Origin of the sequence: Bradyrhizobium elkanii WSM2783, from assembly GCF_000472865.1 — a bacterium.
GTDB classification, from domain to species: domain Bacteria; phylum Pseudomonadota; class Alphaproteobacteria; order Rhizobiales; family Xanthobacteraceae; genus Bradyrhizobium; species Bradyrhizobium elkanii_A.
Genome location: NZ_AXAP01000031.1, coordinates 1 through 99205, shown reverse-complemented (window position 1 = coordinate 99205; position 99205 = coordinate 1). Strand labels below are relative to the sequence as shown.

General features: G+C 63.4%; 84 protein-coding genes, 3 tRNA genes and 3 pseudogenes. 40 read left to right on the top strand and 50 right to left on the bottom strand.

What is annotated here, in order from left to right:
- Positions 1-222, bottom strand: a pseudogene (locus YY7_RS0125320) (IS110 family transposase); the annotation flags it as partial.
- Positions 223-460: 238 nt separating this feature from the next.
- Between YY7_RS0125320 and YY7_RS0125315 the strand changes: the two are divergent.
- The 12 genes from YY7_RS0125315 (at position 461) to YY7_RS63375 (ending at position 9736) form a co-directional block, all read left to right on the top strand.
- A complete protein-coding gene (locus YY7_RS0125315; RefSeq protein WP_028165683.1) occupies positions 461-1213 on the top strand; it encodes a hypothetical protein in 753 nt (250 codons plus the stop codon).
- A 1530-nt stretch (positions 1214-2743) separates the two neighbouring features.
- Positions 2744-3097, top strand: coding sequence for a hypothetical protein (locus YY7_RS52670; protein ID WP_051396892.1), 354 nt, complete (start codon positions 2744-2746; stop codon positions 3095-3097).
- A complete protein-coding gene (locus tag YY7_RS0125285; protein ID WP_028165682.1) occupies positions 3094-3510 on the top strand; it encodes a phage holin family protein in 417 nt (138 codons plus the stop codon). The genes YY7_RS52670 and YY7_RS0125285 overlap by 4 nt, the downstream gene beginning before the upstream one ends.
- Positions 3488-4522, top strand: coding sequence for a DUF3618 domain-containing protein (locus tag YY7_RS0125280; protein ID WP_028165681.1), 1035 nt, complete (start codon positions 3488-3490; stop codon positions 4520-4522). The genes YY7_RS0125285 and YY7_RS0125280 overlap by 23 nt, the downstream gene beginning before the upstream one ends.
- Complete coding sequence (locus tag YY7_RS52665; RefSeq protein ID WP_080663829.1) at positions 4509-5600, top strand: YihY/virulence factor BrkB family protein; 1092 nt, start codon at positions 4509-4511, stop codon at positions 5598-5600. Before YY7_RS0125280 ends, YY7_RS52665 begins: the two co-directional genes overlap by 14 nt.
- A 228-nt stretch (positions 5601-5828) precedes the next feature.
- Positions 5829-6074, top strand: a complete 246-nt coding sequence (locus YY7_RS0125270) for a hypothetical protein (RefSeq protein ID WP_028165680.1) — start codon at positions 5829-5831, stop codon at positions 6072-6074.
- A gap of 61 nt (positions 6075-6135) precedes the next feature.
- Positions 6136-6300 carry a hypothetical protein gene (locus YY7_RS60635; protein ID WP_155255310.1) on the top strand — a complete coding sequence of 55 codons (165 nt, stop codon included), beginning with the start codon at positions 6136-6138 and terminating at the stop codon, positions 6298-6300.
- Positions 6301-6544: 244 nt separating this feature from the next.
- Complete coding sequence (locus YY7_RS63395; RefSeq protein ID WP_051396891.1) at positions 6545-7501, top strand: hypothetical protein; 957 nt, start codon at positions 6545-6547, stop codon at positions 7499-7501.
- A gap of 82 nt (positions 7502-7583) precedes the next feature.
- A complete protein-coding gene (locus YY7_RS63390; protein WP_245287385.1) occupies positions 7584-7682 on the top strand; it encodes a hypothetical protein in 99 nt (32 codons plus the stop codon).
- A gap of 729 nt (positions 7683-8411) precedes the next feature.
- Positions 8412-8591 carry a hypothetical protein gene (locus YY7_RS63385; protein ID WP_245287384.1) on the top strand — a complete coding sequence of 60 codons (180 nt, stop codon included), beginning with the start codon at positions 8412-8414 and terminating at the stop codon, positions 8589-8591.
- A gap of 99 nt (positions 8592-8690) precedes the next feature.
- Positions 8691-9272, top strand: a complete 582-nt coding sequence (locus YY7_RS63380) for a reverse transcriptase domain-containing protein (protein ID WP_245287383.1) — start codon at positions 8691-8693, stop codon at positions 9270-9272.
- A complete protein-coding gene (locus YY7_RS63375) occupies positions 9272-9736 on the top strand; it encodes a group II intron maturase-specific domain-containing protein (protein WP_245287382.1) in 465 nt (154 codons plus the stop codon). The genes YY7_RS63380 and YY7_RS63375 overlap by 1 nt, the downstream gene beginning before the upstream one ends.
- 208 nt (positions 9737-9944) lie before the next feature.
- Here the strand turns inward: YY7_RS63375 and YY7_RS52650 are convergent, their stop codons facing one another.
- The 3 genes from YY7_RS52650 to YY7_RS64785 form a co-directional block, all read right to left on the bottom strand.
- A complete protein-coding gene (locus tag YY7_RS52650) occupies positions 9945-11177 on the bottom strand; it encodes a tyrosine-type recombinase/integrase (RefSeq protein WP_051396889.1) in 1233 nt (410 codons plus the stop codon).
- Between the two features lie 162 nt (positions 11178-11339).
- Positions 11340-11429 (bottom strand) — tRNA-Ser (locus tag YY7_RS0125245).
- A 275-nt stretch (positions 11430-11704) separates the two neighbouring features.
- The gene (locus YY7_RS64785; protein WP_028165679.1) at positions 11705-12442 is read right to left on the bottom strand and encodes a hypothetical protein; all 738 of its coding nucleotides are present in this window, start codon (positions 12440-12442) and stop codon (positions 11705-11707) included.
- Positions 12443-13366: 924 nt separating this feature from the next.
- Between YY7_RS64785 and YY7_RS0125220 the strand changes: the two genes are divergently transcribed.
- The 7 genes from YY7_RS0125220 to YY7_RS0125190 all read left to right on the top strand — a co-directional run bounded on the left by YY7_RS0125220 (position 13367) and on the right by YY7_RS0125190 (position 21123).
- Positions 13367-14260, top strand: coding sequence for a septal ring lytic transglycosylase RlpA family protein (locus tag YY7_RS0125220; RefSeq protein ID WP_035690798.1), 894 nt, complete (start codon positions 13367-13369; stop codon positions 14258-14260).
- A gap of 240 nt (positions 14261-14500) precedes the next feature.
- Positions 14501-15760: a D-alanyl-D-alanine carboxypeptidase family protein gene (locus tag YY7_RS0125215; protein ID WP_035690796.1), complete on the top strand. Its 1260-nt coding sequence runs from the start codon at positions 14501-14503 to the stop codon at positions 15758-15760.
- 1 nt (position 15761) lies between these two features.
- Positions 15762-16448 (top strand): dTMP kinase, encoded by a 687-nt coding sequence (gene tmk / locus YY7_RS0125210; RefSeq protein WP_028165675.1) that lies wholly within the window; start codon positions 15762-15764, stop codon positions 16446-16448.
- On the top strand, positions 16445-17485 hold the full coding sequence (locus YY7_RS0125205; RefSeq protein ID WP_028165674.1) for a DNA polymerase III subunit delta': 1041 nt from the start codon (positions 16445-16447) through the stop codon (positions 17483-17485). The genes tmk and YY7_RS0125205 overlap by 4 nt, the downstream gene beginning before the upstream one ends.
- A gap of 58 nt (positions 17486-17543) precedes the next feature.
- A complete protein-coding gene (gene metG, locus YY7_RS0125200) occupies positions 17544-19514 on the top strand; it encodes a methionine--tRNA ligase (RefSeq protein WP_245287381.1) in 1971 nt (656 codons plus the stop codon).
- Positions 19515-19528: 14 nt separating this feature from the next.
- On the top strand, positions 19529-20320 hold the full coding sequence (locus YY7_RS0125195) for a TatD family hydrolase (RefSeq protein WP_028165672.1): 792 nt from the start codon (positions 19529-19531) through the stop codon (positions 20318-20320).
- Complete coding sequence (locus tag YY7_RS0125190; RefSeq protein WP_028165671.1) at positions 20317-21123, top strand: MBL fold metallo-hydrolase; 807 nt, start codon at positions 20317-20319, stop codon at positions 21121-21123. Before YY7_RS0125195 ends, YY7_RS0125190 begins: the two co-directional genes overlap by 4 nt.
- 114 nt (positions 21124-21237) lie before the next feature.
- Here the strand turns inward: YY7_RS0125190 and YY7_RS0125185 are convergent, their stop codons facing one another.
- The 3 genes from YY7_RS0125185 to YY7_RS0125175 are packed head-to-tail and all read right to left on the bottom strand — an operon-like array spanning position 21238 to position 25877.
- Entirely contained in the window at positions 21238-22887 is a 1650-nt protein-coding gene (locus YY7_RS0125185; protein WP_028165670.1) for an acyl-CoA synthetase, read from the bottom strand.
- 27 nt (positions 22888-22914) lie between these two features.
- The gene (locus YY7_RS0125180) at positions 22915-24813 is read right to left on the bottom strand and encodes a TRAP transporter large permease (protein WP_028165669.1); all 1899 of its coding nucleotides are present in this window, start codon (positions 24811-24813) and stop codon (positions 22915-22917) included.
- 44 nt (positions 24814-24857) lie between these two features.
- Complete coding sequence (locus YY7_RS0125175; protein WP_028165668.1) at positions 24858-25877, bottom strand: TRAP transporter substrate-binding protein; 1020 nt, start codon at positions 25875-25877, stop codon at positions 24858-24860.
- Positions 25878-26378: 501 nt separating this feature from the next.
- Here YY7_RS0125175 and YY7_RS0125170 point away from each other — a divergent pair.
- Positions 26379-27281, top strand: a complete 903-nt coding sequence (locus tag YY7_RS0125170) for a polyphosphate kinase 2 family protein (protein WP_028165667.1) — start codon at positions 26379-26381, stop codon at positions 27279-27281.
- 72 nt (positions 27282-27353) lie between these two features.
- On the opposite strand, the gene YY7_RS0125165 is transcribed toward YY7_RS0125170, so the two are convergent.
- Both YY7_RS0125165 and YY7_RS0125155 read right to left on the bottom strand, forming a co-directional pair.
- On the bottom strand, positions 27354-30092 hold the full coding sequence (locus tag YY7_RS0125165) for a cation-translocating P-type ATPase (RefSeq protein ID WP_210164707.1): 2739 nt from the start codon (positions 30090-30092) through the stop codon (positions 27354-27356).
- Between the two features lie 509 nt (positions 30093-30601).
- Positions 30602-31072, bottom strand: coding sequence for a hypothetical protein (locus YY7_RS0125155; RefSeq protein WP_155255309.1), 471 nt, complete (start codon positions 31070-31072; stop codon positions 30602-30604).
- A 401-nt stretch (positions 31073-31473) separates the two neighbouring features.
- Here YY7_RS0125155 and YY7_RS0125150 point away from each other — a divergent pair, with 401 nt between their 5' ends.
- Positions 31474-32499 (top strand): pyridoxal phosphate-dependent aminotransferase, encoded by a 1026-nt coding sequence (locus YY7_RS0125150; protein ID WP_035690812.1) that lies wholly within the window; start codon positions 31474-31476, stop codon positions 32497-32499.
- Between the two features lie 9 nt (positions 32500-32508).
- Here the strand turns inward: YY7_RS0125150 and YY7_RS0125145 are convergent, their stop codons facing one another.
- From YY7_RS0125145 to YY7_RS0125120, 6 genes are read right to left on the bottom strand one after another with little or no spacing between them, the layout of a single operon-like run.
- Complete coding sequence (locus YY7_RS0125145) at positions 32509-33957, bottom strand: NAD-dependent succinate-semialdehyde dehydrogenase (protein WP_035690794.1); 1449 nt, start codon at positions 33955-33957, stop codon at positions 32509-32511.
- A 39-nt stretch (positions 33958-33996) separates the two neighbouring features.
- Entirely contained in the window at positions 33997-35208 is a 1212-nt protein-coding gene (locus YY7_RS0125140; RefSeq protein ID WP_028165662.1) for an ABC transporter substrate-binding protein, read from the bottom strand.
- A 35-nt stretch (positions 35209-35243) separates the two neighbouring features.
- Positions 35244-36104: an alpha/beta fold hydrolase gene (locus tag YY7_RS0125135; protein WP_028165661.1), complete on the bottom strand. Its 861-nt coding sequence runs from the start codon at positions 36102-36104 to the stop codon at positions 35244-35246.
- Complete coding sequence (locus YY7_RS0125130; protein ID WP_028165660.1) at positions 36101-36466, bottom strand: hypothetical protein; 366 nt, start codon at positions 36464-36466, stop codon at positions 36101-36103. The genes YY7_RS0125135 and YY7_RS0125130 overlap by 4 nt, the downstream gene beginning before the upstream one ends.
- Entirely contained in the window at positions 36459-38549 is a 2091-nt protein-coding gene (locus YY7_RS0125125) for an acetate--CoA ligase family protein (RefSeq protein ID WP_028165659.1), read from the bottom strand. Before YY7_RS0125125 ends, YY7_RS0125130 begins: the two co-directional genes overlap by 8 nt.
- Positions 38550-38553: 4 nt before the next feature.
- Positions 38554-39732 (bottom strand): acyl-CoA dehydrogenase family protein, encoded by a 1179-nt coding sequence (locus YY7_RS0125120; protein ID WP_245287380.1) that lies wholly within the window; start codon positions 39730-39732, stop codon positions 38554-38556.
- Between the two features lie 90 nt (positions 39733-39822).
- Between YY7_RS0125120 and YY7_RS0125115 the strand changes: the two genes are divergently transcribed.
- Positions 39823-40707, top strand: coding sequence for a LysR substrate-binding domain-containing protein (locus YY7_RS0125115; RefSeq protein ID WP_035690792.1), 885 nt, complete (start codon positions 39823-39825; stop codon positions 40705-40707).
- Positions 40708-40719: 12 nt separating this feature from the next.
- Here the strand turns inward: YY7_RS0125115 and YY7_RS0125110 are convergent, their stop codons facing one another.
- Positions 40720-41559, bottom strand: coding sequence for a universal stress protein (locus YY7_RS0125110; RefSeq protein ID WP_028165656.1), 840 nt, complete (start codon positions 41557-41559; stop codon positions 40720-40722).
- A 427-nt stretch (positions 41560-41986) separates the two neighbouring features.
- On the opposite strand from YY7_RS0125110, the gene YY7_RS0125100 reads away from it, so the two are divergent.
- From YY7_RS0125100 to YY7_RS0125085, 4 genes are all read left to right on the top strand, one after another.
- Entirely contained in the window at positions 41987-43078 is a 1092-nt protein-coding gene (locus tag YY7_RS0125100) for an HlyD family secretion protein (protein WP_051396887.1), read from the top strand.
- Positions 43048-45810 carry a ribosome-associated ATPase/putative transporter RbbA gene (rbbA, locus tag YY7_RS0125095; protein WP_433994524.1) on the top strand — a complete coding sequence of 921 codons (2763 nt, stop codon included), beginning with the start codon at positions 43048-43050 and terminating at the stop codon, positions 45808-45810. Before YY7_RS0125100 ends, rbbA begins: the two co-directional genes overlap by 31 nt.
- A gap of 4 nt (positions 45811-45814) precedes the next feature.
- Positions 45815-46942 carry an ABC transporter permease gene (locus YY7_RS0125090; protein ID WP_028165653.1) on the top strand — a complete coding sequence of 376 codons (1128 nt, stop codon included), beginning with the start codon at positions 45815-45817 and terminating at the stop codon, positions 46940-46942.
- 97 nt (positions 46943-47039) lie between these two features.
- Positions 47040-47381, top strand: a complete 342-nt coding sequence (locus YY7_RS0125085) for a hypothetical protein (protein WP_051396886.1) — start codon at positions 47040-47042, stop codon at positions 47379-47381.
- A 9-nt stretch (positions 47382-47390) separates the two neighbouring features.
- On the opposite strand, the gene YY7_RS0125080 is transcribed toward YY7_RS0125085, so the two are convergent.
- Positions 47391-48197 (bottom strand): enoyl-CoA hydratase/isomerase family protein, encoded by an 807-nt coding sequence (locus YY7_RS0125080; RefSeq protein WP_028165651.1) that lies wholly within the window; start codon positions 48195-48197, stop codon positions 47391-47393.
- Between the two features lie 81 nt (positions 48198-48278).
- Between YY7_RS0125080 and nthA the strand changes: the two genes are divergently transcribed.
- Genes nthA through YY7_RS0125065 form a run of 3 tightly spaced genes read left to right on the top strand, consistent with a single transcriptional unit; the run spans position 48279 to position 49944 of the window.
- Entirely contained in the window at positions 48279-48908 is a 630-nt protein-coding gene (gene nthA, locus YY7_RS0125075) for a nitrile hydratase subunit alpha (RefSeq protein ID WP_028165650.1), read from the top strand.
- Positions 48905-49564 (top strand): nitrile hydratase subunit beta, encoded by a 660-nt coding sequence (gene nthB / locus YY7_RS0125070; protein ID WP_028165649.1) that lies wholly within the window; start codon positions 48905-48907, stop codon positions 49562-49564. Before nthA ends, nthB begins: the two co-directional genes overlap by 4 nt.
- Entirely contained in the window at positions 49564-49944 is a 381-nt protein-coding gene (locus YY7_RS0125065; RefSeq protein ID WP_028165648.1) for a nitrile hydratase accessory protein, read from the top strand. The genes nthB and YY7_RS0125065 overlap by 1 nt, the downstream gene beginning before the upstream one ends.
- Here the strand turns inward: YY7_RS0125065 and queC are convergent.
- Positions 49941-50657 carry a 7-cyano-7-deazaguanine synthase QueC gene (queC, locus tag YY7_RS0125060; RefSeq protein WP_028165647.1) on the bottom strand — a complete coding sequence of 239 codons (717 nt, stop codon included), beginning with the start codon at positions 50655-50657 and terminating at the stop codon, positions 49941-49943. The genes YY7_RS0125065 and queC overlap by 4 nt on opposite strands.
- 127 nt (positions 50658-50784) lie before the next feature.
- Here queC and mazG point away from each other — a divergent pair, with 127 nt between their 5' ends.
- Positions 50785-51615, top strand: coding sequence for a nucleoside triphosphate pyrophosphohydrolase (gene mazG / locus YY7_RS0125055; RefSeq protein WP_028165646.1), 831 nt, complete (start codon positions 50785-50787; stop codon positions 51613-51615).
- Positions 51616-51693: 78 nt separating this feature from the next.
- On the opposite strand, the gene hflX is transcribed toward mazG, so the two are convergent.
- The 7 genes from hflX to dusB form a co-directional block, all read right to left on the bottom strand.
- On the bottom strand, positions 51694-53076 hold the full coding sequence (hflX, locus tag YY7_RS0125050) for a GTPase HflX (protein ID WP_028165645.1): 1383 nt from the start codon (positions 53074-53076) through the stop codon (positions 51694-51696).
- 11 nt (positions 53077-53087) lie between these two features.
- Positions 53088-53336: an RNA chaperone Hfq gene (gene hfq, locus YY7_RS0125045; RefSeq protein ID WP_027578348.1), complete on the bottom strand. Its 249-nt coding sequence runs from the start codon at positions 53334-53336 to the stop codon at positions 53088-53090.
- Between the two features lie 261 nt (positions 53337-53597).
- Positions 53598-54968, bottom strand: a complete 1371-nt coding sequence (locus YY7_RS0125040; protein WP_028165644.1) for a sigma-54-dependent transcriptional regulator — start codon at positions 54966-54968, stop codon at positions 53598-53600.
- Between the two features lie 16 nt (positions 54969-54984).
- The gene (locus YY7_RS0125035) at positions 54985-57357 is read right to left on the bottom strand and encodes a sensor histidine kinase (RefSeq protein WP_028165643.1); all 2373 of its coding nucleotides are present in this window, start codon (positions 57355-57357) and stop codon (positions 54985-54987) included.
- Positions 57358-57546: 189 nt separating this feature from the next.
- On the bottom strand, positions 57547-58989 hold the full coding sequence (ntrC, locus tag YY7_RS0125030) for a nitrogen regulation protein NR(I) (RefSeq protein ID WP_028165642.1): 1443 nt from the start codon (positions 58987-58989) through the stop codon (positions 57547-57549).
- A 9-nt stretch (positions 58990-58998) separates the two neighbouring features.
- Positions 58999-60174 (bottom strand): two-component system sensor histidine kinase NtrB, encoded by a 1176-nt coding sequence (locus tag YY7_RS0125025; RefSeq protein ID WP_028165641.1) that lies wholly within the window; start codon positions 60172-60174, stop codon positions 58999-59001.
- The gene (gene dusB / locus YY7_RS0125020) at positions 60171-61172 is read right to left on the bottom strand and encodes a tRNA dihydrouridine synthase DusB (protein WP_028165640.1); all 1002 of its coding nucleotides are present in this window, start codon (positions 61170-61172) and stop codon (positions 60171-60173) included. The genes YY7_RS0125025 and dusB overlap by 4 nt, the downstream gene beginning before the upstream one ends.
- Positions 61173-61460: 288 nt before the next feature.
- On the opposite strand from dusB, the gene YY7_RS0125015 reads away from it, so the two are divergent.
- Both YY7_RS0125015 and YY7_RS0125010 read left to right on the top strand, forming a co-directional pair.
- A complete protein-coding gene (locus tag YY7_RS0125015; protein ID WP_028165639.1) occupies positions 61461-62657 on the top strand; it encodes a bifunctional 2-C-methyl-D-erythritol 4-phosphate cytidylyltransferase/2-C-methyl-D-erythritol 2,4-cyclodiphosphate synthase in 1197 nt (398 codons plus the stop codon).
- 2 nt (positions 62658-62659) lie between these two features.
- Complete coding sequence (locus tag YY7_RS0125010) at positions 62660-63265, top strand: CinA family protein (RefSeq protein WP_028165638.1); 606 nt, start codon at positions 62660-62662, stop codon at positions 63263-63265.
- 99 nt (positions 63266-63364) lie between these two features.
- Here YY7_RS0125010 and YY7_RS0125005 read toward each other — a convergent pair whose 3' ends face one another.
- From YY7_RS0125005 to lipA, 3 genes are all read right to left on the bottom strand, one after another.
- The gene (locus YY7_RS0125005; protein WP_028165637.1) at positions 63365-63832 is read right to left on the bottom strand and encodes a type II toxin-antitoxin system RatA family toxin; all 468 of its coding nucleotides are present in this window, start codon (positions 63830-63832) and stop codon (positions 63365-63367) included.
- A complete protein-coding gene (locus tag YY7_RS0125000) occupies positions 63832-64284 on the bottom strand; it encodes a DNA topology modulation protein (protein WP_245287379.1) in 453 nt (150 codons plus the stop codon). Before YY7_RS0125000 ends, YY7_RS0125005 begins: the two co-directional genes overlap by 1 nt.
- Positions 64285-64386: 102 nt before the next feature.
- On the bottom strand, positions 64387-65346 hold the full coding sequence (lipA, locus tag YY7_RS0124995) for a lipoyl synthase (RefSeq protein WP_028165635.1): 960 nt from the start codon (positions 65344-65346) through the stop codon (positions 64387-64389).
- Positions 65347-65477: 131 nt separating this feature from the next.
- Between lipA and YY7_RS0124990 the strand changes: the two genes are divergently transcribed.
- Both YY7_RS0124990 and YY7_RS0124985 read left to right on the top strand, forming a co-directional pair.
- Positions 65478-66089: a DNA-3-methyladenine glycosylase gene (locus tag YY7_RS0124990; protein WP_051396885.1), complete on the top strand. Its 612-nt coding sequence runs from the start codon at positions 65478-65480 to the stop codon at positions 66087-66089.
- Positions 66090-66334: 245 nt separating this feature from the next.
- On the top strand, positions 66335-68587 hold the full coding sequence (locus tag YY7_RS0124985) for a glycoside hydrolase family 113 (RefSeq protein ID WP_028165633.1): 2253 nt from the start codon (positions 66335-66337) through the stop codon (positions 68585-68587).
- 62 nt (positions 68588-68649) lie between these two features.
- On the opposite strand, the gene YY7_RS0124980 is transcribed toward YY7_RS0124985, so the two are convergent.
- The 10 genes from YY7_RS0124980 to YY7_RS0124935 all read right to left on the bottom strand — a co-directional run bounded on the left by YY7_RS0124980 (position 68650) and on the right by YY7_RS0124935 (position 77199).
- Complete coding sequence (locus YY7_RS0124980) at positions 68650-71523, bottom strand: valine--tRNA ligase (RefSeq protein WP_028165632.1); 2874 nt, start codon at positions 71521-71523, stop codon at positions 68650-68652.
- A 134-nt stretch (positions 71524-71657) separates the two neighbouring features.
- Positions 71658-72422, bottom strand: a complete 765-nt coding sequence (locus tag YY7_RS0124975) for a PopZ family protein (RefSeq protein WP_028165631.1) — start codon at positions 72420-72422, stop codon at positions 71658-71660.
- A 397-nt stretch (positions 72423-72819) separates the two neighbouring features.
- Complete coding sequence (locus tag YY7_RS0124970) at positions 72820-74199, bottom strand: TolC family outer membrane protein (RefSeq protein ID WP_028165630.1); 1380 nt, start codon at positions 74197-74199, stop codon at positions 72820-72822.
- Positions 74200-74529: 330 nt separating this feature from the next.
- On the bottom strand, positions 74530-75195 hold the full coding sequence (locus YY7_RS0124965) for a protein-L-isoaspartate O-methyltransferase family protein (RefSeq protein WP_028165629.1): 666 nt from the start codon (positions 75193-75195) through the stop codon (positions 74530-74532).
- Between the two features lie 134 nt (positions 75196-75329).
- Positions 75330-75509 carry a hypothetical protein gene (locus tag YY7_RS52640; RefSeq protein WP_035690788.1) on the bottom strand — a complete coding sequence of 60 codons (180 nt, stop codon included), beginning with the start codon at positions 75507-75509 and terminating at the stop codon, positions 75330-75332.
- A gap of 228 nt (positions 75510-75737) precedes the next feature.
- Positions 75738-75812, bottom strand: a tRNA-Asn gene (locus YY7_RS0124955).
- 136 nt (positions 75813-75948) lie between these two features.
- Positions 75949-76386: a YybH family protein gene (locus YY7_RS52635; RefSeq protein WP_051396884.1), complete on the bottom strand. Its 438-nt coding sequence runs from the start codon at positions 76384-76386 to the stop codon at positions 75949-75951.
- Between the two features lie 12 nt (positions 76387-76398).
- Positions 76399-76512: a hypothetical protein gene (locus tag YY7_RS64460; RefSeq protein ID WP_283807020.1), complete on the bottom strand. Its 114-nt coding sequence runs from the start codon at positions 76510-76512 to the stop codon at positions 76399-76401.
- A 1-nt stretch (position 76513) separates the two neighbouring features.
- Positions 76514-76867: an SRPBCC family protein gene (locus YY7_RS52630; RefSeq protein WP_051396883.1), complete on the bottom strand. Its 354-nt coding sequence runs from the start codon at positions 76865-76867 to the stop codon at positions 76514-76516.
- Complete coding sequence (locus YY7_RS0124935) at positions 76867-77199, bottom strand: ArsR/SmtB family transcription factor (RefSeq protein ID WP_028165628.1); 333 nt, start codon at positions 77197-77199, stop codon at positions 76867-76869. The genes YY7_RS52630 and YY7_RS0124935 overlap by 1 nt, the downstream gene beginning before the upstream one ends.
- A gap of 155 nt (positions 77200-77354) precedes the next feature.
- Between YY7_RS0124935 and YY7_RS52625 the strand changes: the two genes are divergently transcribed.
- The 3 genes from YY7_RS52625 to YY7_RS0124920 all read left to right on the top strand — a co-directional run bounded on the left by YY7_RS52625 (position 77355) and on the right by YY7_RS0124920 (position 79353).
- On the top strand, positions 77355-78176 hold the full coding sequence (locus tag YY7_RS52625; RefSeq protein WP_051396882.1) for a phytanoyl-CoA dioxygenase family protein: 822 nt from the start codon (positions 77355-77357) through the stop codon (positions 78174-78176).
- Positions 78177-78269: 93 nt separating this feature from the next.
- Positions 78270-78482 (top strand): hypothetical protein, encoded by a 213-nt coding sequence (locus YY7_RS0124925; protein ID WP_028165627.1) that lies wholly within the window; start codon positions 78270-78272, stop codon positions 78480-78482.
- Positions 78472-79353: an NAD(P)/FAD-dependent oxidoreductase gene (locus YY7_RS0124920; protein ID WP_028165626.1), complete on the top strand. Its 882-nt coding sequence runs from the start codon at positions 78472-78474 to the stop codon at positions 79351-79353. The genes YY7_RS0124925 and YY7_RS0124920 overlap by 11 nt, the downstream gene beginning before the upstream one ends.
- Before the next feature lie 204 nt (positions 79354-79557).
- Here the strand turns inward: YY7_RS0124920 and YY7_RS0124915 are convergent, their stop codons facing one another.
- From YY7_RS0124915 to YY7_RS0124895, 6 genes and pseudogenes are all read right to left on the bottom strand, one after another.
- On the bottom strand, positions 79558-79941 hold the full coding sequence (locus YY7_RS0124915) for a RidA family protein (protein WP_028165625.1): 384 nt from the start codon (positions 79939-79941) through the stop codon (positions 79558-79560).
- Positions 79942-79957: 16 nt separating this feature from the next.
- A pseudogene (locus YY7_RS65135) lies at positions 79958-81214 on the bottom strand (acetamidase/formamidase family protein); the annotation flags it as partial.
- Positions 81215-81288: 74 nt separating this feature from the next.
- Positions 81289-82309 (bottom strand): annotated as a pseudogene (locus YY7_RS65130) (helix-turn-helix domain-containing protein); the annotation flags it as partial.
- 131 nt (positions 82310-82440) lie between these two features.
- Complete coding sequence (locus YY7_RS0124905) at positions 82441-83682, bottom strand: acetamidase/formamidase family protein (RefSeq protein ID WP_028165623.1); 1242 nt, start codon at positions 83680-83682, stop codon at positions 82441-82443.
- Between the two features lie 52 nt (positions 83683-83734).
- Positions 83735-85363 (bottom strand): amino acid ABC transporter permease/ATP-binding protein, encoded by a 1629-nt coding sequence (locus tag YY7_RS0124900; RefSeq protein ID WP_028165622.1) that lies wholly within the window; start codon positions 85361-85363, stop codon positions 83735-83737.
- On the bottom strand, positions 85363-86265 hold the full coding sequence (locus YY7_RS0124895) for an ABC transporter substrate-binding protein (RefSeq protein ID WP_028165621.1): 903 nt from the start codon (positions 86263-86265) through the stop codon (positions 85363-85365). The genes YY7_RS0124900 and YY7_RS0124895 overlap by 1 nt, the downstream gene beginning before the upstream one ends.
- 556 nt (positions 86266-86821) lie before the next feature.
- Here YY7_RS0124895 and YY7_RS0124890 point away from each other — a divergent pair.
- Complete coding sequence (locus YY7_RS0124890; RefSeq protein ID WP_028165620.1) at positions 86822-87004, top strand: hypothetical protein; 183 nt, start codon at positions 86822-86824, stop codon at positions 87002-87004.
- 109 nt (positions 87005-87113) lie between these two features.
- Positions 87114-87187, top strand: a tRNA-Cys gene (locus YY7_RS0124885).
- Positions 87188-87231: 44 nt separating this feature from the next.
- Here the strand turns inward: YY7_RS0124885 and YY7_RS0124880 are convergent.
- From YY7_RS0124880 to YY7_RS0124860, 5 genes are all read right to left on the bottom strand, one after another.
- Entirely contained in the window at positions 87232-87951 is a 720-nt protein-coding gene (locus tag YY7_RS0124880) for a tRNA-uridine aminocarboxypropyltransferase (protein WP_028165619.1), read from the bottom strand.
- Between the two features lie 34 nt (positions 87952-87985).
- Positions 87986-91090: an efflux RND transporter permease subunit gene (locus YY7_RS0124875; RefSeq protein ID WP_035690784.1), complete on the bottom strand. Its 3105-nt coding sequence runs from the start codon at positions 91088-91090 to the stop codon at positions 87986-87988.
- Positions 91090-94218, bottom strand: a complete 3129-nt coding sequence (locus YY7_RS0124870) for an efflux RND transporter permease subunit (protein ID WP_028165617.1) — start codon at positions 94216-94218, stop codon at positions 91090-91092. The genes YY7_RS0124875 and YY7_RS0124870 overlap by 1 nt, the downstream gene beginning before the upstream one ends.
- Before the next feature lie 105 nt (positions 94219-94323).
- On the bottom strand, positions 94324-95742 hold the full coding sequence (locus tag YY7_RS0124865) for an efflux RND transporter periplasmic adaptor subunit (protein ID WP_028165616.1): 1419 nt from the start codon (positions 95740-95742) through the stop codon (positions 94324-94326).
- Positions 95732-97144 (bottom strand): efflux transporter outer membrane subunit, encoded by a 1413-nt coding sequence (locus YY7_RS0124860; protein ID WP_080663831.1) that lies wholly within the window; start codon positions 97142-97144, stop codon positions 95732-95734. Before YY7_RS0124860 ends, YY7_RS0124865 begins: the two co-directional genes overlap by 11 nt.
- A gap of 562 nt (positions 97145-97706) precedes the next feature.
- Here YY7_RS0124860 and YY7_RS0124855 point away from each other — a divergent pair.
- Complete coding sequence (locus YY7_RS0124855) at positions 97707-98741, top strand: cysteine synthase A (protein ID WP_028165614.1); 1035 nt, start codon at positions 97707-97709, stop codon at positions 98739-98741.
- Between the two features lie 213 nt (positions 98742-98954).
- Here the strand turns inward: YY7_RS0124855 and YY7_RS52620 are convergent.
- On the bottom strand, positions 98955-99205 hold a 251-nt coding region (locus tag YY7_RS52620), incomplete at its 5' end, for a transposase (RefSeq protein WP_035690782.1).

Below are 99205 nucleotides of genomic sequence, written 5' to 3'. Positions count from 1 at the left end.
GCCAAGCATTTGGAGCTTGCGGCTGAGATGATGCGCGCCGACGCAAGCCTCCATCCCGATCAAGCACGGCGGCAGGTTGGCGAGCCGCGTTTCCACCTGGCCGCGTGACCACTTCTGTCGCAGCACGATGGCACCGCGGTGATCATGACCCACGAGGTGGAACGAGTTCTTGCCGATATCGATGCCGATCACGGCGATCGCTGCGTTGAGCTTCTGAGACATGGTGTGCTCCTTGTCTTGAGCGCCCCTTGCCAGCTTCTCGCACTGGCAGGGCCGGAGCACGGCCGGACCATTCCATTAGCCGACCATCGGATATCCCGTCGACGGTCTTGAAGCAAAACCGATTAGACTTGAACCTTCGGCGCGCCTGCCTCGACCTACGTCTGGGATAAATAGACCGTGCCCGATAACGAAGAGGCGTCCTTCGGGATGCAATGCCGTCGTATCGTTTGGGGATGGCATGGAGACGATAACGATCCCGCGTCGCTTTCGTGGTCCGCCCAATTCGGGCAACGGCGGCTATGTCTGTGGGATGCTTGCGCGCCAAATTGCCGGTGCTGCGGAAGTAACACTGCGCGCTCCACCGCCCCTGGAGACGGAGCTGGATCTCGTCGAGGTCGGGACGGGGATATGGGAGTTACGCCAGGGCACGGCAACAATAGCAGTCGGCCGGGCCGTCACGCTTGACCTGAGCCGGCTTGAGAGGGCGACCTACGCCGAGGCGGTGGAGGCTGAGAAGCGCACTCCCGTCAAGCCGCACGAACATCTACTGCCGATGTGCTTCGTTTGCGGGCCTGACCGGGCGCCAGGCGACGGGCTACGGCTTTTCGCCGGACCACTGGTCAGACAACACGGCAGTGGGGCCTTTGCTGTACTTTGGACGCCCGACGCCTCTCTCGCCACTGCTGATGGCCTGGTTGCACCTGAGTTCGCATGGTCCGCGCTGGATTGTCCGACCGGCTACGTATCCCAGTACGACCCCGAAACTGGGAACTTCAACGTTTTGCCGATCTTGCTCGGGCGCCTTTCCGTGCGCATCGACGGGCCACCGCGTCCGGGCGAGCGATGCGTGGTGACGTCCTGGAAAACCGGCAGCGAAGGTCGGAGTCTCATCGCCGAGGCGGCGCTGTTTGGTGAAGAGGAGAACCTGCTCGCAGTCGGCCGTGCCGTCTGGATTATCGTCGATCGCCAGGTTCAGCTCGGAAAGACGTAGAGAGCTGCGGCCGCCGGAAGGCCGGACCACGGAAGGCGATGTGTCCGCCCCAAGATGATCCTTCGCGTTATGGCCCGTAGCGGCCCGGACGACGGCTCCAGCATCGCCCGCTCCGACGTCTACGCGATCGGCAATTTGCACTATGAGTTCCTCAACGGCACCAGGATCGATGTCGTTGGACGCTGAAGCGGCGACCGAAGTGTGGACCTCGCGATTGATGACGCCATACCGCGCGCTCGCGATGGCGGTGCGCAACGAGGAGCGAGCCTTCGCCTTCTGCTCATATCTCGCGGCCTACTCAGAGACCCGGAAATCAAAAAGGAATTCGAGGCGATGGTCAAGGAGGAGCTCGGCCACGTCGCTACGCTGCGGAAGGAACGGCGTCGCGCCTATCACCGCGAGCATGACCGGAAGAAGGCCGACGGAGCGCCGGCGCAGGTCGAAGCGGGAAGGCTCGAACGACCGCGCAGCTTGCCGATCTCGAGCGGCGCCTCACCGGACCGGCCGCCGCCCGCACTCGCGAGCTTCTCGAAGAGACGATCGGATGGCCGACGAGGCCGTCGGTTTCGCAAGCTCCCGGGTGCCCTCGAACGGAAGGTTTCGCTGGAGATCGAAGAGATCCTCGTCGACGGGTACCTCGATGGGCGGAGCGCTCCGATGACGCGACCCGCGTCGAGACCCTGCAGCGGCTCGCGGAGAAGGCGATTTCCAGACGGGCATGGTTGCGTTCCCTTGCCTCGGGCTAACATCCGCAGCCGCAACTGAAGTGGCGTTTTAGAGACGTCGGTTGAGGTGACGCCGTCGATGGTTCCATCCCGAGGACTCACAAGCAGCAGGTTCTTGTCGTCGAGCATCACCTATTCGTAGCTCCGCACCGGTTGGCCACGTCTCCAGGCTCGCAGGCACCTCGGCCGACTTTAGCCCGTCGGGCAGCTTCGCGCCATCGCGGGCCGGAACCTTGGCGCAGCTGCTTCTCCGCGACGCCGCCGATGCTCCACGCGATCACCTGCCTCTGCGTCGCGATCAGACCGATCGGATCCCTCCGCTCGTTCGATCTGCTCATCCCAGTAATCGTCATGGAGCGCGCCCGGAGTGCCTAGGAATCCGGGCTCCGGTTCATCGGCATCCAGGCAGCGAACAACTTGGCACGGATCGACCGGCGCAAGGTCCGGGCGCGGTTCGAACAGTGGTTCACGTCAAACCGGATGGCGCGGGTGCCCACCGCCAACGGCTTCTCGTCGACAGGCACGCCTCGGTCGCGTTTCCGGTCAGCTCGCGCCAGGGTCTCCGCTCGTCCCCTGAGTTTGTAGTCGGGATTCTCTGGTAGGGCTGAAGCACGGGGCGCCGACCCAAGCAGCGACATCGCGCTTTGCGGGCAGCGCCTTTCCAGCGTGAGCTATGTACGATTCCTACGCTGTTCTCCTTTCTATCCAGGAACATCGATCGCGCCATCATGTTGGATTCCGGGGCGTTGTAACGGGACAATGCGACCGCCGGCGAGGGCCGCGGCGCACGAGGGAATTTTTGACCATGCAAGACACGATCACACAGACGGAACAAAAAACAGAACAGGCAGCAGAGCGGCAAAAGCAGGCCGGCGTGAACCAGCTCGATCAAGTGGCCCACGCCGTACATGGTGCCGCCGATGAACTTCAGCAACAAATGCCCAAGGCCGCCGAATTCGTGCATGCGGCCGCTTCCCGCCTCGAAGAGGGGGCGGGCGCGCTGCGCAACAGAAGTCTGCAAGACCTCATGGGCACCTTCAACGATCTCGGTCGCAAGGAGCCATTGGCGGTCTTCGGAGGCGCGGTGCTGGCCGGATTTGCGGTTTCGCGATTTCTCAAGAGCTCCGCAGAGAACAAGCGCGGAGGAAACACGTCATGACACAGCTACGCTCGGTCCCCGAGATCATCAGCGATCTGTTCTCCCAGCTCACGGTGCTGCTCCGCAAGGAGGCGCAGCTTGCGCGCGCTGAGGTCTCCGAGAACATGGCCAGCATCGGCAGAGGTCTCGGATTGATCGTCGGCGGCGCGGTGCTGCTGATACCCGCCCTCGTCATCCTGCTCCAGGCCGGCGTTGCAGCGCTTGCCGAGCGCTACGGCATGGCTTCCCACTGGTCGGCCCTGCTGGTCGGCGGGATCGCGCTGATAGTCGGAATTATCCTCCTTCTGGTCGGCGTCAGCCGCCTCAAGGTCGAAAACATCATGCCCAGCAAAACCGTCCACCAGCTCCAACGGGACGCCTCGGTGGCGAAGGAACAAGTGAGTCAGGATCATGAGCCACGCCGAGCAGCTTGAACGAGAGGCCGAACAGACACGTGCGCAGATTGCGAGCACGCTAGGCGAATTGCGCGCCTGCATGACGCCCGGGCACGTCCTTGATCAACTGGCAGATAGGGTAAGCGACGGCGCCGGCCTGGCATTCGCCCGCAATCTGAGAGACCAGGCCGTCCGCAATCCGATGCCGCTCGCCCTGATGGGAGCAAGCCTGGCTTGGCTGATGCTGGGCGGCGGCAGGTTGACAGACGGGGTCATGCGCCGCGGGGGCGAGCGTCTTCGCGACGCCGCCATCGATACCGCCGAGAGCGTGCGTGATGCAGCCGATCGGGCCGGCAAGTCTGCGGCGGATAAAGGCACCGAATGGAGCGATAAGGCCTCCAGGGTCGGAAGCGACACCACCGAAAGCGTGAGGTCGACCGCCGAGGACGCCAAGCGGGCGGCTTCACAGACCGGAGACCGGCTGCGTGACATGGCGGGTTCGATGTCCGCTTCTGCTCAGCAGACCGCTTCCGAGGCAGCCGAGGCAGTGCGGGACAGGGCCCGGTCCGCGAAGGATTCCGTACAGCAAAGCGCCGCGGCCGGCTACGACGCGGTCGCGGACACAGCTCGGCGGACGGCATCTTCGATGACGGAATCAACCAAAGCCGCAGGACAACGAACGCTGCAGACGGGCAGCACCTTCCTCGATTTCTGCCGCGAACAGCCGATGCTCCTGACTGGGCTTGGGATCGCCGTCGGCGCGCTGGTCGGCGCCTTACTGCCGGCGACCGAAGCCGAAAATCGCCTCATGGGAGAGACGAGCGACAGCATCAAGGACCGCGCGCAGGATTTGGCATCGGAGCAGATCGAGGGCGCCGAGAAGATCGGCAAGCGCGCGCTCGACGCGGCGGCAGTCAACGAGGCGTCCCAACAGGCGGAAGGCGCAGCTCAGAAAGCAGAGGGCGGCGAGGCCACACCGGTGCGTCGCTCAGAGACGTCCGAGCGTGAGACGCGAGGGCAGCCCTGGTCGCCCCAAAATGCGCCGCTCTGAGCGCAGGAGCAGCCACGGCAACCGGCCTTTGTGGGCCGCCGCCGTCACGCTGACACTGCTCGCCCTTGGCTTTCGGCCGCGACGACTCTCGGCGACACTGGCCGAAAACAAGAGCGGACATCCGCGAACCGACGAAGGCCGCGGACGTCTAGCGAGTACGCCTTCAGAGATCCCGGCGCGGGGCTGGAAGGACATTCTGCTCCGGGTGTATCAGAACATCTCGGAGCACCGCGTCGTCGCTCTGGCGGCCGGAATCACCTTTTACACCCTGCTGGCGATCTTCCCGGCGATTGCCGCTCTCGTCGCCGTCTACGGATTGTTCGCGGATCCCGGCGCGCTGACGGTGCAGCTGGGGCAATTGTCGGGTCTGCTGCCGGGAGGCGCCATCGACATCATCCGTGATCAGTTGACGCGGGTCGCTTCCCAGCGCGGCAGCACGCTCGGCCTTACGTTCATCGTCGGCCTGGCGGTTTCGCTGTGGAGCGCCAACGCAGCCATCAAATCGATCTTCGACACCCTCAACATCGTGTACTCCGAACGCGAGAAGCGCAGCTTCGTCAAGCTCAATGCCATTTCGCTCGCCTTCACGGCCGCAGGCATCGCGTTCGTGCTGATCGCGATCGGCGCGATGCTCGCGCTCCCGCCGGCGTTCAAGTATCTGGGCCTGTTGGATCGGACCGAATTGCTTCTGCGCGTCTGCAGGTGGCCCGCTTTGTTCATCGTGGTCACGCTGGGACTGGCGTTTGTCTATCGATACGGGGCCTCCCGCGAGAAGCCGAAGTGGCGCTGGATCACCTGGGGAAGCGCATTCGCGGCCCTCGGTTGGCTCGTCGCTTCGATTCTCTTCTCTTGGTACGCGGAGAATTTCGGGAGCTTCAACAAGACTTATGGATCGCTCGGCGCCGTGATCGGCTTCATGATGTGGATCTGGCTATCGGCCATCGTGATCCTGGTCGGTGCCGAACTCGACGCCGAGATGGAGCATCAGACAGCGCGAGACACAACGAGGGGCCGGCCCAGGCCTCTTGGAACTCGGCAAGCGACGATGGCTGACACCATCGGGCCTGCCCGAGATTGATCCCGCAATTACCGGAGCGGGCGCGATGATTGAAATGGATACCCTGCTGGTGAAATGCCCCAACTGCGGCGCATGGCCGATGGCCGCGGGCCTGCCGACAGCGCCCTATGCGCAACACGACGTGCGGCTGAGATGCGCCAGATGCGGACATGGTGAAGAAGGACGGCTGTGCCGGTCCGGAACGGTGGAGCGGCTCCCGCAGCAGCCGCGCGCAGAGCCCGCGTACCGATGAAGATCCGCGCGCACGCGGAGAGCCATATCGTGGAGCTAGAGGACGGCTCGCGGTGGCAAATCTTTCCCGGCGATCTCGATCTCACGCTGGACTGGAAGCCCGAGACGGACCTGACAGTCGTCGAAACAGGGGAAGAGGTCGCCTCTCATGCGCTGCTCGGCGGCGGCGTGAAGGTGCGCGCGATGCCCGTCGGCGAGAGCTGGCCCGCGAGGGAGGTCAAGGACGCGCTGAAGGGCGGTTGAGCGGCGTTGTGGCTGCGCGCGGCTCTCGTCGTAACCGGCCAAAGGAGCGGTTTGAGTTGCCATGGAAGACGAGAAAACCCGACTGCTGACGGAGGCCCAAAGATGCCGCCGCCTAGCGGGCTCGATCAACGATCCGGACGGCGCCGCCGCGCGACTCAACGCGTTGGCGGAGGAATACGAACGACGTGCCAACGACTCGCAAGCCGCCAAGGACGGGAAGGGATGAGCTCCCTCAGGCCTCGCCCGATCCGGGTAGCGCCGTCCGGGACGATGCGCAGCGGCCGCATCGGATGCTCGGTGGAGCGGGCCAACGGTGAAGACTTGCTGCCCTTGGCGTCGTATCGCCGGCCAGCGCCAGCAATCGGCGTCTAGTAAACGGGTCGCCTCTTCCGGCGAGTTCGCGTACGCGATGGGCCAGCGCCCGATAGAATTCTTGCTCCAGCTCCATGACGCGGTACGGCTAGCCGAACGTGCACGGCACAACCTACAGCCAGGTCGTGGTGCACACTGGGTCCAGCATCGGCCGCGAACTGCCTAAGGCCGACGCCGTATACGTCTGCGCGGCGGCCACCACTCCGAGCTGGGCTTGGATCGATGCCCTGCTTCCCAGCGGCCGACTGATGTTTCCCTTGGCACCGGAGTTCGGACTGGGCGGTATGCTGCGCGTGACGCGGCCTCAGGCTGGTGACCGGTGGCCCGCAACGTTCGTATCCCGCGCGAGATTCATCGGCTGCACGGGACTTCAAGGCGATCCGGAAGAAAATGAGCGCCTCATCAGGTCCTTCGCCGAAGGGTGGGATCGCGTGCGATCGTTACGGTTCGATGATCGAATGGATGAGACTTGCTGGTTTGCCGGAACCGGGCAGAATATCGATTACGTCGCGATTGAGGCTCCTATCGGCGACTTCAACGAAGCGGTGGACAAGTTTCGGCGCGAAGGCGGCTTAGGCCTCAACATCGCCGAGCCGTTCAAGCTGGATGCGTTCGCGTATTGCACCGATCTTAAGGAGCGCGCCCGGCTCGGTGGTGCGGTAAACGCGATGAAGTTCGAGGTGGATCGGGTGACTGGAGAAAACTTCGACGGCGTCGGTCTTACCAACGATATCACACGCAATCTCGGCCGCTCGATGAAGGGGCGCCGGGTGGCGCTGCTCGGCGCGGGTGGCGCAGCACGCGGCGTTGTGCTGCCGTTCCTCGAGCAGGGGCCGGCGGAGCTGGTCATAGTAAACCGCACCGCAACTAAGGCGGAAGAGCTTGGGTGTCAGTTTAGGCAATATGGGCCGATTACTGCGATCGGCTATTCGGACCTCGGCGACAAAAACACGTGGCCGGTTCGATCTAGTCGTGAACGCAACCTCTGCCAGCCTGCACGGCGAGCTTCCGCCGATAAGCCCAGAGGTCTTTGGCGACGATTGCCTTGCCTATGAGTTGCTATATGGAAAGGGTCTTACGCCATTCCTCCGGGTGGCGCGGAACGCCGGCGTGAAGCGGCTTGCAGACGGAGTCGGTATGCTGGTCGAGCAGGCGGCGGAGGCGTTTGTGTGGTGGCGTGGCTTCCGTCCTGACACCGGGACCACAATCAAAAAACTTACCGTGCCGCTCGAATAGTCCAATCACAGAAACTTCGGACCCGATGCAAAAATCGTCAGCCGATGTTGGCCGGCTGCGCCTCCCGCGCTCCGCATGACGCTTCTATCCGAGCGGCGAGGCAAAGCCCCCTTGGGTGAGCCGACGCGACGGATTGCAGAACCTGCGAGTCACGGACGCTATCGTCCAAGCGGCGAAAATCGGACTGACGGGCATAGGTTAATCAATTGTCGGCTCGTCATTGACGTCCCTTATTGGCCGTGCGCCCCGAAGGCGCGAACCATCAGTAGAGGAGGATTCTACCCGGAAAGTTGTCGATTGGTCCGGTAGCTAGCGAGCAGCTTGGTCGGGTAACCGGCTGGGTTGGAGCCTCGCGAAAAAGGTCGCCGTAGGGCGGCTGAGCGATCCGGCGGGCCGTAACGTGAGTAAAGCCTGAGCAGGCCTCGAAAGTGACAATGCGGATGCCGACCCTCCGGCCAATTGGGAAAGGCTGCATAAGCGGGGAAGCAATCGACATGTGCACCCGCCTAATCCGCCGGGGTAGTAGGCACGGCACGTCGGAAGGGTGGTTCGAGTAATCGGGGGAGACCCGTTGATGGCGAGGGTAGCGGCCTCAACGTCGCAACAGGCGGCGGTCACAGCGGGAGTCGGACAGGGTCGTAGGAGCGCTGATGCCGTGTAATGACGGCGGAGCAAAGGACCCTGACTTCTGGTGCGCTTTTGACGATGGTGAGGTGAAGGTGATTGGCGATGAGCCTGGCAACGCCTGAAAAGATCCGGATCCTTCAGAGAAAGCTCTATTGCAAGGCTAAGGTGGAGCCCGCCTTTCGCTTCTACGTGCTTTACGACAAGATCTGCCGAGAAGACATCTTGCGCCATGCCTATGTGCTGGCTCGCGGCAACGCGGGGCGCCGGGGGTGGACGGAGTGACCTTCGCGGCGATTGAAACGTCGGGCCTAGGTGTGGCTGGCGGGTTTGCGCGAGGAATTGATCTCGAAGACGTACCGGCCCAGTCCGGTGCGGCGGGTGATGATCCCGAAGCCGAATGGTGAAGGCGAGCGTCCGCTCGGCATTCCGACAATCCGCGACCGGGTGGTTCAAACCGCCGCCAAGCTGGTGTTGGAGCCGATCTTTGAGGCTGACTTCGAGGACAATGCCTACGGCTATTGTCCCGCGCGCGGGGCGGTGGACGCAGTCAAGGAAGTCCACCGGCTCATCTGTCGGGGTTACACCGACGTGGTCGACGCTGATTTGTCCCGCTACTTCGATACGATTCTGCATTCCGACCTTATGAAGTCGGTGGCGCGTCGGATCGTCGATCGGCACGTGCTGCGGCTGATCAAGCTGTGGCTCAAAGCGCCGATCGAAGAACGGGATGAAGGCAATGGGACCCGGCGCATCAGTGGAGGCAAGAGCAACACTCGCGGCACGCCGCAAGGTGGCGTTGCGAGCCCACTGCTTGCCAACATCTATATGAATCGGTTCCTGAAGCATTGGCGGCTGACGGGGTGTGGGAAGCGTTCCGTGCGGACGTTGTCGCGTACGCCGACGACTTCGTCATCCTCAGCTGCGGATACGCGACTGAGGCTCTGGCGTGGACGAAGGCGGTGATGACCAAACTCGGGCTCACGCTCAACGAGGCTAAAACCTCTGTGAGGAATGCTCGACAAGAACGCTTCGACTTCCTGGGCTACTCGTTTGGACCGCATCGCTTCAAGGCAAACGGTAAGCGGTATCTGAGCGCGAGCCCGTCCAAGAAGAGTATCCAACGGCTCAAGACGGAGGTCCGGCGACTGCTGGTGCCCAGCAACGTCGATCCGTGGGATGAAGTGCGCGACACACTGAACAGGTCACTGCTCGGTTGGTCAAACTACTTCAGCTTCGGAACGCGGAGTTCGGCCTACCGGGCTGTCGACCACTATGTCTATGAGCGCGTACGAGACTTCCTTGCCAGACGGCACAAGGTGGCAGGGCGTGGCACACGGCGGTTCTCTCTTGAAGTTGTCCACGGAGAATGCGGCCTGCTGCGCCTCGAACGCCTGCCCCGGATTGCCACGTCGAATGCCTCGCGATGAAACTGGTCGGAGAGCTGGATGCCGGAAATCGGCACGTCCAGTTCGATGAGCGGGGACGGGAAACGGAGTGTTGGCCATCGGCCCCAAGCCACCGCGCCCGTCCTCGACTCTACCTTCGCGTCATTTCGCTGCCGTGCGGTAACCGCGTCGCTTTAGGAACAGAGCGGACATCGCTTCTGTACGTCACGCGACCGGTTCTATGAGTACACTAACCGCGCGCCAGCTGGATAACCTTCGATGGCGCGCGAATGAAGTTAGCCCAGTCGCTCATGAGCGCCCGCCGTTTCTCGAGCTTAGCGCCGCGCTGGTACGCGGCGGTCGTCTCGCTTTTGTATTTGTGCGCCAGAGCCGCTTCGCGCACGCCGTCCGGGTAGTCTGTGCATTCCTCGGCCCAGGTCGCGAACGTCGCGCGGAAGCCGTGCACGGTGACGTGCCCGTAGCCCATGCGATCGAGGACCGCGAGCATCGCGTTCTCGGAAAACTCCTGGCCATCCGGATTGGTGAAGATCAGCTCGCTCTGCTGGCCTTTGCTGAGCTCGTCGAGCACATCGAGCGCCGGCTGAGAGAGCGGGACGCAGTGGTCCTGGTCCATCTTCATCCGCTCGCCGGGGATCCTCCAGACCGGACCGGTTGGAAAGGTCCGATCGATCTCAGACCATTTGGCGCCGACGATTTCGTTCGTGCGGCACACGGTGAAGATCAGAAAGCGCAGCGCCACCGCGGCGCGCGCCTCGGCCGTGCGGAGCTCGCTCATAAACTGCGCCGCATCGGCATAGGGCAGGGCCGGATGGTGACGAATGACGCGCTTGGGCCGCTTCGGAAGCTTTTCGCGGAGCTGCTTGGTCAGCTCGGCTGGATTGCGGAAATCGGGATCGTCGATGTTCGCGTTCTTGGCGATGATCGTCTCGATTCGGCCGCGCACCCGGTTGGCGGTCTCGCGCTTGGTCACCCAGATGGGCTCGAGCAATTCGTGGATGTGGCTCGGCTTGATCTCCGCGATCGTCAGCTTCCCGATAGTGGGGTAGGCGTAGCGCTTAAGCGAGGAGGGCCATTGGTCGCGGTGCTTCTCGCTCCAGGTCGACCATTGCGCGCGGATATAGACCTCGGCGCACTCCTCGAATGTCGGCGCCGCGTTCTGCGCTTCTGCCGCCTTCGCCTCTTGGCGGGCCTCACGGCGTTCCTGCACGATGTCTACACCAGCGGTGTTGCGATCCCCCTTCACGCGCAGGCGAGCTGCGTCGCGTGCGAGGCGAGCGTTTTTGAGGGATATGTCCTTGAAGGAACCCAGGCCGTGCCACCGCTCCTTGCCGTCCTTCCAATAACGATAGGACCAGCTCTTCGCCGCGGGGCCGGTGACGATCAGGTAGAGTCCGTCGCCGTCGGCATACTTGCCGGGCTTCGTTTCGCGTTCGACGTCGAGCGGCTTCAGCTTTCCAGCCATGTGTTCCTCCGATCAAAACCATCCTCCGAACCTACGGTCCCAAGCTACGGTTTGCGCTTTGATTGTGAGGAACGACGGCGAACTAAGGAATACAGCCTGCCGACGAAAGCGCTGATTTTACTGGGGATTCCGAACAGTGGAGAACAACGGAGAACACTGTACTGGCGGAAGGGGTGGGATTCGAACCCACGGTACCCTTGCGGGCACGCCGGTTTTCAAGACCGGTGCCTTAAACCACTCGGCCACCCTTCCAAGCCAATGTTTTCAAGTGCTTAGCGGGACGTTTCAATGGAACAAACCGCAAAATCGGCACCCGATTGGCAGCCTGGCGATTCAGCGCCGTGTTGATCGCCGCTGCCACCTGCCGTCGTCCTTTCTGAACAAATGGGCGTAGATGCGCAAGGTGATATCAGGCTTGGCGTGCCCGAGACGCTTGGAAATTGTGACCGCATCCACGCCGGCACGGAGCAACTGGCAGGTCGCTCCATGCCTTGGAGTAGCGCTTGGTGCCGCTTTCGGTTCGTCGATCAGACGCCCGCTGGCCCTTGCGAGACATCGATCACATGGCGCTCGCTGCCAACGGTGATGACGATGGTGTAGGTCTTCGCTCCGCCGCCCTGGTCGGTCGGCGGTGCCAAGTGTAGCTGGCCGCCGTACCATTCACCCGACATCAGAGTATTGTCCTTGATGACCGCTTGTTCCAGCGCAGCCATATTGCGCTGGCCGGTTTCGATCGTGGCTTCGATCATCGCCTCATTCTGTGCCGCAGCGTTTTCCCGGGCGATCGCTGCAGCGGTCGGACTGTAGAAAGTGCCGGTGCGACCGGAGGGCGTCCTGTAGTGACCATGGCCAGCCTGTGAGGCGCTATACGCATTACCGGCGGCCGCAAGACCGGTGAAGATAGCGGCCGCTACTTGGCGGTTCTTCTCCTCCTGGACCAGCATCTCGTAGGTGACGACCTGCATGCCGAAATCCTGTCCGCCAACATGCTGGACGGCCTCGACCTGGGCCACGCGGAAGTCGACGGGCTGACGTCCGAGATTGTTGATGCCGACCACAAACACAGGTCGCCCGTTGGCCTGAAGCTGCCGCGCCGCTGGACGGACCAGCACCAGCGAATTCTTCTGCCGCGACACCAGCGCGGGCTGGCCGTCGCGCATCAAGGCCTGCTGTTGCGGGTTCGACGTCTTGAATGAAACGGTTTCGCCGGCCGAGACACAACCCGCCAGCGTGGCGCACAACGCCACGATCGACAATTTACGCATTGGAATTCCCCCAAACCTGCCATACCCAAAGCCCAACCGGCGCGCGAGATCAAGAGAGCGGTGGTTTTTATGGCGTGGAGTAATGCGCGTAAGCCTCGCTAAGGAGCTTGCACAGTTCGTCTCAGGCTGGGAGGCGAAGATCAAGGACGGTCTGGCGACCGCCGCGCAGGGAAGGCGAGATCAAAAAAACTGTGCGAAAACTGCAAAGGCCGCGCACGTCGAAACGAGAGCGCAGCACGATCGGCCCGGAATGCCCCGGGGAGGCGTGGCCTTAGCCTAGCTCAGCGCGAAGGCCAGCAGGCTCGAGCACAGCAGCACGAAGCTTGCTGCTGTGAGCGTCAGGAATCCGTCGGAGACCAAGTCGTGTTTGCGCATGATGCACCTGCTACACTCCGATGCTCGTCCGAATCTATTAAAGCTTTACGAACTTACCTTTCGGGAAAGAGGTGATGCGTCTTTCCATTTCGCGTTGGGCTTTACGCCCGGGTGCGAAAACCCTCATAGGCATGGGCCAGAAAAATCCCCGCGCTCACCAGGCCCATCACCGCCGTAACCGTCTCGATCATTTCAGAACTTCCTTTGCGCCCCCTGCGCACGAGGGAGAGAACGACCGCGGCCTTGCACAGTCAAAAGAATCCTGCGGGCAAGGCTCCGATCGGCCGTGAAGTGATGATTTGCTGCAACAGATGTGTGAAAGCGGGACAGCTTTGCCCGTAGAATGCCGGGGAGGGCGCAACTGAGAATTTACCATGGTACGGCTCTCCCCATTTCCGCCGTGTTCCGGTTGCGATATCCTCACGTTCTGATGCGGAAGGTGGGCCGCATCGTGGGGATCAGTGACGCGAAGAGGCCTCGCAAGTGGGCGCGCGTCCGGTAGCGTGGTAGTTGGGGTCGATGGGGAAGCGGCAATATCCGATTCGAGCGATGGCGCGGGGAGTGGCTGCGGTCGCGACTTGCCTGGTGCTCGCCAACTGCGCCTCCTCGAACAAGTTCGCGAGCCGCGTCGATCCGAAATACGGTGTTTCCGCAAGCCCGCGCGTGGTCGCCTTCGGCGAACCAGTGCCGAAGGGTGGCGGCACCTATCGGGTCGGCAAGCCCTACATGGTGGCCGGGCGCATGTATGTGCCGGAGGAGGACGCCAACTACCGCGCGGAGGGGATGGCCTCCTGGTATGGCGATGATTTCCACGGTCGGCTGACCGCCAATGGCGAAGTGTTCGACATGGCCTCGCTGACCGCCGCTCATCCGACGCTGCCCATGCCCTCCTATGCGCGGGTGACGAATTTGCGGAACGGCAAGTCGCTGATCGTGCGCGTCAACGACCGCGGCCCCTATCACGGCAACCGCCTCATCGACGTCTCCAACAAAGCCGCCGAACTGCTTGAATTCAAAGGCCATGGCGTGGCCCGCGTCCGCGTTGAATATGTCGGACGGGCGCCGCTGGAGGGCTCCGACGACCGCCAGTTGATGGCGACGCTGCGCAGCGGCGTGCCGGCGCCGTCGCCGTCCACGGTCCGGATCGCCTCGGCCCGGCCGTTCGTGCCTGACATGTCGTCCTCGGCTGGCCACATCCGCGGCGAGGTTCCGCTGCCGGAGGGGCGGCCCTATTCGCTGGGCAATACGTCGGCCGATTACGCCTCGACCAATGCGACCTCGGAAATGTCCGCCTCCAGCCGTGGGCGCGGGCGGGGCACCGCGAATCTGCGGCAGGTGTCATATGACGCCAATGGCAGCTCTGCGAGCGATGCCGGCTCGGCCTATGTCCCGATTGATCCGCGCGGTCCGGCGGAAGTGCTGAGCGGTCGCGGGCTGTACTAAAATCAACAGCTTCACGCGCTTATCCTAAGAAACCTGATCAGCGCCGGCTGCAGCTTCGAGCCGTTCAGGCGTACGCGTTTCCGCCGTCTTTGCCGGATTTGCTTCAAGGAACCGACGCGGCTTACGCGATAGGATCATTTTCACTGCGGGAGTGCGCGCCGGCTCCGGCCTTGCGGCCAAAACCTCAGTTGTTTGCGGTACTTCCAACTGGTAGAAGGCCCCCGTTTCAGGACATCGCCGATGATCGCTGCTTCTCGATCCGCTTTCCCGGCGCGCCGGCCCTGGTGTTCACCTTGGCGCGCGCTGACGGCGGCTGCGGTCGCGCTTGCGATCGGCTTCGGCACCGCGGTCTATGCCGCCAACAACAGCGTGCAGGGCGCCAAGAAGGAGGAGGGCGGGTTTGACGGCGATGCGCCGACCGCGATCCTGATCGAGGCGTCCTCGGGCAGCGTGCTGTTCGAGAAGAACGCCGACGAGCTCCGCGCGCCCTCCAGCATGATGAAGCTGATGACGGCGGAAGTCGTCTTCAACGCCCTCAAGAACGGCGACATCAAGCTGACCGACGAATACAAGATAAGCGAATACGCTTGGCGACGGGGCGGGGCGCCCTCCGGCAGCTCGACGATGTTCGCCGCCATCCACAGCAAGGTCTCGGTCGACGACCTCCTGCACGGGGCGATCATCCAGAGCGGCAATGACTCCTGCATCGCGCTCGCCGAGGGCATCGCCGGCACCGAGCGCGAGTTTGCGGCCGACTTCATGACCAAGCGCGCCCGGGAGCTGGGGCTGACCAAATCGACCTTCGCCAATTCCAACGGCCTGCCTGACCCCGGCAACAAGATGACCGTCCGCGAGCTGGCGAAGCTCGCGCGCCATATCATCCTGACCTATCCCGACATGTACAAGCTGTTCGGCGAGAAGGAATTCACCTGGAACAAGATCCGTCAGCTCAACCGCAATCCGCTCTTGAACTCGCTGAGCGGCGCCGATGGCCTGAAGACCGGCTACACCAAGGAAGGCGGCTACGGCATGGTCGGCTCGGCCGTGCAGAACGACACGCGGCTGATCGTGGTGGTCAACGGGCTGGAGGACGCCGATGACCGCGCAAGCGAAGCCAAGAAGATGCTGGAATGGGGCTTCCGCAGCTTCGAGACCCGCACGCTGATCGCCGCCAACCAGACCATCGGCTACGCCCGGGTGTTCGGCGGGGAAAGCCGCTCGGTGAAGCTGACGAGCCCCGAACCGATCAAGGTGATGGTGTCGAAGAACGGCAATGAGAAGCTGCTCGCGCGCGTGGTCTATAACGGCCCGGTGCGGGCGCCGATCCAGGCCGGGCAACAGATCGGCGTCGTCAGGGTCTGGCGGAGCGGCAATCTCGCCGTGGAAACGCCGGTCTATGCGGCGGACGCGATCGGCACGGGATCGACCGTGCGCCGGGCGCTCGACGGCGCCCAGGAGCTGGTCATCGGCATGTTCCGCGCCGGCGTCGAGAAGCTCTGATATGGCAAAGGCGAGGGCCAAACGACCATCCTTGCGCGGGCGTTTCATCACGTTCGAAGGCGGCGAGGGGTCCGGAAAATCCACCCAGATCAAGCGGCTCGCCGAGCGGCTGAACGGGACCAAGCTGCGCACCATCGTCACCCGCGAGCCCGGCGGCTCGCCGGGCGCCGAGATCATCCGCCATCTGCTGCTGTCGGGCATGGGCAAGCTGCTCGGGCCCGACGCCGAGACGCTGCTGTTCGCGGCCGCGCGCGATGATCACGTCCGCACCGTGATCCGGCCAGCGCTGAATCAGGGCATCTGGGTGCTCTGCGACCGCTTTTTCGATTCGACGCGCGTCTATCAGGGCCGGCTCGGACAGGTGCCGCCCGGCCTCGTCAGCGCCATGCAGCGCGTCACCATCGGCGACCTCAAGCCGGATCTCACCTTCATCCTCGACGTGCCCGTGGAAGTCGGCCTGAAGCGGGCGGCGGCACGGCGCGGCAGCGCGGCGCCCGACCGCTTCGAGTCCGAGGACGTTCAGTTCCATCAGGATTTGCGCGAGGCGTACCGGCAGCTCGCGGTCGAAGACCCGCAGCGCTGCCTGCTGATCGATGCCGATGCCGACGCCGATGCGGTCGCCGAGCGCATCTGGCATGTGTTGCGCGAGCGCCTCCTCACAGCAATTCTGGCGGCGAGCCACGCATGAGCGCGCGCAAGGTCGAGCAGGAGATCGCGGTCCGGCATCCGCGCGAGATGCCCGATTTCTTCGGGCATCGCGAGGCGGAGACCGCGCTGCTCGCGGCCTATCGCTCGGGCCGCATTCCGCACGCCTGGCTGATCGGCGGCACGGCCGGCATCGGGAAGGCGACGCTGGCCTATCGCATGGCGCGCTTCGTGCTGGCGCACCGCGATCCGCTCGCGCCTTCCGTGCAGCAGGCGGAGACGCTGGCGGTCGATCCGCAGGATCCGGTGGCACGGCAGGTCGCGGCGGGTGCTCATGGCGGGCTGTTGGTGCTGGAGCGCGGGCTCAACGACCGCGGCGTGCTGCGGACGGTGATCACGGTCGACGAGACCCGCGAAACCATCTCGTTCTTCGGCTCGACGGCTGCGGTCGAGGGCTGGCGCGTTTGCATCGTTGATACCGTCGACGAGCTCAATCCGAATGCGGCCAATGCGCTCCTGAAGATTCTCGAGGAGCCGCCGCAGCAATCGCTGTTCCTTTTGGTCAGCCACGCGCCGTCGCGGGTGCTGCCGACGATCCTGTCCCGCTGCCGTAAATTGCTGCTCAGGCCGCTCGATACCGATGACGTGATCCACGCCGCTTCCGCGGCCGCCGAAATGGCACCCGACGATCCGGCGCTGATCGAGGCCGCCGCAGCGGCGGAGGGGAGCGTGGCGCGGGCGCTGAACCTTCTCGGCGGCGACGCGCTGAAGCTGCAGCAGAAGACCGCGGCGCTGCTTGCGACATTGCCGCAGGTCGATCCACGCGAACTGCATGCGCTCGCGGATTCGCTGGGCCTCAGCGATCGCGTGGCGCTCGCGGCCTTCATCGAGGGCGTCGAACGCTGGATCAGCGACAGACTGCGCACGGGCGATCCCAACGCCAATTTGCCGCGCCTTGCACGGCTGGCGGAGGTATGGGAAAAGATCGTCCTCGCCGCGCGCGACACCGAAGCATACAATCTGGAACGCAAACCGCTGGTGTTCTCGGTGTTTTCGATGCTCGCGGAAGCCGTGCGGTAATCCGCCGTTTCACCAATCCCGATCATTTTCGCTTGAACTGCACCTTGAGGAATTCGTTGTGGCTCGGAAAGCTTCGAAGAAGAAAAAGACGAAGAAGGCAGCACGTCGCGCCGCCGAGGCCGCGGTAAAAACGCGCGCGAAAAAGAAGACGGCGACTACGAAGAAGGCGAAAAAGACCGCCAAGACGGCCGTGAAGAAAGCTGCCAAGAAGAAAACCGCCGTCAAGAAAGCCGCGGGCAAGAAGGCAACTGCCAAGAAGGCAACGACCAAGAAGACGCCTGCCAAGACCAAGAAGCCCGCGAAAAAATCGGCAAAGAAAGCCACGAAGAAGACCGCGACAGAAAAGCCGGTTCCTGCTCCGGAGCAGGCCAGCACCCCCGCGCCCGCGCCGGTGGCGAAGAAGGCGCCGAAGCCAAAGCCAAAGCCAAAGCCAAAGCCAAAGCAACCCGATCCCGCCGCTAACCCCGCGCCTGCGACCGATCGCGGCAACCTGTTCTACATCACGACCGCGATCGCCTATCCCAATGGCCAGCCGCATATCGGCCACGCCTATGAGGCGATCGCGACCGATGCGCTGGCGCGCTTCCAGCGGCTCGACGGCAAGGACGTGTTCTTCCTGACCGGCACCGACGAGCACGGCCAGAAGATGATCCAGACCGCGCAAGGCGAGGGACTGACGCCGCACGAACTCGCGACCCGCAACGCCGCCCGCTTCAAGGAAATGGACGAGCGGCTGAACGTCTCGTTCGACCGTTTCATCCGCACCTCCGAACCGGCGCACCACCGCTCGGTGCAGGCGATCTGGGACCGCATGCTGGCGAATGGCGACATCTATCTCGACAGCTATTCCGGCTGGTACTCGGTGCGCGACGAGGCCTATTACGCCGAGGACGAGACCGTCGTCGGCGAGGACAATGTCCGCCGCGGACCGCAGGGCACGCCGGTCGAGTGGGTCGAGGAGAAGAGCTACTTCTTCAAGCTCTCCGCGTACCAGGACAGACTGCTTCATCTCTACGAGAGCCAGCCCGATTTCATCGGACCGGACTCACGCCGCAACGAAGTCATAAGCTTCGTCAGGAGCGGGCTGAGGGATCTCTCGATCTCGCGCACGACGTTCGACTGGGGCGTCAAGGTGCCCAATGACCCCGAGCATGTGATGTATGTCTGGGTCGATGCGCTCACCAACTACATCACCGGCGTCGGCTATCCCGACGAGAACGATGCAAACTGGCGCTATTGGCCGGCGGATGTGCACATCATCGGCAAGGACATCATCCGCTTCCACGCGGTGTATTGGCCCGCTTTCCTGATGTCGGCCGGCATCCCCGTGCAGAAGCGCGTCTATGCCCATGGCTTCCTGTTCAGCAGGGGCGAGAAGATGTCGAAGTCGGTCGGCAATGTCGTCGATCCCTTCAACCTCGCGGACCAATATGGCGTCGATCAGATGCGCTATTTCTTCCTGCGCGAGGTGCCATTCGGGCAGGACGGCAATTACAGCCACGAGGCCATCGTCGCGCGCATCAATGCCGACCTTGCTAACGATCTCGGCAATTTGGCGCAGCGCTCGCTGTCGATGATCGCCAAGCAGCTCGACGGCGTGCTGCCGGAGCCCGGCGAGTTCTCGGACAATGACAAGGCGATTCTGGCGCAGGCAGATAACATGCTGGAGGCGTCGCGAAATGCGATGGCGACCCAGCAGATCCACCAATGGCTGAACACGGTGTGGGCCGTGGTGGCCGAAGCCAACCGCTACTTCGCGGGCGAAGCGCCATGGGCGCTGGCCAAGACCGATCCTATCAGGCAGAAGACGGTGCTGTATGTGACCGCGGAGGTCGTGCGCCAGATCGCGATCCTGACGCAGCCGGTGATGCCGGAAGCCTCGGCCAAGCTGCTCGACAGTCTGGGCATTCCCAGGGACGATCATAAATCGCGCCAATTCGCAGCCTTTGGCGAGCGGCTCAAGCCGGGCGTCCAATTGCCGCCGCCGGTCGGCGTGTTCCCTCGCTACGTCGAACCAAAGACCGATTGAGCGGTTGGAAGGACATGCTGGTCGACAGCCATTGCCACCTGGATTTTCCTGACTTTGCCGAGGATCTCGACGCCATCGTCGCGCGGGCCGAGGGAGCGGGCGTGGGGCGCATGGTCACGATCTCGACCCGGGTGCGGCGGCTCGATGGGCTGCTTATGATCGCCGAGCGTTTTCCGAACGTCTATTGCTCGGTCGGCACGCATCCGCATGAGGCCGACGAGGAAGACGGCATTGCGCCGGCCGAACTGATCGAGCTGACCAGGCATCCGAAGGTCGTGGCGCTCGGCGAGGCCGGGCTCGACTACTTCTACCAGCACGGTTCGCGCGAGGCGCAGGAGCGCGGCTTCCGCGCGCATATTTCCGCTGCACGCGCCACCGGCCTGCCGCTCGTGATCCACACCCGCGAGGCGGACGAGGATTGCGGCCGCATTCTGGAAGACGAGGTGGCGAAGGGACCGTTCAAGGCGGTGCTGCATTGCTACACCGGCGGGCGTGAACTCGCGATGAAAGCGATTTCGCTTGGCCTGTCGATCTCGTTCACGGGCATCCTGACCTTCAAGAAATCGGAGGCGTTGCGGGCGCTCGCGGCCGAGCTGCCTGATGATCGCATCATGGTCGAGACCGACTCGCCGTATCTCGCGCCCGGCAAATTCCGCGGCAAGCGCAACGAGCCTTCCTACGTGGTCGAGGTCGCCAAGGTCCTTGCCGAGACGCGCGGCGTTTCGCTCGAGGAAATCTCGCGACAGACCACCGAAAACTTCTTCCGGCTGTTCTCCAAAGTGCCGGCTCCGAAAGAGGGGGCATGACGCTCACGTTGACGATTTTGGGCTGCGGCTCCTCCGCCGGCGTGCCGCGCCCGGCGCTCGGTTGGGGCGCCTGCGATCCGAACAATCCGAAGAACCGCCGCCGCCGCTGCTCGCTGCTGGTCGAGCGCAACGGCGCGCACGGCACCACGCGGATCGTGGTCGACACCTCGCCCGACCTGCGTGAGCAACTGATCGACGCCAACGTCGATCACATCGACGCGGTCTTCCTCACGCATGAGCACGCCGACCAGACCCATGGCATCGACGACCTGCGCTCGGTCGTGATGCATCAGCGCCGACGCATTCCGGTCTACTTCAACCAGTCGACCGCCAAGGACATCATGGCGCGGTTCTCCTATTGCTTCATCTCGCCCGAGGGCAGCGACTATCCGCCAATCCTGACGCGTCACGGTATCGAGGCGGGCGAGAGCCATACGACCGAGGGGAAGGGCGGTCCGGTCAAGCTTTCCGCCTTCCTGGTCCAGCACGGCAGGATTCCCGCGCTCGGCTTTCGCGTCGGCAATGCCGCCTACACGCCCGATCTGCATGACATTCCCAAGGAAAGCTGGCCGGCACTGGAGAACCTCGATCTCTGGATCGTCGACGGATTGCGCTATGTGACGCATTCCAGCCATTTCAGCGTGGCCGACGCGCTGTCATGGATCGACCGCTTCAAGCCGAAGCGTGCCGTCATCACCAACATGCACGCCGACCTCGACTACGAGGTGCTCCGCCAAAGCCTGCCCGCGGGCGTGGTGCCGGCCTATGACGGCATGCGGCTGGTGTTGGACAAAGCGGGATGAGCTGAGGTCATTCCGGGATGGTCCGAAGGACCAGACCTCAGGTGCGCAATTGCGCGTCGGGGAATCTCGAGATTCCGGGTTCGATGCTACGCATCGCCCCGGAATGACCGCCAGTTACGCCGTGATCGCCTTTGCCGATCCGACCTGGTTGCGCAGCATGAATTTCTGGATCTTGCCGGTCGAGGTCTTCGGAATCGGGCCGAACACGACCGCCTTCGGCGTCTTGAAGCCGGACATCTGCTCGCGGCAGAAGGCGATGATCTCTGCCTCCGTCGCCTGCGCACCTTCCTTGAGCTCGACGAAGGCGCAGGGCACTTCGCCCCATTTCGGGTCGGGCTTGGCGACCACTGCCGCAAACAGCACCGCGGGGTGCTTGTAGAGAATGTCCTCGACCTCGACCGAGGAGACGTTCTCGCCGCCGGAGATGATGATGTCCTTGGAGCGGTCTTTGATGATGACGTAGCCGTGCTGATCGAGCACGCCGAGATCGCCGGTGTGGAACCAGCCGCCGGCGAAGGCTTCCTGCGTCGCCTTCTCGTTCTTCAGATAGCCCTTCATCACGATGTTGCCGCGGAACATGACTTCGCCGATGGTCTCGCCGTCGTGCGGCACGGGCTGCATCGTGGCCGGATCGAGCACGGTGACGGCCTCCTCGAGCGGGTAGGGCACGCCCTGTCGCCGTTTCATCTGAGCGCGCTGCGGGGCGGGCAATTCGTCCCAGCCGGGCTGCTCGGCGCAGACGGAGGCGGGGCCATAGACCTCGGTCAGGCCATAGACATGGGTGAGCTTGATGCCGATCCGCTCGGCGCCTTCCAGCACGGCGACCGGCGGGGCGGCGCCTGCGATCAATCCAATCACGGGCTTTGCGCGCCCACCCTTCGGCGCGTCCGGCGCATTGATCAGCACGTTGTAGACGATCGGCGCGCCGCACATGTGGCTGACGCCGTGTTTGGCGATCAGTTCGAAGATCCTGGTGGGCTCGACCTTGCGCAGGCAGACATTGACGCCTGCGGCGGCTGCTATGGTCCAGGGAAAGCACCAGCCGTTGCAGTGGAACATGGGCAGCGTCCAGAGATAGACGGGATGCTGGCCGAGATTGCCGGCCAGAATGTTGCTGACGGCGTTGAGATAGGCGCCGCGGTGATGCGTCACCACGCCCTTGGGATTGCCCGTGGTCCCCGACGTATAGCTGAGCGCGATCGCTTCCCATTCGTCGTCAGGCCGACGCTCGACAAAGGCGGGATCGCCCAGCACGAGCGCCGCTTCATATTCGATCTCGCCGATGCGCTGGCCGCCATCGAACGATGCATCATCGACGTCGATCACGAAGGGTTTTGGCCCTTTCATCTGCTTGAGCGCATCGGCGATGACGCCGGCGAATTCGGGATCGACCAGGATGATCCTGGCGCCGCCATGATCGAGCTGGAATGCGATCGACGGCGCGTCGAGCCGGATGTTCAACGTGTTCAAGACCGCGCCGGTCATCGGCACCGCGAAATGCAGTTCGTTCATCGCAGGGATGTTCGGCAGCATCGCCGCAACGGTATCGCCGACCCCGATGCCGCGGCTGGCGAGATAGGACGCGAAGCGCCGGCAGCGATCGTAAGTCTCGGCCCAGGTGAAGCTACGGCCTTCATAGACGGTGCTGACATGGTCGGGATAGATGGCGGCCGAACGCGCCAGGAAGCTGAGCGGCGTCAGCGGCACGTAGTTGGCCGGCGTCTTGTCCAATCCGATATTGTACTGGTTCTGGGCTGCGCTCATGGGTCGATCCCATTAAAGATTAAAGTCTCACAAGAACCCGATGGAAATCCACGGGAAGACCGCGACGATGATCAGTCCAACCATCAGCGCCAGAAGATAGCCCCAGATCGGTCTGATGCCTTCCGCCGGATCGACGCGCCCGATGGCGCAGGCCGCATAATAGCCGACGCCGAAGGGCGGTGCGAACAATCCGATGCCCATCGCCAGGATGATGATCATGGCATAGTGCACCTCGTGGACGCCGACGGCGCGCGCAATCGGGAACAACAATGGCCCGAACAGCACGATCGCCGGTATCCCCTCGAGCACGCTGCCGAGGATCACGAATGCCAGGATCGACACCGCGATGAAGCTTGCCGAGCCGCCGGGGAGGCCGGTCATGGCCGCGGCGAGCGCCCGGGAGAAGCCGGACTGGGTGAGCCCCCAGGCCATCCCGGTTGCCGTGCCGATGATCAGGAGGATCGCACCCGACAGGCAAGCCGTCTCGACCAGCATTGGCACGAGTCGCCGCCAGTCGAAATTGCGGTAGATCAAAAGGCCATAGATGAAGAAGCCGACGATAAAGGCGTAGACGATGCCGATCGTAGAGACTTCCGTTGCGGTGGCGATGCCCTCGATGACGGCGTAGCGGATCACGAAAGGCAGGGCCAGCGCCGGCAGGGCGATGATGAGTGTCCGCCCAATCTCGGCGCCGCTCGCCCTCTTCACGTGCCGCAAGTCCTCCTTGCGGTAGCGCCACCAGACCAGCACCGACAGCGTGATCGCCAGCACCACGCCAGGCAGCAGGCCGCCGGTGAACAGTGCGGCGATCGAAACGCCGGTGACCGAGCCGATGGTGATCAGCACGAGGCTCGGCGGGATGGTTTCGGTCTGTGCGCCGGTCGCGGAGAGCAGGGCGACGAGATCGCCGGGACGGGCGCCGCGCGCCTTCATCTCCGGAAACAGCACCGGCGCGACGGCGGCCATGTCGGCGGCCTTGGAGCCGGAAATGCCGGAGACCAGATACATCGCGCCGACCAGCACGTAATGCAGTCCGCCACGGACATGACCGAGCAGGCTCGCCAGGAAGGCGACCATCGCCCGCGCCATGCCGGTCATCTCGATCAGAAGCCCCAGGAAGACGAACAGCGGCACCGACAACAGGATCAGGTGGCTCATGCCCTCGTCCATGCGGCCAACCAGCACCATCAGCGGCGTGCCAGTGGTCAGCGCCAGATAGCCGTAGGTCGCAAGCCCGAACGCGAACGCGATCGGCACGCCGGCGAAGACCGAAAAGCCGGTGACGCCGACAAAGAAGATGATGAGATTGAGGTTGCCGAGCGGTCGCAAGACGCCCTTGAGCAGCCAGAATACGGCAATCACCGCCGCTACCGATGCGATTGCGGCCAGCACCGTCCGCACATTGGCCGCGCGGGCGAGCCGCAGCAGCGCGAACAGCGCCATCAGGCCGATCCCGGTCGGCAGCGCCGCCGCCCGCCAGCTATTGAGGATCTGCAGCGCCGGCGTCGTGATGTAGCTTTCCTCGTAAGCGTATTCGTAGGCCGGCCAGGCGATCAGAAGCAGGAACGCCAGCGCCGCGGCGGTGGCGACGAGATCGAGATAGGACCGCAGCGCCGGACGCGCATTGGCGACGACGGCGGTCATCCGCATGTGCTCGGCGCGGCGGAACGCGACCGCAGCGCCCAGCATCGCCAGCCACAGGAACAGGATCGAGGCCAGTTCGTCCGACCAGATCAGCGGGCTGTGCAGCGCATAGCGAGCAACCACGCCGGCGAACAGGATCACGATCTCGGCTACGACCAATAGCGCCGCCGGGATCTCGACCAGCCGTCCGAGGGTGTGTTCGAGCGATTCCGTGAACGAACGGCGGCGAGGGGAGTGGTCCGCCTCGCCGGCCATGATCTCGCTCAGTTCGGCATGAGCCATCACGGCCCCCTGCACTAGAGATTATTGAGTTGGCGCGCTGGAGCTTACGACAGTTTGCCGACGGATTTCTCCAAAAGCTCCCAGGCCTGGTCGCCATACTTGCCCTTCCATTCGGCATAGAAGCCCGCGGCGCGCAGCTTGTCGCGGAACGGCGTGATGCCCGGCTGGTTGAAGATGAGACCCTTGCCGGCCAGTTCCTGCTGCAGATTGGCGTTCAGCTTGGCGACGTCGGCACGCTCGTTGACGGCCGCCGCATTGATGTTCTTGGCGACGATGGTCCTGACGTCCTCGGGGAGCTTCTCCCAGGCGCGGCGGTTGGCGAGGAACCAGAAGCCGTCCCACATGTGGTTGGTCAGCGAGCAGTACTTCTGCACCTCGTACAGCTTGGCGGTCGAGATGATCGCCAGCGGGTTCTCCTGACCCTCGACGATCTTGGTCTGCAGCGCCGAATAGACCTCGCTGAAATTGATCGAGGCGGGGGCGGCGTCGAACGCCTTGAACATCGAGGTCCACAAGGGCGAGATCGGCACGCGAATCTTGAAGCCTTTATAATCCTCCGGACCGTTGATCGGCTTGGTCGACGACGTGGTCTGGCGGAACCCGTTGTCCCAGATCTTTTCCATCACCTCGAGCCCGGCCTTCTTGATCTCGCCGCGGACATAGGCGCCCAGCCCGCCATCCATGGCCTTCCAGACCGTGTCATAGTCCGGGAACGCGAACCCGATGCCGTTGATGGATGCCGCCGGCACCAGCGTCGACAGAATCAGGCCGGACAGCGTGAAAAACTCGACGCCGCCGGAACGGATCTGGCTCAGCACGTCGGTATCGGAACCGAGCTGGTTGTTGGGGAAGACTTGCAGGTCGAAGCGGCCATTGGTCTCGGTCTTGATCGCCGCCGCCATCTCGCGGGCGCGGACGTTCATGGGATGGCTGTCCGGCAGATTGTTGGCGTATTTGTAGGTGAACTCGGCGGCTTGCGCGCGGGCCACCAATGGCGCGCCAAGGCCGCCCAAAACGGCCGAGGCAGCCGATGCCTTCAGTAGCGCGCGTCGTGAAAAGCTCATCTTGGTTTGCTCCCTTTATGAGGCTTGTTGTTGTCCGTGCCGCGGGTCGGCAAGCAATCTCGCTGGCGCTTATTGCAGCGTCTGGAGCCGGCGGCAATATAGGCTTTCACACAGGGCGGCGGACGGCTGGATGCTCACATGCGGACTGGCCAATGCGGTCGCTCCGGATTGCCTGACGGGAAGCTGGCGCTGAGGCGCCAGATTGGCGTTTCTATCAGGAAGTTCGCCTAAATCTTTGATCTGATTGTATATAAATATATTCCATAATATACCTTATGCGAATTCGATATAGACCATAGCCTCGAACTCTTGTTGTAGCGCTCTCCCGATTTTCTGCGGTCCGTTCACGCGAGTCCTGCACGCCCTCCCTGCTATTGCTCCCGCGCTGGCGATCGGCCCGGGAATTCCAGATCGTGCCGAGCTGCCCGATCACTGAGGCCGAGCATTGCGGCGTCTAGCCGACCGAGCGAGATTGTCTCTTCACAAATGGGAGGTCTCGCTATGCCGAGGAAAGAGATTCTCGACCAAATCCAGAAGTACACCCACCCGTTCCGCGTCGCTAACGGCAAGGGCTTTCAATTGAAGGATTTCGCCCCCGGCGATACGCGCGGCCTGAAGATGGACAAGGGTGAAGCCGCCAACCTCCTTCAACGCGGCACTCAGTGGCTCGCGGAAGAACAGGACATGCTGTATGCGCAGGATCGCTGGTCGCTGCTGCTCGTCTTCCAGGCCATGGATGCCGCTGGCAAGGACAGCACGATCAAACACGTCATGTCGGGGGTCAATCCGCAAGGCTGTCAGGTCTACTCGTTCAAGCAGCCTTCACAGGAAGAGCTCGACCACGACTTCATGTGGCGCTACGTCAAGCGTCTGCCTGAGCGCGGGCGGATCGGCATCTTCAATCGCTCCTATTACGAGGAAGTCCTCATTGTGCGCGTGCACGAGGATATCCTGGAGCGGCAGAAATTGCCTCCGCGGTTCATGAGCAAGCGGATCTGGGACGAACGGCTCGCCGACATCACGCATTTCGAGGACTATCTGACGCGGCAGGGCGTGGTCATTCTCAAGTTTTTCCTGAACGTTTCGCGCGAGGAGCAGAAAAAGCGCTTCATGAAGCGCCTCGACGAGCCGGAGAAGAATTGGAAGTTCTCCCCTTCGGACATCCACGAGCGCAAGTTCTGGAACGACTACATGCGCTCGTTTGAAGATGCAATCCGGGTCACGGCTTCGGAGCACGCGCCGTGGTATGTGGTACCAGCCGACAACAGGTGGTTCACCCGGCTTGTCGTCGCCGCGGCGATCGTGGAGGCGGTCGAGCAGCTTGACCTTGCATACCCGACGCTGAGCGCGGGCCAGAAGAAGGAGCTGGCGGCCGCGCGTGCGGAGCTTGCGCGCGAAGCCTGACGCCTTTGTCCAAGGCTCTGAGATCCAAGGCTCTGAGATCCAAGGCTCTGGGATCCAAGGCTCTGCGATCAGTCATGGGCCAGCTTCGGCAGCGACGACAACCTTCCGCAGCGAGCCCGACGAGCGAATGATCAGCTTCTCAGCCTCCACGACGAGGAAGAACACCAGACCGCCTGCCAGCAGCCAGGGCCAGACCCATAACGGGATAGATTCGTTGCCGAACGTCGCCTGGAACGGCGGCGTGTAAGTGAAGATCAGTTGCAGGATCACCACGGCAACGATCCCGAGCGGCAAGTACGGGTTGCCCATATGCGCCCTGACGTCGAGCGACGAGTCGAGCAGATAGCGGCTGTTCAAGAGATAGAAGACCTGGCCGATCGTGATGGCATTGACGGCGACCGTCCGCGCCAGTCCGTCCGAAGCGCCCTCGGCCTTCATCCAGAAGAATGCCAGCAAGGTGTAGGCAAGGAGCGCCAAGCCGACAAAGACGATCCGCCAAATCCCGAATCCTGTGACGATCGGGCGATCCACCGCGCGCGGCGGCCGCTGCATCACATCGATCTCGTGCGGCTCGAAGGAGATGACCAGGCCAAGCGCGACCGAAGTCACCATATTGACCCAGAGGACTTGCGGGGCGGTGATCGGCATGGTGAAGCCAAGGAAGATGGCCGACGCAATCACCATTGCCTGCGCGACGTTGGTCGGCAACAGAAAAAGCATGGCCTTCTCGATGTTGTTGTAGACCGTGCGCCCCTCCTTCACGGCTGCCGAGATCGAGGCGAAGTTGTCGTCGGCCAGAATCATCCCGGCGGCCTCCTTCGTCACCTCGGTGCCTTTGATACCCATGGCAACGCCGATGTCGGCTTTCTTGAGCGAAGGCGCGTCGTTTACGCCATCGCCTGTCATCGCCACGATTTGGTTATTGGCCTGAATAGCCTTCACAAGGCGCAGCTTGTGTTCAGGGCTGGCACGCGCGAAGACATCAACGGTGCGAACGCGTTCCTGCAACGTCGCGGTGTCCATACCCTCGATTTCGGTGCCCGTGATCGCCGTCTTCCCGTCGCCGAGACCGAGCATCTTGGCGATGGCCGCGGCGGTGATCTTGTGATCGCCCGTGATCATGGTGACCCGGATGCCACCGCCGTGGCACTCCCTCACAGCCTCGATGGCCTCTTTGCGCGGCGGATCCAGCAAGCCGATCAGGCCGAGCAAGACGAGCGTCCGTGGCAAGTCGGCCGCGGTGAGACCGCCGGCCTTCAGATTCGGATTCTCGAGCCACGCCAGCGCCAGCACACGTTCGCCTTGAGCCGCAAGCCCGTCTGATTGTTTCAAGAAGTGCTCGCGGTCGAGGGGCCTCGGCTGGCCGTCGGCGGTCTGCTGGCGATCGCAGTGATCGAGGATCACTTCCGGGGCGCCCTTGACCAGGAGCACCTGCTCGCCGCTCGCAGCCTCATGGAGCGTCGCCATGAACTTGTGCTCGGATTCGAAGGGAATGGCATCGATCCGCGGAGCTGCTGCCTGCTCTGCCTGCCGATCCATACCGAGCTTGGCCGCGAACGGATAGAGCGCCCCTTCCGTCGGATCGCCCTCCACTTTCCAGCGGCCTTCCTCCAGAAACAGCTCCGCATCGTTGCAGAGCAACGAGACCCGCCCCATGAGCGCGAGTACCGGCTCCCTGCCCGCGGCCTCTCCGTCCTTTCTGATCTCCCCCTTCGGCGAATAACCGTCGCCTGTAATTTGATATGCTGACTCAGCCGTAACGGCGGACACCACCATCATTTCCATAAGCGTCAGCGTGCCCGTCTTGTCCGAGCAGATCCGCGACACCGATCCAAGCGTTTCGACCGCGGGCAATCGCCGGATGATGGCGTTGCGCTGCGCCATGCGCTGCACGCCGATGGCCAGGGTAATCGTGATGAGCGCGGGTAGTCCCTCCGGAATAAGCGATACCGCGATGCCGACAACAGCCTGGAACAACTCCACAAAGTCCATACCCTTCACCCACTTCCCGTAGGCGAATATCAGGACGCTGATCACCCCGATCGCAGCGGTGATGGCGTAGCCGAATTTCTTGACCTGGCGCAGCAACGGAGTCTCGAGCGCACTGACATTGGCGAGCAGCTGGTTGATGCGGCCGAGCTCGGTCTCGCTGCCGGTCGAGACGACCACTCCGGTCGCGCGACCGGACGTGACCATGGTGCCGGAAAACGCCATGCTCTCGCGATCCCCGACCGTTGCGTTCGCAGGTACTGCATCGACCCTCTTTTCCGCCGGTACCGATTCGCCAGTGAGGGCGGCCTCTTCGGTCCGCAGGTTCTTTGTCTCGATGAGCCGCAGGTCTGCAGGAATCTTGTCACCCGACTCCAGGAGCACGACGTCGCCCCGAACAAGTTGTTCCGCAGCAATCATGCGGCTCTCGCCACCGCGCACCGTCCGCGCCTCCGCGGACAGCATGTTGCGGATGGAGTCCAGTGCCTTCTCGGCCCTGCCCTCCTGAATGAACCCGAGCAGCGCGTTGAGAATGACCACGGCAAAAATGATTGCCGCATCAACCCAAAGGTTCAGCATCAACTTGGTGAATCCCGCGGCAAGCAGCACGTAGACCAGGATGTTGTTGAACTGCGCGAGAAACCGGGCAAACGGTCCCTCCTTCCTGCCTTCCGGCAGACGGTTTGGCCCGTATTTCCGAAGGCGGACCGCGGCCTCAGCCGGATCGAGACCTTTCTCCCGGCTGGTGCCGAGTCGCTCCACGACCTCTTGTTGAGATATCGCGTGCCAGGCAACAATCTCGCTGACCGGGTTCGCATTCACTGCTGTGCTCATGGGTCTGCAAGGAAGAAAAGCTTGCGATCTGGAATTCCAGAAACCGATCGTCCAAGGCTGGCAGTCGGCACCAAATCCGGTACGATCGCATTCAAGTACGCGTCGGTGAGCGCGAGCATCATCGCACCGTCCCTCGCCAAATACAACTCAAGGAGCAATTGCCGCCCAGGCCGACGACCAGGGTCGATGCAGCCGACAGCACGCGAGCGGATACCGAGCGATATCGGGTGCAACGCGTCGACGAACTTCTCGTTCGTAAAGATCCGAACACCCCACGATGTAACGAACGCTCACCAAGGCAACGTATCTAGCCGTGTGGTGAGCTTTCTACCTCTCGCTTGCATCGCAGCTCGCCGAGATTCTTGGTCGATTGACACGCCTTGACACGTCAGCAACGCTGACCTAGCGCCAACGCGCTCGGTTCGCGTCGCCCTCGCCTTCCTCTCGTTGTGCTGCACGAGAGCGAGACAGTATTTCCGCAAGGCGCGCCGCTCGACCTATCTGCCGGTTCCATCATTTAGCTGGATGGTGATCACATCCGTCGGTCGCCAGTACGTATCAAAGCCATCTCTGTAGTCTTGGCGAACCGTGCCTATGTTGAGTTTGCACTGGCCCGTCTGCCGAAAGATCGGCCGCACAAGTCCATCTTCCACCCAGGCGCACACGTGCTTGCCAAGGCGGATTGCACCTAACGAACGATCGTAGAAAAGGCCAGCAACTCTAATCTTGTAGCTGTTGTATGGTTTGCATTCGGACGCTGCCCAATCTCCATTAACGTATTTATCGCATAAGGTCGCTGATACCCACGCGCGATTTAGATCAGGGTTGGAACGGAATTCCAGGAAGGCTGCGCCGTTTGGCGTGCGCCAGACACCAGGAACTTTCGCGACAAAAACGGATTTGGAATGCGCCGTCACAGGTACGGCCAGCAGGAAAATCGTCGACAGTAACACAATCACTGTCTTCATTCTTGCCTCCTTTTGCATGTGCTCAACGTCGAAATGTTCGCAGCAGTTTGCACCGGAGAAAAATAAATTCACCGTTTGTATTCGCCGATGTGTGTCGATTTTCGTTCGATCCGAAAATCCTTTCGTTGTCGGTCCCGACAATGAGAGTGTCGCGCGGAGAGAAGTCCGAACCGTATCCGAGATCAAGACTGTAGACAACGTAAGTTCACCGCGCGTAACAATCGCGCGACGGTGCAGTCTGACGTGTTCTCGATCGTCCCGTTGTTCGCTTATAGTTGGTGGTGACCGGCGCAACTTTGCGACCGCTATCGACCGTAAGGAGCAGCACCCTGACGGAGCTTTCTCGACGCGATTGGCTGCTGATCAGTGCGGCCGCAACCAGCAGTCTTTTGTATCCAGCCATGGCCAATGCATCGAAACAAGATCGAATTCGCCTCTCCTTGAATGAAAATCCGTTCGGTCCCTCGCCCCGGGCGGTGGAGGCGATCAAGGCCCACCTGACCGGTCTCAGCCGCTATACCGGCGACGAACTCACCGAGCTGACGCAGACGATTGCCGCGCACGAGAATGTTGCTGCCGAGCAGGTCGTACTCGGCGAGATTCTCGACGTGCTCGGCCTGTATCTGTCGGCCCGCGGCGGTACGGGCGGCGAGTTCATCTATTCCGAGCCCGGCTATACTGCGCTGGTCGATGCCGTCTCGCCCGCCGGCGGCATCGTAGTCGGCGTTCCCCTCAACGACCGACTCGAGAACGACCTCCCCGCCATCGCCGGCAAGGTCAATGGACGGACACGCGCAGTCTATCTCGTCAATCCGCACAATCCGAGCGGCACGGTGAGCGAGGCGGCGCAGTTCATCGAATTCGTGCACGATCTCTCCAAGCGCACGCTCGTCATCGTCGATGAGGCCTATCTCGAATTCACGCCGGATTTCGAGAAACGAACCGTCGCCGGCCTCGTTCGCAACGGCGATCAGGTCGCCGTCTTCAGGACATTCGCGAAAATCTACGGGCTCGCCAGCCTTGCCATCGGCTACACGCTGGCGCCCGCCGAGTTGGCCAAGTCGGTGAAGCAGCTCGGCATCGGCGCATTTTTCGGCCTCAATCGGCTCAGCCTGGTCGCTGCAAACGCCAGTCTGAAAGATACAGATTATGTGCCGTCAGTTCGCGCAAAGGTCACGGTCGAGCGCGATGCCTGGTACGAGCTGTTCCGGCAACGAAAGGTTCGCTTCACGGAATCGCAGGGCAATTTCGTGTTCTTCAACTCCGGCCGGCCGCAACAAGCCATTGCGTCCGCGCTCGCAGCACAAGGCATCGACATCGGTCGTAGTTATCCGCCGCTCGATACCTGGGTGCGCATTTCGATCGGCCTGCCGGAGGAAAACGCGATCGCCCGGCGAGCTGTCGCGGACCTGTTGCGCCCGACCTGAGCTGCGCCGTTAGGACGGATGCCTATGCTCACTCACATATTTGATGTTCTGAAAGGCCTGCAGTCCTTCGGCCCCGCCTTCCGAGCCGACGCCGCTGTCCTTGTAGCCCCCGAACGGCGTCTCCGGCAGCGATGCCTGCCAATGGTTCACGATGACGTTGCCCGCCTCGATGCCATCGATCATGGCGCCGGCATTGCGCATGTCGTTGGTCATCACATAAGACGCAAGTCCGAACGGGAGCCGATTGCAGAGACGGATGGCGTCTTCCGCCGAGTCGAACGCGGTTGTCGCGGCGATCGGGCCGAACGGCTCCACGTTCGAAACCAGGCAGTCCTCATCGACATTCGCGATCAAGGTCGGGCTGTAGAAGCATCCCTCGCCTCGGATCCGGTTGCCGCCGACCGGAACGGCGATCTGCCGCGAGCGGGCATCATCGAGGAAACGGTCCATCGCCTCCAACCGGCGCGCATTGGCCAGCGGGCCCATTCTCGTCGCCGGATCGAGGCCGTTTCCGACCTTGATGGCTCTTGCGAGCTCGGCGAAACGCGCGACAAAGCGATCGTGGATCGCGCGATGCACGTAGAACCGCGTCGGTGACGTGCACACTTGCCCCGCATTCCGGTATTTCGCCGTTACCGCGGAGAGTGCCACGGCCTCGGGATCGACATCTTCGAAAATCACCACGGGTGCGTGACCGCCGAGTTCCAGGGTCATTCGCTTCATGCCCTGCACCGCCAGCGATGCGAGCTGTTTCCCGACCGAGGTCGAGCCCGTGAAGGTGATGCCGCGAATGATCGGAGAGCCGATCAGCTTCGCCGATATCTCCGCGGGATTGCCGAACACGACGTTCAGCACCCCATCCGGCAGACCGCTCTCCTGCAGCAGTGCGGCAATGGCAAGTGCGGTCGCCGGCGTTTCTTCCGACGCCTTGATGATCACGGAGCAACCAGCGGCGAGCGCGCCGCTGATCTTCCGCGACGGCGTAATTGCCGGCGCATTCCAGGATGCGAAAGCGGCGATGGGACCGATCGGTTCGCGCAAAGCGAACTGCATGGCCCCTCGCGTTCGCGGCGGAATGACCCGCCCGTAGGCGCGTCGCCCCTCCTCTGCATTCCAGCTGAAGATTCCCGCGGCCTGCTCGACTTCGGCCTTTGCTTCGGCGATCGGTTTGCCGAGTTCCAGCGTGATCAGCGTCGCGATCTGGTCCCGCCGCTCGAGCATCAGGGCCGACGCGTGCTGCAGCACCCGCGCCCGCTCGACCGGAGACGTGCGCCGCCACCGCTCGAAACCTGCGGCCGCGGCAACCAAGGCTTCGTCCAGATCGGCCTCGGTCGCATGCGGGAGCTCGGCGAGGACACCTCCCGTCGCCGGATTGTAGACCGGCTCGCCCTTTCGCGCGTCAAGGCCGATCCATCGGCCGCCGACGAACAGCCTCAGTTCAGGATAGTCCACTGCCATACGGACGCTCTCGTGCTTGCGTGTTCACCGGGAGTGACCTCATTTCTCGGTGAGCAGCGGGCAGTTACCGTCCTTCAAGGAACGAAACGCCTTGTCGCCCGAAACGGTGGCGAGGACCTTGTAGTAGTCCCACGGATACTTCGAATCCGACGGTTGCTTCACCTGCAGAAGGTACATGTCGCGCAGCACACGGCCATCCTCGCGGATGGTGCCGTTCACCGTGTAGAAATCGTTGATGGGCGTCTTGCGCATCTGTTGTGCGACGACCGTTCCTTCATCGCTCTTGGTTGCCTCCACTGCCTTGAGGTAATGCGTCACGGCACCGTAGACGGCGGCCTGAAGGCTGCCGGGCGCCTTGCCATTGAAGCGCTCCATGAAGCGCTTGCTCCATGCGCGGGTCCTGTCGTTGAGGTCCCAATAGAAGCTGTCGGCAAACATCAGGCCCTTGGCGCTGTTGAGACCGAGGGCGTGAATGTCGGGAAGGTTCACGAGCAAGGCCGCGATATTCTGGCCGCCATCGGTCAGACCGAACTCATTGGCCTGCTTGAGCGAGTTCATCATGTCTGCTCCCGCATTTGCGAGGCCGACCACCTGGGCCTTCGATGCTTGCGCCTGCAGCAGGTACGAGGAGAAGTCGGACGTATTGAGCGGGGCTCGGGCCGACCCGAGCACCTGGCCCCCGTTCGCGGTGACCACCTTGGCCGCCTCCGCTTCCAAGGCATGCCCGAAACTGTAATCTGCGGTCAGGAAGTACCAGCTCTTCAGCCCCCTATGCACCAGCGGTGCGGTCGCGACATTGGCAAGCGCGTAGTTGTCATACGCCCAATGGATGCCGACCGGTGAGCAGGCCTTGCCCGTGAGGTCGGGCGTCCCGGGGCCGGTCGCCAGCAGGACCTTGTTCTTGTCGCGCGAGAGCTGCTGAACAGCGAGCGCGACCGCCGAGGACACGACCTCGGTAATGGTGTCGACTCCCTCGGTGTCGTACCAGCGCCGTGCAATGCCAAGGCCGATGTCCGCCTTGTTCTGATGATCGGCAGACAGGACCTCGATCGGAACGCCGGCGACCTTGCCGCCGAAATCCTCAACCGCCATTTTCGCGGCAAGCACCGCACCTGCGCCGACATTGTCGGCGTACGGACCCGACATGTCCGTGAGCACGCCGATTTTCACGACGCCGCCCGAAATCTCGGCCGCAGCCGGCGTGGCCGCCAGAGCAGCCGACACAGCCAGCACGATGGAACGAAGATTCATTTGCCCTTGTCCTCCCCTTTAATTGAAAATTGCAATTACCCTTTGCCGGCTGTCCGGCTGATCTCCTCGAGCACCGGCAGCAGGTAACCAATGAACGCCTGAGGGTCCTCGCTCATCGGAAAATGGCCGAGGCCTTTCATGATGGTGGCTTGGGCACCCTTCACGCTTGCAGCAACAGCCATCGTTTCCTCGGGCGTGCAGGAATAGTCGTACTCGCCGGAAAGCAGGAACAGCGGACAACGCGCTGTATCGATCTGCGCGACGCGCTGGCGGATATCGCCATCAATCTTGTAGAAATGCAGGTCGCCCTTGAAGACACCGGGACCACCCTGCATGTAGTGCCACAGCGTTTCCCAACGCTCCTTGACCGGCGCCTTCGGTCCGACCAGGCCTGAGACGATCGCCGCGCACACTTCGCCGCCATGCACATCGGGCCGGTGCAGGAAGTTGAGATCATAGTAGGGGTCGACGTGAGCGCCCGCCTGCAGACCGATAATCGCGCGGAAGCGATCGGGGTGCTCCAGCGCCAGATGCAGCGCGATGCGTCCGCCGATCGAGCATCCCATCACGATGGGCTTGTCCAGCTCGAGCGCCTGCATGATCTCGAGGATCATCGTGGTGTATTGCTGCGAAGTGAGCTGATATTCCTCGTCGTGCCAGCCCGCGGGCGGTGACGACTTCCCGTGCCAGGGCATATCGAAAGCGATCACCCGATGACGGGCGATGATGTCCCGGTGATTCATCAGCGCCCGATATTGCCGGCCATCCGAACCGGCCGTGTGCAGGCACAATAGCGGCACGCCCTGCCCGGCCTCCTCGACATAAAGGCGGTGCGGCCGGCCCAGCAGTTCAAGATTCATGTAGCGGCCGACGATCGGTTCAAAGCTCGCGCTCATGCTGCAACTCCCGCCCGCAGCTTGGCGAGGCTTTCCTTGAAGTAACGAAGGTTCGCCATGAAGATTTGGAGGTTTCCCTCGGCCTTCAGGACGCGGCGCTTGATCAGCGCCATCAGGTCATGCGAACCGGGCTGCGGGTCGGCCTGCCAGAACCTCGCCCACTCCTCCTGCGGCGCGCGCAGCACGAACGACCAGGAGGGCATCACGAAGGGGCCCCGCGCCACGGACGAGACTCGTCCCTCCACAATGTTTATCAGCCACTGCGTCGAGCCGACCTCGAGCAGGAAGTTGGTCGAGAGGAAACGGCCGCGGCGAACCAGGCCGGCGTCGGCGTTTACACGCTCTTTCAATTGCTCAATCATCACGATCTCCCTGTTGTGCGAGCTGCACCAGCGCGTCGATCGCGAGGACACCCTCTCCTTTTGGACGGACGATGAGGGGATTGATTTCTGCGTCGATCACGCCGCGCTCGCTATATTCGGCAAGTTTCGAGAATGCGACAATAGCGCGGGCCAGTGCCTCCAGATCACCGACCGGCCGGTTGCGAAAGCCCTGGAAGATGCGGGAGATGCTCAGCTCCTCGATCATCTCGCGCGCGCCAGCGAGGTCGACCGGCGCAAGGCGAATGCTGCGATCGCGATAGATCTCCGTGTAAATGCCGCCGGCTGCGAGCAGCACGATCGGCCCAGCGTCCGGGTCACGCCGATACCCGAGCAAGACCTCGCCGAGACCCGAGGTCATGGGCTGGACGAGGACATGGCGCAGCGCAATCCCTGGGCAGTTCGCGGCCACAGAGGCGGCGATGCGCAGGATCGCGGCCTTGAGCTCCTCCGCGTTGGTCACGTTGAGCGCGACGCCGCCGACATTCGTCTTGTGTGCGATCCCTGCGGAGAGCGCCTTGACCGCGACGGGATAGGAGAACGGCAGATCCAGCTTCGATCCGTCAGCCGGAAGCGACGCGCTCGGCGCATGGTCTATTCCGAGGCCTGCGAGCAGCACATAGGCTTCGAGTTCGTCGAGCTGTCGCGTGCCGGACGAGAGTGGAGCGGCCGGCGGCGCCGGGCGCGGCCTGCGCCTCTTGTAGGCTGCCGCGATCGCGTCGGCGCATGCTTCCGGAGTCCTGAAGTTCGGCACATCGGCTTGCCCAAGCAGACGTAATGCGTCCGGCGCATCCGGCACCAGGAATGCGGCAAGCGGCTTTCCGGATGCCGCGCTGTCGATCACGGGCCTTACCGCGAGCTCGGGCTGAAACCGCGCCGAAGATCCCGTCACCGCGACCACCATGTCGAATTCAGGTGCCGCCAGCATCGCCTCGAGCGAGGTCTTCATGACGTCATAACGCGTCCCGGCAAGCGTCAGATCGACGATCCGCTCATGCTGCACTGCGACGCCGGCAGCGCCAATGGCGGCGAAGGTCTCTTTCGAAGGTGTGACGACCTCAATTCCCCTGCCCGCCAGACCGTCCACCACCATCGCCGCGCCGCCACCGGTGGTGGTGAGGATGCCGACCCGAGGGCTTCGGCCCGAGGTCGCGCCGAGGGTAACGCGTTCAAGCAACGGCAACACTTCGAGCAGGGTCTCGAAGTTCTCGACCCGGGCGATGCCGCAATCGGCCAGGAAAGCGTCGGCGACGTCGTCTTCGCCGGCGAGCGCGCCAGTATGCGACAGCGCCAATTCCGCCGCCACCGGTGAACGCCCGAGCTTGTAGGCTGCGATCGGCTTGCCGCGCGCCGCCGCGCCGAGCGCGAATTCCCTGAGATCGTCGGCGTGCCGCAGGCTCTCGAGAAACAGCATGTAGCTGGTGATCTTGGGATCATCGAGCGTCGCCGCGCATATCTCGCCGAGACTGAGGTCGATTTCATTGCCAACCGACACCAGACCCGCAAAGCCTACGCCGCGTGCCTTGCCGCGCGATATCAATCCGCCAAGCATGCTGCCGCTGTGGGAGGCCACGAAGGTGCCGCCAACCGGAAGATCCGGCTCCGCAAACGCGGCGTTGGCCGTGAGGATCGTGCGGTGGTGCAGGTTGATGGCGCCAAGGCTCGACGGCCCCAGGATGCGCAGCCGCGAATCCCTGCACAGCGATTTGAGGCGCGCGACCCGCGCAGGTCCCGCATTGCGATCTTCGGAGAACCCTGTCGCCAGGATCGTCGCCACGGGCACACCCAGACGCGCGCATTCCTCGACCGCCTCCAGGGCCTGCTCCGTCGGCGTCAGGATGAAGGCGTGGTCCGGGACGGCGGGCAGCTCGGACAATGACGGCCATGCCTGCTCGCCCGCGATCTGCGCGCGGCGAGGATTGATAGGATAGATTGTGCCTTCGTATCCAGCCTGCCTCAGATAACGCAGCGGCCGCGACGACGTCTTGGTGCTGTCGTCGGAGGCGCCGACGAGTGCGATGCTTCTGGGCGCGAGCAGCGGTTGAACGAAGCCGGTGTCCGCCATCGCCCTACTCGGCCGCGCGAACCTGGACGCCGCGCTGATCGAAACGCCGCTCGAAGACGTCCTCGGCAATCCGGTTCTTGAGGATCTCGATCGAGCCGCCGGCGATCATCCAGCCGCGCGTGCGCCGCATGCAGTACTCCGCCAACCCTTCCGTGCTGTAGCCGAGACCGCCCATGATCTGCACCGCTTCGTTGGCGGCATCGAAACCCGCCTGATTGCAGGCCAGCTTCGCCATGGCGGTGTGGTACGCCGACGGCAAGCCTTCCTTGACGCTGGCAGCGCGGTAGAGCAGCAATTGCGCGGAATCGAGCTTGGTGGCCATGTCCGCAAACTTCCACTGCAGGCCCTGGAATTCGCACAACAGCCGTCCGAACTGGCGGCGCACCAGCGCGTGTTCCCGCGCCAGATTGAAGGCATAGCGGCCAAGCGCGAGCGAGCGCGACGAATTGCCGAGCCGTTCAACGTTGAAGCCCGATATCTGCTTCTTGAAGCCGCCGGGGCCGAGCAGAACGTTGCTCTTGTGAACCCGGCAGTTCTCGAAATACAGCGGGCTCCACTCTTCTCCGCTCATGAACGAGGACGCCTTGCCGACCGTGAAACCCGGCGTTCCACGCTCCACCAGCACTGAGCCGATGCCTCCGACGCCTGGCCCGAAGCGCAGGTAGACCAGGAACAGGTTGGCATCCGGGCTGTGGGTTCCGAACACCTTGCTACCGTCGATCACATAGTGATCGCCATCGGCTTTTGCGGCGGTCTTCATCTCGGTCGCGGCGGAACCTGCGTCCGGCTCGCTCATGCCGAGGCTGATAACGGCCCGGCCTCCCAGCAGGTCGGGCAGATAGCGGGCCTTCTGCTCGGCGCTGGCATATTCCACGAAGGTGCGGATCGGCCCGAAATTGCCGGCCTGTACCACATCGGCGCTGCGGGGACAGACCGAGGCAATCTGTTCGATCGCGATCACGGAATCCGAGAGCGTTCCGCCCTGACCGCCGTCTGCCGGGTCAAAGGCGATGCCGAGCAGCCCCTGATCCGCCAGCAGCCGCGCTACATCGAACGGAAACCGCGGGTCATGCGCGCGGGCAAGCGCGCCCTCGGCAAGATTGTCCTCGGCGAAACGGCGCACCGAGTCCGCGAACATCTGCTGCTCTTCTGAGAGATTGAAATCCATCTGCACCGGGGCCATGAAGAACGATAGACGCCTGTTTTCCAGCCAAAGCATTGCCCGGCAACTGAACATAGATTATAACGTCATGATATTTTGTTATGGCCACAAATGCTCCCGCCGCTCAATCCGCTGCACGTGTTTGAAGTAACGGCCCGCCTGCAAAGCTTCACCCGGGCGGCGGAAGATTTGCGCGTGTCGCAACCTGCCGTGAGCCGCCAGATCCAGACGCTGGAGAATTTTTTCGGCTTTCGGCTGTTTGAGCGCGACAAGCTCGGCATCAGGCTGACGCCGGAGGGCGAGGAGCTGCAGCGTCAGATTTCGCCGGCGTTTCGCGTTATCGAAACAGTCACGCAGCGGCTGGTCGCGAGCGGAAAATCGGAGCCGTTGCGACTGCGGGTCTACACGACCTTCGCGGCAAAATGGCTGATTGAGCGTTTGCCTTCATTCTACGCCGCCTATCCCGGCATTAGGCTCAGCATCAGCAATGCGGTAGCGCCCGTTGATTTCGAGAAGGAGAAGGTCGACCTCGCAATCCAGTTCGGCGGCGGCAAATGGCCGGGCGTTGAAAGCGAGCTGCTGTTCCGCGACCTTCTGCAACCGGTTTGCAGCCCCACCTTGCGGCGCAAGGCGAACCTGCATTCGATCGACGACCTGAAGCGGGTGCCGATGCTACATTCGCATTATCGGCGGACAGACTGGGCGGACTGGCTGATGGCCTGCAATCGTCTCGATCTCTTGAATGACGCAGGGATCTCGTTTCCGAGTTCGGTGCTGACCTATCAGGCCGCGACCGAAGGGGTCGGCGTGGCGATAGGACAGCTCCACCTCCTGCGCAACGAATTGCGCGACGGCTCGCTCGTGACGCTCTTCGAACAACCGCTCGAACGCCCGTTGGCGCACTATGCGGTCTGGCCGAAAAACCGCCCCCTGCCGAAAAAGGCGCGCAGCTTTCTCGCCTGGCTGAGAAGCCGCATGAGCGATTTTCAGCGGTAGCCCCGAGGTCTCTCAATGCGCGATCAACAATGGGACGGTCGCGTCCCGCAACAGGGCGCGGGTCACGCCGCCGAAGATCATCTGGCTCGCTCGCGCGTGGCTGTAAGCACCAACCACGATCAGGTCGCGGGTGTGGCGCCCGGCAAAACCAAGGATGGCATCGGCGACCGAAGCGCCATTGGAGTGGATCCGCTCGACGGTCACCTTTACGCCATGGCGAGACAAATACAGTCCGACATCGGCGCCGGGCTCTTCGCCATGCCGGGCATTCTTGTGCGAATCCACCAGGAGGACAGTCACCGACTGCGCGGCTGCAAGCAGCGGAAGAGCATCCTTGATGGCACGGCGTGCCTCACGGCTGGCGTTCCAGGCGACCACGATGTGCTCCGCCGCGGTCCCACTCCAATGCTCGGGCAACAGGAGGACGGGTACACCGGTGGCAAGCAGCAGGGATTCCGCCGACCACTCCTGCGGCAGGCCGCCTGACCGCGGACTGCCGACGATCACGAGATCGGAATGCAGCGCGTTCAGCGCCGCCCCCTCATTGGCTTCACCGGAACGGATGCAACGAAACTCGCAACTGATGTCTTCGCGGGTCGAAACAGTTGCAAAGCTTTGGCTCGCGGCTTTCGTCGCGGCCAGTTCGCTCGCCGTATGGCGTTCAATGAGATCGCGAACCGCGGCCTGCCCTCGGACGAAGGACTCGGACGGATTGCCGTCCCAGCCGAATGGCACCACGAAGATCCCGACCAGATGGGCGCGGTGACGGAATGCGAGTTTGACGGCATAGTCGGCACGCGCCTCGCCGGCAGGCGACGGATCGAAGAAGACGGCTATGGTTCTCAGCGGCACGGAAAACTCCCCAGCGAATTGTTGAAAACACGTAGCGCGCAGCAAGACGACAGCGATTGACGTGGATCAATCGCACCGGGTTGAACGCCGGGAGCAGCCGATCACCAATTCTAACTGACGTCACCCGCAACCGTCCCCGCTTCAATCTTGCGAGGGAGGCGTTCTCTCGTCACGCTCATGGAGGAGGTCCAGCGCTTCTCGAACTTCGTCGTCTTCCAGACAATCGAGGATCCTGCATGGGGCATTGGCGGCGGTGCGGGTTGAGCGAAATCAACTTTGTCGCGCGCATTGATGTGCCGGTCGCTCGGAACCTACTTGGAACACGGCTCACGGGACCGGCGTTCGCCAGAATTTGCGTTACGTCAATAGCCCGCGGATGCGGCGGTGCAAGATTGCAGACAAGCTCTGCAACCAAAGGCCCTGACCGATGCAAGATCAAATCGAAGAGATCAAAGGAGGCGCGCAAGCCGGCGATGCGTCTCATTCGCCCGCGCCTGCGCCCGCCTCGCATCTGCCTGTGCCGGTCCGCCCAAGCGGCAAACGGCGCGGTTTGCGGATCACGGTGGCGCTCCTCCTCGCTGCGCTCGGCGCCGGTGGCGGCGGCTATTACATCTGGAAGCAAATGCATCCGCCGCTGCCTGTCGGCATCAGCGTCGGCAACGGCCGTATCGAAGCCGATGAAATCGACATCAGCACCAAATATGCCGGACGCGTGCACGAGCTGCTCGCCGATATCGGCGACATGGTTGCGCCCGGACAGGTCGTGGCGCGGATGGATACCCGCGATCTCGAGCAATCGCTTTCTAAGTCGGTTGCGCAGGGCCGGCAGGCACAGCGCGCCATCGAGGAAGCCGAAGCCGTGCTGACCCAGCAGCAGGCGCAGAAGACCCTCGCCGAGCAGGAGAACCAGCGGACTGAATCGCTGTTCAAGAATGGCTGGGCCACCAAGGAATTGCTGGACCAGCGCAAGCAACAGCTCGACGCCGCCAATGGCGCGCTCGCTGCGGCACAAGCCAGGGTGCTCGAATCCCAACATGCGCTGGAGGCCGCCCAGCACGATGCCGGTCTCTACAGGGTGCAGATCGCCGACAACACGCTGGTGGCGCCGAAGGCGGGCCGGATCCAGTACCGCCTTACCAATATCGGCGAAGTCCTCGCGGCCGGCGGCAAGGTCTTCACGATGCTGGATCTGACCTATGTCTACATGGACCTCTATTTGCCGACGACGGAAGCCGGCAAGGTGAAGGTCGGCGCTGACGCACGCATCGTTCTCGACGCCTACCCCGATCATCCGATCCCCGCGAAGGTCTCGTTCGTCGCGAGCCAGGCGCAGTTCACGCCGAAGACGGTCGAGACCAAGACCGAGCGCGACAAGCTGATGTTCCGCATTCGGGTCCGCATCGACCCGGAACGCCTGCTTGCGCATGCGGACGCGGTCAGAAGTGGCCTTCCCGGTGTCGCCTATGTCCGCTGGGATTCCGCAGTTGCATGGCCGACGACGCTGCAGGCTGCGCCATGAATGGCAGCGACGATCAGGTCGCCGTCGTTCGCGCCCTCTCCCATCGCTACGGTTCGGTGACGGCGCTCGACTGCATATCGGCCGACATTCCCGCCGGACGCCTGGTTGGCTTGATCGGACCCGACGGCGTCGGCAAATCCTCCCTGCTCGCGATCCTCGCCGGCGCGCGGAAGATCCAGGAGGGTGCGGTCGCCGTGCTCGGCACCGACATCTCCAAGGCCGCCGAGCGCGCCCTGATCTGTCCGCGCATCGCCTACATGCCGCAAGGGCTGGGCAAGAATCTCTATCCCGACCTGAGCGTTAAGGAGAATGTCGAGTTCTTCGCGCGGCTGTTCGAGCAGTCGCGCAAGGAGCGCGAGTGGCGCATCAATGAGCTCCTGGAAAGCACCGGGCTTGCGCCGTTCGCCGACCGGCCGGCCAGCAAGCTGTCGGGCGGCATGCGGCAGAAGCTCGGGCTGTGCTGCTCGCTGATCCATGATCCCGATCTCCTGATCCTGGACGAGCCCACGACCGGCGTCGACCCGCTGTCGCGCCGCCAGTTCTGGGATCTCATCGACCGTATCAGGGATCGCACGGCGAAAATGAGCGTGCTCGTCGCCACCGCCTATATGGAAGAGGCCGAGCGTTTCGACTGGCTGATGGCGATGAATGAGGGAAAGATTCTCGCGACCGGCTCGCCGTCCGACCTCAAACAGCAAACCGGCACCGACTCGATCGAAGACGCGTTCGTTGCCCTGCTCCCGCATCGACAGCGTGCCGGCAACGAAAAGCCGATCGGTCCGCCGCTCGACGGTCACGCCGAGCCCGTCATTGTCGCCAAGGACCTGACCTGCCGGTTCGGCGACTTCACCGCCGTCGACCGTGTGAATTTCACGATCCGCCGCGGCGAGATCTTTGGCTTTGTCGGCTCGAACGGATCGGGCAAGACGACCACGATGAAGATGCTCACCGGGCTGCTGCCGCCGTCCGAGGGCGAGGCGCTGATCTTCGGCGAAGTGCTGCGCGCCGGCGACCTCGAAGCACGCCGCCGTGTCGGCTACATGTCGCAATCCTTCTCCCTCTACGGGGAACTCACGGTTCGCCAGAACCTTGTCCTGCACGCGCGGCTGTTTCACCTGTCTCTGGCGTTTGCGGAGGCACGCATCGCGGAGCTGATCGAGAAATGCGACCTCGCCGACTATCTCGATGACCTCGCCTCTTCGCTCCCGCTCGGAATCAGGCAGCGGTTGTCGCTTGCGGTCGCCGTCGTCCACAAGCCGGACCTCTTGATCCTGGACGAGCCGACCTCCGGCGTCGACCCGTTGGCGCGCGACCAGTTCTGGCAGCTTCTGATCGACCTGTCGCGCAATCAAGGGATGACCATTTTCGTCTCGACGCATTTCATGAACGAGGCGGCGCGCTGTGATCGGCTGTCGCTGATGCACGAAGGACGCGTGCTTGCCTCCGACACGCCGGCCGGATTGATCAAGGCGAGAAACGCCAAGAGCCTGGAGGATGCGTTCATCAGCTTCCTCGAACGGGAAACGCCGGGCACGGCATCCACCGTGACTCTCGACCAGCCGCAAGCCGAACCGGACAAGACCGCCGGCCGCGAAAGCAGACGCTCCTTTTTCAGCTTTCGGCGGCTGTTCGCCTATACCATCCGCGAGGGCCTCGAGCTGATGCGCGATCGTATCCGGCTGATGTTCGCCCTGTTCGGCACTGCGCTCCTGATGATCGTGTTCGGCTTTGGCATTTCGGCCGACGTCAACAATCTCAGCTTTGCCGTGCTCGATCGCGACCAAACGCCCGAAAGCCGTGCCTATCTGTCGGAGCTGAGAGGATCGCCCTATTTCCTCGAAAAGCCTCCGCTGACCGACTATGCCGATCTCGATCGTCGCCTGAAGAACGGCGACATCTCGGCCAGCATCGAGATTCCTCCAAACTTCGGCCTCGACATCAAGCGCGGGCGGCCCGCCTACGTATCCGCGTGGATCGACGGCGCCATGCCGTTCCGCGCCGCAACCATTCGGGGTTACCTGCAGGGGATGCACCAGCTCTATCTGAGCGATCCCGTGCTGAACACGACGCAGGCGGCAAGGCCCCTGCCCGCCAATATCGAGGTCCGGTTCAAGTACAACCAGGATTTTGACAGCATCTACGCCATGGTGCCTTCGACCCTCGCGATGATGCTCGCGCTGTTCCCGGCCATCCTGATGGCGCTTGCGGTCGTTCGCGAGAAAGAGCTCGGCTCGATCACCAACCTTTACGTTACGCCGGTGACGCGGCTGGAATTCCTCGTCGGCAAACAGCTTCCTTACGTCGCCGTCGCGCTGATCAATTTCATTATCATGTTCGCGATGGCGGTCTTCATATTCAACGTGCCGCTGAAGGGCAGCTTTGTGGCGCTGCTGGCCGGCACGGTCATCTACGTCTTCACGACGACCGGCTACGGCATGCTGATCTCGACCTTCTGCACGACCCAGATCGCCGCGCTGTTCGGCACCGCGATCCTCACCATCCTGCCAGCCCAGCAGTTCTCGGGCATGATGACGCCCGTCTCTTCGCTTTCCGGTTCGGCGCAGCTTATCGGCCTTTGCTTTCCGATGAGCTATTACCGCCCGATCAGCGTCGGCGCCTTCACCAAGGGCCTGGGCCTTGCCGATCTCGGTTCGAGCATCCTCATGCTGCTCGTCTTCGTCCCCGTGCTGACGGCGCTGAGCATGATGCTGCTCCCCAAGCAGGAGCGCTGAGACGATGCGCTCCCTCTCCAACATCGTCTGGCTCGGCACCAAGGAGCTGCGCAGCTTTTTCAGCGACTGGGTGCTGCTCGGGTTCGTGATCTACTCATTCTCGCTTGCCGTCATCAGTCAGGCGCAAAGCAATTCACAGGAAGTGTTTCATGCCTCGATCGGGCTGCTCGACGAAGACCATTCGGAATTGTCCCGCCGGATCACGCATGCGTTCCTGATGCCCTATTTCAAGGAGCCGGTGGCGATCGCGCAAGCCGATATCGAACATCTGATGGATACCGGCAAATACACTTTCGTCATCGATATTCCCCCAAACTTCCAACGCGACGTCTTGGCGGGCCGCCAGCCCGGACTGCAGATCAATGTCGACGCCACCGCGATGATCCAGGCCGGCCTGGGATCGGGCTACGCGCAACAGATCATCAATACCGAGATTGCTCAGTTCGTGTCGCAGGTGGAACGCGTGCCGGACTCGCCGGTCAACCTGGCGGCCAGGATCGCGTTCAATCCCAACGTGATGACGGCTTGGTTCTCCAGCGTCATGGGCATCATCTCGAGCGTCACCATGCTCGCGATCATCCTCGCCGGTGCAGCGTTGGTACGCGAGCGTGAGCATGGCACGATGGACCATCTCCTGGTGATGCCGCTGAGCCCGTTCGAGATCGCGATGTCGAAAATCTGGGCCAACGGGTTCGTCATTGCGGTCGCGGTCGGCCTATCGCTCTATCTGGTGGTCCGCTTGCTGCTGCAGATCCCGATTGCCGGCTCGATCCCGCTCTTCATGTTTGGAGCGATCCTCTATCTGTTCTTCGCGACCGCGATCGGGCTGTTCCTGGGCACTGTTGCGCGGTCGATGCCGCAGCTCGGCCTGCTCTACATGCTGGTCGCCGTTCCCATGAACGTCCTGTCCGGCGGCGCCACGCCGCTGGAGAGCATGCCGCCCTGGCTTGCGACAGTGATGCAGGCGTCGCCCTCGACCCACTTCGTGTCCTTCGCGCAGGCGATCCTCTATCGCGGCGCCGGGCTCGATGTGGTGTGGCCGCAATTCCTTGCCGTCGCCGGCATCGCCTCGCTGTTCCTGGTGCTGTCGCTGCTGCGTTTCCGGTCCACGCTCAGCTCGGCCTCGAACTAGTCATGACGATCACGTTCACGTGCTCGGCCGCCGGCTTGATCTTCGTCAACATCGAACGAGCTTGTCTAATGATGATTGATGTGACCGGAGGTCGAACATGCGCAAATTCATCATTTTTGCCGCGGTCGGCGCGGCCGCTTCAATTGCAGCATCACACGATGTGCGCGCGGCGGACGCGGTGCCGAAATTTGACATCGCCAAAATCTGCAAAGCAGAGACGGCTGAGACGGTAGGGATCGGAGAGACCCTGGCGTCCTGCACGAAGGCCGAAGAGCAGGCCCGGGCGCAAGTGGCTGGGCAGTGGAGCAAGTTCACGGCGAAGGACAAGGCGGCATGCATCAGCGAGTCCAGCATCGACGGCACGCCGAGCTATGTCGAGCTCCAGACCTGCCTCGAAATGGCCGCTGACGCGCATGCTACGACGGCAGCGCGAAAGTAGCCCGAAGCGCTATCGCCCCCTGAACCGCGGTTTCCGCCGTTCCAGGAATGCCGCCACGCCCTCTTTGTGATCCTCGGTCACGCTTGCCAGCGCGAACTGATCGACATCCATATGGCTAGCCAGATCATCGAGCGCGTGCGCGATGCGGTTGACCGTGAGCTTTGTCATGGCGACCGAGATCGGCGGCTGCGCCGCGATCTTTGTCGCAAGCGTCATGGCGGCCTCAAACGCCTTGCCGGGCTCGGCCACCTGCTCCACCAATCCCCATTCATAGGCCTCCGCGGCGGAGATGCGGTCGTCGGCGAGGATCACGGCCTGCTTGGTCCGTGCCGGTCCCATCAGATGCAGCATGCGCGGCACGCTCTGCCAGCTCATGTTCATGCCGAGCCCGATCTCGGGCACGCGCATATGGGAATCGCGCGCCATGACGCGGAAGTCGAGCGCAACCGCCAGCGCCACGCCACCGCCGATGCAAAAGCCCTCGATTGCGCCGATCGTGACCTGTTCCATGTCCTGCCAGGCCCGCGTCAGCCGCGGCCCAAGCTTCAGGTGGTGGCGCAGCGTGCCGATATCCATGGTGCGGCGCGAACGGCCTTCGGCGTCCTTGAGATCGAAGCCGGCGCTGAAGGATTTTGCGCCGCCGGTGAGCACGACGACGGACGTCGCGGCATCATCCTCGAAGCTGCGGGCCGCATCGGTGAGCTGGCGCAGCGCCTCCGGCGACAGCGCGTTGATGCCGTCCCCGCGGTCGAAGCGCACGACCGCGATGCGGCCCTCCGGGCCAAGGCCTTTTTCGATTTTTATGTATTCTGCCACGATTGCCTCCCTGTCATGACCGAAATGCTAGCAGACTCTATGCCTCGACATCCCCGGGATTCTTCGCCTATCTTCGCCACCATGAGCGATCACGACCATCATCATCACGACCACGACCATTCGGAACTGTCCGAGACCGAGCTGCGCGTGCGCGCGCTCGAAACCATCTTGACCGAGAAGGGCTATGTCGAGCCGGCCGCGCTCGACGCCATCATTCAGGCCTATGAGACCCGGATCGGCCCGCACAACGGTGCGCGGGTCGTCGCCAAGGCCTGGACAGATCCGTCGTTCAAGCAGGCGCTGCTGGAGGACGGCAGCAAGGCCGTCGGCACGCTCGGCCATGTCAGCCGCGTCGGCGACCATCTTGTCGTGGTCGAGAACACGCCGCAGCGCCACAACATGGTCGTGTGCACTTTGTGCTCCTGCTACCCCTGGGAAATGCTCGGCCTGCCGCCGGTCTGGTACAAGGCCGCGCCTTATCGCTCGCGCGCCGTGAAGGATCCGCGCGGCGTGCTCGCCGATTTCGGCGTGACGCTGCCGAAGGTGACCGAAATCCGGGTGTGGGACTCGACCGCCGAGACGCGCTTCCTGGTGCTGCCGATGCGGCCCGAAGGCACCGAGGGCTGGAGCGAGGCGCAGCTTGCGGACCTCGTGACACGCGATTCCATGATCGGCACCGGGTTCCCGAGGCGGCCGGGAGCGCCGTCATGAACGGCGTGCACGACATGGGCGGCATGGACGGGTTCGGCAAGGTCGAGCCCGAGCCGAACGAGCCGATGTTCCATGCCGCATGGGAAGCGCGGGTGATGGCGATGGTGCGCGCGATGGGCGCGGCCGGCGCCTTCAACATCGACACCTCGCGCTATTATCGCGAAGCCTTGCCGCCGCACATCTATCTCGCGAGCTGCTATTACACGAAGTGGCTGCTCGGGCTCGAGGACCTCTTGCTGGACAAGGGGTTCATCGCAAAAGACGAAGTCGCAACGGGCCACGCGGTGCAGCCGCCAAAGGCGCTCAAGCATGGCAAATTCGAGCTCGATGACGTCGAGCGCGTGATGGTGCGCGGCAAGTTCGGCCGCACGGCGCCGGCGCCCGCAAAGTTCAAGGCAGGCGACAGGGTGCGCGCGAAGAACATCCACCCCCTCACGCACACGCGGCTGCCCCGCTATGTGCGCGGCCATGTCGGCGTGGTCGAGCGCGACCATGGCTGTCACGTGTTTCCGGACTCCGCCGCAATGGAAGCCGGCGAGAACCCGCAGTGGCTCTACACCGTGGTGTTCGACGGGACCGAATTGTGGGGCCCGGAGTCCGATCCGACCGTCAAGATTTCGGTCGACGCCTTCGAGCCATATCTGGAGCGTGTGTGATGGACAGCGCCGCAGCCGCGCGCGCCACCGCCGCCGTGCCGAGCATCCCGCGCGACGATGACGGCCCGGTGTTCCGCGAGCCCTGGGAAGCGCAGGCCTTTGCAATGGCGCTAACGCTGCACGAGCGCGGGTTGTTCACCTGGAACGAATGGGCCGCAGCCCTCGCCGACCAGATCAAGCGCGCACAGGCGGAAGGCGATCCCGACACCGGCGAGACTTATTATCGCCACTGGCTCGCGACGCTGGAACATCTCGTCGCCGAAAAAGGCGTCGCCACCGCCGAGACCCTGCACCGCTACCGCGACGCCTGGGACCATGCCGCCGACCGCACCCCGCACGGCAAGCCGATCGAACTGCGGCCGGAGGATTTTGCGGGCTAGCGTTGGGCGGCCGCATACTCCCGCCATCCCCTCTCCCGCAGCGTACACGCCGGGCATTCGCCGCAGCCGTAGCCCCAGTCGTGCGGCGCGCCGCGGTCGCCGAGATAGCAGGTATGGGAGTGCTCGCGGATCAGGTCGACCAGGCCGGTGCCGCCGAGTTCATGAGCGAGCTTCCAGGTTTCGGCCTTGCTCAGCCACATCAGCGGCGTGTGCAGTTCGAAATCCTTGGCCATGCCGAGGCTGAGCGCCGACTGCAGTGCCTTGATGGTCTCGTTGCGGCAATCGGGATAACCGGAATAGTCAGTCTCGCACATGCCGCCGACGATGTGGCGGATGCCGCGCCGGTAGGCCAGCGCGGCCGCGAAGGTGAGGAATACGAGGTTGCGTCCGGGCACGAAAGTATTGGGCAAGCCGTCCGCGCCCATCGCGATCGCGACGTCACGTGTTAGCGCGGTGTCGGAAATTTCGGCGAGCGTCGGGATTTCCAGCGTGTGACTCTCGCCCAGCTTTGAAGCCCAGTCCGGCCGCAGTGCCGTGATGCCGGAAACCAGCCCCTCCCGGCATTCGAGCTCAATCGCGTGGCGCTGCCCATAGGCAAAGCCAAGCATTTCGACGCGCGCAAAATGCTTGAGCGCCCAGGCAAGGCAGGTGGTGGAATCCTGGCCGCCGGAGAACAGCACCAGCGCGGTTTCGGACGATAAATCTTCACTCATGGTGCGCGCTTTAGCACCGCCAGCAATTGCGGCCAACCGGTGGAAATCGGCATATTTCAGCGTGTTCCGCTGGGATCGGCCGGTCGCTTACGGCATAAAGCGGGACAAGCAGAATTCTGGTGGCCGCATGACCCCTTCCCGCGACATTTCACGCCTCATCGAGATCATGGCCGCCTTGCGCACGCCGGTGACCGGCTGCCCCTGGGACCTCGAGCAGAACTTTGCGACCATCGCCCCTTACACGATCGAGGAAGCCCATGAGGTGGTGGATGCCATCACCCGCGGCGATCTCGACGATCTCAGGGAAGAACTCGGCGATCTGCTGCTGCAGGTCGTGTTCCACGCCCGCATGGCGGAGGAGCAGAACGCCTTTGCGTTCGGCGACGTTGTGGAGGCGATCACCAGGAAGATGATCCGGCGGCATCCGCATGTGTTCGCCGACAAGGACGGCAATCTCGCCCCCTCCCACGTCAAGGAAGTCTGGGATCGCATCAAGGCCGAGGAGAAGGCCGAGCGTGCGGCGCGCCGGCCGCCGCAAGAGGCCGGGCACAAATCGTTGCTTGCCGGCGTCAAGGCCGGCCAGCCTGCCCTCACGCGCGCGATGGAGCTGCAGCGCAAGGCGTCGACCGTCGGCTTCGACTGGAACGATCCGCGCGCGGTGTTGAAGAAAATCCGCGAGGAGGCTGACGAGATCGAGGCCGCACTCGACGGGGCCGATGCCGATGAACTGGCGGAAGAAACCGGCGACCTCCTATTCGCGGTGGTCAATCTCGCGCGGCACGTCGGCGCCGATCCGGAAACCGCACTCCGCGGCACCAACGCCAAATTCGAGCGCCGCTTTGCCTATATCGAGCGCGCGTTAGAGGCGAAGGGGCGTTCGCCGCAAGACGCATCTCTCGAAGAGATGGATGCGCTGTGGAACGAAGCGAAAGGTGCCCGTAACCCGGATGGAGCGTAAGCGAAATCCGGGGTTCTTGGGTTTGGCTCGACCGGTCCCGGATTGCGCTGCGCTCCATCCGGGCTACGGGGCTTCCGCTCACATCACATGCGGCACGGCATCGAAGCGTGACACGACGATATCGCGCTTCGTCTCGTCGACGCGCACGGTCATATCAAAGCGGCCGTCATGCAGCTTCTTGTCGAGCACTTCGGAATTGCGGTGCAGCCAGCTAATGCCGGCGCCGTCGGAGGCATCGATCGACAGGTCCAGCGTCATGCGCTTTGCCGCCAGCCGATCCTCGATCGCGGCGAGCAGTTCGTTGACGCCCTCCCCGCTCCAGGCGGAGACCAGGAAGGCCGGCCGCTCCGGCGGACGGCGGGCGGCGATGTTGCGCAAATTCGCGCGCTCCTCGGGATCGAAGCAGTCGATCTTGTTCCAGACTTCGATGATGCGCTGGCCGCCGTCGGCATCGGGATCGATCCCGAGCTGGCGCAGCACCGCCTCGACGTCGCGCTCCTGGGCCTCGGCATCCTCATGCGAGATGTCGCGGACGTGGAGGATGAGATCGGCTTCCAGCACCTCTTCCAGCGTGGCGCGGAATGCCGCGACGAGCTGTGTCGGCAGGTTGGAGATGAAGCCGACGGTATCAGACAGCATCGCCTTGCCACCATGCGGCAGATGCAGCGCACGGAGCGTCGGATCGAGCGTCGCGAACAGCATATCGGCGGCCTGGACATCGGCACGGGTCAGCCGGTTGAACAGCGTCGACTTGCCCGCATTGGTGTAGCCAACCAGCGCCACCACGCGGTACGGCACACGCTGGCGGCCGGCGCGGTGCAATCGCCGCGTCGCCTGAACCTTCTTCAGCTCGCTTTCGAGCTTGGTGATGCGCTCGCTGATCAGCCGCCGGTCGGCCTCGATCTGGGTTTCGCCGGGGCCGCCCATGAAGCCGAAGCCGCCGCGCTGACGCTCCAGATGGGTCCATGACCGCACCAGCCGGCTGCGCTGGTAATTGAGATGCGCGAGCTCGACCTGCAGCGCGCCTTCCCTGGTCTTGGCGCGGCGGCCGAAGATCTCCAGGATCAGACCGGTGCGGTCGAGCACCTTGGTGTTCCAGGCCTTCTCGAGGTTGCGCTGCTGGATCGGCGACAGCGCGCAATCCATCACCACGAGCTCGATGTTGTGGCTGGCGACGAGGCCGGTGATCTCCTCGACCTTGCCCTTGCCGAGATAGGTCGCCGGCCTGATCTGGCTGACGGGGGCGATCACGCTGTCGATCACCGCAAGGTCGATGGCGCGCGCAAGCCCGGCCGCCTCCTCGATCCGCCCTTCGAAATCGCGGACAAAGGCCTCCGCTTGCGCCTCGGCCTCGCCGCGGCGCATGCGCATGTACGGGCCGACGACAATCACCCGGCCCGTCTCAATTCCCTCCGCCGACCGTGGCCGGTCGGCGGCCCCTTCACGATTACGGGGCTCCAATCAGTTCACTCTCAACCCTGTGTATCTTCACCACCTTCAAACAACTGGATCGGTGCGCCCGGCATGATGGTCGAGATCGCGTGCTTGTAGACAAGCTGCGAATGACCGTCGCGCCGGAGTAAAAGGCAGAAATTGTCAAACCAGGTGACAATACCCTGCAGTTTAACGCCATTCACCAGAAAGATCGTCAGTGGCGTCTTGGTCTTACGAACATGATTTAGGAAGGTGTCTTGTAGATTTTGAGCGCGGTCTGCCGCCATTTTTGTTGTCCCGCCGTCTTGTGGTTCTTCTTATTGGAATGTTGGAACCGGTTGGAGCCCTCTGATGGAGCCTTTCCCCGGTCGCCGGCCTGTCCTGAGTTCCCCCTCTGACAGGCTCGGCGGTAGGATTAGAGGGCAGGCCCGCCCATTAGGCAAGCCGGTTGACGCGCCACCCATGAACAAGAATCGGCAATTGCCGCAAAAGCATGGGGAAAAAAGCGATCATTCCCAGTCAATTGCATGGATCTGCGACCGGTTGGCTCAGCCGACCCCCAAGGCCTTGAGCTTGCGATGGAGCGCGGAGCGCTCCATCCCGACGAACTCCGCCGTGCGCGAGATATTGCCGGAAAACCGGCTGATCTGGGCGATCAGATAGTCGCGCTCGAATACCTCTCGCGCCTCGCGCAGCGGTAATCCCATGATGTGCTCGCCATTGCTGCTGGTCGGCATCGCCGGCACCATCGAGCCGACGTCCTGCGGCAGCATGTCCGCGGTGATGATCGCCTCGGGGCCGCCGCCGGCCAGAATCATCACCCGCTCGACATTGTTGCGGAGCTGGCGGACGTTGCCGGGCCAGACATGGGACTGCAGCACCGCCATCGCGTCCTGGCCGATCTGCCGTTTCGGCAGGCCGGTCGCCGCCGAGATCTGGTCCATGAAATAGTCGATCAGTTCGGGAATATCCTCGCGACGCTCCGACAGCGGCGGCACCCGGATCGGCACCACCGACAGGCGATGGTAGAGATCCTCGCGGAAGTGGCCGGCCGCGATCTCCTCCTCCAGGTTGCGCGCCGTGGAGGAGATGATGCGGACGTCGACATGGACCTTTGCGGTGCCACCGGAGCGCTGGAACGTCTGGTCGACCAGCACGCGCAAGATCTTGTTCTGGGTTTCGCGCGGCATATCAGCGATCTCGTCAATGAACAGCGTGCCGCCATGCGCCTCTTCCAGGGCGCCCGGCTTGCGCGGCTGCTCACCATTGGAAGCCTCGACGCCGAACAACTCGACCTCCATCCGCTCGGGCGTGATCGCAGCCGCGTTGATGACGACGAACGGGCCGTCGGCGCGGCTCGATGCCTGGTGCAGCGTTCGCGCCACCAGCTCCTTGCCGGAGCCTGCCGGCCCCACGATCAGGATGCGGCTGTTGGCCTTGGCGGCGCGCTCGATGGTCTGGCGTAACTGGTTCATGCAGGCGGAGCGGCCGGTCAAAATGCTTGCAGTTGGAGCCTGTTGCTTGAGTTCTTTCACTTCGCGCTTGAGGCGCGAATTCTCCAGCGCCCGGTTGGCGACCAGGATCAGCCGGTCCGACTTGAACGGCTTTTCGATGAAGTCATAGGCGCCGCGCTTGATCGCAGCGACCGCGGTCTCGATGTTGCCGTGGCCGGAGATCATCACCACCGGCAGGTCGGCATTGTCCTTCTTGATCTGCTCCAGGAGCTGCAGCCCGTCGAGCTTGGAGCCCTGCAGCCAGATGTCGAGGAAGACCAGATGCGGGCGACGGTTGGCGATCTCCGCCAGCGCCGAATCGCTGTCGCGCGCGGTGCGCGAGGAAAAGCCTTCGTCTTCGAGGATGCCGGCAACGAGGTCGCGAATGTCTGCTTCATCGTCGACAATCAGAATGTCACTTGCCATGGGTTACACCTGCCTGTCAGTCGCCTGTCGCTGCTTGGATTTTCGCTTGGATATTGGTCGTGGATGCCGGGTCGCTGGTCGCGGACGCCGGCGGATTTTTTTCTTCGTCCCGCGCGCTTGACTGCTGCGACTCGGAGCCGGCCGCCGGAGGCGGCTCCTTGGTCCCCGCGTTCGGCGGCTGGCCGGAGACGGCGAATCGAAGCCGCATCCAGGCACCGCGCTGGCCGGGACGGAAGTCGGAAGCATCCTTGAGCTCGATGCGGCCACCATGGTCTTCGAGCACGCGGCCGACGATCGCAAGCCCGAGCCCGGTGCCCTTCTGGCGCGTCGTGACATAGGGCTCGAGCAGACGCGCGCGCGCGACCTTCGGCAGACCGATGCCGTTGTCAATGACGTCTATGATGATCTCCTCGCCCTCGCGCTGCGCGATGACGTCGATCCGCCCCTTGCCCAGCTCTTCCGGCGGCACCTGCTCGATCGCTTCGGTCGCGTTCTTGATGATGTTGGTCAGCGCCTGCGAGATCAGCCGGCGATCGAACTGCGCCCGCATCGGGTCCTGCTTGATGTCGGCCACGATATCGAGCTCGGGGTGCGCGACCTTCATCAGGAACACCGCCTGCCGCACGGTGTCGGCGACATCCTCGCCTTCCATCACCGGTTTCGGCATGCGGGCGAAGCGCGAGAATTCGTCGACCATGCGCCTGATGTCGTCGACCTGGCGCACGATGGTGTCGGTGCATTGTTCGAAGATGGACTTGTCCTTCTCCTCGGTGATGGTCTTGCCGAATTTGCGGCGGATGCGTTCGGCCGAGAGCTGGATCGGGGTCAGCGGATTTTTGATCTCATGCGCGATACGGCGGGCGACATCGCCCCAGGCTGAGGTGCGCTGGGCCGAGACCAGTTCGGTGATGTCGTCGAGCGTGATGATGTAATTGTCCCAGGAGTGGCTGGTCTTTTCGGCGGAGATGCGGACCGACAAATTGCGCTCGTGGCCGTCGCGCGTGATGGTGATCTGGCCCTGGACCAGCCGCTGGGTGCCCTCCCGTGCCGTCTTCATCATCTCGTCAAGCTCGGGAAGCACGTCCGAGAGCGGATGACCCAAGGTCTCCGATTCGGCGTGGCCGATCAGCTTCTCCGCCGAGCGATTGAGGGTGCCGACGCTGCCGGACGGATCGACGCCGATGATGCCGGCGCTGGCCGATGACAGCACGGCCTCGATGAAGCGCCGGCGGCTGTCGATCAGTTCGCTGGCATTGACGAGTTCATCGCGCTGGGTCCGCAACTCCTGCGTCATCTTGTTGAAGGTTTGCCCGAGCTGGGCGAGATCGCCTTCCGATCTATGGACCGGAACCTGGATGTTGAGGTCGCCGGTTGACACCTGATTGGCGGCGCTCATCAGACTGCGGATTGGCGACACGAGCCAATTGGCGAAATTGAGCCCGATCAGTACCGACGCGACCAGAATGGTCAGCGCAATCACCGCAAACACCAGCGCGAAGGTCACCTGGATGCCGAGCCTCTGCGCTTCGATCGCGGCATATTCGGCAGCGCTGGCCTGGGTCTGCTTGAGCTGGGCAACGATGGTCGGATCAAGCAGACGCGCCACGTACAGGAACGTGTCGTCATAAGCCCGCAGCCGGACCACGGACGCGACATAGCTTTCGGGGAAAACCGAGATTTCCGGCTCGGTCTCGTTGATGTTCTTGAGAATTTCGAGCGGTGGCAGTGCGTAGTTCAGACGACTACCGGTATCCGCGCTGTCGAGGACGTTGCCGCCCTTGTCCAACAGCAGCGCAACCGGCAGATTACGCGCCGCCGCGCCCGCCGTCAGGAGCTGCATGAACGTCATGCGATCCTGGTCATACAGTGGCCTTGCATGGGCGAGGTCGTTTGCCATCCCCAGGACGTCGCCGCGGATGAGCTGCGCATGCTCCTGCATGTAGGCGCCGGCGATCGTCACCGAATTCTGGATCGCTACCCGCGTCGGTCCCGAAAACAGCCGGTCGAGGCCGCGATCGAGCATGACATTGGCGACGATCGCGACCACCACCGCAGGCAACACCGCAATGATGGAAAACAGGCTGACGATCTGGACGTGAAGCCTCGCCGCCGCACGGCCGCGGCGCCGGGCCTGAATTACCTGCCAGATTTCGCGGATGATGATCCCGAGGAGCAGCAGGATCGTGCCTGCGTTGATCAGCAGGAATGAATAGACGACGTGCTTGGTCGGCTCGATCGGGGTCAGCCCCGTCAGCACCACGAAGGTCAGGAACGCCGACAAAAGCGCAACCGCGATCGCAAAGGGCGCCAGCCACTTCGCAAGCGGCAGTCCCATTTTCTCGGTACGCGATGGATCGAACGGCTGGGCCGTGGTCTCTGGGCTGGTCATTCCGGCAAGGATGAACTGAAGGCCTCAACGTCCACTGATCGAGCGGACTGATGCAATCATATCACAATGTTGCCGAATTGCGACATTTCCGCGGCGCCTGCCCAGGAATGAACAGGGTTCCACAGCCCTTGTCGGGAAGTTTCGTCATTCCGGGTTCGCGTCGCCGTGTCCCGGAATGACGGATCGGGGCTAGCCCCCGCTCCGGTAGACCTGAATATCGAGGTCTCTGATCTTCTTGCGCAGCGTGTTGCGGTTGAGGCCGAGCAAGTCGGCGGCGCGGATCTGGTTGCCGCGGGTGGCCGCGAGCGCGGCCGTCAGCAGCGGCACCTCGATCTCCTTGAGAATGCGGTGGTAGAGCCCCGGCGGCGGCACGCCATTCGGGAAGCCGGAGAAGTGCGAGGACAAATAGGCCTCGACCGCGCCGCCGAGATTGTCCACCCCGTGCGGCGTGTTGCCGCCGGAGTTGACGGCCGGCGGGGCCAGTTCGCCATCGATGACGGACGCGGTGATCACATCCTGCGGATAAAGCGCCGCCAGCCGACGTGCGAGGTTTTCCAGCTCGCGGACGTTGCCGGGCCAGCGGTGCTGCTTCAGTCGCTCCAGCGCCTGGGCGTCGAGCTTCTTCGGCGGCAGACCGTCCTTCTCAGCGAGCGCAAAGAAGTGCCTGATCAGGTCGGGCAGATCCTCGATCCGCTCGCGCAGCGGCGGCAGCCGCAGCGGCACCACATTCAGGCGGAAGAACAGGTCTTCGCGGAACAGGCCCTGCTGGATCAGTATCCGCAAATCCTTGTTGCTGGCGGCGACGATGCGCACGTCGGTCTTGATCGGGGTGCGTCCGCCGACGGTGGTGTATTCCCCCTGCTGCAGCACGCGCAGCAGCCGGGTCTGCGCCTCCATCGGCATGTCGCCGATCTCATCGAGGAACAGGGTGCCGCCCTCCGCCTGCTCGAAGCGGCCCGAGGCGCGGGTATTGGCGCCGGTGAACGCGCCGCGCTCATGGCCGAACAATTCCGACTCGATCAGGTCGCGCGGGATCGCGGCCATGTTGACGGCGACGAAGGGGCCGTTCCGCCGCTTGCCGTAGTCGTGCAGCGCACGAGCGACCAGTTCCTTGCCGGTGCCGGACTCGCCCGAGATCATCACGGTGAGGTCGGTCTGCATCAGCCGCGCCAGCACGCGGTAGATTTCCTGCATCGCCGGCGAGCGGCCGACCAACGGGATCGAGTCGAATTCGGAGTCGTCGGCGGCGCTCGTCACCCTCTCCTTCGGCTCGGCGAGTGCTCGGCCGACGATGGTGATCAGCTCCTTCAGGTCGAACGGCTTCGGCAGATATTCGTAGGCGCCGCGCTCGGAAGCCCTGATCGCCGTCATGAAGGTGTTTTGCGCGCTCATGACGATGACGGGCAGGTTCGGCCGCATCTTCTTGATCCGCGGCAACAGGTCGAACGCGTTCTCGTCGGGCATCACCACGTCGGTGATGACGAGATCGCCCTCGCCCTGGCTGACCCAGCGCCACAGCGTCGCCGCGTTGCCGGTCAACCGCACCTCGTACCCGGCGCGTGACAGAGCCTGGTTGAGAACCGTGCGGATGGCGGTGTCGTCATCAGCAACGAGAATGCTACCTGCGGGCATTGTCTTTCCTCATCTTGCGTCCTGTGAGGCATGCGATGGCGTACCCGGAACGTCCTCGCGGCTGCTTTGGTCGATTTGTTTGGCGGGGTTGTACATCGGCATCAGCACGCGGAAGGTGGTCTTCCGCGGCTGGGATTCGCATTCGATGATGCCGCCGTGATCGCCGACGATTTTGGCGACGAGCGCAAGCCCGAGGCCACTGCCGGTCTGTTTTGTGGTGACGAAGGGATCGAACAGATTGGGCAACAGGTCTTCCGGCACGCCGGAGCCGTTGTCCTTGACGCAGAATTCCAGCGGCAGCGACACCCGCGATTTCTTGCCGGGCACCGAAAGCCGGACGCCTGGACGGAACGCGGTGGTGAGCTGAATTTCCGCATCTGTGCCGAGATCGGCCACCGCCTCGGCGGCGTTCTTCACCAGGTTGAGGAACACCTGGATGAGCTGATCCTGGTTGGCGAGAACCGGCGGCAGCGACGGGTCGTAGTCCTCGATGAAACGGACGTTGCGCGCGAAGCCGGACTGCGCCAGCCGTTTGACGTGGTCGAGCACCGAATGGATGTTGACCGGGCCGCGGGCGACCGGCCGATCGTCGCCGAACACTTCCATGCGGTCGACCAGGGTGACGATGCGGTCGGCCTCGTCGCAGATCAGCCGGGTCAGCATGCGGTCATCCGAGGAGGCCTGCTGCTCCAGGAGTTGCGCCGCGCCGCGGATGCCCGACAGCGGGTTCTTGATCTCATGCGCCAGCATCGCCGCCAGCGCGATCACGGAGCGCGCGGCGCTGCGATGGGTGAGCTGCCGGTCCATCTTGTCGGCGATGGTGCGCTCCTGCAGCATCACGACGATATGCCCCGGCCGTTCCGTGACCGGCGCCACATGCAGATCGACCTGGCGGTCGCCGCCGATCCGCGGCGTGCCGAGGTCGACCTTGTATTCGTTGACCGGCGAGCCCGAGGTACGCACCTGGTCGATCAGCGCCAGCAGCGGGCTGCCGAACGGCACCAGTTCCTTCAGCGACTGCCGCTGCAGGAATTGCGTGGAGATCTCGAAAAATGATTCGGCGGCGATATTGGCGTCGACGATACGGCCATCCGGCGCCACCAGCAGCACCGGGTTCGGCAGCGCGTTGAGGATGGCCTCGCCGTCGGAGGGCATGCGCCGGCGATTCTCTGCGGCTGATGTCATGCAGCAGCACTCCATGCAAAATCGTCATAAGCATCCTGAAGCGATTGATGCACACGCGAGGGCTCGTCCGAGGTCAGGATGCTTTGCCGCCAGCCCTTCAGCGCCGCGGCCGGAGCGCGGCTGCAGTGGGCGGCGATCTCCAGCGCCCAACCGAGATGTTTTCGCGCATGCTTGAGCCCGACACGGACCCCGTAATGGCTCAGGACAGCATCATAGAGCTCGCGCATATGGCTGAGCTGCTCGGCGAGCGGCGGCGCCTGCTCGGCGATGCCGGTCTCGAGCCGGCGCGCGATCTGCCCGGGTAGCCAGGGCTGCCCCTGCGCGCCGCGTCCGATCATGACCGCGTCCGCGCCGGACTCATCGAGCGCGGTCACCACCCTCTCGAAGGAGGTGATGTCGCCATTGACGACGAGCGGGATCGAGACGGCGTCCCTGACTTCGCGCACAGCGGTCCAATCCGCCTCGCCCTTGTAGAACTGGCAGCGGGTGCGGCCGTGCACCGTCACCATCTGCGCGCCGGCGGCCTGCGCGCGGCGCGCCAGTTCCGGAGCGTTGCGCGAGCGATCATCCCAGCCCAGCCGCATCTTCAGTGTCACCGGCACCTTGACCGCGGCGATCGTCGCCTCGATCAGGCTTGTCGCGTGATCGAGGTCGCGCATCAAAGCGGAGCCGGACTGGCCGCCGGTCACGTGGCGCGCCGGACAGCCCATATTGATATCGATGATGTCGGCGCCGGCGGCTTCCGCGATCCTCGCGCCCTCGGCCATCCAGCGGGTCTCGCACCCGGCGAGTTGGACCACATGCGGCCCGATCCCGGCCGCCTCGCAGCGCAAAAGCGAGATTGGTCTGCCCTGCGCAAGATCGTCGCTTGCGGTCATCTCCGAGACGACAAGCCCCGCGCCGAGACTCGCTGCGAGACGCCGAAACGGGGCATCGGTCACGCCGGACATGGGGGCGAGAAGCACCAGGTTGGCGACAGTAATGTCACCTATTTTCAAAGGGTTACGACGCGTTCTTGCGAGGCTGGTCACAGGCTTCTCGTGTTACTGGCGGCAGCCTCATCGCGCCGCTGTCCTCTATTTTGAGCACAATTCTTGTGCAGTCAAGCATTATGCCTATGGTTTAGACATTTCTATCATTTGCGCAAGTGCACCGCAACAAGAACCGCTTTTCCCACAGGGTATGGGAATAGCTCTGTCATTGCGCATCCAGCGTGGTAAGGGCTGTGCGCTGGCGGAAAGCTTGGCGCCCCTCTCCTCAACCCATCTCGTATACAGTTTCGACCAATGCCCAGACCTGAGCGTACCGCCGCCATCCTTGTCGCAGCCGGCCGCGGGCTTCGCGCCGGCGCAGGCGGGCCGAAGCAGTACCGGGTGATCGGCGGCCAGACGGTGATCTTCCGGGCGATCGAGCCGTTCAGCCGCCATCCCGATATTTTCGCCGTGCAGCCCGTCGTCAATCCCGATGATGCCGCCCTCTTCAACGAAGCGGTGGTCGGCCTTCGCCATCGGCCGCCGACAAACGGTGGCGCAACCAGACAGGCGTCGGTACGTGCGGGACTGGAGGCACTTGCAAGCGAGAAGCCCGACATCGTGCTGATCCACGATGCCGCGCGGCCTTTCGTGACGCAGGCGCTGATCTCGCGCGCGATCGACGCGGCTGGCCGTACCGGTGCCGCCATTCCCGTGGTCCCGGTCACCGACACCATCAAGCTGACCGGTGCGAGTGGCGATGTCGAAGCGACGCCCGATCGTGCGCGGCTGCGAATCGCGCAGACGCCACAGGTCTTTCGTTTCGACGTGATCTTGGATGCGCATCGCCGCGCCGCGCACGAGGGCTTGAGCGATTTCACCGACGATGCCGCGATTGCCGAATGGGCGGGATTGACGGTGGCGACCTTTGAGGGCGATCCTGCGAACATGAAACTCACCACACCTGAAGACTTCGTCCGCGAGGAAGCCCGCCTCGCCAGCCAGCTCGGCGACATCAGGACCGGCACCGGCTATGACGTGCATGCCTTCGGTGAAGGTGATCACGTGATGATCTGCGGCGTGCGCGTGCCGCACACCAAGGGGTTTCTCGCCCATTCCGATGGCGATGTCGGCCTGCATGCGCTGGTCGATGCCATCCTCGGCGCGCTCGCGGACGGCGACATCGGCTCGCATTTTCCGCCTGTAGATCCGCAGTGGAAGGGCGCCTCGTCCGACCGGTTCCTGAAATATGCCGTTGATCGCGTCGCCGCGCGCGGCGGCCGCATCGCCAATCTCGAGGTGACGCTGATCTGCGAGCGGCCGAAGATCGGCCCCTTGCGCGACACCATGCGGGCGAAGATCGCCGAGATCTCGGGCGTGAGCATCTCGCGCATCGCGGTGAAGGCGACCACCAGCGAGAGACTGGGCTTTACCGGCCGTGAGGAAGGCATCGCAGCCACCGCGAGCGCCACCATTCGCCTTCCTTGGAACGACAAAGGTTGGAGCGAGTAACCATGAGCGGCAGCGACGCGCGCGCCCTCTCCCGCTCGCTGCTCGATCTGTGCCGGATGCGGAAATTGACCATCGCGACGGCGGAGTCCTGCACCGGCGGGCTGGTCGCGGGCGCGCTCACCGATATCCCCGGCTCCTCCGACGTCATCGATCGCGGCTTCGTCACCTATTCCAACGAGGCCAAGCGGGCGATGCTCGGCGTCAACGCGCTGACGCTTTCGACTTTCGGCGCAGTCAGCAAGGAGACCGCAACCGCCATGGCGGTCGGTGCCCTGGAGCGCGCCGGCGTTGATCTTGCGGTCTCCATCACCGGCATCGCCGGCCCCGGCGGCGCCACCCCGGGCAAGCCGGTGGGCCTTGTGCATTTCGCGGTCGCCGCCCGCGATGGCCGGATCATGCATCGCGAGCACCGCTTCGGCGCGATCGGACGCAGCGCGGTGCGGCAACGCTCCGTGGTGGAAGCTCTGCGCATGCTGATGGAACTGGCGCGCGGCCCCCAGGCCGCAACCAAGCCGCGCCGCGAAGCTGCCAGCAGCCGCCTGCGTCCCCGTGTCGCGCGCTCCCCGCGCCGCAGCGCCGTCAAGCGCCGAAGACCGCCGCGGGCCTAACAGCTTCCTCTCCGTCATTGCGAGGAGCGAAGCAACGAAGCAATCCATGCCTCCGCAAGCGGCGCGATGGATTGCTTCGCTCGCAATGACGGTGAGAGCTTACGATGCGGTAGCCGGCTTGCCGTAGATCACGTTGGCGCGCTTTTCGAATGCGCCGGCGAAGCGTTGGAACGCTGCGTCGAACATCGATCCCATCAGCATTCCCAGCATCCGGCTTTTGAACTCGTATGAGATGAAAAAGCCGACATCGCATTCGGTGTCTGATTTCGGCTCGAAGGTCCAGCGGTTCTCGAGATTGCTGAAGGGGCCGCGCAGATATTCAACCATGATCTTCAGGTTCGGCCGGTCCAGCGTGACGCGGCTGGTGAAGCTCTCGCGCACCAGCTTGAACGACACCGTCATATCGGCAACGAGGACCTCGGTGCCGTCCTCCTTCGGCGTGCGCTGCCGGATCTTCAGCGCATGGCACAGCGGCACGAATTCCGGATAGCGCTCGACATCGGCGACCAGATCAAACATCTGCGATGCGGAGTGACGGACCCGCCGCTTGCTGGAAAACCTCGGCATCAGTGGATACTCGCCGCGTGAGTCATCAGCGAGATCTCCTTCAAATACAGGCCCGCCTGTGTCCGATCCGTGAAACAGACAAGTGATTGGTCCGGTCGCAGGCCCTCGAAATATCTGAGGAGCTTCGGCCGCTGTTTCTGCCGGTACGTCCAGACGTATCGAAAGAATTCAAGATCGATTCGTTCCGGGCAACCTTCGGCCATTTCGGCGCGAACTTGGCCATAGCTTCCGGCTACCCGTCTCGCGATGCCGAGCATGCAGCTTCGGCGCGGAAGATCAAACCAGATGACGGTATCGCAAACCTGGCGGCGCAGCTCGCCGGCCCCATGTGAAATGTAGTTTCCGTCCATGATCCATCGCGGTCGAAGCGCCACCTCAGTCACGCGTTCGTGGAACTCCGCGTTATCGGACGCGACCCAGCCTGGCTTCCAGTAGATCGCGTCGAGCGACACGAACGGAATGCCCGTAGTCGCCGAAAGCCGTTGCGCAAAAGTCGATTTGCCGGATCCCGAAGACCCCATCACAAGAATGCGTCGCATCGGTGCGATCCGGCGTTAGCGTGACCGCGCCACGCGCGCCGCTTGCAGTTTGGCGAAATCGTCGCCCGCGTGATGGGACGAGCGCGTCAGCGGGCTCGCCGATACCATCAGGAAACCCTTGGTATAGGCGACCTTCTCGTAGCCTGCGAACTCGTCCGGCGTGACGTAGCTCATCACAGCGTGATGCTTCCGGGTCGGCTGCAGATATTGCCCGATGGTGAGGAAATCGACATCCGCCGAGCGCAGGTCGTCCATCACCTGCAACACTTCGTGCCGCTGCTCGCCCAGGCCCACCATGATGCCGGACTTGGTGAAGATCGTCGGGTCGATCTCCTTCACCCGCTGCAGCAGGCGGATCGAGTGGAAATAGCGCGCGCCGGGCCGCACCGACAGATAGCGCGAGGGCACGGTTTCGAGATTGTGGTTGAACACGTCGGGCTTCGCCGCCACCACGACTTCAAGCGCGCCGTCCTTGCGCAGGAAATCGGGGGTGAGGAGCTCGATCGTGGTGTTCGGGCAGCGCGCGCGGATGGCGCGGACGGTCTGGGCAAAATGCTCGGCGCCGCCGTCGGCTAGATCGTCGCGGTCGACCGAGGTGATGACGACATGGGAGAGCCCAAGCTTGAAGGTCGCCTCCGCCACATGCTCCGGCTCCCCGGCGTCAAGCGCGCCGGGCATGCCGGTCTTGACGTTGCAGAACGCGCAGGCCCGGGTACAGGTGTCCCCCATGATCATGAAGGTGGCGTGCTTCTTGTCCCAGCACTCGCCGATATTTGGGCAGCCGGCCTCCTCGCAGACCGTGACGAGGCCATTCTCCTTCACGATGTTGCGGGTATCGGCATAGCCGCGTGTATTCGGCGCGCGCACCCGTATCCAGTCCGGCTTCGGCGGCGACTGCGCGTCGGGCCGGTTCACCTTTTCGGGGTGGCGCGGGCGCAACGGATTGGCTGAGATGGTGTCGATCAGGGTGACCATGGGAAATCTACGGATCTTTGGAACTGTTAGCTAATCCGTATTGCCCGAACCCGCAACCCGGCTCGCGCATGCTAGCAGAACGTGCAACATATGGGCAGCAATCCCCGCGTTTCCCTCTGATTCCCACCAAAATGGTTCAAAATCCCAGACTGCCGGGCGAAGCACCGATCCGCCTCGGCAAGACGCTCAAACGCTCATTCTTTGGCCGCAGCGTGCATGAGGTCGCGCCCGACCTGATCGGTGCGACCCTGCTCTTCAATGGCGTCGGCGGCCTCATCGTGGAGGTGGAGGCCTATCACCACACCGATCCGGCGGCCCATTCCTATCGTGGGCCGACGGCGCGCAACCAGGTGATGTTCGGCCCGCCCGGATTTGCCTATGTCTATCGCTCTTACGGCATCCACTGGTGCGTGAACTTGGTCTGCGAAGAAGCAGGCTCGGCGAGCGCCGTGCTGATCCGCGCGCTGGAGCCCACGCATGGGATCGCGACGATGCGGCGGCGGCGCCATCTCAAGGAAGTGCACGCGCTATGTTCCGGTCCGGGAAAGCTGACCGAAGCACTCGGCATAACGATTGAGCACAACGCCCTGCCGCTCGATCAGGCACCGTTCTCGCTGCACGCGCGCGTCGGCACTGTCGAAGTTGTCGCAGGCGTGCGAATCGGAATCACCAAGGCAATCGATCTTCCTTGGCGTTACGGCATGAAGGGCTCGAAATTCCTGAGCAAGCGGTTTCCAGTTTAAGTTGAACTTGAAGCGCCATTGTAACGAGATGCGCATCAACAATCGCAACATCGACGCAATCTTGTCACGACGCGCCCACGTTGCGTGTGCAGACTGAGCACGCGTGCGTCGCTGCACGCGTGTGAGTTGCTTATGAATTGTGCTCTGCTGAAAAGACGGAACACAACGCAGGTGAACAAGTCCTGCGCAGAATGCTGGCCACCGAAACAGCGAAATAGAAAACATAGAAGCTAAGGAGCTGGCCGATGGCGGGCGTTTTTACTGTCGAAGGATTCGGATTCCCATCCAACTACAATGGTGCATTCGTCACGAGCGCGGCGCACGATGCCATGCAGGCAATCGCGGACACCAATGCAAATTCGATCGAGCTTGCGCCTCGGCTCTTCACGAACACGAGGCATTCGGACGACGTGTTCGCCGATCCCGGCAAGACCGAGAGCGACGCCAACATCCTTAAGGCCATCGCGGATGCGCAGGCGCTCGGCCTTTCGGTTTCGCTCAAACCCATGGTCTCGGCCCTCGATGGCTCGCTTGCACATGTGCTGACACCAGACGATCCCGCCGCCTTTTTCGCGTCCTACAAGACCGAAATCGTTCACATGGCGGAACTCGCCCAGCAAGCCGGCGTCAGCATGTTGGTGATCGGCAATGAGCTCGCCAAGCTCTCCGGTCCCGAATATCGCGACCAATGGGTGGACATCATCAATGCCGTGCGCGCCGTGTATCACGGCGAAATCACCTACGCCGCCGCCACCGACGAAGCCATCAATGTCAGCTTCTGGGACAAGGTCGATGTCATCGGCGTCAACGCCTATCCGCCGCTGACGACCGACCGGGATCCGACGGTCCAGGAAATGGTCAACGCGTGGAACACCATGTCCTCCGATGACTATTGGGCGAAAGTGATGGATCACAAATCGCCGGTCGATTTCTTCCACTCGCTTGCCCTTCAGTACGGCAAGCAGGTGGTCTTCACCGAGACCGGCTATCGCAGCGTGGACGGCACCAATATCAGCCCGGGCGGCTGGGCCGGAAGCTCGACGCCGGATGTCCAGGAGCAATATGACGCGTTCAACGCCTTCTTTCAGGTCTGGGGATCGGAAGGCGGGAGCTGGTTCAGGGGCGCATCGATCTGGAACTGGGATGCGAACAATAAATATTCGGAACTCGGCTACTCGCCGCAGGGCAAGCCGGCGCAGGGGCTCATCACGGAATGGTATGGCGGCGAGCGTCAGCCGCCCGGCCAGACGCTGACCGGCTCTCCGGCGGCCGATCTGATGGACACCGGCGGCGGCAATGACGTTCTGTCGGGTGGCGCCGGCAACGATACGATCAAAGCCGGCGCCGGCAACGATACCATCAGGGGCGGCCCCGACACGATTCCGAAACTGACGGAAACCACCGTCACGGTGACGGGCTACAGCTCCGTCGTCGACGGCATCGGCGCCCAGATGCAGCTTCTGGTCAATGGCCAGCAGGTCGGCAACACGGTCGAGTTCCACAATGCGACCAATCCAGCCGGCTTCCAGACCTTCACTTTCACGTTCGCCAATCCCGCGGCAATCTCAAGTCTCGATCTCGCCTTCATCAATGACATCGCGGGCGGCAGTGGCGACCGCAACCTCTACATCAAGGACATCACGGTCAACGGCGAGCATCTGTCGGCCGCCGACGCGGTCAATCCGAGCTCGCCGGGAACCTGGAATCTCTATCAGAACAAGGCGATCCACTATGACATGAGCGGCCGCCAGGACTTGTTCTTCGGCGCGTCGACCGACAATGACGTCATCGACGGTGGTCCGGGCAAGGACGTGATCTACGGCGGCGCCGGTGCCGACGTGATCCATGGCGGCGCCGGTGACGACACGATCGATGGCGGACCCGGCATTGCGACCGCGACCGATCAACTCTACGGCGACGATGGCAACGACATCATCAAGGCCGGTAATGCCGATACCGGCGCCCTGCTCGACGGCGGCGCCGGCAACGATCAGCTCTATGGCGGATGGGCCACCAATGTCATCAAGGGCGGCGACGGTAATGATTACCTGTCCAGCGGCGGCGGCAACGACACCCTTTACGGCGGCGCCGGCAATGACTCAATGAAGGGCGGTCCGGCGGCGACCCAGATGTTCGGCGATGACGGCAACGACACGCTGATGGGCGGAACCGGCAACGAGCTCCTGTACGGCGGCAGCGGCGACGACCGGCTCAATGGCGGCGGCGGTAACGATACGTTGTCAGGCGGCGCGGGCAACGACACTTTCATGTTCGCCCCCGGCTTCGGCAAGGATGTCATTCTCGACTTCCAGAACACCGATGGCGCGCAGGATCTGATTCAGATCAACCGCACGGTCTTTGCCGATTTCAACGCCGTGCAGTCGCACATGGCACAAAACGGAACGAGCGTCGTGATCACCTTCGACGACAACAACTCGGTCGAGATCAGGAACACGACGCTCGATCAGCTCCACGCGAGCGACTTCACGTTCGTCTAAGCGAGTTTTCGCCACGGATTGCAGGGTGGGCAAAGCGCAGCGTGCCCTCCCTACAACTTCTCTCAAGACGCCTTCTTCAGCCGCTCGAGCGCCTCGAGGATCTTTGCCTTGCGCTCCAGCGCCGCCTCGCGCTTTTCCTTTTCCTCTTCGACGATCTCTTCCGGCGCGTTGGCGACGAACTTCTCGTTGGAAAGCTTGGCGTCGACGCGCTTGATGTCGGCGTCGGCCTTGGCGATTTCCTTCTCGAGCCGCGCGCGCTCGGCGCCAAGATCGATCACGCCCTTCAGCGGCAGCGCCGCGACCTCGCCGCGCACCAATAGCTGCACGGCGCCTTCCGGGGCAGCATCGGCAAAGGAGATGTCGGCCAGCCGCGCCAGCCGCTTGGCGACATCGTTCCAGCGCTGCCCCCGCGCCTTTGTCTCAGCGGAAGCGTCCACAAGCACCAACGGGGTCAACGTGGACGGTGGGATGTTCATCTCCGCGCGCACCGAACGGATCGCACTGACGAGATCGACCACCCAGCCGATCTCGGCCTCGGCTTCAGGGTCGCTGAATTCCTCGGGGTCATCTTCCAACGCGCCGATCACGGGCGGGATGAGCGCGTCGGTCGGCCCTGCCAGCGAAAGCGTGGCGATCTGCTCAGGCGTTAGCGCGCGCGCCTTGCGCGGCCATGGCGCCAGCGCCAGAACACCGTCGCGCTTCGCTGTGACGGCCCAGAGCTCCTCGGTGATGAACGGCATGAACGGGTGCAGCAGCTTCAGGATCTCGTCGCGCACCCATGCGATCATGGCGCGGGTCTCGGTCTTCGCGGGTCCGTCCTCGCCCATCAACAGCGGTTTGGTCAGCTCGACATACCAGTCGCAGAACACGTTCCAGACGAAGCGGTAGACCGCGCCTGCCGCGTCGTTGAAGCGGTACGCCTCGATCGCTTCGGTCACTTCGCGAGCCGCAAGCGTGGTCTCATGCATGATCCAGCGATTCAGCGTCTCCTTCACGCTGGTTGGATCAAATCCGGCCGTCAGGGCGGCGCCATTCATCTCGGCAAAACGGCAGGCGTTCCAGAGCTTGGTGGCGAAGCTGCGATAGCCGTCGACGCGCTGGGTCGACAGCTTGATGTCACGCCCCTGCGCCGCCATCGCCGCCAGCGTGAAGCGCAGCGCGTCGGCGCCGTATTCGTCGACCAGATGCAGGGGATCGATGACGTTGCCTTTCGACTTCGACATCTTGGCGCCCTTCTCGTCGCGGACGAGGGCGTGCATATAGATGGTCGAGAACGGCACCTCCTTCGTGAAGTGAAGGCCCATCATCATCATCCGCGCCACCCAGAAGAAGATGATGTCGAAACCGGTGACCAGCGTGTTGGTCGGATAGTAGCGCTGCAGCTCCGGCGTCTCGTCCGGCCAGCCAAGCGTCGAGAACGGCCACAGCGCGGACGAGAACCAGGTGTCGAGCACGTCTTCATCGCGGGTGATGAAGCCCTCGCGCTTGGCGGGGTCCACCGCCATGTCGTGGCCCTGCTCCGGCGTGATGACTTCCTGCTCGACGTAGTAGCCGAGCGCGTTGCCCACGGCCTCTTCCTCGGTCTCGGCGACGAACACCTTGCCGTCGGGCCCGTACCACGCCGGGATCTGATGGCCCCACCAGAGCTGGCGCGAGATGCACCAGGGCTGGATGTTCTCCATCCATTCGAAATAGGTCTTTTCCCAGTTCTTCGGCACGAAACTGGTTTCGCCCGCGCGCACGGCCGCGATCGCCGGCTGCGCCAGCGTGTTGGCGTCGACGTACCATTGGTCGGTGAGGAACGGCTCGATGACCACGCCGGAACGGTCGCCATGCGGCACCATATGCGTGTTCGGCTCGATCTTCTCGAGAAAGCCGAAATCCTCCAACCGCGCGACGAGCTGTTTGCGCGCGGCAAAGCGCTCGATGCCATGGAATTCCTCGGCGAAATGCAGCGCGCCCTCGGGCAGGCCGCGCAGATAGTCCTCGTTGCCGACAAGCGAGAGCTTGCCTTCCTGGTCGAGCACGCTGATCCGCGGCAGCCCATGGCGGTTGCCGATCTCGAAGTCGTTGAAGTCGTGCGCCGGCGTGACCTTCACCGCGCCAGAGCCCTTCTCCGGATCGGAATATTCGTCGGCCACGATCGGAATCTTGCGGCCGACCAATGGCAGGATCACGTGGCTGCCGACCAGCGCACTGTAGCGCTCGTCGTCCGGATGCACGGCCACCGCGGTATCGCCGAGCATGGTTTCGGGACGGGTCGTCGCGACCACGATGAAGCTTGCGGGATCGTCGGGGCTGAACGCCCTGCCCTCGAGCGGATAGCGCAGGTACCACAGATGGCCCTTGACCTCGACCTGCTGCACCTCGAGATCGGAGATCGCGGTGAGCAGCTTCGGGTCCCAGTTGACCAGCCGCTTGTCCTTGTAGATCAGCCCTTGGCGGTGGAGTTCGACGAACACCTTCACGACGGCGCGCGACAGGCCCTCATCCATCGTGAAGCGCTCGCGCGACCAATCGCAGGAGGCGCCCAGCCGCTTGAGCTGGTTGATGATGGTGCCGCCGCTCTCGGCCTTCCACTGCCAGACCCGCTCGAGGAATTTGGCGCGGCCCATCTCGCGACGGCCCGGCTCCTGCCGTTCCATCAACTGCCGCTCGACCACCATCTGGGTGGCGATGCCGGCATGGTCGGTGCCGGGCTGCCAGAGCACGTCGCGTCCGCGCATGCGCTCGAAGCGGCAGAGGATGTCCTGCAGCGTATTGTTCAGCGCATGTCCCATGTGCAGCGAGCCCGTCACGTTCGGCGGCGGGATCACGATGGTGAACGGCGCGGCGTCTTGCCGCTCGGGGCGGCCGGCCTTGAAGGCGCCACTCTCCTCCCAGACGCGGGACATCCGGCTTTCGATATCGGCAGGCTGGTAGTTTTTCTCGATCATGGCACTACAAATGGGGATGCTTGAGAGCGCTAAAAAGCCGTCCGAACGCGCCAAGTCAACCGGACTGCCGCGTCCAAACCGCCATAACACCCATTAGGGATGGCTGAATTGAGGGGGCTTCGCGGCCCGGGCGGCTAACGCCCCCGCGAAACCCGCTCGATCTCGGCTTTCACGATCCGCTCGACCAGCCCCGGCAGGTTGTCGTCCAACCATGATTTGAGCATCGGCCGCAGCATTTCCTTGACCAGATCCTCCAGCGTCCGTGCATTGTTGCTGAGCACGGTATTGGCCAGCGAATTGAACGCGCTTTCGACCGCGTTCATGGTCGTGCGCGACAGGATTGGCTGCTGACCATAGGAGGAACTCTCGGTCGCCGGCTCATAGGCCGGCTGCCGCGGTGGAGACGGCGGTGGCTTGGTGGCTTCCGTGAATTCGATGTCGTCCTGCGGTTCAACTTTCTGAAAGGTCGGTGGCGGCGGCTTGGGCGTCGGCGTCGGATCCGGCAGGGCCATTTCGTCAGTCAGTTCGAATACGTCGCCGTCGGGTTGCGGCGGCCTGACTTCGGCCTCCTGCGTCGCCTCATCGAGGCTCGCCAGCATGGCGTCGATGTCGTCCTGGCTGTTCGTTTTGGCTGGTGGTGGCGCCGGCGCAGGTTTTGGCGCTGCTGGCGCTGGCTTCGCCGCCGCAGGAGTCGGCGGCGGCGGAATGTCCTTCACTACCGGCTTGGGGGCAGGCGCGGCGGCGACCGCCGGTTTCTCCGGCGTCGCAACGCTTGCCGGCCTGTCGTTTGCGGGTTTATCCGCGGAAGCGGGCTTGGCCTCATCATCGGCAATGATGCGACGGATCGACGCCAGAATCTCCTCCATGGAGGGCTCTTGGACCTTTGCAGGTTGCGTCATTTCCGACTCCACATCGAAATTATCCTACACCAAGCCACACGAGATTCGGCCGTTCCGGATGAAGCGGCCGGAATTTTTCATCGCTCGAGTCCGGACTTGTCCCCAGATCAACGGTTACCGGTGCGTTGCACGCGGTGCGTTCGCCCTCACGGCAACCGATCCGCAGCGATGGACGCAAAAAGCCGTTGCGAATCGTTGTGTTGCCTATGGAAACGGTATGTCAGGGCAACAATCGATTGCAAGCAACGCGCTTCGAAGTTTTGCGGCGTCTTCATGACCGCCACGCGACATATGGAGTCGGCGGTCGCGCGCGGGACAAACGAATGCTCAGAAATGCGATGGGCCCGCTAGCAAGCGGGCCCAACTGTCTATTTAGAGCAATATGCCGAAGCGACGATCAGCGGCCGTCGGGCGTTCGAACCCCGGCCCAGCTATCACGCACCTGCTGGTAGTGAACGCTCGCATCGTAGGTTTGGGTCGGCAGGTTGAGCACCTGGGGCTGCAGCCGGCCCACGGCCTGCAGCACGCTGTAGGAAGCAACGACACGATCATGCTGCGCGACCACGAGCGCGTTGCGGGCGTTGACCAGCGCCTGCTGCGCGTTCAGCACGTCGAGCGTGGTGCGCTGTCCGGCCTTGGCTTCCTCGCGCACGCCGTTGAGCGCAATCTCGGATGCCGTCACTTGCGCCTGCGCCGAAGACACCTGGGCCTTACCAGCCACCAACTGGCCCCATGCCGTGACGACATTGGCTCGGGCCTGGTCGCGCGTCTGTTCGAGCACAAGGCGCTGCTGGGCCAGCGATTCCTTATTTTGGCGGATCAGCGAATATTCGGCACCGCCCTGGTATATTGGCACCGCAATCTGCGCGATCGCCGACGCCTGGAACTGGCGCTGGATGACCAGCGTCTGATCGTAGGCCTGCTGCGCGCTCGCCTGCAGCGTCACGCTCGGAAAGAGCGCGCCCTCAGCGATCTTGACGTTGAGGAAGTTGACGTCGACGCCAAACATCGCCGCGGTCACGTTCGGGTTCTGCGTCAGCGCGAGTTCGATGGCGGCATTGAGGGTGGGCGGCAGGAAACGGTCGACCGGTGAGCCCGGCGCGAGATTCGTCGGTTCACTGCCGATGATGCGCCGGAAGTTCGATCGCGTCGTGGTCAGTTGCGATTCGGCCGTGAGCTGCTGCGTGCGGCCGGCGGCAAGTTGCGCCTCCGATTGCGCGACGTCGGTGCGCGTCACCTCACCGACATTGAATCGGTCGCGGGTCTGCTTGAGCGTCTGCTCGAGCACGCGTGTGTTGCTGCGCTGAACCTCCACGATCGCCGCATCGCGCAGGTAATCCATGTAGATCGAGGCAGCGCTGAACAGCACGGTCTGTTCGATATTCCGCAACGCTTCGCGTGAGCCGGAAACCTGGCTCTCCGCGGCCCGCGTTCGGTTGCCGGTCTGAAATCCATTGAACAGGGTCTGCGAAATCGTGGCGCCGACGGCGCGCGGGACCTGCGTTCCATGCGCAGCCACCCCACCCGAGATGGCATCGGTATACTGATAACCGCCGCTCGCCGTGATCGACACTCTCGGCCGGTAGCCCGACAACGCTTGCGGCACGTTTTCGTCGGTGGATCGCACGAAGGCGCGCTGCGCATTGAGTTGCGGATTGGTCTGATAGGCGCGAACCAATGCGGCCTCGATCGTATCGGCCAGGGCCGGCGTCGGTCCCATGCACGCCAACAAAAGGACCGCTGCCGCGGCTCCGGTGACAACCTTCACCCCACGCATCCCCAATAATCCATCCATTGCTATTCACCACCCGGCTCGAGACCATGAACCGGGCGCCGCTTCGATCGAAGTGAGTCCCGCCTCACCTTATTCCGCAGCTAGGCTGGACGGAACTACCTCGCAACGGAACCCGGCGGAAACTCTTCACGTGGGGCAAACGGGCCACACTTCTGATTCAGAACGGGATTTTAACGCTTCGAATCGCCACCAAGCCGCCACCATACGAACTTTCTCGCTTCGCGCCGGCCGTGAATCCGCCTTTAGTTGTGAATCCGCATTCGCCGGAACGCCTGGAAAGAGGCCCTCCTCCCTCCCGGACGATGCATCTTATTAGAACACGAAAGCCGGCAAGCGCTCCAGGCCCGGCAGGAGCGGCGCCACGGCATCGAATAGCGGCCGATGCCCGAAATCCCCGTGGGTATGTGTCACGACGGCGGCCCGTTGCGGCTGCGACAAGGCAAACACCCCGACCAATCGCCCACCCTCGCGGAGCTGCTCGTAGAGTTCCTGCGGCACGATCTCGGTGGCACCATTGAGGAAAATGACGTCGAACGGCGCGTCCGCGACATCGCCCTTCGCCGCCGGCGCCGCGCGCACGGTCACGTTGGCGGCACCGGTCCCCGCAAGCGCGACCTTGGCCTGGTCGGCGAGCGCGGGCTCGCTTTCGGTGGCAAACACCTCCCCGGCGAGCCGTGCGACCACGGCAGCCGCGTAGCCAGTCGCGCAGCCGACGACCAGAACGCGGTCAGTCGAATTGATCTCAGCCGCCTGCAGCATCTTCGCCATCACGGCTGGCTTGATCAGGTAGCGCTTCGTCGCGCCGCCCTCGCTGACATCGAGGTCGAGATCGAGATAGGCCAGCGCGCGCTTGCTTTCGGGAACGAAGGCCTCGCGCGGCACGGCAAGCATCGCATCGAGAATACGCGCATCGGTGACGTCACTGGTGCGCACCTGGCCATCGACCATTTTCTGGCGCGCGGTCGAGAAACCGGACATAGGCTGAAACCTGCAAGTCGCGCGGCGCGGCCGCGACGGGAGTGAGACCGCCCGTCTTTTGGAACAAGCAGGATCAAAACGCAACACGCCCGATGGGCCATACCGGCCCGCGAGTTCTTGCAGGGGAACAGCGCCTATTCGATCGCGACGGCAAGCCGGCCGATCAGCCTCGCAGCTTCGTCAAGACAGGTGGAATCGTGCTCTTCGACGATCTGCGCGAGCCGCCGAAGGCATTCGTCGTCGCTCATGGTCGGGATGTCGCTCGGGACGATCGAGGGTGTTGTTTTCGGCACATCGGTGTCGAAGACGGCCATGGAATCACCTCGCAAGGAGCCCTGCTTAACCAAAAATCGACGATGAATGAGTCGATTTGGCGGCTGTCCGCATCAAATCCGCAAAGTGCCACGCGGATGTGACTGAGTCGCGCCCGTCAGGACGAGTCGAATCTGGAGGTTGGATACGAATCCGCCTTGCCCGGGCCGCGCAAGCGCGAAACCAGGAGCTTAGGAAATTGGGCTAACAGCTTGATTTAATTGAGGAATTGGCTCCCCGGGCTGGATTCGAACCAGCGACCATTCGATTAACAGTCGAATGCTCTACCGCTGAGCTACCGAGGAATGGGCGAAACCGGCGTTTCGCTTGCGGTCAGCCCTATAACAAAGCCTTCCCGGCTTGCAAAGGACCAAATGGACCCCTCCGCACAGTTCGAAGAGATAACGGCGCGAACCACCGGGCTGCTCGGCAATCGCCATGTCAGGGCTTCAGGTCGAATCTGGCCTGTCCGGTCTTTGGATCGGCCGGGACGGAAAGATGCTGGTGGATCATCTTCCATTGCCCATCCTTCTTCTGAAACACTCTCGTGCTTCGCGACCAATTCTCGATCTCCGGCGCTGAAGCTGAGCGGTAGCGCATGCGGTTGAGGCCCCACGCGATGGCAATGTCATCGCGCACGATCACCTGAAGATCAGGAATGTCCCATTCGAAGTCCCCCTTGATCAGGTCGAAGCCCTGCTGGCAGACTTCGCGAATGGCATCGATACCGCGGTACTGAAGTGGCGCGACATGTTCATAGGAGTGAATATCGGGATCGAGAGGACGCATGGCGCCGTCGATGTCCAGCGCGGATGAAGTGCGCAGCCAGTCGGCGAAAAGAGCGCGGACCTCCTGCTCGTCTGCTGCATTCCTGCTCATATGCTTCTCCTTTCAGGCGTTCGAGCTTGTGAGGCGGGCGATGAGCTTGTCGAAGCATTCCTGCCAGCCCTCGGCATTGCCGTCGCGGCGCAGACTGCTGTCGTAGCCAACCTGATGGAACGTCATGTCAGTGCCGCCGCGTGAAGCCTCGAAGGTGACGGTGATCAGAGTCCGGTCCTGAGTGGGCGCCATCGACCTGGGTCAGGGTCAGCGCGAGCAACTTCCCCGGCACCATTTCCCGGAACTCACCGCGCTCGAAATAGACGTGCCCGGTCGAGGAGCGAAAATCGACCCGCCACTTTCCTCCTGGCCGTGCATCAATCTCGCAGCCAGTGACCTCGTAGCCGTCGGTCGCAAACCAATGCCGGATCTGTTCGGCTTCAATCCAGTTGCGGTAGACGAGATCGGGCGGGGCTGGAAACCAGCGTTGAATGGTGGCGCCCAGCGGCGTCTCTTCCAAGGTCACCTTGCCTCTCTCCATCATTCTCCTCCCGTTTGCTTTGCCAGATGGCTTTCGAGCTTGTCGAAGCGCCGTAGCCAGAGCTTGCGATAGTTGGCGAGCCAGGAATCGATCTCGATCAACGGACTGGCGACGATCCGTGACGGACGCCGCTGGGCATTGCGGCCCTTCGTCACCAGGCCCGCCGCTTCCAACACGGCGACATGCTTGGAGACAGCCCGGGGCGTCAGCGCGAACGGCTTGGCCAGTTCGGCGACCGAGGCCTCGCCTTCCAACAGTCGCGCGAGGATTGCCCTGCGCGTCGGATCAGCCAGCGCGCCAAATGTGGCGCTCAACGTGTCTTGGGTTGGCATATTTGGAACCAAATAGTTCTGGAACTGATTGGTTCCTATATGAGCGTGCACCTTTCGTCAAGGGCGCACGCGTTCGAATCGCTTGAGCCGATCGCTCAGCTTTCGGCCGTTGGATGAATCTCCTAATGGGATTTCATCCGCCTAATGGAGCCCGCATGTCTGGTTCGAGCAAATTTGCTGTCGACGGTTTCACGACCATCCCGGCGCTCTTTGAAGAGCCGGACTTGCAAGAGATCGAAAAGCAGGTCCACCACCGACTCGCACAGCCGCATGATCCGATGATGAACCGCGTTGGGAACGATCTCGTCCCATTGCGCTGGAATGATCCAATCGTCACGCGCTTGCTCTGCCGGACATCCGTGCTCGGTCGGATCGGATCTACAGTCGGGGCTGACGACCTGCGCTGGATTTCGGCCTACATCTCATCCAAAGGCGCCTCTACGCCTGCGCTGCTATGGCACCAGGACTGGTGGTGCTGGGACCACTCCATCAGTTTCGCGCCGACCGCCCCGCAGATCGCAATCCTGTGCTACCTCTCAGACACGAGTGACCGGACGGGCGCATTGCGAATTCTTCCGGGTTCTCATCTGCGCAGTCTGCCGATCCACTCCGAACTGCCCGAGCCGCATAGCGCAGCCGCCGAGCAGTTGGCGCCCGACCACCCGGCCCTCACTGACCACGAAGGACAGATCACGCTCAATCTGCGCCGTGGCGATGCAGTGGCGGTGGACTATCGTCTCCTCCATGGAACGCATCCGAATCGCGGCCTTTCACGGCGCGATGCGCTGCTGTTTTCTTTCACGCCGAATTGGCGCTTTCTTCCTGACTCCATTCGCGCGCATCTCGCAATGCATCCGGCCCTGCCAAGTGCTGCTGAATGGCCCACCATCGCCGAGTGGGGAGAATATCTCTTTCCGCGATACGGCGGCACGCCGACTTCCCTGCAGATCAATAGAATAGCGCCGTCGCGCACATAGCGTTCGCAGCGTCTCGTCGCATTCGATGCAACGGGATGACTTTGTGCCAAGCTCGCCTTGAAACTCGGCATATCATGTAATATACGAAGTTACATGATGCGAGACGGCCGCTCCTTCTCCGTGCTTCATACTCTTTTGCGCATGGCTGAGCCCGGCGAAGCGCTGAACGCCGTTTTGGACGGAGCTTTCGCCGAAGCAGGGGCGCTACTGCTCGATCGCTTCGGCGCCATCGCCATCGCCGATCTCAGTGCGGAATTCTCGCGGCGTCGTGTGGCGCACAAGGAAAGGAACCGAAATGCTTCATGACGTGATCGTCATTGGCGGCAGCTACGCCGGCATGGCTGCGGCCCTTCAATTGTTGCGCGCCCGGCGCAAGGTGCTCGTCGTTGACGCAGGCGTCCGGCGCAACCGGTTCGCCTCGGAATCCCATGGCTTTCTTGGTCAGGACGGGGTCGATCCGGCCGAGATCGCGCGCACTGCGCGAGAACAGCTCACGGCCTATCCGACGCTCACATGGCTCGAGGGGACCGCTACCGACGCCAAGCGGCGAGGAGATGGTTTCGCGGTGACAACAGCCGACGGCGAGTTCTATCGTGGCAAGAGGCTTATCCTTGCCACCGGCGTCAGCGATGCACTCCCTCCTCTTGATGGGCTCGCCGAGCGCTGGGGCAGTAGCATCTTTCACTGCCCCTATTGTCACGGATATGAACTGAATGAGGGACGGATCGGTGTAATCGCCACGAGCCCCGACGTGCTCCATCACGTCGTTCTGTTTACGGAATGGGGAGACGTGACGCTCCTGCTCAACGGTGCCTTCGAGCCGGACGCGAACGCCCGCGCCGAGCTTGCTGCGCGTGGCGTTACGATCGAGGCAGGTCCGGTCGCAAGCATCGAAGGCCACGCAGACGTGAGGCTGCAAGACGGACGCGTCCTGCCTTTCGCCGGCCTGTTCACGGCAACGCGCAATGCGCCCTCCACGCCATTGGCTGAGACGCTTGGCTGCGAATTGGAAACGACTCCGTTCGGCACTCAGATCCGAACCGACGAGACCAAGCAAACGACGGTGCGCGGCGCCTTTGCGTGCGGAGACGTCGCGCGAGCACCGCATTCGGTATCGCTTGCGGTCGGCGATGGTGCGATAGCGGGGGTGCATGTGCACCGTTCACTGGTGTTTTGAGGGGCCCGCATTGGGGAGCGGTCCAGCGATGTAGCGAGACAACAGACGTTTGCGACGAACGCGCGTCGGGGAAGCTATTTCCGTGCGTAGTGTGCTCCGCTGCAACCGCTTGCTCGAGCCACAACACCCTGTGGTTATGGGTCCTCGCTTTCGCGAGGACGACGGCGTGGCGGGCCGCGCGATCAATCGTGAATGCGCCGGCACTCACGGCCGGCGGCACACCAGATCGATCTCGATCAGCGCGTCATAAGCAAGCCCGGTGACGCCGACGCAAGTGCGTGCCGGCAGGCGGTCCGGCGGGAAATAGCTGCGATACGTCTCGTTCATGGCGGCGTAGTCTTCCTTGAAGCGCGTGAGATAGATGCGCGACATGACGATGTGCTCGAAGCCGAGACCGAGACCCTCGAGCACAACGCGCAGATTTTCCATCACCGCCTTGGTCTGCGCGACGATGCCATCAGGCAATACGCCGGGACTAGCGGGCGTGTCCGGCATCTGGCCGGTGACGAAGACAAAGCCGTCGGCCTCGACAGCGTGGCTGAAGGGCGCGACGGGCTTTGGCCCGCCTGCGATCATGTGGAATCTCAATGTCGGTATCCTTCTGTTATCGCGACAGTGCCGCGTCCTCGAACAACCGCTTGCTCAGGATCGCATGCACGCCCCAATTGCCGTCGACGACCTGGGTGACGCCGAAATCGACCGCTGCCGACATCAGCGCGATCGCCTCGTCCTCGCTGAGACCTTTGATGTTCATCAGGAAGCGCCGCATCTTGCGGAAGGCGTCCTTCATCGCAAGGTCGAGCGAGGACGTTGCATAGACCTCGCTCTGTCCCTGCGCGCCGAACTCGGCGAGATAGTTCGGGTGGCTGAAGCCGGTCAGCACCCAATCGGTCGCGGTCTCGATCAGGGGATAGCTGAGATCGGCAAACGGTTGGCCGGCCAGATTGCCTTTCTTGTGCAGGATCACCTGAAACGTGCCGGTCATCGAGCATTCGATCGCCGTCCCGCTCAACTCGCCGTCGCCTTGGGCGGCATGGGGATCGCCGACCGAGAGCAGCGCGCCTGGCACCGATACCGGAAGATAGATGGTCGTCCCCTTGCCGAGCCGCCAATTGTCCAGATTGCCGCCGAAATAGGACGGCGGCACGGAATCGACGAAATCAACTTCGCGCGGCGCGACCGCGATCACGCCGAAATGCGGCCGGAGCGGAATGCGGATGCCGTCGAGCACGGCGTGGCGGCGCCTCACCGAACCAGGTGCGACGGGAATGCCGGGATAATCGTAGGTCGTATGAACCACGCCGAATGGATCGGTTTGCGGTTCCCAGCGGTAGGAATAGAGCGCACGCGCATGCGGCGTCTCGTCGTGGTCAAATATCTCGTAGATCGTCACCGCCTCGCGCGGCTTGGGGCCGGCGAGCAACTCGTTGTAGTGATAGCCCCACCAGGCCGCGACGCTGGAGCCGAATACCCTGCCCTCATAATGCGGATTGCGGCTCGGCCGCGGCACGATATCGAGGATGCGCACCTCCAGGACATCGCCAGGCTGCGCGTCCTTGACCGCGATCGGGCCAGTGCAGATATGCACGCCGAACCCCTCGCCCGCGCCGCGCCCGAACACCGAGGCGTCCATCGGACCGGCGCCGCGACGGTCGACGTTCTTGCGGTCATTGGTCCAGCCGAACACGCTTTCGGCGCCGGCATCACCCGTGATCATTCTTTCAGGATCATCAGACGCATGCTGGGTCAGGGTTTCGATCGTGATCGTGTCGCCGGAATTGATCTCGGCCTGCGGCGCAAGCGTGCGGCTGAAGTAGCCCCAATGCACGCGGTTCGCGTCGACGGAGAGATGGTGGTGGGCCGCGCGATGCTCCCGTCCGCCTTCGTGCGCCGGCCCCGTTGTGACGGCGGCCATATTCCTTCCGACGCTCGATGGCTGATGCGTTCGCAGTTGCGCAAGCGCCTCCTGCGGCCAGCCGCGCTGACCCGCGGCGATCGACGACGGCGCCGCGCGCTCGGCCTCCTGCTGGCGAAACTCGCGCGGTGGCAGACCAAAGCGATGACGGAAGGCGCGGCTGAAATGCGCGGAGTCGCTAAAGCCGTACCGATAGGCGATCTCCGAGATTGATCGATGCGCCTCGGCCAGGTTCGACAGATCAGCCCAGGCGCGCTGCAGCCGCCGCTCGCGTACATAGTGCGAGAAATTGTCGCCGACGCCCTCGAACAGCTTCTGCAGGTAGCGCTCGGAAATCCCTTCGGCCTGCGCGACACGCGACGGCGCAAGCTCGGGATTGTCGAGGTTGCGCTCGATGCTCTGGCAAATCCGGTGCAGGATCGCGGCTTGCGTGGCCGTACCGGCGACCTCTGAGGCGGGAGAGGTGGACTGGTGCGCAAGCGTCAAGAGAAGATCGACGAGGCTTTGCGCAATGGCCGCCCATTCGACGTCGCTCAGCGTCTCCAGGGTGCGGGAGGTTGCATCCAGCAATCGCGAGAACACATCGGCAAGACCGGCGGGCGCGATAATGCGGGCTTCGGACGCGATCGGCCTGCCGATGAGGCGGCCGTGCCGCGCTTCGGCTGCAACAGAGAGGATGATCGCGCGCATATCGCGCTGGAACATCAGGCTCCAGTCGCCATGCCGCGGCAGCAGCAGGAGATGGCCGACGGGAACGATACGGTGGCTCGCGCCTTGCCGCAGCATCACGCCGTCCTCGATCGGGAGCAGCGCGATCGGCAATCCCTCCCCCGATTGCGGCAGCGGCGCGATCCCCTGCGATCCCGCCGCGATCCGGCTCAGCGCCACGCCCACGGCGTTGCGATGCGAGGCCGTCGCGTGACCGTCGTCGAATGCGCTTGCGGAAGCCGGCTGCAGGCCGACCGCAGCCAGCACGTCCCGCCAGGCCTCCAGGCGGTCGTCTCGCGCGTAGGATTCACTCGTGAACGGACGGAAGCTCATCGGTTCGACCCAATCAGGGCCGATCGAAGCAACCCGCGTGCCAGACAAGCGCAGTCCTCCGCCAAAATGGCGGCGTCAAAACGACGCCGGCAAATTCAACCCACGATCAAAAGCGGTCCATTCTCAAGGCATTAGTCGCACCTGAAGACGTTCTTGCGGATCGTGCCGTGCACGCCCCAATTGGCGTCGACCACCTGGGTAACGCCGAAATCGGCGCCGACCGACATCAACGAGATCGCCTCGTCTTCGCTCAGCCGGTGCACGGTCATCAGGAACCGCCGCAGCTTGCGGAACGCGTCTCGCATCGCACGGTCGAGGCTGGAATGGTTGGCAATCTCGGTCTGCGCACCGGCGCCGAGCTCGGCGAGATAGTTCGGATAGGTGAAGCCATAGACCGACCAGGCATGGTCGGTCTCCAGCATCGGATGCGTAAGGCCCTCGAGCGCGGTTCCGCCGAGATCATTGTTCTTGTGCAGGATGAATTCGAAATCCCCGGTCAGCGAAGTCTCGATCGCGGTGCCGCCGAGTTCGCTGTCGCCTTGTGCAGCATGGGGGTCGCCGACCGAGAAGAACGCGCCGGGGACGGCTACCGGATAATACATCCGCGCTCCCTTCCCGATCCGCCAGTCGTCGATATTGCCGCCGGTATAGCTCGGCGGGATCGAGCTGACATAGTCGGCCTCCGACGGCGCCAGCCCCATGGTCCCGAAATGCAGCCGCGCCGGCACCTTGATGCCGGTGAGAATGTTCTCACGCTTGCGGATGGTCGCATGGTCGACCCGCACGCCGGGATAATCGATGGTGGCGTGCACGATGCCATCGGGATCGGTCTGCGGCGTCCAGACGTAGTTGTAGACGGCCTTCGCGAACGGCTCGCCCGAGGTGTCGAGCTCGAAAATCGTGATCACCTCGCGCGGCTTCGGCTCTTCGATGAGATCGTGATAATGGAAGCCCCAATTGGCTGCGACGTTCGAGCCGAAGCAGCGGCCGGCGTGGCAAGCGCTGCAGCTCGGACGCGGCCTGATGTCGAGGATGCGCACCTCCAAAACATCGCCGGGCTCGGCGTTCTCGATCGCAACCGGCCCGGTCAAAAGATGCACGCCAAGCCCCTCACCCGCCCCGCGGATGAATGGCCCCTCGGTCGGGCCGGAGCCGCGGCGCGCCACCGCCTTGTGCTCGCGCGTCCAGTGGAACACGCTCTCGGCGCCGGGATCACCCGCGATCATGCGCTCGTAATCGTCATTGGCGTGATGGGTCAGCGTCTCAATGGTGGCGCGGTCGCCCGAGCGCAATGTCAGCGCTGGCGCGACCTTCTTGCTGAAGTAGCCCCAGTGGACCGTGGCCGGCGAGACCGGCAGGGTAAAGTGCCTCATGCAAGTGCCTCTTCGGGGGATCGGAACGATCGAAGTTCTGGCGCGTGACGCTTCATCTCACCGGCTCCGGCGTCTTGTCGGCTTCCATCACGCTGAGGAAGCGCGCGGTGACGGGATGGCGCGGATTGGACAGCACCTCATGCGCCGGCCCCTCCTCCAGGATCCTGCCGCCGCTCAGGAAGGCGACGCGGTCGGCCACCTCATCGGCGAAGCGGATCTGATGCGTCGAGATGATCATGGTCAGGCCGTCGTCGATGGCGAGCCGCCGGATCACTTCCAGGACTTCGTTGACGAGTTCGGGATCGAGTGCCGAGGTCGGCTCGTCCAGAAGCAACACGCTCGGGTTCGGCGCCAGCGCGCGGGCGATCGCCACCCGCTGCTGCTGCCCGCCCGACAGGTGCCGCGGCAGCGCATCAGCGCGATGGCTCAGGCCGACGCGGTCGAGCAGTTCGCGCGCGCGACGCTCGGCGTCAATTCGTGTCATGCCATGGACCCAGCGCAAGGGACCCGCGACGTTCTCCTTGGCCGTCAGGTGGCTGAACAGGTTGAACTGCTGGAACACCATGCCGACACCGACATTGGCGCGCTCATTGGCGATCGCGCGCGGCGACAGCGGCCTGCCGTCGTCGTCGAAGCCGAGCCGCCGTCCTCCGACACGCACCGCGCCGGCATCCCAATTCTCCAGATGATTGATACAGCGCAGCAGCGTGCTCTTGCCGGAGCCGCTGGGTCCGAGCAGCGCGATGACCTCGCCGACGCGAACCGTGAGATCCAAGCCGTCGAGCACATCTTGCGCGCCATAGCTCTTGCGCAGATCCTTCACCTCGACGGCGACATTGTTGCGCGCGATCGTGGCGGTGCGTCTGGCACGCTCCTCCGGCGTCAGCGTCCTCGACAGCGGCGCCGGAATGTCCGGCTCTATGCGCGCCGCAACGTCGACCGGCGGCGCAGTCTTCTCCGCAAGCTCCAGCTTGGTCAGGAGATCCACCCGACGCCAGGGCAGATAATCGGCGAGCGTGCGCTTGCGTGAGGCACGATCGAGATCGAGCAACCATTCCAAGGCGAGCTGAATGCCGCTGATCGCGCCGGTCAGCACGAGATAGATCAAGCCGGAGGCGAAGAAGATCGAGAAGAAATCGAAGGTCGAGGACGCAAGCTGCGTGCTTCGCAGCGTCAATTCCTGGACCGCGATCACGGAGGCCAGCGACGAATTCTTCAACGCGCTGACGGACTCGTTGCCGAAGGCCGGGATCATGGTGCGGATCGCCTGCGGCGCGATCACCCGCCGCATCAGCACCGCCGGCGTCATGCCGAGCGCCTGTCCCGCTGATATCTGTCCGCGCTCGACGCCGAGCACGCCGGCGCGCAGCATCTCGGCAATGAATGGCGCCTCGTTGCAGGCGAGCGCGAGGCCGGCCGCCAGCACGGCCGGCAATTTGATGCCGATATGCGGCAGCGCGTCGTAGGCGAACACCATCTGCAGGATCAGCGGCGTGCCGCGGAAGATCACGGTGTAGCCGCGCGCGATCGCCGAGAGCCACCAGAGGTGGCTGAGCTGCATCCAGGCCAGGATCAGGCCGAGGATCAGCCCGCCTGCGAGCCCGAGGGCGGTCACCTCCAGGGTGAGCTCGATGCCCGCGAGCAGGTAAGGCAGGCTGAGATAGTGCAGGAACAGGGACATCAGTTGACGGTCAGCAGGCCCGGTTCCTTGAGATTGTCGGGATCAAGTCCCCACTTCTTGAGCAGCGCGAGCTGGTCGCCGGACTTGTAGATCTCCGTCAGTGCGGCCATCACCGCGTCGCGAAACTTCGGCTTGTCCTTGGGCACGGCGATGCCGACAGAGTACGGGATCGTCACCGCGATCGCCTTCTCGAGCTTGTCCGGATAGGCCTTCACCGCGTTGTCGACGGTGTTGACGTCGTTGATGTAGGTGTCGGCCCGGCCGGCCAGGATCGCCTGGATGCAGTTGGCGTTGTTGTCATAGAGCTGCAGCGTCGGCTCAGGCTTGCCGGCAGCTTTGCACTGGGGAATCAGGGCCTGCACCAGCGGCACCTCGACGAAGCCGGTGTTTTCGGCCGCCGCCGCGCCGCACAGCGACAGGTTGATGCCGTTGATGCCCTTCGGATTGCCCTTGGCAACCAGCACGCCGTCGAACACCTTCGAATAGGTAATGAAGTCGGCCGCCTTGGCGCGCTCCTCGGTCGCGTAGATGTCCGAGATCACGATGTCGGCCTGCCCGCTGGCGAGCGTCGTCAGCAATGCGGCAAAAGTCACGGCCTTGTAGGTCAATTTGAAGCCGAGGCATTCACCGATCATTTCGCCGAGATCGATGTCGAAGCCGACATACTTGCTCGGGTCTTTCGGGTCGATCGATTCATAGCCCGGCGTATGCGGGTTGATCGCGTTGACGAGCGTCTTGCCCTTCCAGTCCGGATATTTCTCCTGAAGCGCCGCGCATGCCGCCGGCGCCGCCGCCTGCGCGCTTAGCGGCACCAGACAACCCGCGGCGACGATCGCGCCCAGAATCGCGCGACGCCACGGAAGTGACGCGTGCCGTGCTTCCCCACAAAGCCATTTCTGCATGTTGCCAGCTCCTCCGACGTTGTCATGGCCACGGCCATGTCCCAAAGCTCGGAACGAAGGCTACGGGGAACCGCTCCGCAAAAGCTTGTCTGGCGGCGTACAAAAAATTGGATGAAGCGGGCCTGCGGTTTGGGCAACGGCTGCTCAAATTGTATTCGAGTCATGGCCCGACGTTTGGGGCGCGCGATTCACTGCTCGAACACCGCGGAGCACACCGCGCTCAGACTAGCCTTCTGCCGACGCAGGCAGGCGACGGGCGCGGGTTTTCAAGGCCGCCGATCGCGTAGCGCTTGCCTTCATGACCGCGTCTCCCTAAGCTCAATCCTGCCTGCTCCACTGCAGGCGAGATTGGGACTTACGCGAATTCATTTTGGTCAAATGTGATTTTTCTCACAGTGCGGTGGGACCGCGCCGGCAATAGCGTTCATACGGCACTAGCAAGACTCTGGTAACCAAGTGAGGGGGCGGCTGCCGGATCGCTAAAATTGAAGCGATCCGCTCAATCCGCCCACAAACCCATTTTGCGACGTTGCGCTCACAACCCCCGGAGAGCGCAATGAGCGAAGCTGAATTTGATCTGGTGTTGGACGCTGTGCGAGCAGCCGTCGCCCCGACGCCGCAGGAGGATTTCATGGCTCAGCCATTGCCCCGCTTCCAGCCGCCGCCACGCCCGGCGAATGACAACCAGACGCCCTGGCCGCTCATCCCATTTCCGGATGGTTGGTACGCCTCCTGCTAAAGAGCGCCGCAATGCCGGCGACGCAGTTGGAGTTTCAGAATTCTGCAGGAACCGGTTCGGGGCCGGTTGCCTAAGTCCTTGAACCTCTGTATTGATCCGCCCCGCTTGAGGCCACGTGGCGGAGTGGTTACGCAACGGTCTGCAAAACCGTGTACACCAGTTCAATTCTGGTCGTGGCCTCCACTCATACAATCAATGGCTTACGCCTGATAGATGAGGCGTCGCTTTCATCGCTTCCGTCGCCGAAAATCGCGCTTTTTCGGCTTTGGGGCGAGTTCCGGCATCGTCCGCTGCACCTGGCGATATCTTGCCAGCATCCGCTCGAAGCTCGCATTCAGGGTTTCGGCAATGTCCGGCCGCTTTTCGAGCGCGGCGAGCAGCAGGCCGGCCGCCTCGATCGTGGAAAGTCCATCGCGGCGCGGTTCGCGGCGAAGCTGACCGTAGCGTGACGGCTGGCGGGGGCCCAGAATCACCCGCTGGCATTTCAGCATCCAGGGATTGCGCCACCACAGCGCCTTGGCCTGGCTCCAGGTGCCATCGAGCAGCACGATGCCTTCGATGCGTCCGAGGACGCTACGCTGGTTCGGCTCCAGCTCGGCCTTGCGTTCGACGGCAACGACCTCGGCATCGGTGTCGAGATCGGCGACCTTGGCGGAGCCGAGATAGAGCACCGCCCAGCGCGACGGGTCCGCCACCGGTCGCCCCAGCGCCTTCGACAGGCTCGGCCAGGACAGCCCGATCCGCACCACCGCGTCCTCGAAGTGGCGCGCGGTCAGCCGTGCGGTGCCGAGCGCCCTATCCTGCTCCTGCGGATGCTGCAGAATCAGGAGCCCGATCCGGCTCTCGATCGGCGTAACACTGTCGCAGATGCACAGCGGCATCGGCTTGCCGCAATGCGGGCAGTCCGCGACCGGCTCGGCAAGGATTGTCTGATCTGATTCCGTCATCCGCCCGCTATACGCTACGCGGCCGCCAATTCAACTATTCCGCGGGCGCTGCCAGCGCGGCAGGTTCGGCGCGCCGCCGCAACCGGTCGATCAACAGGTAAATCACCGGCGTGGTGTAGAGCGTCAGGATCTGCGAAACGAACAGGCCGCCGATGATGGTGATGCCGAGCGGCCGGCGCAGCTCCGTCCCGGGACCGGTGGCGAGCACCAGCGGAATGCCGGCAAACAGCGCCGCCATGGTCGTCATCAGGATCGGCCGGAACCTTGCGCTGCAGGCCTCGAAGATCGCGTCCGCCGAGGACAGGCCGCGCTGCCGCTCGGCGTCCAGCGCGAAATCGACCATCATGATGCCGTTCTTCTTGACGATGCCGATCAAGAGGATGATGCCGACAAAGGCGATCACGGTCAGGGGCGTACCGGTCAGTTGCAGAGCCAGCAGCGCGCCCAGTCCTGCGGAGGGCAAGGTCGAGATGATTGTCAGCGGATGCGCCAGGCTCTCATAGAGCACCCCGAGCACGATATACATCGTGACCAGCGCCCCCAGGATCAGGAGCGGCTGCCTTCCGCTGGTCTTGTTGAAGTCGCCGGCGTTGCCGTCAAAGCTGCCACGGATGCCTTCGGGCATATGCAATTCATCGACCGCGCGCTGGATATTCGACGTCGCCTGCTCCAGCGGCACGTTCGGCAGCAGATTGAATGATACCGTGGTCGAGGGGAAGGACTGCGTGTGATAGACGGCGAGCGGCGCCAGCCCTCGCTGATAGTGGACCACAGCCGACAAGGGCACCTGGGCGCCGTTGGCGCCCGCCACGTAGATTCGCTCGAGATTGGACGGATCGGTCTGGAATTTCGGATCGATCTCCAGCACCACCATGTATTGGTTGCGCTGGGTATAGACGATCGAGATCTGCCGCTGCGAGAAAGCGTTGTTGAGCGCGTTGTCGATATCCTGCACACGGACGCCGAGGCTTGAGGCGGTCTTGCGGTCGATCACCAGGTTGAGCTGCAATCCGCCAGGGTCGCGATCGCTGGAGACGTCGGTGATACCTTCGACGGTCTCCATGCGCTTGGCGACGATCGGCGCCCACTTCTGCAACAAATCGAGATCGGCGCTCGAGAGCGTGTACTGGTAGTCGGAATCGCTCTGTCGCCCGCCGGCGCGGACGTCCTGAGCCGCGAACATGAACAGGCGGATCCCCGGCACCATGAATAGGTTGCGGCGCAGGCGATCGATCACAAGCTGTGTCGAAACTCCCCCCCGCTCCTCCGGCGATTTCAGGCTGATGAACATGGTGCCACGGCTGGCGCCGCCGCCCATCCCGCCGCTCCCGAGCGATGAGCCGATGCCGGCGACCGCGGGATCGGCCATCACGATGTCGGCCACCTGTTGCTGCAGCTTGAGCATGGCCTGGAACGAGGTGTCAGCCGATGCCCGCGTCGCGCCGATGACGAAGCCGCTGTCGTCGGTCGGGAAATAGCCCTTCGGCGTCTTGATGTAGAGCGTCACGGTCAGCGCGATGGTGGCAAAGAACACGAGCAAGGTCAGGAACGGAAAATCGAGCACGCCGCGCAGCGTCCACGTATAGAAGCGCACGATGCGCGACAGGGTTCCCTCGATCAGGCGGTCGAACCAGGTGGCGCGGGCGGAGGTCGCTTCCTTGATGTAGTGCGCGCAGATCATCGGGGTGATCGTCAGCGACACCAGGGTCGAGACCAGGATGGCGAAGGTCAGCGTCAGCGAGAATTCGCGGAGCAGCCGTCCGACGATACCGTCCATGAAAATCAGGGGGGTGAAGGCGGCGATCAGCGACAGCGAGATCGAAACCACGGTGAAGCCGATCTGCCTGGCGCCCTCCAGCGCCGCCGGATAAGGCGCCATGCCCTGCTCGAGATTGCGGTACATGTTCTCGATCATCACGATCGCATCGTCGACCACGAAGCCGACCGAGATCGCCAGCGCCATCAGTGACAGATTGTCGATCGAGAAACCGGCGAGCCACATGCCGGCGCAGGTGCCCGCCAGCGCCAGCGGCACCGAGACGCCTGCCGCAATCGTCGGCGTCAAGCGGCGCAGGAACACGAACACCACCACCATGACCAGCCCGGCGGTGGCAAGCAGCGTCAGTTGCATGTCGAGCACGCTGGCGCGGATGGTGCCGGTGCGGTCCACGAGCGTGGAAATCTCGAGACCGGCGGGAATCCACTGCTTCAGCTCCGGCAGCATCGCCGTCACCCGGTCGACGGTATCGATGACGTTGGCATCGCCCTGCTTGGTGATCTGGATCAGGACCGCCGGCTGCTTGTTGAACCAGGCGACCGAGCGGACGTTGCGTACGCTGTCTTCGATCTCGGCGACATCCGACAGGCGGACGAAATTGCCGCTCGAGCTCTTGATCAGGATGTTGCGGAACTCGGCGGCGGTCCGCATCTGCGGATTGATCGAGAGCGTCTCGCTCTGGCGGCCGCCATTGAAGATGCCGACCGGTCCGAGCGGATTGGCGTTGACGATGGCCTGGCGGACGTCATCGGTCGCAATGCCGGCATTCGACAGCGCGACCGGATTGAGCGAGATCCGCACCGCCGGCTGATCAGCGCCCGAGACCGTGACCTCGCCCACTCCCGGCACTTGCGAGATGCGCTGCGCGAGCACGGTATCCGCGACGTCGTACATCGCGCTGGTCGACATCGTCTTCGATGTCAGCGCCAGCACGAATACCGGCGCCGCCGCTGGATTGGCCTTCCTGAAGATCGGCAATGTCGGCAGGTCGGTCGGCAGATCCGCCATCGAGGCGTTGATTGCCGCCTGCACGTCGCGCGCAGCGCGATCAATGTTGCGTCCGATCGCGAACTGCACCTGGATGCTGGTGCTGCCGAGCGAGCTCACCGACGTGATCTGCTCCACGTCCGCGATCTCGCCGAGCCGGCGCTCCAGCGGCGCCGCCACCGTCGCAGCCATCACCGAAGGGTCGGCGCCCGGCCGCGACGCGAACACCCTGATCATCGGGAAATCGACGTTCGGAACCGACGCCACCGGCAGGAACTCGTACGCCACGATCCCAAGCAGGAAGAGCCCGATCGCCATCAGCGTGGTGCCGACCGGACGGCGGATGAAGGGTTCCGAGATCGAGATCGATGCCATCACTGCATCCCCTCGGTCGCCCCCGCGACCGGCGGGCCCTGCGGCCCCGGGTCTGGCAGCGCGTGCTCGATCCTGCGGTTCAGCCGGTCGAGCGCGAGGTAGATCACGGGCGTCGTGTAGAGCGTCAGCAACTGGCTGAGCAGGAGGCCGCCGATGATGGAGATGCCGAGCGGGAAGCGCAGCTCGGCGCCGGTGCCACTTTCGATCGCAAGCGGCAGCGCGCCGAACAGCGCCGCCAATGTCGTCATCATGATCGGCCGGAAGCGCAAGAGGCAGGCCTGCACGATCGCGTCATAGGGTGACATGCCCTTGTGCCGCTCAGCCTCCAGCGCGAAGTCGATCATCATGATCGCGTTCTTCTTGACGATACCCATCAGCAGGATGATGCCGATCAGGCCGATGACCGAAAGGTCCTGCCCGAACAGCATCAGCGCCAGGATGGCGCCGACACCAGCCGAAGGCAGCGTCGACAGGATCGTGATCGGGTGGATGTAGCTCTCATAGAGCACGCCCAGCACGATGTAGATCGTGATGATCGCGGCGAGGATCAGCCAGGGCTGGCCCGCGAGCGATCTGGAAAATTCCGCGGCGTCGCCGGTATAGACTCCGACGATGCTGTTGGGCATGCCGATCCGGGTCTCGATCGCCTTCACCGCTGCAACGGCATCGCCGAGCGCCTCGCCGGGCGCGAGGTTGAAGCTGAGCGACACCGCCGGGAATTGCGCCTGGTGCGAGATCGCAAGCGGCGCCGTGGTGCGCGTCAGCGTCGCCACTGCCGACAGCGGCACCTGCGCGCCGTTCACTCCGGGCAAATACAGCTTGTCGAGGATCGACGGATCGCGCTGATACATCGGCAGCGCCTCGAGCACGACGCGGTACTGGTTGGCCTGCCCGTAAATGGTCGAAATCTGCCGCTGCGCGAACGCGTCGTTCAGGGTATCGTTGACGGCCTGCAGGCTGACGCCAAGCTGGCCGGCGCGCTGACGATTGATATCGAGTGCCGCCCGCAGGCCGGCCTCCTGCGCCTCCGACGACACGTCGCGGAACATCGGATCACGCCGCATCTCGGCGACCAGCTTGCCCGCCCAGAGCGACACCTCTTTGGCGTCCGTGCCGTTCAGCGTGTATTGGTACTGCGACCGGCTCGACTGTGTGGAAATCTGCACGTCCTGCACCGGCTGGAAATAGATGGTCATGCCGGGGATCAAGGCCGTCTTCTGCTTCAGCCGCGCCACCACCTTCGAAATGTCGTCGCGCCGCTCGCCGAGCGGCTTGAGCGTCATCACGAGCCGGCCGACATTGGTGGTCGGGTTGACCGAACCGGCGCCGATCACGGAAACCACGCCGGTCACGTCCGGGTCCGACTTGATCAGGTCCGCCGCCTTGCTCTGTCGCGCCTGCATTTCAGCGAAAGAGACGTCCGGGCCGGCCTCGGTTACCGCAGTGATCGAGGACGTATCCTGGAGCGGCAGGAAGCCCTTCGGCGCGATCACATACATGAACAGCGTGAGCGCGACGGTAGCGAAGGTCACAATCAGGGTCGCACGCTGGCGCTGCAGCACCCACAATAGCGTACCGTGGTAAAAGTCGACCATGCGGTCGATGAAGCGGCTGATGGCGCCGAGGCCCGGCAGCACGAATTCCTCGTCGACACGCTTCAAGAGCCGCGAGCACATCATCGGCGTCAGCGTCAGCGAGACCACCGCCGACGTCACCACCGCGATCGTCAGCGTCAGCGCAAACTCGCGGAACATGCGCCCGACCAGCCCGGACATGAACAGCAGCGGAATGAAGACCGCGATCAGCGACAGCGTCAGCGAGATCACGGTGAAGCCGATCTCGCTCGCACCCTTGAGCGCGGCTTCCATCACGGGCTCGCCCTCCTCCATGTGGCGGACGATGTTCTCGATCATCACGATGGCGTCGTCGACCACGAAGCCGGTGCCGATCGTCAGCGCCATCAGCGACAGGTTGTCGAGGCTGAAGCCGGCAAAATACATGATGCCGAAGCTCGTGATCAGCGACAACGGCAGCGCGACGCCCGCGATCAGCGTGGCGCGCAGTGACCGCAGGAACAGCAGCACGACCAGCGTCACCAGCACGACACTCAGGATCAGCGTGAACTGCACGTCGCGTACGGAGGCGCGGATGGTGACGGTGCGATCGCTGACGACGGTCAGGTTGACGCCGGCCGGAATCAGCCGCTGCAGCCGCGGGATCTCGTCGCGGATCTGGCGGACGACCTCGATGACATTGGCGCCGGGTTGGCGCTGGATGTCGATAATAACAGCCGGTGTGCCCTGATACCAACCGCCGGTGCGGTCGTTCTCGAGCCCATCCACGATCACGGCCACGTCGCCGATCGTCACCGGCGAGCCGTTGCGATAGGCGATGATGATCGGCTTGTAGGCCTCCGCCACCGCGATCTGGTCATTGGCGGCGATCGTATAGGCTTGCTGCGCGCCGTCGAGCGATCCCTTCGGGCCCGAGACGTTGGCGCCGGCAATCGCGTTGCGCAGGTCCTCCATCGAGATGCCATAGGCTGCAAGCCGCGCCAGATCGGCCTGCACCCGCACCGCCGGTTTCAGGCCGCCCAATACGGCGACGCGGCCGACACCCGAAATTTGGCTCAGCCGCTGGCCGAGGATGGTGTCGGCGAGGTCGCTCATCGCGCGCAGCGAGATCGTCTCCGACGTGAGCGCCAGCGTCATGACCGGCGCATCCGCTGGATTTACCTTGGCGTAGACGGGCGGGTACGGAAGGTTCTTCGGCAATACGCCGGCGGCGGCATTGATCGCGGCCTGGACGTCCTGGGTCGCGCCATCGATGTCGCGGTTGAGATCGAACTGCAGCGAAATCTGGCTGACGCCGAACGAACTGGTCGAGTTCATCGACGACAGCGACGGGATTTGTCCAAGCTGGCGTTCGAGCGGTGCCGTGATCAGGGAAGCGATCACGTCGGGGCTGGCGCCCGGCAGTTGCGTCGACACTTGCACTGTCGGGAAATCGACTTGGGGCAGCGCCGAGACCGGCAGCGCGAAATAGCCGAGAGCACCGCCGATCAAAAGCGCGATCCCGAGCAGCGAGGTCGCGATCGGCCGGCGGATGAACGGTTCAGAGACGCCCATGGCTTTGCGTACTCGTCCTTGCGAAGTGATCTCTTTGCTGGAGCATGATCTTTTCGGAAAACCGGTTTCCACTTTTCCGGATCATGCTCTGGGATAGTCGTCGCGTCACGGCTGCGACTTCGCTGCGCCGCCTGACGTTTCACCCCCCGTTGCTGCCCCGCTCGAGCCCTTCTGATCGCCTTCGCCCTGCGTGCGCTCGCGCCGCGAACGATGCTCGCCGTCCTTCGCTTGACCATCTTTGGGTTGACCATCCTTGGCCTGGCCGTTCTTGGCATCCGGGCTGCGGCTGCGCTTGCGCGGCGCGAGATCGGCGGTCGGCGCGGCATCGTCCTTGCCGATGATGACTTTCGATCCATCGGCGAGATTGGCAAATCCCGTGGTGACGACGCGGTCGGAGGCCGTGATCCCCTTGCCGATCACGGCGTCATGCTCGTTCTGCTGAATGACCGTCACTGGTTTCGCAGTGGCGATATTGTCCTCGCCGATCACATAGCTGAAGGTTCCGGCTGGCCCGCGCTGCACGGCCGAGGTCGGCACCACGATCGCCTTCGGCAGCGTCTCGACTTTCAGCCGCACATTGACGAATTGGCCGGGCCAGAGCTGGAAATTGCCGTTGGGAAATTCCGCCTTCAGTTTCAGCGTACCGGTGGTCGGGTCGACCTGATTGTCGATGCCGGTCAGTTTGCCGGTATCGATCACAGTCACGCCGTCATTGCCGAACACGTCGACCGCGAGCGTGCCCTGGCCGGCGGCGGCATTCACCCGCACGATCTGCTGCTGCGGCAAGCTGAACCACACCGCGATCGGCTGCAACTGGGTGAGCACAACGAGGCCGGTGGTGTCGGAGGCATGAATGATGTTGCCCTGGTCGACCTGGCGGAGGCCCGCGCGCCCTGAAATTGGCGCAATGACCTTGGTGTAGCTCAGCGTCGCCGCCGCGTTGTCGATCGCGGCCTGATCGGCCTTCACCAGCGCTTCCTGCTGCGCAACGACCGCCTTCTGGGTATCAGCTTGCTGCTTTGAGCCCGCGTTGGTTTGGGCGAGCTGCTGGTAGCGGGCGAGGTCGAGCCGCTGATTGGCGAGCAGCGCCTCATCCTGCGCCTTCTTGGCGACGGCCTGATCGTACTGGGCCTGATAGATCGCGGGATCGATTTCGGCGAGCACGTCGTCCTTCTTGACGTCCTGCCCCTCGACAAAGTTCACCCTGATCAGCTTGCCGTCGACCTGCGAGCGAACCGTAACGGTATTCAGCGCACGCACCGAGCCGACGCCGTCCAGATAGACCGGCATGTCCTGCACGCGCGGCATGGCCGCCAGCACCGGCACCGGCAGGTCCGGCCGCGCGTTGGCATTGTGGCCGCCGCCCTTCTGTTGCCAGGCCAGCCAGCCGATATAGCTGAGGCCGCCGAGGATCACGGCGGCAATGATCAGCGATACCATCCGCTTGAGCAGGCGCGGCAACAGGCCCTGCTTCTTCACCTCCGCAGCCTTCGCGTTGTCCTTTGCTTCCGGCTTAAAGAGCATCGACCGATCTCTCCACCTTTGGCTCCCAGCCGCCGCCCAGGGCCTGATACAGGCTGATGATCGCCTGCAGCCGCGCCAGTTGCGCCTGCCACAGCGCGTCCTCGGCCTGGAACAGAGTCTGTTGGGTCTGTAGCACAGTTACGATGTCAGCAGTTCCAGCCCGCAACTGCTGTTCGGCCAGTTGGAATGCCCGCTGTGACGACGCCACGACGTCACGCTGCAGCTTCAGCCGGATCGTGGTCTCGCGGATCGCCACCAGCGCGTTGTCGACGTCGGCGAAGGATTGCACCACTGTCTTGCGATAGGTTTGCAGCAGTTCTTCCTGCTGCGCCTGCGTCAACTCGAAATTGCCGAGGATCCGTCCGCCGTCGAAGATCGGCTGCGTCGCGCCGCCGACCAGGCTGAAGAAGGCGGCATGCGGCTGGAATAGTGCCGACAGCGCCGAACTCTGATAGCCGCCTTGTCCGGTCAACTGGATACTCGGAAAGAACTGCGCGCGGGCGCTGCCGACATTGGCGGTAGCGGCGGCGAGCTGCGCCTCCTGTCGTCTGATGTCGGGACGCTGCGTCAGCAATGCCGACGGCAAGCCCGGCGTCACCCGGGGAATGGCGATGTTGTTGAGCGAGCCGCCGGTGACGCGCACGCTCTCCGGCGGTCGCGACACCAGCGTCGCCAGCGCATTGATGTTCTGGTCGAGGGTCTGCCGGAGCGGCGGCACCAGCGCGCGCTGATTGGCCACCAGGCTCTCCTGCTGCGCGACATCGAGATCGGTGCCGGTGCCGGCCTTGAAGCGATCCTTGATCGCGTTGAGGACACGCTCGGCGCTGGCGATGTTGCGCTGGGCGGTGCGAATTCGATCCTGCGACGTCAGCACCTGGAAATAGGCGTTGGCGACGGCGGTCAGCGTGGTCAGCGCCACCACCTCGCGGTCGAACCGGCTCGCGACCGCGGTCTCTTCAGCCGCCTGCGCAGCGTCGCGGTTCTGGCCCCAGAAATCGAGCTGATAGCTCGCGGCAAGCGAGGCGTTGTAATTGACCACCTCGCGCCCGCCGATGCTGAGGCCACTCGCGCTCGAGCCGGAGGTACGTGAATACGTCTCGGAGCTAGAGCCGGAGAGCGTCGGCAGCAAGGCCGCGCCAGCAATCCGAGCCTGCGCGTCCGCTTGCTTGAAACGCGCCACTGCCGCCGCAATGTCCAGATTGACCCGCTGGGCTTCTTCCATCAGCGTCGTTAGTTCCGTCGAGCGAAAGCCGCGCCACCAGTCGAGCGTCGGCGGCGCGTCGGAGGCCTTTGCCGGCCGCGCCGCCTTGTAGCCGCCGGGAATATCCAGCGCAGGATCGGGAATATCCTTGGTCAGGATGCAGCCGGCCGAACTCGCGGCAATCACAAAACCCGCAAACATGCGCAACACGCCTCGCAGGCTTGGCACAGGCGCGCGCGGCCGTGCGCTGACAGCAGCCCCCCGGATGCGTTGGGTCACCTCCGTTCTCCTCCGCGCGCCGAATCAAGTCGCGATGAGTTCGCAACGCGTTGGGAGATGGTCTGTCGAACGTTCACGGAGTGATGCTTCCAATGGAACCGCGCCGTCATACTACTCCGAGGGCATGGCAAGCGGACAGTCCTGCCAACCCGACGAGAGACTCCGGCCAAGTTCAACCAGGGAACCGCCGAATAGCAAGTTGTCCTTATGTTACGGGCCTTACTTCAATTTCGTCGGCACCGGAAGCTGCCGGAATCTTACGAAGATTTCATGGGGATTTCCGGGCGCCTGTTGCCCCAAATCCCCAATGCTCCGACGCCATCCGGCGGCCCATTTCGCGGACCGAGAGTCGCGAGGGAGATTGCCGCGGACCGGTGGGTCGATTCGGGTCGGCGCGCACCGCGGGCGCAAGGGCCTTTCCCTTTTGCCGCCCCCGCACTAGGGTCAGTCGGGAGCGAAATAACCGGCAAAGAATACCCCCGACATGACAATCAACAACGACGTCGTCGAAGCCATCGGCAATACGCCGCTCATCAAGCTGAAGCGTGCCTCCGAGCTGACCGGATGCACCATCCTGGGCAAGGCCGAGTTCATGAACCCAGGCCAGTCGGTGAAAGACCGCGCCGGCAAATGGATGATCCTGGAAGCCGAGAAACGTGGCACGCTCAAGCCGGGCGGGCTGGTGGTGGAATCGACCGCCGGCAATACCGGCATCGGGCTTGCGGTTGTCGCCAGCGCCCGCGGCTACCGGACCCTGATCCTGATCCCGGAAACCCAGAGCCGGGAAAAGAAGGACATGCTGCGGCTGTGCGGTGCCGAATTGATCGAGGTGCCGCAGCTGCCCTACTCCAATCCGAACAACTATCAGCATGTCGGCAAACGGCTGGCTGACGAACTTCGCAAGACCGAGCCGAACGGCGTGTTGTTCGCCGACCAGTGGAACAACCTCGACAATGCCAAGGCGCACTACGACTCGACCGGCCCGGAGATCTGGCAGCAGACCGGCGGCAAGGTCGACGGTTTCATCTGCTCGGTCGGTACCGGTGGCACGCTCGCCGGCACCAGCCGCTATTTGAAGGAAAAGAACAACGCCATCGTCACTGCCTGCGCCGATCCGCACGGCTTTGCGATGTACGAACTGTTCAAGCATGGCGAGGCCAAATCGACGCCGGGCGACTCGATCACCGAGGGCATCGGTCTTGGCCGCGTCACGTCCATCATCGAGACCGCCAAGGTCGATGACGCCTTCCTGATTTCCGACGAAGAAGCGGTCACCGTGATTTACGAACTCCTGGAGCATGAGGGCCTCTGCCTCGGCGGTTCGACCGGCATCAACATCGCCGGCGCGATCCACCTGGCAAAGCAGCTCGGGCCCGGCAAGACGATCGTCACGATTCTCGCCGACTCCGGCAACCGCTATCAGTCCAAGCTCTTCAATCCGGATTTCATGCGCTCGAAGAACCTGCCGGTGCCGGCATGGCTCGAGAAGCGCACCAAGATCGACGTGCCGTTTGTCTAAGACTTGGCAACACTCGCGAACCTCATCCTGAGAGGGTGAGAATGTTTCGCGCTCGCCCGGAGAATTCTAGATTTGACGGGCTGGCTGGAAGGCGGCGACCGTAAAGCTTTTCGGTTGAGCCGGCGCCGAATGACGGCGATCTGACCAAACCTCCGCCAATGCCAGGCCGGTGCTGGCGGTGCTTTGTGGCGCCTGCTGGCGTGGGCTCCCTGTTCATGCCGCGACCCGCGCCTTGGCGTGCAAGGCGAGGAAGCGCATCATGTTGCGAGCGACGGCGAACCACAGCAGATGGATGCGGGCCTTGATCTTGCCGCGCAGGGTCAGCTGGCGCAGTCCCATGCGGCGGGCATGGGCATTGATGCATTCGTGCTCGGCGCGCAGTCGGTAGAATGCCTTACCGTCCTCGCTCTGCATGCGTTCACGCCAATCCGCGACGCCGACACCGTCACCCTGCTTCGGCGCAT

Bases quoted from the DNA above. Each gene is read 5' to 3' on its own strand.
- YY7_RS0124935 (WP_028165628.1), bottom strand. From the start codon at position 77,199: ATGCCAACCCAAGACACGTTGAGCGCCACATTTGGCGCGCTGGCTGAT.
- YY7_RS0125220 (WP_035690798.1), top strand. From the start codon at position 13,367: ATGGCGCGGGGAGTGGCTGCGGTCGCGACTTGCCTGGTGCTCGCCAAC.
- YY7_RS52625 (WP_051396882.1), top strand. From the start codon at position 77,355: ATGTCTGGTTCGAGCAAATTTGCTGTCGACGGTTTCACGACCATCCCG.
- YY7_RS0124865 (WP_028165616.1), bottom strand. From the start codon at position 95,742: ATGCTCTTTAAGCCGGAAGCAAAGGACAACGCGAAGGCTGCGGAGGTG.
- YY7_RS52635 (WP_051396884.1), bottom strand. From the start codon at position 76,386: ATGAGCAGGAATGCAGCAGACGAGCAGGAGGTCCGCGCTCTTTTCGCC.
- YY7_RS0125175 (WP_028165668.1), bottom strand. From the start codon at position 25,877: ATGAGCTTTTCACGACGCGCGCTACTGAAGGCATCGGCTGCCTCGGCC.
- YY7_RS52670 (WP_051396892.1), top strand. From the start codon at position 2,744: ATGCAAGACACGATCACACAGACGGAACAAAAAACAGAACAGGCAGCA.
- YY7_RS63390 (WP_245287385.1), top strand. From the start codon at position 7,584: ATGCTGGTCGAGCAGGCGGCGGAGGCGTTTGTGTGGTGGCGTGGCTTC.
- YY7_RS0124985 (WP_028165633.1), top strand. From the start codon at position 66,335: ATGGCGGGCGTTTTTACTGTCGAAGGATTCGGATTCCCATCCAACTAC.
- YY7_RS63375 (WP_245287382.1), top strand. From the start codon at position 9,272: ATGACCAAACTCGGGCTCACGCTCAACGAGGCTAAAACCTCTGTGAGG.
- YY7_RS0125140 (WP_028165662.1), bottom strand. From the start codon at position 35,208: ATGAATCTTCGTTCCATCGTGCTGGCTGTGTCGGCTGCTCTGGCGGCC.
- lipA (WP_028165635.1), bottom strand. From the start codon at position 65,346: ATGGTCACCCTGATCGACACCATCTCAGCCAATCCGTTGCGCCCGCGC.
- YY7_RS0125155 (WP_155255309.1), bottom strand. From the start codon at position 31,072: ATGAAGACAGTGATTGTGTTACTGTCGACGATTTTCCTGCTGGCCGTA.
- YY7_RS0124895 (WP_028165621.1), bottom strand. From the start codon at position 86,265: ATGCAGAAATGGCTTTGTGGGGAAGCACGGCACGCGTCACTTCCGTGG.
- YY7_RS52630 (WP_051396883.1), bottom strand. From the start codon at position 76,867: ATGGAGAGAGGCAAGGTGACCTTGGAAGAGACGCCGCTGGGCGCCACC.
- YY7_RS0125085 (WP_051396886.1), top strand. From the start codon at position 47,040: ATGCGCAAATTCATCATTTTTGCCGCGGTCGGCGCGGCCGCTTCAATT.
- YY7_RS0125100 (WP_051396887.1), top strand. From the start codon at position 41,987: ATGCAAGATCAAATCGAAGAGATCAAAGGAGGCGCGCAAGCCGGCGAT.
- YY7_RS0125005 (WP_028165637.1), bottom strand. From the start codon at position 63,832: ATGCCGAGGTTTTCCAGCAAGCGGCGGGTCCGTCACTCCGCATCGCAG.
- YY7_RS0124975 (WP_028165631.1), bottom strand. From the start codon at position 72,422: ATGACGCAACCTGCAAAGGTCCAAGAGCCCTCCATGGAGGAGATTCTG.
- YY7_RS0124965 (WP_028165629.1), bottom strand. From the start codon at position 75,195: ATGTCCGGTTTCTCGACCGCGCGCCAGAAAATGGTCGATGGCCAGGTG.
- nthA (WP_028165650.1), top strand. From the start codon at position 48,279: ATGAGCGATCACGACCATCATCATCACGACCACGACCATTCGGAACTG.
- YY7_RS0125010 (WP_028165638.1), top strand. From the start codon at position 62,660: ATGAGCGGCAGCGACGCGCGCGCCCTCTCCCGCTCGCTGCTCGATCTG.
- YY7_RS0125090 (WP_028165653.1), top strand. From the start codon at position 45,815: ATGCGCTCCCTCTCCAACATCGTCTGGCTCGGCACCAAGGAGCTGCGC.
- YY7_RS0124855 (WP_028165614.1), top strand. From the start codon at position 97,707: ATGACAATCAACAACGACGTCGTCGAAGCCATCGGCAATACGCCGCTC.
- YY7_RS0124890 (WP_028165620.1), top strand. From the start codon at position 86,822: ATGAGCGAAGCTGAATTTGATCTGGTGTTGGACGCTGTGCGAGCAGCC.
- YY7_RS0125135 (WP_028165661.1), bottom strand. From the start codon at position 36,104: ATGAGCGCGAGCTTTGAACCGATCGTCGGCCGCTACATGAATCTTGAA.
- YY7_RS0124980 (WP_028165632.1), bottom strand. From the start codon at position 71,523: ATGATCGAGAAAAACTACCAGCCTGCCGATATCGAAAGCCGGATGTCC.
- queC (WP_028165647.1), bottom strand. From the start codon at position 50,657: ATGAGTGAAGATTTATCGTCCGAAACCGCGCTGGTGCTGTTCTCCGGC.
- YY7_RS0125315 (WP_028165683.1), top strand. From the start codon at position 461: ATGGAGACGATAACGATCCCGCGTCGCTTTCGTGGTCCGCCCAATTCG.
- YY7_RS60635 (WP_155255310.1), top strand. From the start codon at position 6,136: ATGGAAGACGAGAAAACCCGACTGCTGACGGAGGCCCAAAGATGCCGC.
- YY7_RS0125180 (WP_028165669.1), bottom strand. From the start codon at position 24,813: ATGGCTCATGCCGAACTGAGCGAGATCATGGCCGGCGAGGCGGACCAC.
- YY7_RS0125185 (WP_028165670.1), bottom strand. From the start codon at position 22,887: ATGAGCGCAGCCCAGAACCAGTACAATATCGGATTGGACAAGACGCCG.
- YY7_RS0124870 (WP_028165617.1), bottom strand. From the start codon at position 94,218: ATGGGCGTCTCTGAACCGTTCATCCGCCGGCCGATCGCGACCTCGCTG.
- YY7_RS0124880 (WP_028165619.1), bottom strand. From the start codon at position 87,951: ATGACGGAATCAGATCAGACAATCCTTGCCGAGCCGGTCGCGGACTGC.
- YY7_RS0124925 (WP_028165627.1), top strand. From the start codon at position 78,270: ATGATGCGAGACGGCCGCTCCTTCTCCGTGCTTCATACTCTTTTGCGC.
- YY7_RS64785 (WP_028165679.1), bottom strand. From the start codon at position 12,442: ATGCGTAAATTGTCGATCGTGGCGTTGTGCGCCACGCTGGCGGGTTGT.
- YY7_RS63385 (WP_245287384.1), top strand. From the start codon at position 8,412: ATGAGCCTGGCAACGCCTGAAAAGATCCGGATCCTTCAGAGAAAGCTC.
- YY7_RS0124875 (WP_035690784.1), bottom strand. From the start codon at position 91,090: ATGGCATCGATCTCGATCTCGGAACCCTTCATCCGCCGTCCGGTCGGC.
- ntrC (WP_028165642.1), bottom strand. From the start codon at position 58,989: ATGCCCGCAGGTAGCATTCTCGTTGCTGATGACGACACCGCCATCCGC.
- YY7_RS0125280 (WP_028165681.1), top strand. From the start codon at position 3,488: ATGAGCCACGCCGAGCAGCTTGAACGAGAGGCCGAACAGACACGTGCG.
- YY7_RS52640 (WP_035690788.1), bottom strand. From the start codon at position 75,509: ATGGCCGTCTTCGACACCGATGTGCCGAAAACAACACCCTCGATCGTC.
- mazG (WP_028165646.1), top strand. From the start codon at position 50,785: ATGACCCCTTCCCGCGACATTTCACGCCTCATCGAGATCATGGCCGCC.
- YY7_RS0125170 (WP_028165667.1), top strand. From the start codon at position 26,379: ATGCCGAGGAAAGAGATTCTCGACCAAATCCAGAAGTACACCCACCCG.
- YY7_RS0125145 (WP_035690794.1), bottom strand. From the start codon at position 33,957: ATGGCAGTGGACTATCCTGAACTGAGGCTGTTCGTCGGCGGCCGATGG.
- YY7_RS0125120 (WP_245287380.1), bottom strand. From the start codon at position 39,732: ATGGCCCCGGTGCAGATGGATTTCAATCTCTCAGAAGAGCAGCAGATG.
- YY7_RS0125040 (WP_028165644.1), bottom strand. From the start codon at position 54,968: ATGGCAAGTGACATTCTGATTGTCGACGATGAAGCAGACATTCGCGAC.
- tmk (WP_028165675.1), top strand. From the start codon at position 15,762: ATGGCAAAGGCGAGGGCCAAACGACCATCCTTGCGCGGGCGTTTCATC.
- YY7_RS0125205 (WP_028165674.1), top strand. From the start codon at position 16,445: ATGAGCGCGCGCAAGGTCGAGCAGGAGATCGCGGTCCGGCATCCGCGC.
- YY7_RS0124990 (WP_051396885.1), top strand. From the start codon at position 65,478: ATGGTTCAAAATCCCAGACTGCCGGGCGAAGCACCGATCCGCCTCGGC.
- YY7_RS0125065 (WP_028165648.1), top strand. From the start codon at position 49,564: ATGGACAGCGCCGCAGCCGCGCGCGCCACCGCCGCCGTGCCGAGCATC.
- rbbA (WP_433994524.1), top strand. From the start codon at position 43,048: ATGGCCGACGACGCTGCAGGCTGCGCCATGAATGGCAGCGACGATCAG.
- YY7_RS0125270 (WP_028165680.1), top strand. From the start codon at position 5,829: ATGAAGATCCGCGCGCACGCGGAGAGCCATATCGTGGAGCTAGAGGAC.
- hfq (WP_027578348.1), bottom strand. From the start codon at position 53,336: ATGGCGGCAGACCGCGCTCAAAATCTACAAGACACCTTCCTAAATCAT.
- YY7_RS52665 (WP_080663829.1), top strand. From the start codon at position 4,509: ATGCGCCGCTCTGAGCGCAGGAGCAGCCACGGCAACCGGCCTTTGTGG.
- YY7_RS0125035 (WP_028165643.1), bottom strand. From the start codon at position 57,357: ATGACCAGCCCAGAGACCACGGCCCAGCCGTTCGATCCATCGCGTACC.
- YY7_RS0124905 (WP_028165623.1), bottom strand. From the start codon at position 83,682: ATGAGGCACTTTACCCTGCCGGTCTCGCCGGCCACGGTCCACTGGGGC.
- YY7_RS63380 (WP_245287383.1), top strand. From the start codon at position 8,691: ATGATCCCGAAGCCGAATGGTGAAGGCGAGCGTCCGCTCGGCATTCCG.
- YY7_RS0125025 (WP_028165641.1), bottom strand. From the start codon at position 60,174: ATGACATCAGCCGCAGAGAATCGCCGGCGCATGCCCTCCGACGGCGAG.
- YY7_RS52650 (WP_051396889.1), bottom strand. From the start codon at position 11,177: ATGGCTGGAAAGCTGAAGCCGCTCGACGTCGAACGCGAAACGAAGCCC.
- YY7_RS0124970 (WP_028165630.1), bottom strand. From the start codon at position 74,199: ATGCGTGGGGTGAAGGTTGTCACCGGAGCCGCGGCAGCGGTCCTTTTG.
- YY7_RS0125115 (WP_035690792.1), top strand. From the start codon at position 39,823: ATGCTCCCGCCGCTCAATCCGCTGCACGTGTTTGAAGTAACGGCCCGC.
- YY7_RS0125215 (WP_035690796.1), top strand. From the start codon at position 14,501: ATGATCGCTGCTTCTCGATCCGCTTTCCCGGCGCGCCGGCCCTGGTGT.
- YY7_RS64460 (WP_283807020.1), bottom strand. From the start codon at position 76,512: ATGACGTTCCATCAGGTTGGCTACGACAGCAGTCTGCGCCGCGACGGC.
- YY7_RS0125130 (WP_028165660.1), bottom strand. From the start codon at position 36,466: ATGATTGAGCAATTGAAAGAGCGTGTAAACGCCGACGCCGGCCTGGTT.
- YY7_RS0125150 (WP_035690812.1), top strand. From the start codon at position 31,474: ATGGCCAATGCATCGAAACAAGATCGAATTCGCCTCTCCTTGAATGAA.
- YY7_RS0125190 (WP_028165671.1), top strand. From the start codon at position 20,317: ATGACGCTCACGTTGACGATTTTGGGCTGCGGCTCCTCCGCCGGCGTG.
- YY7_RS0125015 (WP_028165639.1), top strand. From the start codon at position 61,461: ATGCCCAGACCTGAGCGTACCGCCGCCATCCTTGTCGCAGCCGGCCGC.
- YY7_RS0125285 (WP_028165682.1), top strand. From the start codon at position 3,094: ATGACACAGCTACGCTCGGTCCCCGAGATCATCAGCGATCTGTTCTCC.
- YY7_RS0124900 (WP_028165622.1), bottom strand. From the start codon at position 85,363: ATGTCCCTGTTCCTGCACTATCTCAGCCTGCCTTACCTGCTCGCGGGC.
- YY7_RS0125125 (WP_028165659.1), bottom strand. From the start codon at position 38,549: ATGGCGGACACCGGCTTCGTTCAACCGCTGCTCGCGCCCAGAAGCATC.
- YY7_RS0124860 (WP_080663831.1), bottom strand. From the start codon at position 97,144: ATGTTTGCGGGTTTTGTGATTGCCGCGAGTTCGGCCGGCTGCATCCTG.
- YY7_RS0124920 (WP_028165626.1), top strand. From the start codon at position 78,472: ATGCTTCATGACGTGATCGTCATTGGCGGCAGCTACGCCGGCATGGCT.
- YY7_RS0125195 (WP_028165672.1), top strand. From the start codon at position 19,529: ATGCTGGTCGACAGCCATTGCCACCTGGATTTTCCTGACTTTGCCGAG.
- nthB (WP_028165649.1), top strand. From the start codon at position 48,905: ATGAACGGCGTGCACGACATGGGCGGCATGGACGGGTTCGGCAAGGTC.